115 protein-coding genes, 3 pseudogenes and 1 riboswitch are annotated in these 113,928 nt (G+C 48.1%); of the genes and pseudogenes, 57 read left to right on the top strand and 61 right to left on the bottom strand.

The genetic code is table 11. The features are described from left to right. Window positions 1-44 precede the first annotated feature (44 nt). Together C7B65_RS08870 and pgsA are read left to right on the top strand one after the other, a co-directional pair. Window positions 45-761 carry a sugar transferase gene (locus tag C7B65_RS08870; protein WP_223257342.1) on the top strand — a complete coding sequence of 239 codons (717 nt, stop codon included), beginning with the start codon at window positions 45-47 and terminating at the stop codon, window positions 759-761. Window positions 762-883: 122 nt separating this feature from the next. Beyond that, window positions 884-1,405, top strand: a complete 522-nt coding sequence (pgsA, locus tag C7B65_RS08865) for a CDP-diacylglycerol--glycerol-3-phosphate 3-phosphatidyltransferase (RefSeq protein ID WP_073070768.1) — start codon at window positions 884-886, stop codon at window positions 1,403-1,405. Here the strand turns inward: pgsA and C7B65_RS08860 are convergent. Beyond that, window positions 1,398-2,384: a ChaN family lipoprotein gene (locus C7B65_RS08860; protein ID WP_223257343.1), complete on the bottom strand. Its 987-nt coding sequence runs from the start codon at window positions 2,382-2,384 to the stop codon at window positions 1,398-1,400. The genes pgsA and C7B65_RS08860 overlap by 8 nt on opposite strands. An 83-nt stretch (window positions 2,385-2,467) precedes the next feature. On the opposite strand from C7B65_RS08860, the gene C7B65_RS08855 reads away from it, so the two are divergent. After that, complete coding sequence (locus C7B65_RS08855) at window positions 2,468-2,767, top strand: hypothetical protein (RefSeq protein ID WP_073070772.1); 300 nt, start codon at window positions 2,468-2,470, stop codon at window positions 2,765-2,767. Between the two features lie 177 nt (window positions 2,768-2,944). Here the strand turns inward: C7B65_RS08855 and C7B65_RS08850 are convergent, their stop codons facing one another. From C7B65_RS08850 to C7B65_RS08825, 6 genes are all read right to left on the bottom strand, one after another. Continuing rightward, the gene (locus C7B65_RS08850; protein ID WP_223257344.1) at window positions 2,945-3,580 is read right to left on the bottom strand and encodes an exopolysaccharide biosynthesis protein; all 636 of its coding nucleotides are present in this window, start codon (window positions 3,578-3,580) and stop codon (window positions 2,945-2,947) included. Between the two features lie 86 nt (window positions 3,581-3,666). Then, window positions 3,667-4,500 carry an ABC transporter ATP-binding protein gene (locus tag C7B65_RS08845; RefSeq protein ID WP_073070775.1) on the bottom strand — a complete coding sequence of 278 codons (834 nt, stop codon included), beginning with the start codon at window positions 4,498-4,500 and terminating at the stop codon, window positions 3,667-3,669. A gap of 21 nt (window positions 4,501-4,521) precedes the next feature. Next, window positions 4,522-5,922, bottom strand: a complete 1,401-nt coding sequence (locus C7B65_RS08840) for an ABC transporter substrate-binding protein (protein ID WP_073070776.1) — start codon at window positions 5,920-5,922, stop codon at window positions 4,522-4,524. Window positions 5,923-5,942: 20 nt separating this feature from the next. Beyond that, entirely contained in the window at window positions 5,943-6,791 is an 849-nt protein-coding gene (gene ntrB, locus C7B65_RS08835) for a nitrate ABC transporter permease (protein ID WP_073070778.1), read from the bottom strand. A gap of 73 nt (window positions 6,792-6,864) precedes the next feature. Then, a riboswitch (cyclic di-AMP (ydaO/yuaA leader) is annotated at window positions 6,865-7,040 on the bottom strand. 88 nt (window positions 7,041-7,128) lie between these two features. After that, window positions 7,129-7,692 carry a pyridoxamine 5'-phosphate oxidase family protein gene (locus C7B65_RS08830; RefSeq protein ID WP_073070780.1) on the bottom strand — a complete coding sequence of 188 codons (564 nt, stop codon included), beginning with the start codon at window positions 7,690-7,692 and terminating at the stop codon, window positions 7,129-7,131. Between the two features lie 84 nt (window positions 7,693-7,776). Beyond that, window positions 7,777-7,977, bottom strand: a complete 201-nt coding sequence (locus tag C7B65_RS08825) for a cation transporter (RefSeq protein ID WP_073070781.1) — start codon at window positions 7,975-7,977, stop codon at window positions 7,777-7,779. Between the two features lie 204 nt (window positions 7,978-8,181). Here C7B65_RS08825 and C7B65_RS27365 point away from each other — a divergent pair, with 204 nt between their 5' ends. Together C7B65_RS27365 and C7B65_RS08815 are read left to right on the top strand one after the other, a co-directional pair. After that, complete coding sequence (locus C7B65_RS27365; RefSeq protein ID WP_143162036.1) at window positions 8,182-9,258, top strand: FecR family protein; 1,077 nt, start codon at window positions 8,182-8,184, stop codon at window positions 9,256-9,258. A 45-nt stretch (window positions 9,259-9,303) separates the two neighbouring features. After that, window positions 9,304-10,260, top strand: a complete 957-nt coding sequence (locus C7B65_RS08815) for an outer membrane beta-barrel protein (RefSeq protein ID WP_143162037.1) — start codon at window positions 9,304-9,306, stop codon at window positions 10,258-10,260. A gap of 61 nt (window positions 10,261-10,321) precedes the next feature. Here C7B65_RS08815 and C7B65_RS08810 read toward each other — a convergent pair whose 3' ends face one another. Beyond that, the gene (locus C7B65_RS08810; RefSeq protein ID WP_073070785.1) at window positions 10,322-11,674 is read right to left on the bottom strand and encodes an NAD(P)/FAD-dependent oxidoreductase; all 1,353 of its coding nucleotides are present in this window, start codon (window positions 11,672-11,674) and stop codon (window positions 10,322-10,324) included. Window positions 11,675-12,060: 386 nt separating this feature from the next. Between C7B65_RS08810 and C7B65_RS08805 the strand changes: the two genes are divergently transcribed. The 3 genes from C7B65_RS08805 to C7B65_RS08795 all read left to right on the top strand — a co-directional run bounded on the left by C7B65_RS08805 (window position 12,061) and on the right by C7B65_RS08795 (window position 15,370). After that, the gene (locus C7B65_RS08805; RefSeq protein ID WP_073070786.1) at window positions 12,061-12,348 is read left to right on the top strand and encodes a YiaA/YiaB family inner membrane protein; all 288 of its coding nucleotides are present in this window, start codon (window positions 12,061-12,063) and stop codon (window positions 12,346-12,348) included. 130 nt (window positions 12,349-12,478) lie between these two features. Further along, window positions 12,479-14,752, top strand: a complete 2,274-nt coding sequence (locus C7B65_RS08800; protein ID WP_073070788.1) for a PBP1A family penicillin-binding protein — start codon at window positions 12,479-12,481, stop codon at window positions 14,750-14,752. Between the two features lie 261 nt (window positions 14,753-15,013). After that, a complete protein-coding gene (locus tag C7B65_RS08795; RefSeq protein WP_073070790.1) occupies window positions 15,014-15,370 on the top strand; it encodes a hypothetical protein in 357 nt (118 codons plus the stop codon). Between the two features lie 98 nt (window positions 15,371-15,468). Here C7B65_RS08795 and C7B65_RS08790 read toward each other — a convergent pair whose 3' ends face one another. After that, a complete protein-coding gene (locus tag C7B65_RS08790; protein ID WP_143162038.1) occupies window positions 15,469-15,939 on the bottom strand; it encodes a hypothetical protein in 471 nt (156 codons plus the stop codon). A 312-nt stretch (window positions 15,940-16,251) separates the two neighbouring features. Between C7B65_RS08790 and C7B65_RS08785 the strand changes: the two genes are divergently transcribed. Next, window positions 16,252-16,479 carry a hypothetical protein gene (locus C7B65_RS08785; RefSeq protein WP_219898448.1) on the top strand — a complete coding sequence of 76 codons (228 nt, stop codon included), beginning with the start codon at window positions 16,252-16,254 and terminating at the stop codon, window positions 16,477-16,479. Between the two features lie 45 nt (window positions 16,480-16,524). On the opposite strand, the gene C7B65_RS08780 is transcribed toward C7B65_RS08785, so the two are convergent. The 6 genes from C7B65_RS08780 to C7B65_RS08755 all read right to left on the bottom strand — a co-directional run bounded on the left by C7B65_RS08780 (window position 16,525) and on the right by C7B65_RS08755 (window position 28,433). Continuing rightward, on the bottom strand, window positions 16,525-18,003 hold the full coding sequence (locus tag C7B65_RS08780; protein ID WP_106253978.1) for an AAA-like domain-containing protein: 1,479 nt from the start codon (window positions 18,001-18,003) through the stop codon (window positions 16,525-16,527). A 143-nt stretch (window positions 18,004-18,146) separates the two neighbouring features. Then, window positions 18,147-19,391, bottom strand: coding sequence for a response regulator (locus C7B65_RS08775; RefSeq protein WP_073070795.1), 1,245 nt, complete (start codon window positions 19,389-19,391; stop codon window positions 18,147-18,149). 354 nt (window positions 19,392-19,745) lie between these two features. After that, window positions 19,746-22,865, bottom strand: coding sequence for a response regulator (locus C7B65_RS08770; RefSeq protein WP_073070797.1), 3,120 nt, complete (start codon window positions 22,863-22,865; stop codon window positions 19,746-19,748). Between the two features lie 351 nt (window positions 22,866-23,216). After that, window positions 23,217-25,154 carry a response regulator gene (locus tag C7B65_RS08765; protein ID WP_073070800.1) on the bottom strand — a complete coding sequence of 646 codons (1,938 nt, stop codon included), beginning with the start codon at window positions 25,152-25,154 and terminating at the stop codon, window positions 23,217-23,219. 36 nt (window positions 25,155-25,190) lie between these two features. After that, complete coding sequence (locus tag C7B65_RS08760) at window positions 25,191-25,580, bottom strand: response regulator (protein ID WP_073070802.1); 390 nt, start codon at window positions 25,578-25,580, stop codon at window positions 25,191-25,193. A 261-nt stretch (window positions 25,581-25,841) separates the two neighbouring features. After that, window positions 25,842-28,433 carry a HAMP domain-containing sensor histidine kinase gene (locus C7B65_RS08755; protein WP_181314371.1) on the bottom strand — a complete coding sequence of 864 codons (2,592 nt, stop codon included), beginning with the start codon at window positions 28,431-28,433 and terminating at the stop codon, window positions 25,842-25,844. Window positions 28,434-29,004: 571 nt separating this feature from the next. On the opposite strand from C7B65_RS08755, the gene C7B65_RS08750 reads away from it, so the two are divergent. Next, the gene (locus tag C7B65_RS08750) at window positions 29,005-29,706 is read left to right on the top strand and encodes a PTPA-CTERM sorting domain-containing protein (protein ID WP_073070806.1); all 702 of its coding nucleotides are present in this window, start codon (window positions 29,005-29,007) and stop codon (window positions 29,704-29,706) included. Between the two features lie 53 nt (window positions 29,707-29,759). Here C7B65_RS08750 and C7B65_RS08745 read toward each other — a convergent pair whose 3' ends face one another. The 4 genes from C7B65_RS08745 to C7B65_RS08730 form a co-directional block, all read right to left on the bottom strand. Further along, window positions 29,760-30,128: a DUF5615 family PIN-like protein gene (locus C7B65_RS08745; RefSeq protein WP_073070808.1), complete on the bottom strand. Its 369-nt coding sequence runs from the start codon at window positions 30,126-30,128 to the stop codon at window positions 29,760-29,762. Continuing rightward, entirely contained in the window at window positions 30,125-30,355 is a 231-nt protein-coding gene (locus tag C7B65_RS08740) for a DUF433 domain-containing protein (RefSeq protein WP_073070810.1), read from the bottom strand. Before C7B65_RS08740 ends, C7B65_RS08745 begins: the two co-directional genes overlap by 4 nt. Window positions 30,356-30,482: 127 nt before the next feature. Further along, window positions 30,483-30,695, bottom strand: coding sequence for a hypothetical protein (locus tag C7B65_RS08735; RefSeq protein ID WP_073070812.1), 213 nt, complete (start codon window positions 30,693-30,695; stop codon window positions 30,483-30,485). 21 nt (window positions 30,696-30,716) lie between these two features. Continuing rightward, entirely contained in the window at window positions 30,717-31,526 is an 810-nt protein-coding gene (locus C7B65_RS08730; RefSeq protein ID WP_073070814.1) for a pentapeptide repeat-containing protein, read from the bottom strand. Window positions 31,527-31,697: 171 nt separating this feature from the next. Between C7B65_RS08730 and C7B65_RS08725 the strand changes: the two genes are divergently transcribed. Then, window positions 31,698-32,585: a phosphodiester glycosidase family protein gene (locus C7B65_RS08725; protein ID WP_073070815.1), complete on the top strand. Its 888-nt coding sequence runs from the start codon at window positions 31,698-31,700 to the stop codon at window positions 32,583-32,585. A gap of 1 nt (window position 32,586) precedes the next feature. Here C7B65_RS08725 and C7B65_RS08720 read toward each other — a convergent pair whose 3' ends face one another. Then, window positions 32,587-33,861, bottom strand: coding sequence for an alpha/beta hydrolase (locus C7B65_RS08720; RefSeq protein ID WP_223257345.1), 1,275 nt, complete (start codon window positions 33,859-33,861; stop codon window positions 32,587-32,589). Window positions 33,862-34,082: 221 nt separating this feature from the next. Here C7B65_RS08720 and C7B65_RS08715 point away from each other — a divergent pair, with 221 nt between their 5' ends. Beyond that, the gene (locus C7B65_RS08715; RefSeq protein ID WP_073070817.1) at window positions 34,083-34,688 is read left to right on the top strand and encodes a peroxiredoxin; all 606 of its coding nucleotides are present in this window, start codon (window positions 34,083-34,085) and stop codon (window positions 34,686-34,688) included. A 73-nt stretch (window positions 34,689-34,761) separates the two neighbouring features. Further along, window positions 34,762-35,304 (top strand): peroxiredoxin family protein, encoded by a 543-nt coding sequence (locus tag C7B65_RS08710; protein WP_073070819.1) that lies wholly within the window; start codon window positions 34,762-34,764, stop codon window positions 35,302-35,304. 75 nt (window positions 35,305-35,379) lie between these two features. On the opposite strand, the gene C7B65_RS08705 is transcribed toward C7B65_RS08710, so the two are convergent. Further along, on the bottom strand, window positions 35,380-36,060 hold the full coding sequence (locus C7B65_RS08705; RefSeq protein WP_073070821.1) for an HAD family hydrolase: 681 nt from the start codon (window positions 36,058-36,060) through the stop codon (window positions 35,380-35,382). A 20-nt stretch (window positions 36,061-36,080) separates the two neighbouring features. On the opposite strand from C7B65_RS08705, the gene C7B65_RS08700 reads away from it, so the two are divergent. From C7B65_RS08700 to C7B65_RS08680, 6 genes are all read left to right on the top strand, one after another. Continuing rightward, complete coding sequence (locus tag C7B65_RS08700; RefSeq protein ID WP_073070822.1) at window positions 36,081-36,812, top strand: 2-phosphosulfolactate phosphatase; 732 nt, start codon at window positions 36,081-36,083, stop codon at window positions 36,810-36,812. A gap of 297 nt (window positions 36,813-37,109) precedes the next feature. Then, window positions 37,110-37,814 carry an esterase/lipase family protein gene (locus tag C7B65_RS08695; RefSeq protein WP_073070824.1) on the top strand — a complete coding sequence of 235 codons (705 nt, stop codon included), beginning with the start codon at window positions 37,110-37,112 and terminating at the stop codon, window positions 37,812-37,814. 276 nt (window positions 37,815-38,090) lie between these two features. Further along, on the top strand, window positions 38,091-38,300 hold the full coding sequence (locus C7B65_RS08690) for a hypothetical protein (protein WP_073070826.1): 210 nt from the start codon (window positions 38,091-38,093) through the stop codon (window positions 38,298-38,300). 8 nt (window positions 38,301-38,308) lie between these two features. Then, on the top strand, window positions 38,309-38,566 hold the full coding sequence (locus tag C7B65_RS29460; protein WP_073070827.1) for a hypothetical protein: 258 nt from the start codon (window positions 38,309-38,311) through the stop codon (window positions 38,564-38,566). Beyond that, a complete protein-coding gene (locus tag C7B65_RS08685; RefSeq protein WP_073070829.1) occupies window positions 38,567-39,370 on the top strand; it encodes a sensor histidine kinase in 804 nt (267 codons plus the stop codon). A gap of 172 nt (window positions 39,371-39,542) precedes the next feature. Then, complete coding sequence (locus C7B65_RS08680) at window positions 39,543-40,748, top strand: glutathione S-transferase family protein (protein WP_073070831.1); 1,206 nt, start codon at window positions 39,543-39,545, stop codon at window positions 40,746-40,748. A gap of 183 nt (window positions 40,749-40,931) precedes the next feature. On the opposite strand, the gene C7B65_RS08675 is transcribed toward C7B65_RS08680, so the two are convergent. After that, window positions 40,932-42,050, bottom strand: a complete 1,119-nt coding sequence (locus C7B65_RS08675; protein ID WP_073070832.1) for an ATP-binding response regulator — start codon at window positions 42,048-42,050, stop codon at window positions 40,932-40,934. 592 nt (window positions 42,051-42,642) lie between these two features. Between C7B65_RS08675 and C7B65_RS08670 the strand changes: the two genes are divergently transcribed. Both C7B65_RS08670 and C7B65_RS08665 read left to right on the top strand, forming a co-directional pair. Then, complete coding sequence (locus C7B65_RS08670; RefSeq protein WP_073070834.1) at window positions 42,643-45,882, top strand: hybrid sensor histidine kinase/response regulator; 3,240 nt, start codon at window positions 42,643-42,645, stop codon at window positions 45,880-45,882. A 196-nt stretch (window positions 45,883-46,078) separates the two neighbouring features. Continuing rightward, window positions 46,079-46,312: a Nif11-like leader peptide family natural product precursor gene (locus C7B65_RS08665; RefSeq protein WP_073070836.1), complete on the top strand. Its 234-nt coding sequence runs from the start codon at window positions 46,079-46,081 to the stop codon at window positions 46,310-46,312. 163 nt (window positions 46,313-46,475) lie between these two features. Here the strand turns inward: C7B65_RS08665 and C7B65_RS08660 are convergent, their stop codons facing one another. Continuing rightward, the gene (locus tag C7B65_RS08660) at window positions 46,476-47,303 is read right to left on the bottom strand and encodes an ABC transporter permease (protein ID WP_073070837.1); all 828 of its coding nucleotides are present in this window, start codon (window positions 47,301-47,303) and stop codon (window positions 46,476-46,478) included. Window positions 47,304-47,329: 26 nt separating this feature from the next. Further along, window positions 47,330-47,647 carry an ATP-binding cassette domain-containing protein gene (locus tag C7B65_RS08655; protein ID WP_083582839.1) on the bottom strand — a complete coding sequence of 106 codons (318 nt, stop codon included), beginning with the start codon at window positions 47,645-47,647 and terminating at the stop codon, window positions 47,330-47,332. A 406-nt stretch (window positions 47,648-48,053) separates the two neighbouring features. Here C7B65_RS08655 and C7B65_RS08650 point away from each other — a divergent pair, with 406 nt between their 5' ends. After that, window positions 48,054-48,911 carry a GntR family transcriptional regulator gene (locus C7B65_RS08650; protein ID WP_073070839.1) on the top strand — a complete coding sequence of 286 codons (858 nt, stop codon included), beginning with the start codon at window positions 48,054-48,056 and terminating at the stop codon, window positions 48,909-48,911. Between the two features lie 52 nt (window positions 48,912-48,963). On the opposite strand, the gene C7B65_RS27765 is transcribed toward C7B65_RS08650, so the two are convergent. Further along, window positions 48,964-49,101, bottom strand: coding sequence for a hypothetical protein (locus C7B65_RS27765; protein ID WP_181314370.1), 138 nt, complete (start codon window positions 49,099-49,101; stop codon window positions 48,964-48,966). A 112-nt stretch (window positions 49,102-49,213) separates the two neighbouring features. Between C7B65_RS27765 and C7B65_RS08645 the strand changes: the two genes are divergently transcribed. Next, entirely contained in the window at window positions 49,214-49,927 is a 714-nt protein-coding gene (locus C7B65_RS08645) for an aspartate/glutamate racemase family protein (protein ID WP_073070841.1), read from the top strand. Window positions 49,928-50,111: 184 nt separating this feature from the next. Here the strand turns inward: C7B65_RS08645 and C7B65_RS08640 are convergent, their stop codons facing one another. Beyond that, a complete protein-coding gene (locus tag C7B65_RS08640; RefSeq protein ID WP_073070843.1) occupies window positions 50,112-50,924 on the bottom strand; it encodes a sulfurtransferase in 813 nt (270 codons plus the stop codon). 42 nt (window positions 50,925-50,966) lie between these two features. On the opposite strand from C7B65_RS08640, the gene C7B65_RS08635 reads away from it, so the two are divergent. Beyond that, window positions 50,967-51,833, top strand: a complete 867-nt coding sequence (locus tag C7B65_RS08635; protein WP_073070845.1) for a tRNA (5-methylaminomethyl-2-thiouridine)(34)-methyltransferase MnmD — start codon at window positions 50,967-50,969, stop codon at window positions 51,831-51,833. Window positions 51,834-52,347: 514 nt separating this feature from the next. Here C7B65_RS08635 and C7B65_RS08630 read toward each other — a convergent pair. Next, on the bottom strand, window positions 52,348-53,034 hold the full coding sequence (locus C7B65_RS08630) for a peptidoglycan-binding domain-containing protein (protein ID WP_073070846.1): 687 nt from the start codon (window positions 53,032-53,034) through the stop codon (window positions 52,348-52,350). Window positions 53,035-53,301: 267 nt separating this feature from the next. On the opposite strand from C7B65_RS08630, the gene C7B65_RS08625 reads away from it, so the two are divergent. The 3 genes from C7B65_RS08625 to C7B65_RS08615 all read left to right on the top strand — a co-directional run bounded on the left by C7B65_RS08625 (window position 53,302) and on the right by C7B65_RS08615 (window position 57,854). After that, complete coding sequence (locus tag C7B65_RS08625; RefSeq protein ID WP_073070848.1) at window positions 53,302-54,189, top strand: ADP-ribosylglycohydrolase family protein; 888 nt, start codon at window positions 53,302-53,304, stop codon at window positions 54,187-54,189. Window positions 54,190-54,369: 180 nt separating this feature from the next. Next, window positions 54,370-56,829 carry an HD family phosphohydrolase gene (locus C7B65_RS08620; RefSeq protein WP_073070850.1) on the top strand — a complete coding sequence of 820 codons (2,460 nt, stop codon included), beginning with the start codon at window positions 54,370-54,372 and terminating at the stop codon, window positions 56,827-56,829. 143 nt (window positions 56,830-56,972) lie between these two features. Next, window positions 56,973-57,854, top strand: coding sequence for a glycosyltransferase family 2 protein (locus C7B65_RS08615; protein WP_181314369.1), 882 nt, complete (start codon window positions 56,973-56,975; stop codon window positions 57,852-57,854). Between the two features lie 225 nt (window positions 57,855-58,079). On the opposite strand, the gene C7B65_RS08610 is transcribed toward C7B65_RS08615, so the two are convergent. The 4 genes from C7B65_RS08610 to labA all read right to left on the bottom strand — a co-directional run bounded on the left by C7B65_RS08610 (window position 58,080) and on the right by labA (window position 62,083). Next, entirely contained in the window at window positions 58,080-58,910 is an 831-nt protein-coding gene (locus C7B65_RS08610; protein ID WP_073070853.1) for a carbohydrate ABC transporter permease, read from the bottom strand. A 15-nt stretch (window positions 58,911-58,925) separates the two neighbouring features. Further along, on the bottom strand, window positions 58,926-59,726 hold the full coding sequence (locus tag C7B65_RS08605; protein WP_073070855.1) for a class I SAM-dependent methyltransferase: 801 nt from the start codon (window positions 59,724-59,726) through the stop codon (window positions 58,926-58,928). Between the two features lie 73 nt (window positions 59,727-59,799). After that, complete coding sequence (locus C7B65_RS08600; protein WP_219898446.1) at window positions 59,800-61,416, bottom strand: 2-isopropylmalate synthase; 1,617 nt, start codon at window positions 61,414-61,416, stop codon at window positions 59,800-59,802. 148 nt (window positions 61,417-61,564) lie between these two features. Next, a complete protein-coding gene (gene labA, locus C7B65_RS08595; RefSeq protein WP_073070962.1) occupies window positions 61,565-62,083 on the bottom strand; it encodes a low amplitude/bright protein LabA in 519 nt (172 codons plus the stop codon). A gap of 537 nt (window positions 62,084-62,620) precedes the next feature. Between labA and C7B65_RS08590 the strand changes: the two genes are divergently transcribed. After that, window positions 62,621-64,954 (top strand): serine/threonine-protein kinase, encoded by a 2,334-nt coding sequence (locus C7B65_RS08590; RefSeq protein ID WP_073070857.1) that lies wholly within the window; start codon window positions 62,621-62,623, stop codon window positions 64,952-64,954. A 205-nt stretch (window positions 64,955-65,159) separates the two neighbouring features. Here C7B65_RS08590 and tftA read toward each other — a convergent pair whose 3' ends face one another. Beyond that, complete coding sequence (gene tftA / locus C7B65_RS08585) at window positions 65,160-66,584, bottom strand: hormogonium tapered terminus morphoprotein TftA (RefSeq protein ID WP_073070858.1); 1,425 nt, start codon at window positions 66,582-66,584, stop codon at window positions 65,160-65,162. Between the two features lie 253 nt (window positions 66,585-66,837). On the opposite strand from tftA, the gene dnaG reads away from it, so the two are divergent. Beyond that, complete coding sequence (gene dnaG / locus C7B65_RS08580; protein WP_073070860.1) at window positions 66,838-68,754, top strand: DNA primase; 1,917 nt, start codon at window positions 66,838-66,840, stop codon at window positions 68,752-68,754. Window positions 68,755-68,887: 133 nt separating this feature from the next. Here dnaG and bioF read toward each other — a convergent pair whose 3' ends face one another. Genes bioF through C7B65_RS08560 form a run of 4 tightly spaced genes read right to left on the bottom strand, consistent with a single transcriptional unit; the run spans window position 68,888 to window position 71,365 of the window. Further along, complete coding sequence (gene bioF, locus C7B65_RS08575; protein WP_073070862.1) at window positions 68,888-70,042, bottom strand: 8-amino-7-oxononanoate synthase; 1,155 nt, start codon at window positions 70,040-70,042, stop codon at window positions 68,888-68,890. After that, a complete protein-coding gene (locus tag C7B65_RS08570; RefSeq protein ID WP_073070864.1) occupies window positions 70,039-70,260 on the bottom strand; it encodes a hypothetical protein in 222 nt (73 codons plus the stop codon). The genes bioF and C7B65_RS08570 overlap by 4 nt, the downstream gene beginning before the upstream one ends. 56 nt (window positions 70,261-70,316) lie before the next feature. Beyond that, window positions 70,317-70,967, bottom strand: a complete 651-nt coding sequence (locus C7B65_RS08565) for a Uma2 family endonuclease (protein WP_073070866.1) — start codon at window positions 70,965-70,967, stop codon at window positions 70,317-70,319. Between the two features lie 32 nt (window positions 70,968-70,999). Then, window positions 71,000-71,365 carry a DUF1823 family protein gene (locus C7B65_RS08560; RefSeq protein WP_219898444.1) on the bottom strand — a complete coding sequence of 122 codons (366 nt, stop codon included), beginning with the start codon at window positions 71,363-71,365 and terminating at the stop codon, window positions 71,000-71,002. A gap of 47 nt (window positions 71,366-71,412) precedes the next feature. Here C7B65_RS08560 and C7B65_RS08555 point away from each other — a divergent pair, with 47 nt between their 5' ends. Continuing rightward, entirely contained in the window at window positions 71,413-71,700 is a 288-nt protein-coding gene (locus tag C7B65_RS08555) for a hypothetical protein (RefSeq protein ID WP_223257346.1), read from the top strand. Here C7B65_RS08555 and C7B65_RS08550 read toward each other — a convergent pair whose 3' ends face one another. Together C7B65_RS08550 and C7B65_RS08545 are read right to left on the bottom strand one after the other, a co-directional pair. Then, window positions 71,701-72,627, bottom strand: coding sequence for a hypothetical protein (locus C7B65_RS08550; RefSeq protein ID WP_073070869.1), 927 nt, complete (start codon window positions 72,625-72,627; stop codon window positions 71,701-71,703). A gap of 54 nt (window positions 72,628-72,681) precedes the next feature. Further along, a complete protein-coding gene (locus tag C7B65_RS08545; protein WP_073070871.1) occupies window positions 72,682-73,065 on the bottom strand; it encodes a hypothetical protein in 384 nt (127 codons plus the stop codon). Window positions 73,066-73,525: 460 nt separating this feature from the next. Between C7B65_RS08545 and C7B65_RS08540 the strand changes: the two are divergent. After that, window positions 73,526-73,637: pseudogene (locus tag C7B65_RS08540) on the top strand (transposase); the annotation flags it as partial. Between the two features lie 231 nt (window positions 73,638-73,868). After that, complete coding sequence (locus C7B65_RS08535) at window positions 73,869-74,711, top strand: alpha/beta fold hydrolase (protein WP_073070872.1); 843 nt, start codon at window positions 73,869-73,871, stop codon at window positions 74,709-74,711. 126 nt (window positions 74,712-74,837) lie between these two features. Here C7B65_RS08535 and C7B65_RS08530 read toward each other — a convergent pair whose 3' ends face one another. Beyond that, window positions 74,838-75,356, bottom strand: coding sequence for a hypothetical protein (locus C7B65_RS08530; protein WP_073070874.1), 519 nt, complete (start codon window positions 75,354-75,356; stop codon window positions 74,838-74,840). Window positions 75,357-75,637: 281 nt separating this feature from the next. On the opposite strand from C7B65_RS08530, the gene C7B65_RS08525 reads away from it, so the two are divergent. The 6 genes from C7B65_RS08525 to C7B65_RS08500 all read left to right on the top strand — a co-directional run bounded on the left by C7B65_RS08525 (window position 75,638) and on the right by C7B65_RS08500 (window position 80,968). Beyond that, the gene (locus C7B65_RS08525) at window positions 75,638-76,087 is read left to right on the top strand and encodes a hypothetical protein (protein ID WP_073070875.1); all 450 of its coding nucleotides are present in this window, start codon (window positions 75,638-75,640) and stop codon (window positions 76,085-76,087) included. A gap of 205 nt (window positions 76,088-76,292) precedes the next feature. Then, a complete protein-coding gene (locus C7B65_RS08520; RefSeq protein ID WP_073070877.1) occupies window positions 76,293-76,964 on the top strand; it encodes a glutathione S-transferase in 672 nt (223 codons plus the stop codon). A gap of 40 nt (window positions 76,965-77,004) precedes the next feature. After that, window positions 77,005-77,271, top strand: a complete 267-nt coding sequence (locus C7B65_RS08515) for a hypothetical protein (RefSeq protein ID WP_083582841.1) — start codon at window positions 77,005-77,007, stop codon at window positions 77,269-77,271. A gap of 55 nt (window positions 77,272-77,326) precedes the next feature. Continuing rightward, a complete protein-coding gene (locus C7B65_RS29565) occupies window positions 77,327-77,626 on the top strand; it encodes a type II toxin-antitoxin system HigB family toxin (RefSeq protein ID WP_073070879.1) in 300 nt (99 codons plus the stop codon). Next, window positions 77,610-78,008: a helix-turn-helix domain-containing protein gene (locus C7B65_RS08505; protein ID WP_073070881.1), complete on the top strand. Its 399-nt coding sequence runs from the start codon at window positions 77,610-77,612 to the stop codon at window positions 78,006-78,008. Before C7B65_RS29565 ends, C7B65_RS08505 begins: the two co-directional genes overlap by 17 nt. Before the next feature lie 143 nt (window positions 78,009-78,151). Further along, complete coding sequence (locus C7B65_RS08500; RefSeq protein ID WP_073070882.1) at window positions 78,152-80,968, top strand: CHAT domain-containing protein; 2,817 nt, start codon at window positions 78,152-78,154, stop codon at window positions 80,966-80,968. Window positions 80,969-81,177: 209 nt separating this feature from the next. Here the strand turns inward: C7B65_RS08500 and C7B65_RS08495 are convergent, their stop codons facing one another. Together C7B65_RS08495 and C7B65_RS08490 are read right to left on the bottom strand one after the other, a co-directional pair. Continuing rightward, window positions 81,178-82,047: a branched-chain amino acid ABC transporter permease gene (locus C7B65_RS08495; protein ID WP_073070884.1), complete on the bottom strand. Its 870-nt coding sequence runs from the start codon at window positions 82,045-82,047 to the stop codon at window positions 81,178-81,180. Window positions 82,048-82,177: 130 nt separating this feature from the next. After that, window positions 82,178-82,753 carry an Npun_F5749 family FMN-dependent PPOX-type flavoprotein gene (locus tag C7B65_RS08490; RefSeq protein ID WP_073070886.1) on the bottom strand — a complete coding sequence of 192 codons (576 nt, stop codon included), beginning with the start codon at window positions 82,751-82,753 and terminating at the stop codon, window positions 82,178-82,180. Between the two features lie 275 nt (window positions 82,754-83,028). Here C7B65_RS08490 and nrdJ point away from each other — a divergent pair, with 275 nt between their 5' ends. The 3 genes from nrdJ (at window position 83,029) to C7B65_RS08475 (ending at window position 88,948) form a co-directional block, all read left to right on the top strand. Then, entirely contained in the window at window positions 83,029-85,353 is a 2,325-nt protein-coding gene (gene nrdJ / locus C7B65_RS08485; protein WP_073070887.1) for a ribonucleoside-triphosphate reductase, adenosylcobalamin-dependent, read from the top strand. A gap of 271 nt (window positions 85,354-85,624) precedes the next feature. Continuing rightward, a complete protein-coding gene (locus C7B65_RS08480; RefSeq protein WP_073070889.1) occupies window positions 85,625-87,604 on the top strand; it encodes a DNA cytosine methyltransferase in 1,980 nt (659 codons plus the stop codon). 9 nt (window positions 87,605-87,613) lie between these two features. After that, the gene (locus C7B65_RS08475) at window positions 87,614-88,948 is read left to right on the top strand and encodes a hypothetical protein (RefSeq protein ID WP_073070890.1); all 1,335 of its coding nucleotides are present in this window, start codon (window positions 87,614-87,616) and stop codon (window positions 88,946-88,948) included. A gap of 176 nt (window positions 88,949-89,124) precedes the next feature. Here C7B65_RS08475 and rpsD read toward each other — a convergent pair whose 3' ends face one another. After that, a complete protein-coding gene (gene rpsD / locus C7B65_RS08470) occupies window positions 89,125-89,733 on the bottom strand; it encodes a 30S ribosomal protein S4 (protein WP_073070892.1) in 609 nt (202 codons plus the stop codon). A gap of 101 nt (window positions 89,734-89,834) precedes the next feature. Between rpsD and yidD the strand changes: the two genes are divergently transcribed. From yidD to C7B65_RS08445, 5 genes are all read left to right on the top strand, one after another. After that, complete coding sequence (gene yidD, locus C7B65_RS08465; protein WP_073070894.1) at window positions 89,835-90,059, top strand: membrane protein insertion efficiency factor YidD; 225 nt, start codon at window positions 89,835-89,837, stop codon at window positions 90,057-90,059. Between the two features lie 39 nt (window positions 90,060-90,098). Continuing rightward, window positions 90,099-90,965: an SH3 domain-containing protein gene (locus tag C7B65_RS08460; RefSeq protein ID WP_073070895.1), complete on the top strand. Its 867-nt coding sequence runs from the start codon at window positions 90,099-90,101 to the stop codon at window positions 90,963-90,965. Window positions 90,966-90,974: 9 nt separating this feature from the next. After that, window positions 90,975-91,661 (top strand): M15 family metallopeptidase, encoded by a 687-nt coding sequence (locus C7B65_RS08455; RefSeq protein ID WP_073070897.1) that lies wholly within the window; start codon window positions 90,975-90,977, stop codon window positions 91,659-91,661. 83 nt (window positions 91,662-91,744) lie between these two features. Next, window positions 91,745-92,122 (top strand): helix-turn-helix domain-containing protein, encoded by a 378-nt coding sequence (locus C7B65_RS08450; protein WP_073070899.1) that lies wholly within the window; start codon window positions 91,745-91,747, stop codon window positions 92,120-92,122. Window positions 92,123-92,399: 277 nt separating this feature from the next. After that, entirely contained in the window at window positions 92,400-93,227 is an 828-nt protein-coding gene (locus C7B65_RS08445; protein ID WP_073070901.1) for a hypothetical protein, read from the top strand. Window positions 93,228-93,435: 208 nt separating this feature from the next. On the opposite strand, the gene C7B65_RS08440 is transcribed toward C7B65_RS08445, so the two are convergent. From C7B65_RS08440 to C7B65_RS08400, 9 genes are all read right to left on the bottom strand, one after another. Then, a complete protein-coding gene (locus tag C7B65_RS08440) occupies window positions 93,436-94,011 on the bottom strand; it encodes a Uma2 family endonuclease (RefSeq protein WP_073070902.1) in 576 nt (191 codons plus the stop codon). A gap of 76 nt (window positions 94,012-94,087) precedes the next feature. Beyond that, complete coding sequence (locus C7B65_RS08435; RefSeq protein WP_073070904.1) at window positions 94,088-94,507, bottom strand: peptidylprolyl isomerase; 420 nt, start codon at window positions 94,505-94,507, stop codon at window positions 94,088-94,090. Window positions 94,508-94,562: 55 nt separating this feature from the next. Continuing rightward, the gene (locus tag C7B65_RS08430) at window positions 94,563-95,024 is read right to left on the bottom strand and encodes a TspO/MBR family protein (RefSeq protein WP_073070906.1); all 462 of its coding nucleotides are present in this window, start codon (window positions 95,022-95,024) and stop codon (window positions 94,563-94,565) included. Between the two features lie 135 nt (window positions 95,025-95,159). Next, window positions 95,160-96,419 carry a SufS family cysteine desulfurase gene (locus C7B65_RS08425; RefSeq protein WP_073070908.1) on the bottom strand — a complete coding sequence of 420 codons (1,260 nt, stop codon included), beginning with the start codon at window positions 96,417-96,419 and terminating at the stop codon, window positions 95,160-95,162. Window positions 96,420-96,443: 24 nt separating this feature from the next. Beyond that, window positions 96,444-97,787 carry a Fe-S cluster assembly protein SufD gene (gene sufD / locus C7B65_RS08420; RefSeq protein WP_073070909.1) on the bottom strand — a complete coding sequence of 448 codons (1,344 nt, stop codon included), beginning with the start codon at window positions 97,785-97,787 and terminating at the stop codon, window positions 96,444-96,446. Further along, window positions 97,784-98,572 carry a Fe-S cluster assembly ATPase SufC gene (gene sufC / locus C7B65_RS08415; protein WP_073070911.1) on the bottom strand — a complete coding sequence of 263 codons (789 nt, stop codon included), beginning with the start codon at window positions 98,570-98,572 and terminating at the stop codon, window positions 97,784-97,786. Before sufC ends, sufD begins: the two co-directional genes overlap by 4 nt. After that, window positions 98,573-99,205 carry a restriction endonuclease subunit R gene (locus tag C7B65_RS08410; protein ID WP_073070913.1) on the bottom strand — a complete coding sequence of 211 codons (633 nt, stop codon included), beginning with the start codon at window positions 99,203-99,205 and terminating at the stop codon, window positions 98,573-98,575. A 297-nt stretch (window positions 99,206-99,502) separates the two neighbouring features. Continuing rightward, window positions 99,503-100,939: a Fe-S cluster assembly protein SufB gene (gene sufB, locus C7B65_RS08405; protein ID WP_073070915.1), complete on the bottom strand. Its 1,437-nt coding sequence runs from the start codon at window positions 100,937-100,939 to the stop codon at window positions 99,503-99,505. A gap of 68 nt (window positions 100,940-101,007) precedes the next feature. Beyond that, window positions 101,008-101,370, bottom strand: a complete 363-nt coding sequence (locus tag C7B65_RS08400) for a ferredoxin thioredoxin reductase catalytic beta subunit (RefSeq protein ID WP_073070917.1) — start codon at window positions 101,368-101,370, stop codon at window positions 101,008-101,010. 138 nt (window positions 101,371-101,508) lie between these two features. On the opposite strand from C7B65_RS08400, the gene sufR reads away from it, so the two are divergent. The 6 genes from sufR to C7B65_RS08370 all read left to right on the top strand — a co-directional run bounded on the left by sufR (window position 101,509) and on the right by C7B65_RS08370 (window position 104,603). Continuing rightward, window positions 101,509-102,150 (top strand): iron-sulfur cluster biosynthesis transcriptional regulator SufR, encoded by a 642-nt coding sequence (sufR, locus tag C7B65_RS08395; RefSeq protein WP_073070919.1) that lies wholly within the window; start codon window positions 101,509-101,511, stop codon window positions 102,148-102,150. Between the two features lie 99 nt (window positions 102,151-102,249). Next, window positions 102,250-102,753: a DNA recombination-mediator protein A gene (locus C7B65_RS08390; RefSeq protein ID WP_073070920.1), complete on the top strand. Its 504-nt coding sequence runs from the start codon at window positions 102,250-102,252 to the stop codon at window positions 102,751-102,753. A gap of 10 nt (window positions 102,754-102,763) precedes the next feature. After that, window positions 102,764-103,195 (top strand): MAPEG family protein, encoded by a 432-nt coding sequence (locus C7B65_RS08385; RefSeq protein ID WP_073070922.1) that lies wholly within the window; start codon window positions 102,764-102,766, stop codon window positions 103,193-103,195. 30 nt (window positions 103,196-103,225) lie between these two features. After that, entirely contained in the window at window positions 103,226-103,717 is a 492-nt protein-coding gene (locus C7B65_RS08380; protein WP_073070924.1) for a YajQ family cyclic di-GMP-binding protein, read from the top strand. 135 nt (window positions 103,718-103,852) lie between these two features. After that, window positions 103,853-104,323 (top strand): tellurite resistance TerB family protein, encoded by a 471-nt coding sequence (locus C7B65_RS08375; RefSeq protein ID WP_073070925.1) that lies wholly within the window; start codon window positions 103,853-103,855, stop codon window positions 104,321-104,323. A gap of 115 nt (window positions 104,324-104,438) precedes the next feature. Then, window positions 104,439-104,603: a metallothionein gene (locus C7B65_RS08370; RefSeq protein ID WP_073070927.1), complete on the top strand. Its 165-nt coding sequence runs from the start codon at window positions 104,439-104,441 to the stop codon at window positions 104,601-104,603. Between the two features lie 405 nt (window positions 104,604-105,008). On the opposite strand, the gene C7B65_RS08360 is transcribed toward C7B65_RS08370, so the two are convergent. The 3 genes from C7B65_RS08360 to hemL form a co-directional block, all read right to left on the bottom strand. Beyond that, complete coding sequence (locus tag C7B65_RS08360; protein ID WP_073070929.1) at window positions 105,009-105,401, bottom strand: tetratricopeptide repeat protein; 393 nt, start codon at window positions 105,399-105,401, stop codon at window positions 105,009-105,011. Between the two features lie 139 nt (window positions 105,402-105,540). Then, window positions 105,541-105,669 (bottom strand): hypothetical protein, encoded by a 129-nt coding sequence (locus C7B65_RS29220; RefSeq protein WP_262983532.1) that lies wholly within the window; start codon window positions 105,667-105,669, stop codon window positions 105,541-105,543. 88 nt (window positions 105,670-105,757) lie between these two features. Next, window positions 105,758-107,077, bottom strand: a complete 1,320-nt coding sequence (hemL, locus tag C7B65_RS08355; RefSeq protein WP_244913185.1) for a glutamate-1-semialdehyde 2,1-aminomutase — start codon at window positions 107,075-107,077, stop codon at window positions 105,758-105,760. Between the two features lie 132 nt (window positions 107,078-107,209). On the opposite strand from hemL, the gene C7B65_RS08350 reads away from it, so the two are divergent. From C7B65_RS08350 to C7B65_RS08340, 3 genes are all read left to right on the top strand, one after another. Continuing rightward, window positions 107,210-107,431, top strand: a complete 222-nt coding sequence (locus C7B65_RS08350) for a ChaB family protein (RefSeq protein WP_073070931.1) — start codon at window positions 107,210-107,212, stop codon at window positions 107,429-107,431. Between the two features lie 287 nt (window positions 107,432-107,718). Beyond that, a complete protein-coding gene (gene hisIE / locus C7B65_RS08345; RefSeq protein ID WP_073070932.1) occupies window positions 107,719-108,366 on the top strand; it encodes a bifunctional phosphoribosyl-AMP cyclohydrolase/phosphoribosyl-ATP diphosphatase HisIE in 648 nt (215 codons plus the stop codon). Between the two features lie 15 nt (window positions 108,367-108,381). Further along, window positions 108,382-108,684, top strand: a complete 303-nt coding sequence (locus C7B65_RS08340; protein ID WP_083582843.1) for a hypothetical protein — start codon at window positions 108,382-108,384, stop codon at window positions 108,682-108,684. 152 nt (window positions 108,685-108,836) lie between these two features. Here C7B65_RS08340 and C7B65_RS27760 read toward each other — a convergent pair whose 3' ends face one another. The 7 genes and pseudogenes from C7B65_RS27760 to C7B65_RS29560 form a co-directional block, all read right to left on the bottom strand. Then, window positions 108,837-109,004 carry a hypothetical protein gene (locus tag C7B65_RS27760; RefSeq protein WP_181314368.1) on the bottom strand — a complete coding sequence of 56 codons (168 nt, stop codon included), beginning with the start codon at window positions 109,002-109,004 and terminating at the stop codon, window positions 108,837-108,839. Between the two features lie 39 nt (window positions 109,005-109,043). Further along, a complete protein-coding gene (locus C7B65_RS08335) occupies window positions 109,044-109,994 on the bottom strand; it encodes a tetratricopeptide repeat protein (RefSeq protein WP_073070936.1) in 951 nt (316 codons plus the stop codon). Between the two features lie 36 nt (window positions 109,995-110,030). Beyond that, window positions 110,031-110,246: a hypothetical protein gene (locus C7B65_RS08330; protein ID WP_073070938.1), complete on the bottom strand. Its 216-nt coding sequence runs from the start codon at window positions 110,244-110,246 to the stop codon at window positions 110,031-110,033. A 161-nt stretch (window positions 110,247-110,407) separates the two neighbouring features. Continuing rightward, complete coding sequence (locus tag C7B65_RS08325; RefSeq protein ID WP_073070940.1) at window positions 110,408-110,647, bottom strand: DUF433 domain-containing protein; 240 nt, start codon at window positions 110,645-110,647, stop codon at window positions 110,408-110,410. Window positions 110,648-110,907: 260 nt separating this feature from the next. Further along, window positions 110,908-112,236 carry a PAS domain-containing protein gene (locus C7B65_RS08320; RefSeq protein WP_073070942.1) on the bottom strand — a complete coding sequence of 443 codons (1,329 nt, stop codon included), beginning with the start codon at window positions 112,234-112,236 and terminating at the stop codon, window positions 110,908-110,910. 9 nt (window positions 112,237-112,245) lie between these two features. Then, window positions 112,246-112,611 carry a PAS domain-containing protein gene (locus C7B65_RS08315; protein WP_073070943.1) on the bottom strand — a complete coding sequence of 122 codons (366 nt, stop codon included), beginning with the start codon at window positions 112,609-112,611 and terminating at the stop codon, window positions 112,246-112,248. Continuing rightward, window positions 112,611-112,784 (bottom strand): annotated as a pseudogene (locus C7B65_RS29560) (IS5/IS1182 family transposase); the annotation flags it as partial. The pseudogene C7B65_RS29560 and the gene C7B65_RS08315, both read right to left, overlap by 1 nt. Window positions 112,785-113,009: 225 nt before the next feature. Between C7B65_RS29560 and C7B65_RS08310 the strand changes: the two are divergent. Together C7B65_RS08310 and C7B65_RS27355 are read left to right on the top strand one after the other, a co-directional pair. Beyond that, window positions 113,010-113,495 carry an anthrone oxygenase family protein gene (locus C7B65_RS08310; protein WP_073070945.1) on the top strand — a complete coding sequence of 162 codons (486 nt, stop codon included), beginning with the start codon at window positions 113,010-113,012 and terminating at the stop codon, window positions 113,493-113,495. Between the two features lie 222 nt (window positions 113,496-113,717). Next, window positions 113,718-113,882, top strand: a pseudogene (locus C7B65_RS27355) (helix-turn-helix domain-containing protein); the annotation flags it as partial. Window positions 113,883-113,928: the final 46 nt, after the last annotated feature.

Genomic DNA, 113,928 nt, shown 5'->3' with positions numbered 1-113,928 from the left:
ATTGGCAGTGAAGTCAACCTTGTAAAAATTGGCTGCTGCCCGTGATGATGTCTCCTGAAATTTCCTCTCCTTCCTACTCAATCTTGCTTGACTGCGCTCAAGAATCTGAGATTTCTGCGATCGAACTTGCGAGTCCCGTTGAATTGGAGGTTCTCCACTCTTCGGCACACAATAAGCTAAAACGACTAATTGATATTGTGGGTGCTGTAGTTGGCTTGGGCATCACTGCGATCGTGGCAGTTCCTTTAGCGATCGCCATTCAGCGTGATAATCCAGGCCCCGTTTTTTATAGCCAAACGCGCTGTGGTGTTAAAGGAAAGCCCTTCCGAATTTGGAAGTTTCGCTCAATGGTTGCCGACGCAGAACAGCGAAAGCACCTGGTCGAAAATCAGGCGAAAGGGCATATCTTTAAAAACGAAAACGATCCTCGAATCACTCGCGTCGGTGCATTTTTGCGTCGCACCAGTCTAGATGAGCTTCCTCAGTTTTGGAACGTGCTCAAAGGTGAGATGAGCTTAGTCGGAACCCGTCCTCCGACCCTAGATGAAGTCAAAAAATATCAGCCTCATCACTGGGTGCGTCTAAATGTGAAGCCAGGAATGACTGGAGAGTGGCAGGTCAATGGTCGCTCTAGCGTCATCGATTTTGAGGATGTCGTCAAACTAGATGTTGCTTATCAGCAGAAGTGGTCAATTGCCTACGACCTGAGATTGATTATTAGCACGATCGAGGTCGTGTTCAAGAAACGGGGTGCTTGCTAATCAAGCCTCACTTTATCGGGCAGCAGCTACCTAGTTAAATCTATTGTTGAAAAATAGGGATGATCCTTTTCGGATTGTCCCTATTTTCGTATGCTGAATGCGGATGCCGTTTGCTCAAGCCTATGAATTTGCCCACCTGGATCACAGTCTCCCGTCTATTGGGGGTGCCCTTTCTTTTATATGGATTGCAAGATCCCACTCCACAAACTCGCTGGATTATGGTGGGTGTCTTTTTAGTGGCATCAGGAACAGACTGGCTAGACGGATATCTAGCTCGAAGACTCAATCAGGTCACAGATTTGGGCAAGTTTCTAGATCCGCTAGTCGATAAGCTATTGGTTTTGGCTCCTCTCTTATCACTGATTGAGTTGGGACAGATTCCGGCTTGGGGAGTCTTTATGATTTTGGCGCGGGAGTTGACGATCGCGGGGTGGCGCGTTGATCCCAACCTACAAAAAGATGCGATTCAAGGGGCAAATTTTTGGGGCAAACTCAAAACCGTGAGTCAAATTGTGGCGATCGCGCTTTTAATCGCACCCCTCCCCAACTCATGGCAACTCTTCTGTCTGACTGCCTTCTGGGTCTCAGTTGCCCTAACCTGGATTTCGGGCGCAATTTATTTAGCCCCGAAGCGAACTAGTTAGAAAATTGAGCGTTCCAGAAATAATCGGCGATCGGTCGATCGGATTTGGCAGTCATCTCTTGAGGCGGATTGAGCAAAATTAGCGACTGTAAAAGCGCTCCTCGCTGGGTTCTTGGCATTCGCCGAGCCACTCGATTTGGAATTCCGTCACCATAGACGATGTGCCCTTGACCCGCCAACACTACAACATTAGTCGTTGGATTGGTGCGAAGAAATTGACTAACCCGATCTGCCATTGTTTCGTCCCAAAGAATCTGGGCTAAAAAGAAGCGATCGAACTGGCTGCTGTTGCCTTTGCCTTGATGAATTTCTTGATAAATCAGCCGCATTCTCTCTCGATAAGCGTCTGGCTCTGCCAGGATCTCAGACAATGGTGGAATAAATCTGCGATCTGCCAGAGTCAGGCTTTCTAAGCCACTCCGCGAAACTTTGCGGGTGATTTCGGTCGGTGTATTGAGGGCAATCACAGGGAGCCGATTCTTTTTAGCAAACCGCAAAATCGGAGCGTAATACTCCCACGGGAAGCCCCAGCGGGTTTCATATTCAGTCAGTTCTTTGAGTTGAGCTTCGGTGATCGTTCCAGCTAGATAGCGATCGAGCACCGACTGATAAGGGCGCTGAAACATCTCCATCGCGATCGCCAAATTGGGATTTAACCGATGAAGTGATTGAATAATTGCAAATTGAGCGCGATGGTCGTCAGCGCGATCGTGGGTTTCGCCCAAATAAACCACGTCTGCCATTGCTAGTTGCTGAAGCACATTTTGCGGGTCGTAGCTCTGTTTTTGAGGACTAGACACCGAAATTTTAGGCGGTGTGCCCAAAGCTGACTCAGGAGTTTGAGCAAACACAGGAAAGGCGCAGACCAAGATAGCACTTAGAGACCACACCCACACTCTGACGAAATAAAGCTTTGACATTTTGCGATCGGGATGCCTGTATAAATTATGGATGGTGATGGACTCCTCCTTCTGGCTCATCAACTTATCACTATTGAAGGAATCAGAGCACGGCTCGATCGACCTATCTTGAAGGTCATCAATAGAGCATTAAGGTAATCACCATGAGCCAAGAATCAAATCCTACCGCCGCGCAACCTGGCAAAGGTGCTGCCGGAGATCAGTGGGCAGTTCAGACCGCACAGCCGACTAATGTAAATCCTGCTGATGAGCGTATCCCATCTGGGGTAGATGTTGAACAAAACAAGCACCAATTGGAAGCGGCGGCTCAACAAGAAGAAGACACTGACTTAAAGACGACAGATGGATATGTGATCACTGAGTCGGGTCAGATCGATAACTTTGCAGTGGAACCCCCAATGTATTACGAGAAGGATGGACAGCGGGTCGAGATCAAAGAATAATCTAGGAGATCTCCAGAAGAGAAAATTTCTAAGGAATGCGGATTGAGTAAGGACTGGATTTACCCTCACCCCAACCCTCTCCCCAAGGATAGGGAGCAAGAGTCTAGAGGCTCCTGCTCTCCTTGAGAAGACGGGCTAGGCGAGGGCTTTGCCCCACTTCGTGAGGGTGGCAGACAGCTAAAACAAGGTTTCAAAAAGACCAGGAGCGTGCCAGAGAAGATAAGCGATCATGGCACAGACGATCGTAATCAGCAACGTCACCCCATACGCGATGCACATCAATAAGCCGTCTGACTCTAACATCGCAACGACTAATAACAAAATCCCGATGGTGGGGAATGGATTGGTAAACGGAATCGGCGCAATTAGCAAAATCGCTAACCACGTAATACACAACCCATTAAATTGCCAGATATAAGGGTTTGAAGCAACGCGAGTCAGACGCGGACGAGTGATTTTTTCAAGAATTTTAGTCACCCGTTTGACATTTTGCAACAGTTGTTTGGCAAACGCTTGAGGAAACTGAAATCGAGCCACTTTTTTAGGGAGCCACGGCGATCGCCGCCCTAATGCCATTTGCATTCCCAATAAAACGCAGCCTGCGCCAGGAATGCCCGTCAGTCCAGGTGGCACGGGAAACAAAAAAGGCAGCACCAGCAACCCAATCACCAAACTAAAGCCCCGTTCTGAAGTCTCTGACAAAATCGCACCCAGGGTCAACGGTTGCTCAGAGATGCGTTTTAGCAAAGATTCGATATCTTGGGAGAAGCGCAGGTGCATGATGGGGAAACCGGGATCAGGAGGAGTTAGCAACTATCGTAGCTTTTACGTTTGAGACCCTAGAAATTCTTCACCTTTCAGAGTCATTTTTCCGGCTTCCCCGAATCTTCGATCGCTGCTTAGTCTTCTCCACCAAAGTGAGCATCGAGAAAATTGAGCGCGTGATTTCGCAACTCATAATAGTCAGGAGACTGACGGAGTTGGGCCCGATCGCGCGGGTGTGGAAACGGCACGTCTAAGATTTCACCGATCGTGGCGGCGGGCCCGTTGGTCATTAAAACGATGCGATCGGACATATAGATTGCTTCGTCTACATCGTGAGTAATCATCATCACAGCTTGACGATGGCTCTCCCAAATCTCTAAAACTTGACGCTGAAGCTTGCCGCGAGTCAGAGCATCTAAGGCTCCAAAAGGTTCGTCCATCAGCAGCATTTTGGGGCGGATTGATAACGCACGAGCGATGCCGACGCGCTGTTTCATCCCGCCCGAAATTTCATCGGGATATTTGTCTGCGGCGGCGGTTAAATTCACCATTGCAATGTGTTCGTTGACGAGTTCTTTTTTCTCGACGGGCGAGAGATGGGTCAGCACTTCGTCTACGGCGAGTCGAATGTTTTGCCGCACCGTTAGCCAGGGCAGCAGCGAATATTGTTGAAACACCATCATCCGATCGCAGCCAGGTTTGCGAATTTCTTGGCCTTGTAGTCGGACAGAACCAGAGGTGGCTTTTTCTAACCCTGCCACAATTCTCAGCAAGGTAGACTTTCCGCAACCAGAGTGACCGATGACTGAGATATATTCAGTTTCGGCGATCGTTAAATCAATGCCTTTCAGCACCAGCGACTCTCGACCATTTTCAGCTTTAAACGATTTGTGCAGGTTCTCAACCTTCAGAAATTCAGACTGATTAAAGTGAGAATGTGACACGTTCATAGCGGTTGATTCAATCATGACAAAACTCCCAAACTAAGGTTAAGACAAATAGAATTGAGTGGGTCGATCGGCACGAATTTCAAAGCTGTTGAGATAGCCCACTGGATCGCTGGGATCAAATGCCTTTTTGTCGATAAACACGTCAGCAGGTTCGACTTTAAAATCGTCGGCAGGACAAGCGATGCCCAGATCTGCGGCAACGTCTCGGTAGAGGTCAGTTTTCCAGGCTTTTTGGGCAATCTCTTCGGCGTTTTTAGGAATCTCTTTAATCTGTCCCCAACGAGCCGCTTGCGTCATCAACCAAACGCTGTGAGATCGCCACATAAAGGTCGAATGAGCATTTGCCACTTCGGGAATATTGGGCGGAATGTCAAAAAATATCGTCGTGTCAGCCGCTTGTACTGTGCGATCTTTGCCGTCGAACCCGCCGTAATTGTAGTCACCGACGATCGCGGGTCGTGTCAGTTTGGGTTTGGCTCCGGTAAACGATCGGGTAGAAATAATCCGGGTGACTTCCTCACGGTTTTGCGGATCACTGCAATAGCGACAGGCTTCGATCATGGCTTTGAGCAGCGATCGATACGTTTTAGGATTCTGATCAATAAATGACTGCATCACGCCGAGGAGTCGATCGGGGTGCCCTGCCCAGATCTCTTTGCCCTGAGCAAAGGTGAACCCGACTCCTTCATTGCCTGTGATGGCTCGTGTGTTCCAGGGTTCAGCGACCATGTATGCCTGCATCGCCCCGATTCGCACGTTGACCAGCATCTGAGGCGGCGGAACGATAATCACCCGAAATTCTTTGAGCGGATCGACCCCCGTTGCCGCAACCAGATAGCGAACAAAATATTCGTAAATAGCAGAACTCAGCACCACTGCCCAGACTCGTTTTTCAGGCGGCAGATTGTCAAAATAGCGGCGAAAGTCTTGCCCAAACGCCGCTAAGTCACCGTTATATTCAAACCAGGGGCGCAGTCCAGCATCCCACATGGCTTTGTTCATGGTCATCGCGTTGCCGTGGCGGTGGATGGTCATCGCTGCACAAAGAGGCGCGTGACGTGCGCCTTCTGCCCCCATACGGGCGTTGGTAACGGCTCCTGAGACGACCGGGGAGGCATCTAATCGCCCAAAGATGATGCCGTCGCGAGAAGTTGCCCAGCTTGCCTCGCGGCTGAGGCTCACGGTTAGCCCATATTTACGAAAGAAGCCTTTTTCCCAAGCAACGGCAAACGGGGCACAGTCGTTGACGGGCACATAACCGATCGTCAGATTTGGCTTTTCTAAACTCTCTGGCTTGACAACCTGCGCGATCGCCATCGCTGATTCCGAGAGGTATTGAGGTGCTCGATTGGCATTAATTGCACAAGAGGAAAGCGCAAACCCTCCGGCACTTCCTCCCATTTGCTGGAGAAATTTTCGGCGCGTCCAGATATTTGTCATAGTGGTTGGGAGAATGATTGCTAGATTGATCGCCGTCTGCGAGTTACGATCGTTTCTAATTGCCCGATCGCAAAGTCTAAAAACAGTCCGGTTAACCCGATCACAAACACGGCTAAAAAGACAGAACTCAGATTTAAGCGGCTCCACTCATCCCAAACAAAAAAGCCGATACCCACGCCTCCGGTCAGCATTTCTACGGCAACGATCACAAGCCATGCAACGCCTAAACTAATTCGCAATCCGGTAAAAATATAGGGCAGACTCGCTGGGAGAATTATTTTGATCATCTGCCTCCAACGAGGCATTCCTAACATTTGCGACACTTCAAGATAATCTTTGGGAACACTGGAAACGCCTAACGCAGTATTAATAATGGTTGCCCAAAGTGACGTAATGAAGATCACAAAAATAGCAGAGGGATCAGCCAGATTAAAGATGGCCAGCGAAATTGGCAGCCACGCTAACGGTGATACGGGCTTAAAAATCTGAATCACTGGATTTAACGCCATCATCGCTTTTTTAGACATCCCAATTAAGAACCCGATCGGAATAGCAACCAGTGCGCCGAGTGAAAACCCAATTAATACGCGACGTAAACTTGCCAGCAGTAGCCAACCAATGCCTAAATCACCGGGGCCTCGACGATAAAACGGATGCAGAATGAAGTCTAAATTTGCGATCAACGCTTCGGGTGGGGTGGGCATCACGTCATGGTTAAAGCTTGCCACCACCCACCAGACTGCAATCACCCCTAAAAAGCCCAAAATCGGCAGGACAACAGCATCCCGTGAGATCACAGGACGCATCTTTTGCCAAGTCGTCTGACCTGCGATCGCCAAAATCGCAGCCAAGTTTAGCTGAAGAATCATATCAATGCCCCAAACAACTGAGTGAAACGGGAAGAGGCACTGATGAGTCTAAAGCACTAAAATGCTGACTCTTCAGCCCTCTCTCAATGCTGACGGAGTTAGCTGACGGGCGAGGGCTGAGAGATGCCCCTCTTCGGGTTGTTCAAATCGTTGAATTCACGAAGATAAGCCCCAATAATTTGGTTCCTCCGCTTCAGGAGTCTGAGTGGAGTTAACCACCCAAATTGCTGAATTAAGCTGACTTACTGATCTGACTTTTTACAAAATGTAGCACTGAATAAAGCGATCGACAATCTTTCTTCCGATCGAGCCGATTTCCGATCGCACTCACGCAATTTTATGGATGGTTAACCTCAGTTTCACTCAATAGATAAGTCGGCAATCCATCAATGCTGACTTGATTTTTTTCTTGCCAATATTGCTTGAGTCCGTCTTCACCTTTCTTTTCAGCCCAACGAATCATCGTTTCTCGTTCTCCTTGATACTCATAAAGTGGCACGCCATGACCGCAAGAAGTCTGTGCCGACTCAATCCTTAACTTGATGATTTGCCGTGCGCCTGGAGTCGGGAGAAACCAGCGATCGAGCCTTCCCCATTCAGCATCTCTCGGACGAATCACAGTGCCCTGCCCATAGAGACGCAAAATCAAAGGCTGTTGCGTGAAACTGCAAAACATGATCGTCATCCGGCCATTTTCGATCAGATGGGCGCTGGTTTCGTTGCCGCTTCCAGTTAGGTCGAGATAGGCGACGGTGTGAGAGTCGAGACAGCGAAAGGTATCGATGCCTTTAGGTGAAAGGTTTACACGCCCATGAATTGGAGCAGATGCTGTAAAAAACATCTGCTGTTCAGCGATAAATTTTTGAAGCGGTTCGGTGAGTTCGGTATAAAACTTTGCCACAGCTATGGAAAATGAGAGGGTAGATCGATCAGACAAGTGAGTGAAGTTAAAACATTTAATTTCGCTCACTTACCCAATCTACCTTCAACTCTCCGTTACTTGATGTCCTGTTGCCGTGATCAATTGCTTAAAGGTTTCTTCAGAGGCCTTTGCTTCGATCGTCACCGTTTTGTTAGCAACATCAATATCGACTTTGGCATCCGGTTCAGTCGTCAAAATAGTTTCTTTAATTTCTTTTGCAATAGCAGGATTATCAAGGGTTGGAATATGTAGTTTTAACGCCATTAGACTTACCGTAAATAATCTTCTATTGTGAGTCCTCTTGCTAAATTTGATGCCCCGTCTTGAGATAGATTTCCGATCGTAAACTTTTCCGGATGGGGAATTCATAGGGTTGTAGTAAGCAAATCATCAATATTTGATGAGAAACCGCATAAACAACCACACTGAAACCTACTTTAAAGACAGTGCAGTCAGGAGAGATTAATCATGAATATGAGGTCGCTCAGTCGTAGCGTAATCATGGGTAGCCTGTTAGGGGTTGTGTGGATGATGCCCGCCTCAGCCCAACAAGCCATGCTGACCCGTGGCGAAGTCTACAAGCTGATCAACAATGTGCAACTGCTGCTCAACAATCGATCGCCCCGTGCTGCGAGAGTTTCAGATGTGATGGTGCCGCAAGATGCGCTTCGCACGGCGAGTCGATCGAAAGCCGAATTGCTGTTTAACGAAGGCTCTCTGGCTCGAATCGGCTCAAACGCAGTTTTTCGCTTTATTCCAGGGCTGCGGGGCTTTCAGCTTAGAAATGGGACGGCGCTGATCATGAGTCCGCCGACGACGGCATCGACCCGCATCGAAACGCTAGAAGGTCAGGCAGTGGCTGAGATTCCGGCTAGCTCACCGCCAGGCTCGGCCGCCACAAATGTGTTAAGTCTGGCGATGGTCATTCAAGTCGATGGCGTGACGCAAAAAACGGACTTCTATAACCTCACCAGCACGCCGATCAAAATCTTGGACTCTAAAGGCAATTTTCTGTTTATCAACGGCGGACAAACCGTATCCGTTCTCAAAGGCACATTAGGAGAGGTCAAAACCTTTGACTTACGGACGTTTTATAAAACGAGTGGGTTAGCCTTGGGCTTAGGGCCAGGACAAGAACCGATCGTGCTCCAAGAAGCACCCCCTGTTCAGCAGACCTTAAAAGCCGTCAGAACAGCAACCCTGGCAACTCTAGATTTGCAAACCAAAGCGATCGAAGGACTCTGCACCCTCAATGCCAGAGGAGGGGATAGCACTCTAGCAACCAATTGCATTACCACCGATTCAGACGATCCGCTTCGAGGATATCTCGATCGTCGTGATGTGGTGACTCCGGTGCCCGATCGTCCCATTCCCACACCTCCCCCGCCAACGCCGCCGATCGTGCCGCCAACACCGCCGATTGTGACACCGCCACCTGTTCCGCAAACACCACCGATTGTGACAGTGCCGACAAATCCTAACACGCCACCTGCCAATAATAATCAACCGCCACCAGTCACAAATCAGCCGCCCGTAGTTCGCTAATTGGGATAACCATTCAACTTTATTTATCTACCCGGATGATTGATTATGCGTGTTTCCTCGATCGCTCTTTGTGTGTTCGCGATGTTTGGCAGTTGTGAGTTTTCCTCGATCGCTCAGGCTGCCCCAGATTTAATGGTGCCAACCCGTCCACTTCCAGCCAATCCAGATCCGTCAGCATTTCCATCAGACTTGACATCGCCTGAATCGGACATCAAACCACTTGACCCAGAAGACACCCAATCAGAAGTCGGTGAGATTCGGATTCTTGAGCGCCCGGCAGTGGCGGAGCGTCGTCAGCCTGATGTGCAGCTACTGTTGCGGTCTTCAGTGTTTTCTAGCTCTAACATTACATCCCTCAGCGCGTTTAGCCCCAGCGACACGGTGTTTATCAATAGCGGATTGCTGTTAGCTACCCCAAAACTGGGTGAAACGACTCGCCTGATTGCGTCTGCTGGTGGCGGCTTGGTACGGTTTGCCAATCAGGGCGACTCGAACTACAACCTGCTGAATTTTAATGTGGCAGTTCAGCAGCGAATCGCACCTGGAACTTATGGTCAACTGGGCTGGGTGCAAGAAAATCTCTATCGCGCAGACAGTGGCGATCGGCTCTTGCAAGACAATTCTGTCCAGTTTATTTTGGGTCGCCAAGATCAGCTTGGGCAACAGTTACGGCTCGATTCGTTTTATGAGTTGAGAGCTAGTTTTACCAACCCTGATGATCAAAATCGCGTCGCGAATACGTTGGGCGCTCGACTGCGATATGACATTACGCCCAAACTGCAAGGTGCATTAGACTATCGACTCACTTTTAAGAATTTTACTCAGGTCGATCGCGCTGACACCGAGCATCAGATCAGTGCGTTGGCAATCTACAACATTAACCCTGACGTGTTTGTTGCGGGTAACGTGTCTTATTTGTTTGGGCGGTCTTCGAGTGCGGCGATCGACCTTGACAATCTCTCGATCGGCATTAGTCTCGGCTGGAACGTGCCCCTATTTTGAACTGTTTTATTAGGTTAGGGCACAGCAAGCCATGCCCCTACGGGATTTCTATACCCGTGAACTAAACCTCGACGGGCATTTTCTCTTCAGTGGTGACTTGCATCTTCTCTTCGGGGGGCTGTCGTACCGCCTCTCGATGCGTGATCAATCGTGCGCCTCGGTGGCGAGTGAAATAATTCCACCCCCACTGAATCATCACGATCAGCTTGCTATCAAACTCGATCAAATAATAAATGTGAGCAACCACCCAGACAAACCAGGCGATGATTCCAGAAAAGCGGATGAACCCTAAATCCACAACTGCCGCATTTTGGCCAATCACCGCCAAACTGCCGACCTCAAAATAAGAAAAGGCGGGCAGAGTTTTGTCCTGAAAGCGTTTTTGAATCAGTTTGGCAACATATTCGCCCTGCTGCATCGCCACTGGCGCGACTCCGGGCAAAGGCTTATCACTTTGGTGAGCAAAATGCGCCAGGTCGCCAATCACAAAAATATTGGGATGGTTTGGCAGACTTAAATCAGGCTCGACGATCACACGCCCCGATCGATCGAGACTTGCCCCCGCCTTTTTTGCTAACACTTCGCCCATTGCTGAGGCTTTTACGCCAGCCGCCCAAAGAATCGTTTGAGAAGGAATTTGCTCGACTCCGCTTTCGCGCTCGATCGTCACAACCTGATCTGCAATATTAGTGACTTTGGTTTTGGTTTGAACGGTGACTCCGCGCGCAGTTAGCGTTTCTTCCGCTTTTGCCGACAGGTCAGGTGAATAGGGCGGCAAGATGCGATCGAGTCCTTCAAGCAGCAAGATCCGCGTTTCGGTGGTGTCGATGCTGCGAAAGTCTTCTTTTAATGTGTTGTATGCCAGTTCGGCGATCGCGCCAGCTAGCTCGACCCCGGTCGGGCCGCCACCTACCACTACAAACGTTAACCAGGCTTTACGTTTTTCAGGATCGGTTTCTTTTTCGGCGGCTTCAAACGCCATAAAGATGCGGCGACGCATTTCTAGGGCATCTTCAACGGTTTTTAGCCCTGGAGCGTGGTCTTTCCAGTGCTCGTTGCCGAAGTAGTGGTGGCTGACCCCGGTTGCCACAATTAGCGTGTCGTAGGGTAACTCTTGTTCGCGGAGTTTGACAATTTGCCGATCGGGATCGATATCTGCGACTTCCTCCATCAGCACACTGGTGTTTTTGCTGCGGCTGAGAATCGATCGCAACGGCGAAGAAATATCAGCCGGGGAGAGCGTTCCGGTCGCGACTTGATAGAGAAGCGGTTGAAACAGATGAAAATTGCGCTTGTCAATGAGCGTGACCTCGACAGGGGCGCGGCGCAAAGCTTTTGCAGTATACAATCCGCCAAATCCGCCGCCGATGACTACGACGCGATGCTGGGGTGGCTTTTCAGTTGTGGTGTCCATTGGTTATCTATGAGAGGAATGGAGTAATCGAGCAGAAGCCGAAACGAGTAGTTTGACAAAGCAGTCAACGGAAAGGCATTTCTGCTCACGAGTCAACTGTCGAGCAAGCGACGGACTTAACTTAATTTATCCCTACTAGTCTAATCAGCCTTTTCAGGGATCTGAGTAGCTTTCGTTACGGGGATCAAAGGATTTCTTTAAAAACAGCGATCGTCGAACTTAATCAATCATTTTTTGAGTTCATTTCTAATGATTACGGAGAAGGTGCCAGAGCGGGATAGTGTCCATTTTTAGCGCTTTCTACTGAGGAGTTTGATATTCTCCTAAGGAGATTCAAACGAATCTATTGTGGCTCAAAATCCTCACTCTTCTCCTGAAAGAAAGTCATGCAAAAATACGGTGTTAATCAAGACGCTCCTACCAATGCTTGGATCATTCAAGTTTGGGCTTCCTTTGTGCTTTCAATCTCAGCAATCTCCTTCGGAATTCTCAATCTTCCCGCAAACGGATGGGTTAAAGGTTACATGGGAATGGGCGTTTTGTTCTCAGTAGGTTCAACCTTTAGTTTGGCAAAAACAACCCGTGATGTTCATGAGTCAAAGCGCTTAATCTCTAGAGTCGATGAAGCCAAGCTCGAAAAAATGTTGACCGAACACGATCCCTTTAACAAATAATTTCAGGAATTAGGGGGCAGCGAGGTGAAGCAGCAAAGACATCTTCAGGACGATCGCGCTTGCTCCCAATCTTGAATAGAATGATGCTTGAGATTCTCTAATTTTTTTGCAACCTGTGCCGTCACCCCGCATGACCCAGCCGCCTCTTCCGCCCCGCAAACCGCAAACCCTCTTGGGTAACTTGACTCAAGCGGTGCAAACCCTCACCAAGATTAACTTCTCAAAGCTGCGGCTCAAGCCCAATGCCCAAGTGCCAGAGCTTTTGGTGCAAGAAGCAGATGCCCCCAAAGCAGACAAGTTTCCGCTGCTGGGCGATCGCTATCTGTTAGGGCGCAGTTCCAAATCGTGTGACATTGTGGTGCGAAACCCGGTGGTAAGTCAGGTGCATCTGTCACTGCATCGGCAGCGGCGGCACAAAATCGCAGGGCTATTAGGGCGGACTCGGTTTGAGCTACGAGACGAAAACTCGACCAACGGCGTTTATCGGGGCAAGCGCCGACTCAAGTCAACCATGCTCTATGACGGAGATGTTTTGTCGCTAGGGCCACCAGAGTTGGCGGCGGCAGTGCGGTTGCAGTATGTCGATCCGCGTCCCTGGTATGTGCAGGCGATTCGGAATGGTTTATTTGGGGTGAGTGGGGTGACGGCTCTAGTGGTGCTGGCGATCGGGTTTGAGTGGCAACGATTCAGCGTCTATCCGCTGCCAGTGTCGGTGCAGGGCCCGGTTGTGGTTTTTTCTAGAGAAGGGCAAACGCTTCGCACTCCACGCACCCAGACCCACGCCGAACTGTCTCAACTTGGAGAATTTTCGCCCTATTTGCCGAGAGCCGTCATCGCATCTGAAGACTCTCGCTATTATTGGCATCTGGGCGTAGACCCGATCGGCACGCTTCGCGCCTTGATCGCCAACATTCGGGGAGGCGAGATCCGCGAAGGAGGCAGCACCGTCACCCAGCAACTCGCTCGAAATCTGCTGAGTGAATATGTCGGTCGTCAAGATTCGGCGGGTCGCAAGATTCGAGAAGCGATCGTTGCTCTCAAACTTGAAACAGTCTACAGCAAAGAATTTTTGCTCCGAACTTATTTGAATCGGGTCTATCTGGGCAGCGGCATTTATGGCTTTGAAGACGCGGCACAGTTCTATTTTGGCAAATCAGCTAAACAATTGAGCCTCGCAGAATCGGCAACCTTAGTGGGAATTTTGCCCGCTCCTAACAGTTTTAATCCAGTGCGAAACTATAAAGCTGCGATCGAATATCGCGATCGCGTCATTAGCCGCATGGCAGAGCAAGGCGCGGTGTCTCAAGAAGATGCCCAACGCGCTCGGCGATCGCGGATCGAAATCAGTCCCAAAGCGCGGCAAGAATTGCAAAGCACGATCGCCCCTTATTACTACAGTCACGTTTTTAACGAGCTAGAAGATCTGCTGGGTAGCCAACTTGCTCAAGAAGGCAACTTCATTGTGCAAACGGGACTCGACACCCAGATGCAAACCAAAGCCGAAACCAGTCTGCGAAGCGCGATCGCCAACAATGGAGCCAGTGCCGGATATTCTCAGGGATCGCTGGTGACGATCGACGCAAAAACAGGCGAAGTTCGCGCAATGGTCGGTGGCTATGACTATCAAGAAAGCGAATTTAATCGCGTCACGCAGGCCCATCGCCAACCGGGTTCGACCTTCAAAGTCTTTGCCTACACGGCCGCGATCGCCCAAGGCATTTCACCCAGCACCGCCTTCTCTTGTTCGTCTCTAGACTGGAGTGGTCAATATTTTGAGGGCTGTCACAGTGGGGGCGGCAGTTTGGATATGTATACCGGAGTGGCACAATCAGAAAATGTGATTGCACTGAGAGTTGCTCAAGAAGTTGGCTTAGGTAAAGTCGTTGAAACTGCCAAAAAAATGGGTATCCAGTCAAAGCTAAACCCGGTGCCGGGGCTGGTACTCGGTCAAAGTGAAGTCACGCCTCTAGAAATGACGGGAGCCTTCGCGGTACTGGCAAATCGAGGCATTCGCACACGACCCCACACCATCAGCCGCATTTTAGACAGCAGCGATTGCCCTAATCGTAAAGACCTCAAAACCTGCCGGGTCATTTACGACTCTCAGCAAGATGGCGGCGCAAACGAAACCGTTCTTGAGCCAGCCGTCGCCGATACGATGACGACGCTTTTGCAAGGTGTCGTGCAAAGTGGCACCGGGAGAAGCGCGGCACTGGGGTTAGGAGAAGCCGGGAAAACAGGCACGACGAACGATAACGTTGATTTGTGGTTTATTGGCTATGTGCCGAGTCGATCGCTCGTCACGGGTGTTTGGCTTGGCAATGATAACAATACCCCCACGGGCGGCAACAGTGGGCAAGCCGCTCAACTTTGGGGCAGTTATATGAAACAAATTGTGCAGTAAATAGATCGCTATTCACTCGAAAAGGTGATGGCTTTAGCTGAAATCTTTCTGCTAAGAATGATTAGGTGAAGTTGTGATGACGAATTTGATTTACGCGGCAGATCTGCCGCGCAGCCATCAACGTGTAGGCAAGATGTGTTAATGGATACCCCTTTCAACCTCTATCCTGCTTGCGATGGATTGTGAAAAGTCTTTTCAGAATCTTTAATGGTGTACGAACACTCATCAAACAAACCATTGTTGCAAGATAGCTAGAAATCTATGAATTCTTGGGTGCAGCCATCAAATTTGACTCGATCGCAGCCAGAAACAGAGTGCATTTCCCATGCAGCCATCCCTCTGTTTAGAATGATCCCGCCTGAGCGAGTGGGCTTAAATGGAGAGTATGACCACAACGGATTAGCTAATCGGGTGATATTGACGTTTCGAGAGCAGTTTGAAGCGATCGAGATTGCTCAACTGAGCGTATTTCAACGAGGCAGAGTCATTATTTTGTTGGGTCAAATTTCTAACTGTCACCTGTTAACTCGTTTAGTCAGCGTTGCGTTAGCTGTTTATGGCGCATCAACTGTAGAAACCCACGGTTTGCTGATTGTGGACAAAATAAAAGTCAGCTAAGGATCGTGGGTTCGATAATGTCGTTGCTTGCAATGTTAATGGGCACTTTCGTGCCCTTTCGCGATCGTTCGATGTCGTCATTATTTTCGCAATGGGTATTAGCCTTGTTTTTCTGCCCGTAACACCCAATTAGAAGGCTGTTCTAGCTCTTCTTGCTTACCCTTAGTTAGTAGCCAGAGCGCCGTTCGAGTTCTAAGATGTCCGATCGCAATTCGCTCACCAGGTTGGATGCTGACCCCGTAGGCTGGCTGGTCGAGCATTTTGACCCCCCCGCAGTAGAGATTTGACTCGTCAACGCTGACTGCGAAAAAGTGATTTGCTTGATAGCCAGACGGTAAGACAAAGATGCCATAGACGTTATGACGACCTTCCCAGGGTTCGACGATGATTTTAGAGGCGTGAATTTTTTCAGTCGAATGATCAGTCGAATGATCAGACGAGGCGATCGCGCTTTCAGGACACCATGAAAGAGTGCTCGGCTTTTTTAAAAAGCGATCGCTGCGGGGCACCAGTAACGCGACTGTGATTAACGTGAGCGTCAGTGCAATAAGCCAAGTTCGTTTCATCATTGCTTCAAGAGAGGTTGATTGAAAGCTGAAAACCGATCAAGCGTGCTTTCGTGCTCGCTCTGTAAAACAGACATTTTGTAGTATTATATCGTACCCGTATTTAGAGAAACGATTGACCCGTTTGCTAGATGTGGCTTTTCTCATAACTTCAGCTTGTCCAACTGTCATTCCTTAAACGAGCCATCAGCTTCACATTCCTATTAAAAATGCGTCTTTTAGATTTGTTTTTTTCCGTTTAGCAGGAGTCGTCGCTTAACTTCAACAGTTCGGTATAACTATAAAAGAGCCTATCTTCAACGAGTTAATTGTCTGATGAACGTTAAATCTTTGCTGGCGATCGCGCTTCTCACGAGCGTTGGATTGGCAACCTCTGCGAACGCGAGTCCATCTCAAACGGCACCAGCTCAGCTCACGACTCGACAGATTTTAGAGGCCTGTGTGCAAAATCGTGCCGAGACGTTACCTAACCCTTTTAGCGATGTCCCTGCAAATCATTGGGCATTTAAAGCGGTGTTGACGATGCACTATTGCGGCGCTTAGCGACTCCTCCTCGCCTGATTGAGCAACTCGTCAACCAGCAGCCCACTAGCGTTGCACCCCTACCCAGGTCAAAACCCCTAGAGCAAAGCTGAACAAAGCCCACAGCAGCCGTTGTCTCTTTACCTGATTGAGGTCTTTGCTCAGCGTGTCTATCTGTTGCTGCAAACGGGCTTCAGTCAGTCGGGCATGCTCGGCGGCTGTGGTTTGCTGTGCCTCTCGACGATCGAGTTCTTGGCTGGCATTGAGAAACTGACCATCTGCCTCGCTGAGACGCTTGTCCTGCGACCACACCAGGACGTCATGTAACGCTCGACCTCGCAACAGCCAAGACTGATCTTGAGCATTAGAGGCAACCCAGGCATCGAGAGCCTGTGAGTAGGGGCGAAGATGGCTCAATTGTTTTTCGACCCAAAACTGATCAAACACAGCAGCATAAATCGGATTTTTTACCTGCAATGACCCTTGCGATCGATCTACTAATCCTGATAGCAGTAACTCAATTTCTTCTGAGGTGCCGTTAGTGCAGGAGGGTTGAAGTTCAGCACTGCTGCCTTGCCGAGAATCTTGCAAAATCTTTTGATAGAGTCCTAAAAGGCGACCTGCTTGAGGCTGTTGCAAGAGTCGATCGCGGATGGTTCTCAAATGTTCTGGATTGTCTTGGGCCTCCCAATCTTCAATGATTTGCGATCGCACCAGTTGCTCAACCCAAAATGCTTCGGTGCCCGACGGCAGCGTGAGGGTTCCTTTCACGGTTGACTGGCTAGATTGCACCACGCACTGACAGATTTTTTGCGTTAGAAACGGTTGTCCGCCTGTCCAGGTCAAAATCGCCCGTAGCACCGCCGTAGGGTTGTTCACCTTTCCCATTAAGCCTTCTGACAACGGAGAAACCTCGTAGTCTTGAAAGCCCTGAAGCTCGATCGCTTGCCCAATATTAAACGGAGTGCGGCTGCGATCGCGAATCAGATCAGCCGGGGTGGCAACGCCAAAAACTGCCCAATTTAACCGACAGTAAGCAGCATTTTCGGCCCGACGATCGTGGCAATAGCGAATCAGCGCAAAGAAATCATCCACGGCAAACGGAAGATTGAGTACGCAGTCAATTTCGTCGATGAAGATGACGATCGGACTCTCGATTTGAGCCAACATTACCGTTTCTAAAAATTCTCCCAGACGTGCGGTGAGCGACAGATGCGAGTAGCTGCGCCACCAAGTTCCCACCTCAATATCGAGCCGAAAACTGCTTGCTAAGGATGCCGTCAATGAGGCATACCATTGTTCTGGGGTGGCTTGCTGGGTGCCAATTAAGGTCATATCGACCACCCCACACTGCACCCCAGAGGCTTTGAGGCGATGCATTGTTCTCACGCGCAGACTCGACTTGCCCATCTGTCGAGAATTAAACACATAGCAGAGCTGCCCCGACTTTAGCGCCGTGTAGAGATCTAGGTCAGCTTGCCTGATCACATAACTGGGGGCATCGTTTTTGAGGCTCCCACCCACTTGATATTCGTAATTAAACATCGAACTTTGGTTGATTGCAGGGGGCGGATGTGCCGATCGCTTCACCTTCCTATAGCAATCTTAAGTGAATTGTGGGATGGGCACCTTGCCCGTACACGCTGGAAGCCTGTCCCACGTTGACAATTGAAATAGGATGGCTATATCTACATATTTTCGCCTGAAAGGATGTGGAATAAAAGCTGAATTAAAAAGCCCTCAGTCTTTGTCTGCTGCTGACAGGCAAGACTTTCAGCGTGTTTACGATCGCTCACGTTTTTGAGGGTGCCTTCATAGAGCAAAGGGTTGCCTTGACCATCTTTCACCACTCGAATGTCTTCGCAAACCCAAATCGTTGTGCCATCTTTGCGATAAATCTGAGATTCAAAATCGTTAACTACCCCGAACTGTTGAAGATAGGTGATCAACTGCGATCGCCGTTTTGGGTTGACATAGAGTTGCTCAGAGATTTGGTTAATTTCTTGCAGCACGGCTTGAGGAGAATCATAGCCAAGGAGTTGCGCCAGCGCGTGGTTGACCCGCACAAATCGTCCGCTCGGAGTCGATTGAAACAGGGCGATCGAGGCGTTTTCAAAAATGCTGCGATAGCTTTCTTCAACAGTTTGTTGCGTCTGAAGCTCTTGCTGGAGACGAATATTTTGTTCTTCTAATCGCTTTTGCAAGCTTCGCAGGTTGAGTTGGTGTTCAATTCGGGCTAGCACTTCTTCAGTTTGAAAGGGCTTGGTGACATAATCAACGCCGCCGAGATCAAAGCCTTTCACCTTGTCGAGACTGTCTGCGATCGCGCTAATAAAAATAACCGGAATTCCTTTAGTCAATGGGTTTGCTTTGAGTCGTTCACAAACCTCATAGCCGTCTACTCCAGGCATCATCACGTCGAGCAAAATCAGGTCAGGCGCGATCACATGAATTTGATTGAGCGCCAAGCCACCGTCAAGCGCGCTACAGACTTCATAGCCTTGCTGAGTTAGCGCCTCAGAGAGAAACCGCAGCACGTCTGGCGTGTCATCGATAATCAAAATGGTGGCGTGTGGGTCTGATTGAGCGAGATTGAACCCTAACAGGCGAAAGATTTCTTGCTCGGCATCTCGCAGATCTGGCAGGTGTTTAGCGCCTTGACTGCTGAGGGCTTGATGCTGCATGACTCGTCGCTCTAGCTGCAAAACCGCAGAACTGGTTGCCTGATCGACAGAATCTAAGTGAACAATGCCTAGACTCAAATCGCTCAAAAGACTGGCATCAATGTCTGCTTGACCCGACGTGATCGGAGTTAGACGATCGAAGTTGTGCGCCAGCAATTTGTGAACATAGTAAGCTGTGATCGGTGAAAGCGAGACGCTGTTTTCTCGCTGAGGGTGGGACACTTGTAAATTTGAGTCGTCAGCAATCATTCTGAACACTGCCTTTTGTAAAAAAAGTTTTAATTTGTGGAAAGAGTCTTAAATGGATTGGCAGAGCACTAACGATGAGACTGCGATCGATATACAGGAGCTAATTACTCGTATTTGCAGCTAAGTCTTAGATAGTTTATCAGGAACTCCCTTAATTCGTGAATCTGGTCACTAGTTTTAGTAGCGTCAATTTTATCAATATGAAACACTAGTTAAGCTTCCCCAAGAGCGCGGTTGAGCTAAATCAACGTGAATTCGATGAAGCTTTTCGCTATGGTTGTAAATCCGGGCTGAAGTGCTGAAGAACGAAGCGAACTGACATTAAATCAAAATTTTCTCAAGCCGATCGTCTCACTAGCGAGACTTGACATCGAGATTTTGCAAGGGCTGCGTGAGGTTAATCACCACATCAAATCGAAAATTATTGATTGCATCACATAGCGCCTGTGAAAGATCAAGGTAATCATCTGGGAGTTGCTGAATTAGCTTGAGACAGCGATCGACGCTAAGGCGAGAAGCTGCCCCATAAAGATCAGCAACCCATTCACTTGGCATCACCGTTAGCAGCGTGTCAAACGCGGTTTCAAGATTTTGAGCTGATGCGTAAGCCGTCTTTGATCGGTGGGATCGATCGTCTGTTTGGTCAGTGCAATCGTCATAAAGATAGCGAACTTTGAGGTGACGCTCGATCGCGCTAAACAGTTGGTCTTCTCGAAACGGCTTATATAAAACGTCATCGCATCCGGTTGCCAAAATTGTGTCGTGATCTTCATCAATGGCACTGGCAGTCAGGGCAATAATTTTAGTGATAGGTGAATGAGTTGAAGATCTGCGTCGTCTCTTAGAAATTTTTTGCTGTTGTTCTAAATGTCGAATCTGCTGAGTTGCTTGACAGCCATCAATTCCTGGCATTCGCAGATCCATCAAAATTAGATGCGGGTGCCATTGTTGCCAGCAATCGATCGCGCGTTGACCATCTTCGGCGGCTTGCACCTCAAATCCTCGATCGCCGAGTAACTGCACCAACAGCGATCGCGCGTCTTTAGTATCTTCAACCACGAGAATTCGATAAGTTTCTTGATTGGGCTGCAACCCGATCACTTGCTGAGGCTGAGGCACCAAGGTCGGAACCGCGATCGCAGTCACAGGTAGGTCAACCGTGAATCGAGTGCCCCGCTCGATCGTGCTGCTGACGCTAATTTTGCCGCCCATTAGTTCGACGAATTGACGGCTGATCGCTAACCCTAACCCGGTGCCTTTGTTCGACTTTCGCCCCGTCTCGGTTTGCACAAACGCATCAAAAACGCTATTGAGTTCTTGAGGGGCAATGCCTAGCCCGGTGTCTTCGACTTCAAAATGGAGCGTGATTTGCTCTGAGTCGGTTGTTTGAGAGAATGCCCGCAAAGTAATATTGCCGCGATCGGTAAACTTGATCGCATTGCCCAATAGATTCATTAACACTTGGCGAAGTTTATTTTCGTCAGCTTCGATCACGCTAGGGAGATTAGGGGGACGATCGTAAACAAATCGCAGCCCTTTTGAGGCAGCCGGGAGACGAAACATCTCGACCACGTTTTCGAGTAAGCTCGGCAGATTGACCTCAACCAGATTGAGAATAGCTGCCCCTGCTTCGATTTTTGAGAGTTCTAAAACATTGTTGATCAAGTTTAAAAGATGTTGCACACTGCGATCGATTGTTGATAAGTGCGATCGTTGTTTGTGGATTAGCGTTTTGTCAGAATTTAGCAATTCACTACAGCCGAGAATGATTGCCAGAGGCGTTCGCAATTCGTGATTCATGTTGGCTAAAAACGCACTTTTGGCAAGACTCGCGGCTTCTGCGGCTTCTTTGGCTTGCTGAAGTTCGACGGCGCGCTGCTTTCGCTCAGTGACATCTCGCATTGAGCCAATCATCCGCATAGGCTGGCCCTGCTCATCCCAAAGGGCAGTGCCGCGTGACTCACACCATTTATAGGTGCCATCATTGCAGAGAATCCGATATTCGGTCACATAGTGGGGCACTTCTTGCGCTAAATAAGCCTGGTTTGCTGCCGTAAAGCTATCCAGATCATCTGGGTGAACGAGCGTAAAAACGTCGTAGTTGTCTGTGCCAATTTCAGCTTCTGCATAACCGAGAATGTCATACCAACGTTGAGAACAAAAGAGTTGGTTGGTGATCAGATTCACATCCCAAATGCCATCGTTGTTGGCGTTGAGAACGAGTTGCAAGCGTTCTTCACTGGCTTGGAGGGCCGCTTCTGTTTGCTTGCGTTGAGTAATGTCAACCGCAGTACCGATGATGCGATAAATGCGCGATCGCTGATCTCGGATCGGGGTCAGCGTGGTCAGCCCCCACTTCCATTGTCCTTCAAACGGCAAGCACTCTTCATAGGTGAAGCTGGTTCCTAACTCTATGCAGGTGCGATAGTTTTCTCGAACTGTGGCGGCAACCTCTGGCGGAAAGATTTGTTCGACTGTTTTGCCCTGGACATAGCTCGATGAGAAGCCCGTGAGCCTCTCGCATACAGGATTTGCACCCACCAAAACAAAGTCACCGTTTGCTTGAATGTTGACAACCCAAATTGACTGTTCAACTCCTTCATAGATGCCGCGCAAAAACTGTTCCTTTTCTAAAAGAGACGTAGTTGATCGCTTCGTCTCGGTGATGTCTTGGGTCATTGCCAACAGACATTGATTGCCCTCTAGCTCAATGATTTCTGCGGAGATCAAAACAAATTTGATGGCTCCAGCTTTGTCCTGAACCTGAAATTCTTGCTGCTTGAGAATGCCCGATGATTGGCGGAGCTGATCATGAAAGCGATCGCGCTCTGCTGCGCTTTTCCAAAGGTTAAGATCGGCGGCTGTTTTGCCCAACACTTCTTCAGGGAGATAGCCCGTGAGTTGGCAAAAGCTTTGATTAATTTCTAGAAAGCGGCAGTCTTCTAGCGTGGTGATCATCATCGCTCCAGGGCTGGAGCGAAACGCTTTAGAGAATTTTGTCTCTGAGATCCGCAGCGCTGACTGCACCAGTTCGCGCGATCGGATCTCGTCTTGCAGCAAATGATTTTGTTCTTCGAGTTGTTTGCTTAAGTGACTTAGCCGCAAGTGTACGTTAATGCGAGCCAGCACTTCTTCATGCTGAATCGGTTTGGTAATGTAATCAACGGCTCCGATCGTCAGACCTTTAATTTTGTCGATCGGATCGGTTAAAGCCGTCATAAAAATAATCGGAATATCTCGCGTGACTTCTGACGCTTTGAGTTGCTGACAGGTTTCAAACCCGTCAAGCCCTGGCATCAGCACATCGAGCAAAATCAGATCAGGAACCACTCGTTGAAGTTTTTGCAGCGCGTTGTTGCCATCTTTAGCAATCAGCACTTCAAACCCATAATTAATTAAGAGATCGGATAAAACTTTAAGATTGGTTGGCTGGTCGTCAACAATCAGAATCCGAGCTTTTTTAGAGGTTGTCATAGAAGTTTTGGCGGTGCTGAATCGACGTATGAATCTGTCTGTCAAAGCTGTAAATTCTCTCGCCCCTAAATCCCCCATTTTGGGCGACTTTGATTTTCTGACTCCCCAGAATTGCTCCCCCAGAATTGCTACGGTGTACACACAAGTCCTCTGACTTGTCATCGCCGCGACGTTTGCCCCCTAAATCCCCCATCTTGGGGGACTTTGAGCCAAGGATCCAGTTTCAAAGTCCCCCAGAATGGGGGATTTAGGGGGCTGAAGCCGACTGAAACGCAGCGACAAAGACTTGTGTTACACCGTAGCCCAGAATTAGGGGGCGAATTCCGATTCATCTGCATAAGTCTTAATCTCTTAAGCTTTTCTAACATATGGCTCAACGAATTTTGTGATTCCCACATCATCAAACTGCTCTGCCAGCGTTAGCAATTTGACTGCAAACCCATGATAGGTGGGTGATAGAGCTTTTAGACGAAGAACTTCTTGAGTAATCTGTTCGATGTGACCAATCTGAGCGGCTTGATAAAGCAAAACCAACTCTTCAGACGGTGGAACCACGATCGAGTCGGTTAAGCTTTCGGCGATCGGGGCGGCTTGCTCAATCCAAATCAAATTGAGATGGCGCTGCAATATCGCTAACAACTCGTCTAACTGAATCGGTTTTGCGAGAAAGTCTTGATAGCCTGCGGTTTGGCATCGCAGCCGATCGTCTTGTGACACACTAGCAGTCGAGGCCACGATCGGAATGGGGCGCGATCGCGGATCATTTTGAAGCTGGCGAATCAACTCAAAGCCGCCCATCTTGGGCATCGTAAGGTCAGAAATAATCAGATCGGGAGACTGAGCCAGGGCAATTTCTAGCCCAGTTTGCCCGTCGCTGGCTTCGAGCAGGTTAAACCCGATCGGGGTGAGCATACCAACCACCACAGCCCGATTATCGGACAGGTCGTCAATCACCAAAATGGTTTTGGGAGTGCCCTGATAGCCTGTGATAATTTGACTGGGCAGAGCATAGGAGGGCGCGATCGCGTCACTCATTCCGGGCAGGGTGAGGGTGAACCAAAATCGGCTCCCCTGGTTAAGGCTCTCGACTTGCAGTGTGCCGCCCATGAGTGAAACGAGTTTTTGAGTGATCGAGAGTCCTAGCCCGGTGCCTTCTTGCTGAGAGTGATCACCCACTTGCTCAAAGGGCAAAAAGATGCGATCGAGCGCTTCACTAGCGATGCCGATGCCCGTGTCTTTGATCTCAAAGGTGAGTGTGTAGGGGGTCAGGCGTTGATCGAATTGAACGCTACCGATCACAGTCAGGGTCACACAACCCTGATCAGTAAACTTAATGGCATTGCCCAACAGGTTAAACAAGATTTGCCGCAGCCGCTTTTGATCGGCCTGAACGATTTGAGGAATCTGCCCCTCAGTGACTAAGTGAAAGACAATTTCTTTTTGGTCGGCTTTGGGTTGAAAGAGATTCACCATATCGGTCAGAAAAGCATCAAAAGCAAACTCTTGGGGCATCAATTCCAGCTTTTGAGCTTCGATTTTAGAGAGGTCTAAAATATCGTTAATTAAAGTCAGCAAATGGGTGCCGCTTTGGTGAATGACTCGAATGCCATCTTTGGGCTTGGGCGCGATAGCCTCGTCTCGCATCAAAATTTGACTATAGCCAAGAATGCCATTCAGAGGCGTTCTCAACTCGTGACTCATATTGGCCAGAAACGCACTTTTTGCCCGGTTAGCGACTTCGGCGATTTCTTTGGCGTGATGAAGCTGTTGATTGACGGCAACGAGTTGGGCGGTGCGATCGCTGACCTTCTGTTCTAATGAAGCGTTGAGCTGTGCGAGTTCTTGATTAACACGCTGAAGCTGCTGATTTTGTTGAGCAAGCTGCTGATCTTGTTGATATCGCCGCAGGGCTTCGGTGACGGTCAAACTCAGATCGGTCTGATCCCACGGTTTGGCGATATAGCGATAGAGACGAGCGTGATTGACCGCATTGCCGACGGCTTCGGCGCTGGCTTGCCCAGTCAGCAGAATCTTGAGGGTTTTAGGAAAGCGATCGTGCACTTTAATCAAGAATTCATCGCCCTTCATCCCCGGCATAATCTGATCAGAAATGACCAATGCCACCTCGATTTGATCGGCCTGTAGCTCTTGAATGATGGCTAATGCGTCTTCACTGCTCTCGGCGATTTCGATATAAAAATCTTTCCCGAAGGGACGTTTGAGTTGCTCTTTAAGGCTCTCTAAAACGACTGCTTCGTCATCCACACAGAGGATTGCTAGCTTGGTCATGAGTGAGGGGTCAAATGTGGGAATGAGACCATTTTCTCACGCCAGACCTGAAAGGATCGTGTTAGCTAACTCTTCTTCACTCCAGGGTTTATAAAGGCATCGATATAAATTGGCAGACTCTTGGGCACGGGCGATCGCCGCTTGGTCGGCTTGCCCAGTCAACATGACGGTGACGATTTTGGGATATTTTTGATGGACTTGTGTTAGAAATTCATCGCCTTTCATCCCTGGCATCAGCCAATCTGAGACGATAATCAACACCTCGACGTTTTCTGCTACGAGATCTTCTAAGACTTCCCACGCTTCACTGGCATCGCTGGCTCCCTCATAGAGATAATCTTGACCCAGGCGGCGTTTTAACTGCTCTTTGAGGGTTTCTAGAATCACATCTTCGTCGTCAACACAGAGAATCGCTTTGTTAGGCATAGCCGATCGGCAATGGGTACAAAACCTAGCATACAGAATGAACGAGGCGTTGCAGAATTAAGGGGTGAGTACGCCCCCTGACTCCCAATTCTGGGGAACTAGATCTGCTGAGATCTTTCACCTGTGGCATCTAGACGATGAGAACCTGTCGTTCAGGGCGGGTGAGCGGACAGACTGAGAATGCTGCAAGATCTCAGTGTTCAAAATCCCCCAAAATTGGGGGATTTAGGGGGCTGCCAGGATGTGCAATGACTCAAGATTCTAGCGTTCGATCGGCAACATGATTCGGAATACGGTGCGTCCTGGCTGGCTTTCAACCGCGATCGTGCCTGCGTGTTTTTCAATAATTTTGTGGCTGATGTCTAACCCCAAACCACTGCCTTCCCCGGCGGCTTTGGTGGTGAAAAATGGCTCAAAAATGCGCGGCAAAATCTCAGCCGGAATGCCGCAACCACTGTCGATAATGCTGACGACGATTTGATTGTGTGTGCGATCGTGTTCGATGCCAATTTCTAACTGACCTTTGTGATTCATCGCTTGAATCGCATTGTGAATAAAATTTGTCCAGACCTGATTTAGCTCATCGGGATAGCCCAAAATCGGCGGCACTGTCTCATAGTGACGAATCACCTCAACGCCCTGTTTGAGCTGATTTTGATAGAGCGTCAGTACCGTTTCTAGACCGTCACTGATCTGGGCAAGACTTTTTTCTCCTCTGTAGTCTTGATGGGTATAACTTTTGAGCGCAAACACTACTTTTGCAGCCCGATCGACGGCTAACAAAATGTTCTCACTGTTGCCTTTAAGCCGGACTAGATTGTAAGCGAGTTGCAATGTCCAATCGGCATGGCGATCGTTAAGCAGAGGCAAAAACGAATCGATTTGTTCATAGATTCCCATGTCTATTAGCGTGTCAGCGACGCTGCGGGCCTGATCGATATGGTGGTTTTCTAAGTAATCGGTGAGCGATCGCTTCCACTGTCTTTTTTCACGAGCGGTACTGGTACTGTGCGTTTGCGCTTTCAATCCGCGTTCTAAAAGGGCAAAAAACTTGATTTGCTGCTCGTCTGAGAGAAGTTGAAACAGTTTGGGAAGTTCTTGGAGCGATTCTTCTAAGGCTTTTGCGGTGTTGCCACTAGCCGCTCTAATTGCCCCTAAAGGCGTATTAATCTCGTGGGCGACTCCAGCAATTAATTGCCCCAATGCCGCCATTTTTTCAGACTGAATTAGCTCTTGCTGAGTCGCTTGCAGTTGTTGCAGAGCATTGGCTAATTCATGGTTACTTTGGTGGAGGGCTAACTCAGCTTGCTTACGATCGCTAACATCGCGAATCATAAACAGCACTTCAGCGTCACCACTTCTCACTACTCGCACTTCTTCATATTGCACTCGATCATCAAACGTCAGCGTTTGTTCATACATCTGCGTTCTGCCCGTGGTTAAGGCTTGGTGAAGATGATAGAGGTGTCGCTGGGCAACTTCTGCGGGCAGATAGGATGAAAGATGTTCACCGACAGCGTTATAGCCTTCGGGCAACAAATCTGTAAACTCGTTGGCTCTGACATAGCCAAGATAAATGCCGTCTGCGTTGACGCGATACATCAAGTCAGGAATAGCAGTGACTACGGCGCGAGTCTGAGCTTCATTGTCACGTAAGGCATCCTCGGTGCGCTGATGTTCGCTGATTTCTTGTTGAAGTTCGGTGGTGCGATCGCTGACCTGTTGTTCTAAGGTTTGATTGGCAGTTTCGAGCTGCGATCGTGAGGTTTGTAGTTGAGCCGCCATATCGTTAAATGATGTGGCTAACTCGCCCAACTCATCAGAGCGCTTGATCTCAACAGTCTGCGCCAACTGCCCCTGTGAAAACCGTTTAGCGGCAGCATTGAGACGCAAAATCGCATCAGTAATTGACCTCGCCATAAAAATGCCGATCGCGGTCGCCAGGGTCAAAGCAGCCAGACAAACTAAAATTGCGGTTTGAATATTAGCGTTTGCTTGCCCAGTAAAGTCTGACTCAGGAACGACCACCACGATCAGCCAGTCCAGCCCTTGTCGATCGCTAAAGGGAGTCACCTGCACCCGTTGAGTCACTTGATTAAAGTCAAAACTAAGCTGATAGCTGCTGTAAATATTGTTAAAGTTGTCAAACCGTTGGTGTAAGTATTGAGCAGTTGCTTGCATTAAGGGCGATCGGCTCAACGCTGCATCCAAGCGTTGAGGGTTGCCATTGTTGCGGAGAAAGGGCTGTTCTGCCATCGAAGAGGCAACCAGTTGCCCCGATCGTTCCATGATAAAGGCTTGACCCGATCGACCAATTTTGAGACCTTTTAAGAGTTGGCTGATGGGCAAAAGCTCAAAATCAACTGAGAGTACACCTGCTGGCTTTCCTGACGTGTCATAGACAGGCTCAACAGTGGCAAAGCTGAGAGTGGGGGGATCGGCTGAGATTTGCAGCGGAGTCCAGGTAGGCTGTCTAGTTTGCAGAGCGATTTGATACCAGCTTGAGGGTTTAGCAATGGGGGTCGAGGTACTGAGACGACGGTTAACGCTCAACAATTGCCCTTCCTTGGCAAACGTAATTTGTTTCACCGTCTGAAACTGCTGAAGCTGCTGCTTAAATGATTGTTCTAACTCTGAGAGGTTTTGAGAATTGGTCTTTAATCGAATCGCGTCTGAATTAATTTGCTGAACTAGTAGGGGAGTCATTAGATAAGTGTCAATGCCGCCTCGAATCTGGGCGGTGACTGCTTCTCTCAGAGTGGCAGAGTCATTGTCAATGGTGTTTTGATTATTTTTGACCGTGAGATAGCCAGTTACCCCTAGAGCTACGGCAATTTGTAGTAAAAAGGGCACTATCAGCATCCATCTTAGGGAGGTTTTTTGAGACGAATCAGCAAGCTTATGTTTCAAGGGACACATCGCCAAAATCTTGTTTGAGTTTTACACATCCAGCACTCTGGCACAACTCTAGCGATCGTTCCATAAATTATTTGCATTGCTGAATAGAGGAATGACTGGGTGAGGGCGCTATCCCTACGGTCGTTCATTCCAGCATTCTGCAACACCGATTTTATATCCATTTCAAAAACGATCGCGACGGCTGGAACGATCGCGAGAGGGTATAGAATGCCACGCCCCTACGACACCCCGCGCCTTTTTGTACGGGCATGGCACTGCCGTGCCCTCATGCAGATCTGCCCCATTCACAAATCAAATGGGTGTGACAATGGCAAGATCTGACTTTTTACTGACTTTTTGCCGACCTTTTACCAGAGTGATATTAGCTACGCAGTGTTAATCTGTAAGCGTCGATGGTAAATAAGTTGTCAGCCCAATCTAAGTATTGTCTGAGTTACCTTTACTGTTTACTTCCAAACAGGGGTCTCTACCATTCATCGCTACCCTATTTGGAGTTCTTCAGTTCATGTTTAGCCTCAAACAGTTTTCGCTTTCTGTTTCAACGATCGCCGCGACTGTCACCATCAGCGCAGTTTTCTCAACCGCAGCCCAAGCCGCCATTGTGGGTGGGCAAGTCACTGGAACCTGGCAGTATGACTATGACGGGGCAGGCGGTCTCAGTGTCGGAGATGCCTTCACTGCTGACTATACCTACGACAGCGATAGCGTCACAACCACTGATTATTCTAACAGTTACGACTATACTCGCTATCTAGTTGATTCAGTTCCTTTGCTCAGTCTGGTGCTAAACTCTGGCACAGTTAGTCATGCGTTTGATCTCAGCAATCCTTCCAGTTTCAGCAATCTTCAGCGGTATGACGTTCAGTATAACCCTGATTACTACAGTCAGTATAGTTACACGCAGGATAACATCCAGGCTTACGACTCCTCGGCACTGAGTCAGAACTCCTTCTATGCCTACAACTATTTAGGTCAGGATTATTCTGGCAATCCCTTTTCTGCCTCCTTTGCTCAGTTTTACTCGTACGATAATTCCGCTGGCACCTATCCTGCTTACGCTTATACCTACGGGGATGTCGCTTTTTCCGGTTCATCTCCTGCAACCCCTGTGCCAACCCCTGCCTTGTTGCCTGGTTTGGTCAGTTTGGGTCTAGGAGTCTTGCGGAAGCGCAAAGCTCAAGCAGTTTTAGAGGCGCAGAAAGCGTAGAACAACCTTGCGATCGCCCCTCCCATTTTTCCCAAACAGGGGCGATCGCAAAGTCAATTTCGCATCCGAATTCGATTCACTTCGACGATGAACAGCTTGCCTTGATAATGTCCGACATCGCCATAGTTTGACAAATAATCCACTAACCTTTGCATCAGCAGAGGAATAATTTCAGGGTGATTCCGAAGTTGAACTGAAATAATCCCACGATAATTTGCAGGAGGATAGGCAACAATGTCAGCAAAATCTCCATTTAGTGAAACCAAAATCGCACCCAACTCCTGTGCTTTGGCAATCACAATCTGATCAGGAGCTTCAATCGGAATATAGTCTTTTAAGATCAACACCTCATGACCGCTGTCCTGCAAAAACTTCCCGATCGAAGCTGGAACACATTGATCGATGAAAAATTTCAGACTCACGATGCGACCGTCTCAAAATCTGCGAGATCACGCGCATAATCGAGACAAGCCGCAATCTGCTCTTTTTGTAAATCTGGAAACTCTTGCAGGATCTGGTCATGGGTATTGCCAGCAGCCAAATAGCCTAAAATCAAACTCACTGGAATTCTGGTTCCCTTAATTCTCGGCTTACCTCGAAGCACATCTAAACTGCTTACGATGTATTCACGCCAGTTAATCGGCTTCATGGTTCAACCTCTTGCTCAAATTCAGTATTAGATCTTCAACACTATCAACGATTTGCGAGTCAGTCATGGTATGAGGTTTCATGTGCTGACTGCCATAAGCGCCAATGGTTTTTGAAGCGATCGCAGGCTATCTTTTGGTCACCAGTTGCCACAAATATTGCCCAAACTCCCAGACTTGTTGAAGAAGTTTATCGGCTCCGATGCCAAAGACAAATTGCATTATCAGCACGATCGCCGCAATCACCAGGGCAGTGCTAACTGTTGCCTTCACGACTTTGATCAGCCAGGTGAAAACCAGAACGGAAATTACGATCGCTGCCCCAACCAGAATCAAGTTCATAAGTCAAAGTCCGTCTCGTCTCTAACAGTATCCTATTGATTGGGAAAAATCGGTATGATTCAGCGCGGCTTGATCAAACCGAGCATTGGTTAGATTTGCGCCTTTAAAGGACGTTGTAGAGGCGAGGTTGAGCGATCGTATAATCGATTTGAGCGAACTTAGAGTCAGCCAAACATAGACGAAAGTTGCGATCGCGTAAGCAAATCCGATGCTATGCTGGGCACTGAGACTAACGCTAGCCGTCGCACCCAGTAGAAAAGCGGCTCCGTAGGTAGTGACTGTCGGAATGGTCGCGATCGCGATTTTAATCCACGACTGGTGAAGAAAGACACTAGCCACCCCCATTACCAAACCTGCGGACATGGCTCCCGCGATCGCAATACTCGGATTGTTCCCCGACGCACTTCCAGCATAAAAAAATCCGAGCCATGCACCCGACAAAACCGCCGAGAAAACGCCTGCAAGTCGGCTAGTTTTTAGAGAAATGCTCTTTAACGAACTGATCCCAGCACTCGCGCCCGCTAGACCCAAAACTCCATATAAGACCAACACAAACAACCAGGCAGAACTATTGGGTATCTGCCCTAAAGCGCCGAAAATCAAACGAGACAATGCATCTCCGACTAAAAGCGCGATCGCGATCATTATGCCACTCAAACGCATGAGTTTTTGGGGCGAAAGTCCGGCTTTGACTCGCTCAAAATTTGCGCCTACTAGTTGAGCCTGGTTAAAGTTACAGCCTCGAATATCAGCCCCGCTAAAGTCAGTCCCATTGAGAATTTGTTGTCGAAACGATCGCGCCTGAAGATGTTGATTTTTGAAGGAAATCATAGAAGGGTTAAAGTGGTTTTTGGTTGCTCAAAGAACGGGCGTTGCAAAATGAGGGGATGAAATGGCTGTAGGGGTAGCGCCCCCGTGCCTACCCCTGACGGAGGGCAACCACGGGGGGATTGCCCCTACAATCATCCCGCTATTCAGCAATGCCAAAGAACGTTTAAGAAGATGAATCAGAATCGTCAATCGCTTAAGCATCGATTATGGAATGGATTGGGAATGGGATTACTCCTAATACCCATTGTTGCTTATGGGATTCCGCATTTTTTGCGTCCCGATCGCATTGCTGAGACTCGATCGCTGTTTCAAGGCATCGACTATCGGCGAGAGGTGCGATCTCTGCCCCGTCCGATCGTGATTCACATTGTCAAGATTGATTTGACTGCACCCAACGTTCGCGCCTTTGCGACTCCCGGAGCGGCAACCTTCGACAAAACCGAAGTCAACGCTCACACAACGTCTCAGTTTCTCAACGAATTTAGTCTAAAGCTGGCGATTAATGCAAACTTTTTCTACCGCTTTCGTGAAGAAACCCCGTGGGATTATTTTCCGCACGCTGGCGATCGAGTGAACAATGTTGGACAAGTCACTTCTGACGGGCAGACCTATTCTGCCGCAGAATCTGAGTATCCGGCGATTTGTTTTTCATCCCAACGTGCAAAGATTGTAGAAGGCACCTGTCCGGTAGAGACAAGGCAAGCAGTGTCAGGAAACGAGGTGCTGATTAAGGCAGGCAAACCCCTTGCTCAAATGACAAAATCAGATAAGCCTTATCCGCGATCGGTGGTTGCGATTGACGCAACGGGTCAAAAATTATGGCTAATTTTAGTAGACGGCAAACAGCGTCTCTATAGCGAAGGCATGACGATCGCAGAACTCACTGATTTTGTCCGACAGTTGGGCGTTGATTCGGCCCTCAATTTAGATGGAGGCGGATCGGTGACGTTGGCAGTTTCCACACCATCAGGCACAAAAATTCTCAATTCCCCCATTCAGAACAAGATTCCGATGAATGAGCGCCCGATCGCGAGTCATTTAGGGTTTTACGCCGAGTAATTCATCTCAACACCCATCCCAAAAATTGTTCTGTGTAATAGAGCGCTAACTGATTACTCACGCCATTAAACACCGCATCAAATGCATGATCTGCCCAGGGAATTTCTAGAAAAATGGCACGACTGCCGACAGACTGTAGACGATCGAATAAGCTTTTACCAAATTTTGCTTGCACAATGTGATCACGACCGCCATAAATCAGCAGAGTAGGGGGAAGCGGGCGAGTCACCCACTGGTAGGGAGACGCTCGTCGATATAAATCTGGCAACTCGTCAGGAGTGCCACCCAGAAAAGCTTTGAGAGTCGCACGAGAATTGATCGGGTCAGGGTTAGGCGGTTCTCGGTAGCCGATCGTCAACTCAACGGGGCCATAATAGTCAACGACCGCTTTAATGGGAGGTGCATCTGATTGAAACGCCGACAGCAATGCTAAATGAGCACCTGCCGATCGTCCCATTACAGCAATTCGATCACGATCGATATCATAATCATCAACATGATTCAAAATGTGGGTAAATGCAGTGTTGATATCATCCAACTGGGCAGGAAATTTGTATTGAGGCGCATGACGATAATCAATCGCGACCACTACATAGCCTCGCGCTGCCATATAGCGACTAAAGGCTGCATTGCTATCAGGAGTGCCATATTGCCATGCGCCACCATAGATCATGACGATCGTCGGATATTTCCCTTTCTGCAACGGTTGATAGAGATTAAGCGTTAGTGGAACATTATCAGGAGCCGCAAACTGAATCTTTGACGTATAGCGAATATCGCTGTCAGGAATTCCACGAAACAGATCAAACAATAGAGGATCAGGACGCATCATTGCTCGTTTAGTTTGCGGAATCTGATTTATGTAATCTGCACCTAACGTTGACTGCATCGCTATACTAAATCGCTGATTTGTAGACGGAAATTGCAGTAAAGGCAATAGGCTTAATATCAACGCCACAACACTGCCAACGAGCAATAGACGAGAAAGCCAACCCTTGCGGAGAAATCTTAAAAGCAGGAGAATCGCGATCGCATTCACGCCAACTAACCAGGGACTGATCTCTGGCGCACCCACTCCTAGCGGCAACAAAAATAGTGTTGGTGCTGGGATCACAATCCATAGTGAGAGAAACAACCCGATCAGACTCAGTGCCGAAGGAATAAAACTAGCCAGAAGAAAGGCAAAGATCGATGCCAACGATCGAGTTTTTCGGAAGCGTGGCTGATTTTCCTGCGACATTTGCCCCCTATCGATTCGAGTCAGTTTGCGAGTCATAACGACTGCTGTAATGTTATCAGCGTTGCCTGCGATCAGGATGAACTTCTACCGTATTTTCTATCGCTGAAGCCTATTTTTTCGGCTCCTTCGTCGCTTTTTTACCCCTGCTGGGGCCTTTAGTCAAAATCGTTATGACTATGATATAGTTGTTACAGTTCGTATTGAATCTGTAGTCTCACTTTGAGACAGTAGACCTACTGCTAAGGAGAATTTTTCCCATGACCCATGCCAACGAAGGATGTCTACGGGTCGGTCAACCCGCTCCCGAATTTACAGCAACGGCTGTCGTCGATCAAGAATTCAAGGACATCAAGCTGTCTGACTATCGCGGCAAATATGTGGTTTTGTTCTTTTACCCTTTAGACTTTACCTTCGTTTGCCCGACTGAGATCACGGCATTTAGCGATCGCCATCAAGACTTTAGCGCCATCGGCACCGAGATTTTAGGGGTGTCTGTCGATAGTGCATTTTCGCACCTAGCTTGGATTCAGAGCGATCGTAAATCGGGCGGTGTTGGCGACCTCAACTATCCTCTCGTGTCTGACATCAAGAAAGAAATCAGCCTTGCTTATAACGTGCTCGACTCAAATGAGGGCGTTGCATTGCGCGGTCTGTTTATCATCGATAAAGACGGCGTTATTCAACACTCAACGGTTAACAATTTGTCGTTTGGGCGCAGCGTTGATGAAACCCTCCGCACTTTGCAAGCAATTCAATATGTGCAGTCTCACCCCGATGAAGTCTGCCCCGTAGGTTGGCAACCTGGTGACAAGACGATGAACCCTGACCCTGTGAAGTCAAAAGAATTTTTCGCAGCCGTGTAGTCGATCGTTAATATAAGTAAGTGGATGGTAGTCAATGGCTACTGTCCACTATTTTTTGAGAAAAAGGTGTTATATGTTGACTTTCACTGACTTTAGCGGTTTATTTAATCGGCGTTTTTTGAATAATCTCTTTCCGATTCCGGCAACCAATCGGTTAGCGTTGGGTTTAGTGACTCCTGGGTTTGAGTTATCTGACATCACCCACGATCGTCAAATTAAACTGTCTGATTATAAAAACGATCGTCCTGTGATTCTTGCCTTTACTCGCATCTTTACTGAAAAGCAATATTGCCCGTTTTGCTTTCCTCACATTAAAGCCCTCAACGAACAGTATCAGCAGTTTGTCGATCGTGGGGCAGACGTGTTGATGATCACAAGCACTGACCCCCAGCAAAGCAAAAAAGTTGTTCAAGATTTGGGGCTAAAAATGCCTTTGTTGAGCGATTCTAGCTGTCGCGTGTTTCGCGATTATCAGACGGGTCAAGCGCTGGGCGCACCGTTACCTGCTCAGTTTTTGCTCGATCGTCAAGGCATTCTCCGCTATAAGCATTTGTTTTCGTTTCTTAATCACAATGCTAGTGTAGACACATTGCTATCTGCGTTAGATCGGGTGTGAATTAAATAAGATATAAATCTTGTGGAGTAGGCATCTTGCCTACACAGAGACAGTGGGACGGCTATCCCACTTTGCTTAATCCAGAATCCCAAGGATCGTCTCAATTAACGCTGGAAGATGATGCGGAGAATTAACAATGAAGTCAGCCCCGTGAATGGTTAACTCTGACGCTGTTCCATAGCCGTAAGTAACTCCGATCGCGCAAACACTATTCTGTTTTGCGCCAATCATGTCATGTTTACGGTCGCCAATCATTACCGCATCAGTTGATACGATTTGTTCTGTTTGTAAAACATAATGAATCAAATCGCCTTTGTTACTGTGAGTTCCATCTAATTCACTGCCGTAAACACGATCGAACCATGACGACAATGCGAAATGATCAATAATGCGGGTCGCGTAAATGTGTGGTTTTGAAGTTACAACAAACGCCCGAAAACCATCAACACGAAACGATTGTAGAATCTCTGGAATCTGAGGATAGAGCGTGTTTTCAAACAGTCCGATCGTAGAGAAGCGATCGCGGTAGAAAGACAACGCACGATCGACGATCGCCCGATCTGAAGTCTGCAATAGCTCTGCAAAACTCTGCTGGAGCGGAGGGCCGATACACCAACACAAATCTTCAGCATGAGGTGGAGTGTAACCGAGTTTAGACAACGCATATTGAATGCAGCGAGTGATTCCAGGCTTAGGATCAGTCAGTGTTCCGTCTAAATCGAATAGAACCGCGCGAGAAAGTGTTTTGCTAGGCATTAAATTGACAGGAGTACTCTATGATTTTCGACCAATCTGAGTTTGAAATCCGGTGCGAATGGGGAGAACAAGGCGTTGCACAATTAGCGCCGATTAGTGATGTTGTGATTATCATAGACGTTCTCTCGTTCTCAACCTGTGTTGAAATCGCCAATAGCCGAGGCGCAATCGTCTTTCCCTATCTATGGAAAGATCATTCTGCTCAAGATTTTGCCACCTCAATAAATGCAGAACTCGCAGATAGACGCAACAGTGGTAGTCGTTATGAACTTTCCCCGGCATCCCTGGCTCAGGTTGCAAACAACACTCGATTGGTGCTGCCCTCGCCCAACGGTTCCACGCTCAGCTTAAAAACGGGCAAGACTCCAACTCTAGCTGGCTGCTTGAGAAATAGTCGAGCGATCGCGGCGACTGCCACAACTTATGGCAAGCGTATCTCTGTGATCCCGGCTGGAGAGAAATGGCAGGATGGCAGCCTTCGCCCTTCTTTTGAGGACTGGGTTGGGGCAGGGGCAATTCTCAGTCATCTCAAAGGAAATTTGTCTCCAGAGGCACAGGCTGCAATTGCAGCTTATCAAACTGCTCAATCAAACTTGAAATCACTTCTCAAACGCTGTAGTTCTGGCAAAGAATTAATCGAGAAGAGATTTGAGCAAGATGTTGATCTGGCAACCGAATTAGAGGTAAGTGATTGTGTTCCCACGTTGGTGAATAGCGCTTATGTCGATCGAGCAGCACAACAAACTCCATAACTGAACCGAGATGACAAGATGACGCTTTATGACACGATCGGCAAACACTACCTTCCAGATCACTTGAACATATATTAAGAAATTATTAAATCTGACATCAAAATATATCTTAGATTACCTGCTTTTCAAAAATCGTTATGATACCTTGATCTTAGTATACTACACAAAATCGATAGACTTACTGTAGTTTCATTGAATACGTTATGCTGCGACAGGTTCTCAAAGTCTAGTTGCTACTGTCGCTATTAAACCACCTTGATTAATCCTTTCAATTCATTGACTCAGCGACTGTTTAATATGTCAACTTGCACTCGTCAGTTCGATCGCCGCAATCCCATACTCCTCATTCACGGACTTGATGGCAGCAGATGCGCTTTTCGGAGAATGTTACCCGATCTAATGGAGTCAGGCTGGAAGGTTTACAGCTTAGACCTTGTTCCTAATGATGGTGGAGCGAAGCTAGAGTATTTAGCAGAGCAGGTTGCTGACTATATTGCTCAGACATTTGCGCCGAGGCAAGCGATCGATATTGTTGGCTATAGCATGGGCGGAATTGTGGGTCAGTATTACATTCAGAATCTCGGTGGAATCGATCGAGTCCAAAGATTGATTACGCTTTCAACGCCTCATGCAGGTTCCTGGTGCGCTTATCTTCGCAACAATGCAGGCTGCCAGCAACTTCGTCCAAATAGCGCTTTCTTGAAGCAATTAAACCAGCGATCTGAAATGCTGAAACACCTTAACTTCACTGCAATTTGGTCGCCCTTTGACGTGTTGACAATGCCGATCAGTCGATCGCAGTGGGTGGTCGATCGCAGTGTTCAAATTAACGTTTTACGACACAAGCGAATTCCCAGCGATTCTAGAATATTCCAAGCAGTGATGGATGCACTTCTAGAACCACATCAAGATAAATCTCAAGCGTTGACTCGCTCAACTTCGGCAGTGTTCTCGACACAAGAGCAAACATCATCAGAAGTATTAGCTGGAGCCATATCATAATCACATTTTATAAACAGAAGTGATGCAAATGTACACCAACGATCAAGCCTAGCAGAGTCACTAGCGAACTATTCCCTGACCCCATGCTTAATAGGGTGGTTTCATACAACAGAGGAAAAACATAGAAGCCTGATTGCTTGATTTTGGGGCTAGGGGGCAAAACTATTCTGCTTCTCACGACTGGTTCGGGATTGGTATACATGAGAAAACTGTTTACTTACAACGCATAAAGGGAATCTTGAGCTTACAGAACATTCTAAAAGCCGGGAAAAATGTATGCCCAAGATCACCGCTCTTCGATGGTTATCTCGTTTGAAAGTCGGGCAGAAGATCAGTTTAGGATATGCACTTGCGCTGGGTATCGCAGTCTCAGGCACGATCGTGGGCTTTGGTATTGGCAATCAATATCGCCAACAGGCCTCGCAGAGACAAAAGCACACGCGTAACGAAGTGGAAATACTTCCAAAGAGTCAAACTTTGACCTAAAAGCTGCTGTGGAGAGCGACGACGAAGTTGGAGTTCTTGCCCAGTCTTTTAATCACCTAATTCATTCCGTTAAACAGCTATTAACGCAACAACAGATTGCCAATGATCAGCTCGCTGCTTATAACCAAACCTTAGAACAAAAAGTTGAGGAAAGAACCCAAGAACTTAGTGGTAAAAACAGCCAGTTGCGAGAGCTTCTAGAAAAACTGCGTCAATCTCAAGTTCAAATTGTGCAAAGCGAAAAAATGTCGAGCTTAGGGCAATGAGTGGCAGGCGTTGCCCATGAGATCAACAATCCGGTCAACTTCATTCACGGTAACTTGACTCATGTACAGGACTATGCGGACAACCTACTAAATTTTGTGCAACTGTACCAAAAGCATTATCCTAATCCGATCTCTGAAATCACCACAGAAGCCGAAGAGATTGACCTGAAGTTTTTGCAGGACGATTTGCCCAAACTCCTCAGTTCGATGAAAATCGGCACCGATCGCATCCGTCAAATTGTCTTGTCGCTCCGCAACTTTTCGCGGATGGATGAAGCCGAATTCAAAGCGACAGATATCCATGAAGGCATTGACAGCACGCTACTGATTTTGCAACACCGCTTAAAAGCTAGACCAGAACGCCCAGAGATCGCAGTCATTCGAGATTATGGCAATCTGCCCTTAATCGAATGCTACCCCGGACAACTCAACCAAGTATTCATGAATATTTTGGCGAATGCGATCGACGCCCTCGAAGAACTCAATTCAAAAAAACCGTATCAAGAGATTCAGAGTAGCCCCACTCGCATTACGATTCGTACCTCTGCGGTGAATTCACACTGGACACAAATTGCGATCGCCGACAGTGGAACCGGGATTCCCGAATCGATTCAACACCAGATCTTCAATCCATTTTTCACCACAAAACCTGTTGGTAAAGGAACGGGAATGGGAATGGCGATCAGCTATCAAATCGTCACAGAAAAACATGGTGGCAAGCTTACTTGCTCTTCAAGACTGGGAGAGGGAGCAGAGTTTGTGATTCAAATTCCTATGCGACAGCAAGCCTTCAAAGCAGTTTAACAAGATGACTTGTAATCTTTTGCAGGAAATTTTATCTGAAAGTAGAGCAGCCGGGTATTGATCTGCATAGATTTCTAAATGCGTTGATCGTTGGGCTTCAACCTCGAAAAACCTGCCGACAAAATCCGTCACAATGAGGGATGAGCCACTAACGCTGAGATCATAGAGACCCATGACGATCGCCCCCCTAAGTTGGACAGAACTCGCAGCCCTCACAGACTTTCAAATCGATCCCGTCAACGGTGCCACCAACGCCCAAGCCCACTTACGCTTATTTGGTCAAACTGAAGCCGCTGTGCGGGTGACACTCTACCGCGATAACCACGCCTGGTGCCCCTATTGCCAGAAAATTTGGCTGTGGCTAGAGGAGAAACAAATCCCCTACCGCATCGAAAAAGTCACCATGTTCTGCTACGGGGAAAAAGAAAGCTGGTACAGGCGCAAAGTGCCATCAGGGATGCTGCCCGCGATCGCGCTAGACGATCGCATCATCACCGAAAGCGATGACATTTTGATTGCCTTAGAACAAGTCTTTGGTGCTTTAGGTGCGGGCATGGAAGATCCCGCTGTCCTTCCCTTGCGACGGCTAGAGCGACTGCTCTTTAGAGCCTGGTGTGCCTGGCTTTGTCGGCGGGCAGGTTCGTCGCGAGAAGAGCAGCGTCACCGCGATCAGTTCATTAGCGTGGTCGCGAAGGTCGAGGAAGCGCTCGATCGCACTCCAAGTCCTTACTTCCTCGATGAGTTTGGCACTGCCGATGTGATCTTCACGCCCTATGTTGAACGCATGAATGCTAGTTTGTTCTACTACAAGGGCTACTCTCTGCGAGAAGACAATCCTGGCTTGGCTGCCTGGTTTGCGGCGATGGAAAGCCGCCCCACCTATCGGGGCACTCAGAGCGACTTTCATACCCATGTGCATGATTTGCCGCCGCAAATGGGAGGCTGCTGGGAGAACAGTGAGCCGCAAACGCAACTCAACCAAGACCGCGTAGATCACGGCCCCTGGGATGGGCTACCCGATGTCACGTATCCAGAACCAGAAACCTCTCGTGCTGAAGCACTACACCGCGTGATCAAGCACCGAGCCAATATTGTTCGAGTCAACCCTGCTGATGACCCTTTAATAGACGAAGCTCTGCGGTGTGCCCTCACTCAAATGATGACGGGTGAAGCCTGTATGCCACCGTCAGGGTCTGATCTTGCCCTGCGATATTTGCGCGATCGCATCAATGTGCCCCGCGATATGTCCATCTATGCCGCCAAGCGACTGCGGGAATCTCTAGAGAAAACCGCTGCTCTGGTGGGCGATCGTCAGAGTCCGCTGTTACCGACTCAACATCGGCGAGACCAAGACCCGGCTGATTTTGCTAGGAGTTAACGTCAGTTCGACAGAAGTGGGTTGCTCCGGTTGTGAATTCGGAAGAGCTACCTAAATCCTCCAAAATTTGGGGACTTAGAGCCAAGACTTCCGGTTCAAAGTCCCCCAGAATGGGGGATTTAGGGGGCAGAAGCCGCTGACAAGGCAGCGAAAAAACTCGTCGTTCTGCAACGCCCCAAAGATTTAATCATTCACAGCCCGATCGCCCCTTAAAAAGTAAGCGGTGATCTGACAACCTGCGCCTAGTTCGCTGACAATTTCTAGCTGTCCGCCCATTGCTGCCGATCGTTCTTGCATTCCTTGAAGTCCATATCCCGATCGCAGTTGATTGGTCTGAAAGCCTTTGCCGTTGTCTTGAAGCGTCAGCGATAATCCTTCAGCCGTGGTTTGAATCTGGATCTGAACGATCGTCGCTTCGGCGTGTTTGCAGATATTGGTCAGTCCCTCTTGAATGATGCGATAAACGACCTGATTGACCGCGCTCGAAAGGGGATGTGACAAATCAATTTGGCACTCTGGCAATACATCAGTCAGGTGATAAAACTCTTCAGCTAGGTTGACGATCGCCGCTTCGAGCAATTGTCCTTGAAGGGGATCGGCCCGAATGGCGGAAACCGATTCACGCACGGCTTGCAGGGCTTCAGAACCCAGTTGTTTCGCTTCGGCTAATAGCGATCGTGCCCGATTGTGGTCTACATCCCAGAGAGCTAAAGCCGTCTCCATTTGCACATTCAGCGCAACGAGAGAATGCCCCAGCGAGTCGTGAATGTCACGGGCGATGCGATTGCGTTCCTCGATTGCCGCCATTTCCTCAATGCGTTGATTGAGCGATCGTTCTTGGTCGAGCGATCGTCGGAGTTCGGCTTCTGTGTGCTGCAATCGCCGATTTTGATCTTGCAGTTGCAGTTGTAGGCGGCAAAGCTTGAGTTGATGCTCGATCCGCACCAAAACCTCCTCAATCTGAAAGGGTTTGGTAATAAAGTCAACGCCTCCAACCGAGAAGGCATGCACCTTATCAAGGGCCTCATTCAACGCACTGATAAAAATAACCGGAATTTCCTGCATTTGGGAATCGGACTTGAGGTGCTGACACACTTCGTATCCAGTCATTCCAGGCATATTGATGTCGAGCAGAACCAGATCGGGCGGTTGAGCTTGCATTCCAATCAGCGCGATCGCACCGTTGGTAACACTCCGAACTTCGTATCCCTGATCAGCAAGCATGGCTGACAGTAGCCGAAGATTGTCTAAAGTGTCGTCTACGATTAGGATGTCTCCCTTGACTGATGGGATGCACTGCATAATGTCTGGCAGAATTAGGCGAAGTATTAATTATCACACGACTGCTAACAGAGGCTACAACAAGCGGTGTTAACTGTGATAGATATGAAATTAAGACCACACGATAGATACGACGATCGATCTATAGAACGTGCTTGGATTGATCTTAAGAGCAGCGATCGAGAATGAGTTGATATCGTAAAGAAACATTACTTTTAGACGACCAAAATAATTCTTATCGCACTTCAAAAAATAAGCAATAAGTCATACACAGAGAGTTTCCTAGCCTTTGTTTCACTCAAACAGGTGATTTTGTTTGCGATCGTTCATCTCTTAGATTGGGTCAGGACAATTTATTGAATTTGAGAGATGTTTAAGCTAGGTTGTTTTAACAGTCCTTAGCTTCGTTGCTGACCCACCCAGAAATCAATTTCTGGGCTAATAGCAAAAGTCCGATGAATCGGACTGAGAGACTGTTCAACCCATTTCAATGGGTTTTAGCTATGAGCCTGGAAATTGATTTCCGGGCGAGATGAAACCGTAGCGAGAAGGTGTTAGAACACGCCCTAATATTCGCACCACACAACACCCGTTTAATTTGAGGAGTTTGGGTATGCGTCCTCTCACCCATCGGCTTTCAAAGCTTGCTAAAAGTGTGCCACTACGCCGCGTTCTGGTGGTGCCGTTTGTCCTGCAAATTTCGTTAGCGGTTGGGCTGATCGGGTGGCTATCGATTCGCAATGGGCAACAGGCAGTCAATGAGGTCGCCGTACAACTGCGGAGCGAAATCACGGCTCGAATTCAACAATATTTGCAAACCTATGTTGAGACTCCTCACAAAATTAATCAACTCAATGCCGATGCGATTCGACTGGGTGAAGTCAACCCTCAAGATTTTGCAGCGTTAGAAGAACACCTTTGGTATCAACTTGAAACTTTTGACACCGTGACCGCCGTTTACGTTGCGTCAGAATATCGAGAACACGTTGCGGTAGAAAGAGCAGAAGATGGTCGCTTTCAAGTCAAAGTATCAGGTGATTCTACAGGACACGCAGTTAAGATCTATGCCGCCGATCGCCCAGGACATCGCACCAAACTCTTAAGATCTAAGTCTAACTATGATCCTCGGACTCGCCCCTGGTATCAATCTGCGGTCAAGTCGGGAACCGCAAACTGGGGCGGAATCTATAAACTGTTTGCCACACCTCAATATGTGTTGAATGCCAGCTTGCCGATCTATGACGATCGTCGCAAGCTGTTAGGCGTGGCTGCCGTAGATTTCTCACTGACGGGAATCAGTCAATTTCTCCGCAGTCTCAAAATTGGACGATCGGGCGAAACATTTATCCTCGAACGTCGCACCGGGTTACTCGTCGGCAGCTCTGCGACTCAACAACCCTTTGTGATTCAAAACCCGACTGCGCCGATCAATCAGCAGACTCCGATTCGGGTCAAAGCCACCGAAAGCAGCGATAGCTTGACGCGACGCACTGCCAAATATTTACAACAACGCTTTGGAGACTTGCCGCAAATTGATCAGACTCAACAACTAGATTTTGATCTCGACGGTGATCGGCAATTTTTACAAGTTGTGCCGCTTAAAACAGTTCAGGGGTTAGATTGGCTGATCGTCGTGGTGGTTCCAGAACGGGATTTCATGGATCAGATCAATGCCAACACTCGCACCACGATCGTGCTGTGTCTGATCGCGTTTGCCCTAGCAACTGCTCTGGGCATTTTGACCGCTCGCTTGATTTCCCAACCCATTCTGCGGTTAGGAAGCGCAGCTAAAGCGATCGCCGCCGGAGATTTAGACCAAACCGTCTCGGTCACTAGCACCACTGAGTTAAATGGGTTGGCTCAGTCCTTTAACCAAATGGCGCAGCAATTGCGCGAGTCTTTCTCAGCCCTGGCGCGAACCAATGAGGAATTAGAAGACCGGGTTGAGCAGCGAACCACTGAATTGGGCGAAAAAAATTCGCTGCTTCAGCAAGAAATCAGCGATCGCCAAAAAGCAGAGGCGGCGTTGAAAATGTCTGAAGCAGAACTCCGGCTGATGTTTGCAGCGATGACCGATATCGTAGTGGTTTTCGATGCAAAGGGGCGTTATCTGAAGTATATGCAAACGCAATCCTTCACTTATACGTCTGATGTCGATCTAATTGGTAAAACTGTTCATGAAGTTTTATCTGAATCGGTTGCAAACACAATCACAGATGCAATTCAGCAAGCGTTACATCTCCGAAAGCAGCCTAATGCTTCTGATAGCACTCGCAAAAATATTTTTGTTGAATATCATCTCTCGATCGGTCATCAAGAAACCTGGTTTCTAGCCAGCGTCGCGCCGTTGTCAGACGATGCAGTGCTGTGGGTCGCTCGTGATATTAGCAAGCTCAAAAAAACCGAGGCGGCACTCAAACAAGCCAAAGAATCTGCCGATGCTGCCAACCTTGCTAAAAGCCAGTTTCTCTCAAACATGAGCCACGAACTTCGCACGCCGCTGAACATTATTCTCGGCTTTACTCAATTGCTGTTGCGGCATCGATCGCTCAACCCTCAACAGCAAGATTATCTAGACACAATTAATCGCAGTGGCGAAGACCTGCTGACTTTAATTAATGACGTGTTGGAAATGTCTAAAATTGAAGCGGGTCGCGTGACTCTGAATGAAACAAACTTTGACTTTTACGAACTCCTCGATCGGCTGCGTCAAATGTTTGATCTCAAAGCTCGATCGCGAGGGTTAGAACTCGTTCTAGATCGCTCCGACGAGGTTCCTCAATATATCTGCATGGATGAGAGCAAGTTACGCCAGATTTTAGTCAATCTGTTAGGTAACGCCATTAAATTTACGCAGATTGGAAGCGTAACGCTGCGAGTCACCACCGACCAAACTGCGCCCGATCGCTCCATCATCCTGCGCTTTAGCGTTGAAGACACCGGGTGTGGCATCGCTGAAGCTGACCTTTCACCCCAAAATGGCTCTGACACAGCCCCCTTATTTGAGCCGTTTGTGCAGACAGACGCGGGTCAAAAAGCTCAAGAAGGCACAGGCTTGGGGTTGCCGATCAGTCAGCGATTTGTGCGGCTGATGGGCGGAGATTTAACGGTGAAGAGCACGTTAGGAGAAGGTTCGATCTTTACGTTTGCGATTCCAACTCACCCTGCAATTCTAGAGGTCTTGCCCACCTTTACTCCCAGTCGGCAAGTCGTCAGCCTAGCAGCAGGACAGCCTCACTATCGCATTCTAATTGTTGAAGATAAATTAGAAAATCGACGGCTGTTAGTCGAGTTATTGGCTCCGATCGGGTTTGAGTTACAAGAAGCGGTAAACGGACAAGCGGCGATCGAACTTTGGCAAAGCTGGGCACCTGACTTGATTTGGATGGATCTCAGAATGCCCGTCATGAATGGATTTGAGGCAACCCAGCACATCAAAGCCGCCAATAATTCCGCCCCAGTGATCATCGCGCTGACCGGAAGCGCCTTTGAGGAAGATCGCTTAACCGCTCTGTCTGTCGGCTTTGATGATTTTGTGCGTAAGCCCTTTCGGACGAGTGTGATCTTTGAGAAGATGGCTGAACACTTGGGCGTTCGCTATGTTTATGCCGACGAGTCAGACGATCGTCAAAATGCGTTATCCCCGGATCCTTCTCTTACGCCTTCAGACTTGAGTGAGATGCCGATCGAATGGATCGACCAACTGCATCAGGCAGCACTCCGCATTAATGCAAAGCAGATTTTGCTGCTGATTGAGCAAATTCCTGAACCCTATGATCATCTCGTTAAAGCGCTGACCGATCTCGTCGATCGCTTCTGTTTTGAAGAAATCATCGCGTTAACCCAACGGTAGGGACACGGCATGCCATACCCCTACGTAAACTTTGCTGTCGAATCTCTCACAATTGGGGAAATTACTTCTAACCTTAGAGATTAAGGAGTCTAAAAAGCTTTTTGCACAAAGTTGGTTGTTTCAACTTTATCGATGCATCTGCAAAAATCTTGTTTAGGTTCGGCTCCGACTGTCATCGCAAACAAGGGATGAAACCATGTCTCAACATCATGCCGCAGAATTTTTTAAAGCGGTTAAAAAAGACCAGGCTCTGCAATCAAGATTGAAAGCAACCAGCGACCCGATCGCGTTCGTTCAGATTGCCGCCGATCAAGGCTATCACTTCTCAGAAGACGAGTTAGAAAGCGCTCTCGATCAGCTTTCTGAGGCTGAACTTGCAGCTTTATTTAACCCTGGTGTAGGAAGTCGCGAACGAATAGTTCCCCGATAGCTGGGTGGAATTGAATAGAAGACCCTCATCCCCAACCCTTCTCCCCAAGGAGAGGGGAGCCAGAATTCAAAGTCCCTCTCCTTGGGGAGAGGGATTTAGGGTGAGGGTAGCTGTGTTAACAACAATTGCCCAGTTAATAGGTGAAAATTATCGGATGGAATATCTATCCGCGCTTTGGCTTGCGCTGATGATTTGACAGATAAGTAATCACTAATAGAGCAAGCCCAATCAGTGCAAACGAGAAAATCGTGGTCAGAGTACCCAAGGCATATAGGGCAGGAGACGTGACATTGGTAGTCATGCCAAAAATTTCGAGGGGAAGCGTATTGGTGTCACCCGATGCCAGAGATGTGCGCGTAAACTCGTCGTAGGACAATGTAAAACTGAGGAACGCCACACCCACCACACTAGAGACAATCAGTGGAAACACAATTTGCCAGAATGTAGTAACATCATTGGCACCCAGGTCACGAGAGGCTTCTTCGTAAGCTGGATTAAACCGCCCAAAAATTCCTAACATAATTAAGAACGCAAACGGGATAGTCCAGGTGAGATGCGCTCCCAACGCTGAGGTATACCAGGCGCTTTCTAAACCTACTAAGTTAAACACCACCGCAATCCCTAATGAAATCAAAATGCTGGGAACAATCAGGCTGGAAATGGTGAGGTAAAAAATCCAATTCGATCCTTTGAATCGGCTGCGAAACGCCATTCCCGACATAACGCTGAAGATGACGGTCAACACCATGACAATCAATCCTAAACAGAGCGATCGCCAGAAAGCATCAGTAAAGTTTCCGACCCGTTGTTCTTCAAACACAGACTGCATCCACATGAAGCTAAACCCTTTCATAGGAAAGGTTAAGTTGCCTTCAGGGCCTTGCAATGACAGGATGAAAACGGCAGACATCGGGCCGTAAAGGAACAGAACAAACAGTCCAAAGAAACCTGCCAGCAAGTAATAGGAGAGTGGGCGTTTTTTCTTTTCCATAATTCCTTTACAGTTCTTTGCGAATATCAACAACACGCAAAATAGCAGATACCAAAATTAGCGTAATCATTAGCAAAATCACAGCATTCGCGGCAATCCTCGTGTCCAGCAATCATTCTCAGAACAGTCGTTTTACCGCAACCACTTGGGCCTAAAAGACAACAATATTTGCCAGCCGGAATGTCGAGCGTCACGTTTTCAACGGCTATTACAGAACCGTATTTTTTGGTGACCGATCGTAGAGATACCCCAGCGGCGGCTTGCGCCAAAGCTTGCTGAATATCAGTCGCAGATGAGGCAGTTCTGTTTACTCCAACCGTTTTTCTTCCAGCATCAATGGTCATAGTTGCTCCTGAACAAAAAGAATGGATGTCATGAAACCTGATGAACTCAGTAAAGGTCTCTAAATGAATGCTCTAAACTAGTTGGAAGACTGCCTGACGAGGATTTACTTAAAAGCCTCTGCGGTGTCAACATGCTCCTGGGTGATGTCTACTTAAACTGACTAGTAAACTATTAGATCCAAAGAGGTTCTAAAACTGACATCTCCGATACAATCTCTGTTAACTAAGTTGTGAACAGTAATTGTATACAACTTTTGTACACGGCTTCTAATATCAGAAAAGTGTTTCTGGATACAATTCAACAATTTTGATCAAGAATGTGAGGACAATCAGGACGATCGCACTTAGCTCAAAGGTCTGCGTAAAAGCTTTTCAGACGATTATCAGTTCATCAGAAACAGGAACTATGAAGCGGGCTAATCAAGAACGGGATGATCACAATTTGTCAAATTTGGCGGCTAACATAGCTATGGGAGGCAAAGATGGATCATCGTCTCTCAATTCGTCCCGCGATCGTACAAACTCTCCGCTAAACACTCATTCATCTATGACCGCTGCACAGTCGCCGACTCAACCCAACCCAAAACCGACCGAAGATGTTATCTACGCAGAGCTTTATAATTCCATTCTGGAGCGCAGATTGCCGCCGGAAACAAAGCTGGGCGAAAATCTTCTGGCTGAACATTATGGCGTGAGCCGCACTATCATCCGACAGGTGTTGCAACGGTTGGCGCACGATCGCCTAGTCAAGTTAGAACCCAACCGAGGCGCATTTGTCTCCAGCCTTTCGCTCGAAGAATCAAAGCAAATTTACGAGGCGTGGCGGTTAACCGAAGCGGCGATCGTCCGAGATGTTACCAAGACCATCACCCGCAAACAGATCACAGCGCTGAAAAAACTGGTCACAGAAGAGCGGCAAGCTTGCGAAGCCCAAGACATTCATCGGTTAACGCGATTATCGGCTCAGTTTCACATGCAGCTTGCTGATTTATGTCAGAATAAATTTCTTGGCAGGTTTCTAAAAGAGTTAGTGCCCCAAACTTCATTAGCATTCTTTTATGAAGTTAAAAGTATGCCTGTTTGCACCAAAGATGAACACAGCGAAATTTTAGACTACATCGCTTCTGGCAATGAGGAAGCTGCTGTCGCCGCCGCAATGCGCCACTTAGATGGCATTGAAAAAGCTCTGAATGCCCGTGCTTCACTGAAAAAACCAACTAGTTTGATCGATCTGCTAAATGCCAGAATTCCATCAATTTCTTAATGCAACACCACAGCTAGTTCAGCAGAACAGGTGTTGTGCATTACAGTTTGAGTCATGGTTCGATCGCTTCTCGGATTGTATACAAAGGTTGCATCCATAAGCGGGTATTAAAAATCAAGTCTTCTATGCTGTTGTTACCCGTGTTGACATCGCATCTTGCCCAAACAACGATCGCATTATGAGATGCCATTAGTCATACCGATTTCGGAAGCAATTGCGACTGATCGTTCAATCCGACGGGGCACGGCCGTGCCATGCCCTCATGCGGATTTGTCGCATTCACAAATTAAATTGGTATCACTATGAAAATTAAAGTCATTAACCCAAACACAACTACCAGTATGACTGAGAAGATCGGTGCTGTCGCAAGATCGGTTGCCAGCTCTGAAACTCAGATCATTGTTTGTAACCCAGAGTTTGGGCCTGCCGCGATCGAAGGACATTACGACGAGGCTTTGAGTGTAGTTGGAGTGCTGGATGAAATTCGCAGAGGCGAAGCAGAGGGCATGGATGGATACGTAATTGCTTGCTTTGGCGATCCGGGTCTGTTAGCAGCGCGGGAGTTAGCAAAGGGCCCCGTGTTAGGAATTGCTGAAGCCGCTATGCACGCTGCCAGTTTCGTCTCTACCGGGTTTTCTATTGTTACAACTTTGGGACGGACACGGGTGATCGCTCAACATCTAGTCGATAACTATGGGATGACGAAGTTTTGTCACAAGGTTCGGGCGATCGACCTGCCCGTATTGAATTTAGAAACCACCGATGCGAGAACTGCAATTTTACAAGAGTGTCGTTTGGCGCTAGAAGAAGACTGTTGTGGCGCGATCGTGCTGGGCTGTGGCGGCATGGCTGATTTACCGACACAACTAAGTCAAGAATTAGGGATTCCTGTCATTGATGGGGTCAGTGCGGCAGTCAAATTCGTGGAAGCTTTAGTGGGTTTAGGGTTGGGAACCAGCAAGGTGGGCGACTTGGCATATCCAACATCCAAATCTTATTTAGGTATGTTTCGTTAATTTAAGGTCAGTTCGACGAGTTTTTTCACTTTGTTGTCAGCAACTTCTGCTCCCTAAATCCCCCAATTCTGAGGGACTTTGAACTCCAGTTCCCCAGAATTGGAGGTTAGGGTGCGAGTTCTAAGGGTGGTTTACGTCGGGAATTTTATTCATGCAGGAGGTCTATTCAGAATGCCCGCACTAGTTATGAATAAGAACACCAATCACTCCAGCTACCTGCATAGAGCTTTCCGGTGTCGATGCCTGCGATCGCCAAAGATAACAAATTCACACAAGCTGTCACCCCTGACCCACAATAGACCAAAATCTCATCCGCCGATTGCAGTGTTGACCAGCGATCGCGTTGTTCTTTTGCAGACCGCACAAAACCATTTGCGTCAGTCACGTCTTGCCAGGGATAATTAGCGGCTCCGGGAATGTGCCCCGCGATCGGATCGATCGGTTCTTTTTCACCTCGATAGCGCTCTCCTTCACGAGAGTCAACTAATGCAACATTGGGTAAATCTTTTCGGGCTTTCACCGCGTCGATGTCCACAATCCACTGCGATCGAGGCTGCGGAATAAAGTGTCCTGATTTGCGATCGGGCTGCACCTGTGAGATCGGATATCCAACTGCTCGCCATTTTTGAAAACCACCGTCTAAAACCGCGACGCGATCGTGTCCTAAATAGCGCAACAGCCACCACAAACGAGCCGCAAATGCCAAGCGAGAATCATCATAAACAATTACTTGCGTAGAGTTTGTAATGCCCATGTCTGAAAGTTTTGCCGCCAAGTCTTCGAGATCGGGGAGCGGGTGCCGTCCTCCATGTCGCGCCACTGGGCTGGATAAATCCCGATTCAAGTCTAAATAATATGCCCCCGGAATGTGCCCGGTCTCATACTGCTGCCGTCCTAATTCTGGCTCTGTGAGCGAAAACCGACAATCGACGATCGTCACCTGCAAATCGTCTAAATGGTGCTGCAACCAATCTGCTGAAACGATCGTGTCAAACATTGATCTACACTCGCAATAACGCTACTCGGTCATTTTAAAGCGATGTCGTTTACGCCAGAGTTAACTGCCGATGGTTCTTTTACTTTTTTCTCAACTGATTATCGAGAAACCTTTCACAGTCGTTATGGTGCTCGTCAAGAAGCGATCTGCAAGTTTGTTGAACCGACGCAGTTAATCGAAAAAGCAACTCGCCCTCAGCTTAGACTGCTCGACATTTGTTATGGACTGGGCTACAACACGGCGGCTGCACTAGAGGCAATTTGGCGCGTTAACCCAGACTGTCGAGTCGAAGTGATTGGGTTAGAGATCGATGGGACGGTGCCGCAAGCCGCGATCGCTCACCAACTTTTTAGCAGTTGGCACCCCAAAGTTCGGCAAGCTCTCGCAGCATTAGCGCTAAATTTCGAGGTTCAAAGTTCGCATTTCAGCGCTCAACTCTGGTTAGGAGATGCCCGTCAAACTCTACAGCAGATCGCCCAACCCTTTGATGCGGTGTTTCTCGACCCATTTTCTCCGCCTCATTGTCCCCAGTTGTGGACGGTGGAATTTCTGACGATCGTAGCTCGTTGCTTAAAATCTGATGGCAAGTTAGCGACTTATTCATGTGCTGCCGCAGTTCGCGCTACTTTAATCGCTGCCGAGTTTAAGATTGGCTCGACTTACCCAGTGGGGCGGCGATCGCCCGGAACAGTTGCCTGCAAAAGCGCTGCTGAGTCGATGGTTCTTCCGGCTCTCTCGCTGCAAGAACAGGAGCATTTACACACTCGTGCGGCGATTCCTTATCGCGATCGATCGTTGCGTGATTCAGCGGCAACTATTCTCCAGCGTCGCGAAGTGGAGCAAAAAACTTCTTCTTTAGAGCCGACCTCTCACTGGAAAAAACGTTGGTTATATAGCAATCCTAAATGAATTGTGGGATGGGCATCGTGCCCGTATAGACTGGAAGCCTGTCCCACTCTTATGACTGAAATAGAATTGCTATATAATTCACCTATTTAAACGTTAAAGGATCTAGCGGAAAATGGCTAGATCCTTATAAGAGCAGTAGGTTAATCGATCGTAGCGGGTGTTCAATCAACAAAAGATAAAGTAGGGTTGACTTCGCAATAACACCGCTTATTGATCAGTTTCTCAGCCAATTCAGGCTGCACTTTTAGTTAGGTTTTTGAGTCTCAAATAATTAAATCTGAAGTGAAGTGAGACCACCTAAAGCTAATCTTTGAAATCGTGACCAATAGAATCAGGCTCTGCGATTTGATTAAAGCAGGAGACACAAGCCTTAATCGAAAGTTTTTATTTAGAGAAGCGCTTTGCTTCCTTTGTGTCTACATTTAAGTTAGCACCAAATCAGAACTGAAGCGCGATTGTTTTATAAAGTTTATATCAGTTAATCAGACGAAATAATCAACGACAAAACCTCGTTTTAGCGCAAAATTGCACTCCAGGTTCCGGGCCCGACCACTCCATCGGCATCAAGCTGATATTTGCGTTGAGCTGCCTTAACTGCGGCTTCGGTTGCTTCACCAAACGCGCCGTCTATTGCGCTCTCAAATAAGCCCAGCGATCGCAGTCGCTCCTGCAATCCTCTGACTGCTTCGCCGCTCATGCCTTTTCTGAGAATGGGAAAGGTGGCAGAAGTGGGAGCCGTTTCGCTCGATCGAGGCAAAGGGGCGCGAGGCGTAACGCTCGGAGTCGGCGCGATCGGATCAGGGGGAAACAAGCGCTCCCAGGTGGCAGGGCCAACAACGCCATCTTTGCCCAACCCGGCAGCTTCTTGAAATCGCCCAACCGCCGCAACGGTAGTGTCTCCAAAAAAGCCGTCTACTGCGCCATCGTAGAATCCTAGCAGTCTCAGGGTAGCTTGAAGCTCGTTCACATCAGCGCCACGACTGCCCGATCGCAGAGTCGATCGACCCGTTCCCTCACTCGCAGCAACAGAATTAGGACGCTCTAGGGTGGGGGCTTGCGATAGAGTTAAAGCGCGGCTCTCAGCACTGGCAACGCTTTGAGCGTTCAAACTACCCAAGCACACTAAACCGAATGCGCCACAAAATATCCACCAGCGTGAAATAGTGCTGGCTTTCGGGGCATTGATCGGGCATCGATCCATGAGACTTGACCCTCAGCAGAATTGTAGACGTGATTCTAAACAAAATTATTTTAAGCGATAAACTAACTAAATGTAGGGGAGAAATCGAAACACTTGGCATCAACAGTGCTATATATGACGATTGGAGCGTTTAGTCCACTACTGAAATTGTGAAAGAACCCATCACTTTGTGTTGTCTAATCCTGGTTTTAAAAACAATTGCGATCGAACGATCGATTGCGAGAGGGTACGGCATGCCATGCCCCTACACGTTCACAAATCAACCTCATGCAATACGCGCTTCTGCATCGATTTCAAGCAACCCTGTTAGGGGCAGTTTTAGGAGAAACCATCGGGCTTCATCCTCTTCAACATCCTAATAGAAAGGCTCAGCCCAAACTTCGATGGGCGACCCTGACTCAGTTCTATACTCAGCAGTTTCTTCAGCACAACCGATTCGACGCGCTTGAATTTTGTGAGGAACCGATGCCAAAAACGGCGGGAGAAACTATTATTGCGCTCTTGCCCGTCGCATTGTTTTTTCACGAAGACCGCTTGAAATTGGGGCAAACGCTAAACCAGGTGGCGTGGCAGCGATCGCCGATCGCCCAGCAAGAAAGCTTTGCGGTGGGATGCGCGATCGCCGAGGCTCTGCAAGAAAAGCTCGATCCCCTGACTCTGATTCTCACAATTATTACCTATCTCAAATCTCAAAGCCGAGCCGAGACTGCTAGCATTGATCAGCTTGAGCAAGTTCAGAGACTGCTCGATGAGCAAGCAGGGCTAGAAACCGCCCTCAATCGGCTGACCACAAATTCAGACAATGACGAAACGATCGGGCTGGCGTTTTACTGTTTTCTCAGCACTCCTCATGATCTGCGACTAGCCTTATTGAGAGCCGCGCAGACGGGCACTCGATCGCCGATTGTGGGTGCGCTGACGGGCGCATTGTCTGGCGCATTTAACAGCATGAGTGGCATTCCGATCGAGTGGCAGTTAGCGCTTGACTCTTGGAAAACCCCTTCTGAGCAAATTGTCACCCAGCCCGACCTTTTAGAGCTGGCAAATTGCTTACTTGCAAGCTGGTCTGGTGTTTATAATCCTCTAACCTCCTCAAAAGAATTTAGGCAAATTGCGGCGATCGCGGCTCCGCAAGTGATCAGAAAAGCCATGTAGCTGCCAGTCATACTAAATATTTCTTGAGTGAATTTTTATAGTTGAATTATGCAGATAAAATGTGAAGTCTAGAGGAGAGAAGCTATTCCATAAGACACTTACATTACAGTCGATTCAATCAACGCTTCGTCTCAACTCTGTCGATTTGGCTGTTCCGCATCACCCCACCCGTCAGCATCTATGCGATCTTTTCAGTCTTTGACCCGACGAATTCAACAGATATGCATCAGTTCTGGCAAATCTTTGCAGCAGAAGGCGTTAAATTCGGGGTTGCCGCGCTTGATCCTGTCTTCGATTCCAGCCTCGGCAAATCTGTCTCAGGGCAGCAAACGTCTGCGAAAACGACTCAGCTTTCGAGAAGGGGTGCATCCGACGATCGTCATTGCAATCACGGTCATTTCGATCACGAGCGCCTTTGGGCAACGGTTTTATAATCAACCGCAGTTAAGCGTCGGCAAAGTTTCGTCTCAGACCATTCACGCGCCTGCCGATGCAAACGTCATCGACACTAAAGCGACCGAAGAAAAACGCAAAGCGGCCCGCACGATCGCCGTCACCGTTTTGATGGCAGATTCACGAATTAACGATCAAATTCATCAAGATCTACAAGCTGCCTTTGGGCGGGGCAACACCTTTCGGCAATTGGCGGGGGCATATCCATTTGTGGATAGCAAAACACTTTCAGCACAAACCCAACGCTATCTGCGAAAGGTCGAAGAAGGCGAATGGCGAGGAGTCTTAGCCGCTTTGCAAGAAAAAGCTCCGATTAAACAAGTTCCTGGCAAACCTGCCGTTCCAAACTTCCCCAAAACGCCGATCGCTAATCCCGCTCAAGGTCAAGCAATCGCAGAGTTACAAAACTATCGTCGATCGGGCACGCCTCAAAATCTTGCCGCGTTGCTCGATAAAGTGACTGAAGCTCGCCGACTTTATGCTGCCGCGATCGCGACCCTCAAAGAGCCGACGACGGCTCAATTTGGCGATCTTTATGACGCTGCTTTTTTAGACTTGTCTGATTTTGACTGGGAGCAGTTGCAGCTTCAAATCACTCAAGTGAACGATCGCATTCTTGCCCAGGGCATCTCGCCGGGATTGCCCCAAAGTCTGCTAGAAAACGCCGTCAATCTGCAAACTCAGGTCGGCATTGCGCCAGAGTTGAGGGCGATCGCTGCCAGACTGCTGCTGACGACGCTGCAACCCAACCTCATCAAAGATGAAGAGCAAAGCAAGCTTAAAGCAGAGCAAGCCGCTCAAGAGGTGCAGCCAGAGGTGATCTCAGTCCGGCAGGGCGAAGTGATTGTCGGTGCGGGGCAGACTATCACTCAACGAGAATTTGTGCTACTCGACTCGTTTAATCTCAGTCTCAGAGGCACTAATTGGCTCGGTTTCATCACGTTTGGGGTGGTGGTGAGTGGGGCAGTGGTGTTGTTTTGGTTTGTCGATCAGCGATTTCACGTCAAGGGCTTGCGAAATCGAGATTATGTTCTCGTATGGCTGCTGACGCTGACTACGCCGCTGCTCGTGACGCTGGGCGTTCCGTCTACCAACTTGCCTGCGATCGGGCTGCTGATGGGCACTTTCTATGGGTCTACGATGGCGTTAACCCTGACTGGGCTTTTGAGCGGGCTGTTGCCGATGGGCATGACGATCGGAGTCAGTCATTGGTTGCCCAGTGTTGCAGGTGGTTTGCTGGCTGCCTTTTTTGGCGGCAGGCTGCGATCGCGCGAAGAACTTGCCCTATTAGGCGTTGCGGTTGGGTTGACTCAAGGTGTCCTGTTTCTGATTCTCAGCGTGGCATCGGGGATGGTTTGGTATGGGCTTTTAGGAGCGACAGCAATCTATGCGCTGTTGGGTTTGGCATGGAGTATAGTCGCGATCGGGCTAAGTCCCTATCTCGAAAATCTGTTTGATTTAGTTACTACCATTCGCTTAGTCGAACTGGCAAATCCTAACCGTCCTTTACTCAAACGACTAGCAGCAGAAACACCCGGAACCTTCCAGCACACGCTATTTGTTGCCACACTCGCCGAAGCCGCCGCAAGAGAATTAGGCTGCAACGTAGAACTCGTGAGAACGGGAACGCTCTACCACGACATCGGCAAGATGCACGACCCGCAAGGCTTTATCGAAAACCAGATGGGCGGGCCCAACAAACACGATCTGATTAACGACCCCTGGAAGAGTGCGGCGATTATTAGAAAGCACGTCACTGAGGGCATTGTGATGGCGCGTAAAGCCCGATTGCCGAAAGTCGTTCAGGCTTTTATTCCAGAGCATCAGGGTTCGATGCTGATCAGTTACTTTCATCATCAGGCGCAGCAGATCTTACAGCAAGACCCAACTAAATCGGTCAACGATGACGATTTTCGCTATGCGGGGCCGGCTCCTCAGTCACGCGAAACGGGGATCGTGATGGTTGCAGATTCTTGTGAGGCGGCGCTGCGATCGCTCAAAGATGCCACGCCTGAAGATGCGCTGAATATGATTAACAAAATTTTGCGCGCCCGATGGCAAGACGGGCAACTCGCCGAGACGGGTTTGACGCGAGAAGAGATGGACACGATCGCTCAAATCTTTGTCCAAGTTTGGCAACAATCAAACCACCAACGCATTGCCTACCCAAAGCTGACTGCAAAATAGCGATTTCTTATCAAAAAAATATTGAAACTGCACCCTGAATTCACTCAAATCATTAGGAGGTGAGTAGATAATTAATTAGATTAAGCCCTTCTGCCAGTCATACAACCTATATGCAAGGCAATCTACCTCTTGTGTCGATCGGAATGCCTGTTTTTAACGGCGAAGATTTTTTAGAAGCTGCTTTAGAGTCGCTTTTGGCTCAAACATTTACTGATTTTGAGATCATTCTGGCGGATAACGCCTCTAGCGATCGCACCCCTGAAATTTGCCAAGCCTACGCTGCCAAAGATGTCCGAATTTGCTACTATCGCAACGCTCACAACATGGGTGCAGCCGCAAATTTCAATGCTGTATTTCAGATGTCGCGAGGCAACTATTTTAAGTGGGCAGCCCACGATGACCTCTGTGCGCCAATGTTTCTAGAACGGTGTGTGGAAGTTTTAGATAATAATCCGTCTGTGGTTTTGTGTTCGTCTGATGTAGGACGCATCGATTGGGCAGGAAACGAACAACCTCCCAAGCGTGACTGTCCTCGTCATCTAGATGCTTGGAGTGCGTCGGAGCGCTTTGCTGCGATCGTGCTGCAAACATTTTGGTGCTACGAGATTTTTGGATTGATTCGCTCAGAAAATCTTCGCCGTGTTCAGCCTCAAGGGAGTCACTATGGCAGCGATCGCGTGATGCTAGCCGAGCTAAGTTTACAGGGACGCTTTATGCAAATTCCTGAGCCGTTATTCTTTCGACGATTTCACCTCAAGCAATCAACCTGTCTTCCCTCGGCAAAAGCTCGTCAATTGTGGCAGAGCGGTGATCGTAAACGAAATATGTTTTGGGAACGTGGCTCGGTCAGCTTTGTGAGAGCTTTGCTCAAAGCACCCATTACTCCCCTTGAGCGACTTCAGTGTTTTGGCACTGTGCTGCGCTATTTAACCAAGTTAAAAAATTGGCTCTATTTCTTGCCAAAACAGCCTCGCCCCAGAAAACCGGAGCAGCGTAAACCAGAACAACCTTCCAATCTGGGGTAATCATAACCCTGCAAAACTGGCTGAAATTGTATCTCTGCATAGAATCGTGAAGTAAGACTGAATAGACCTCCTGCATGAATAAAATTCTCGATATAAACTGCGATCGGATCTCGCTCTGTTTGGGTCGGCTTGTGCCCCCTAAATTCCCCAAAATGGGGAATTTAGGGGGCGTTCCCGGATTCATGCAGGAGGTCTAATCTACTCATGCCGCGAGATGATTTTTCCCTATCCTTTCACGCCGCTTCCGGTTTCAGAAGGCACGATGTAGTGCTGCATCGCCACGAAGAACAGGAGAATGGGCACGATCGAGATCACCGATCCCGCCGCAATCAATCGCCAATCTAGCGTAAAGGTTCCGGCTAAGTTGGCGACTCCTAACGGCAGTGTGTATAGCTCTGGGCGATCCAACACAATCAAGGGCCAAAGGAAATCACTCCAAGAACCGATAAACACAAAAATCGATAACGTCACCAACGCTGGACGGATGGACGGCAACATGATGTGCCACCATACGCCTAGATCCGAGCAGCCATCCATGCGTGAGGCTTCTTCTAACTCTTTAGGAACTCCTTGAAATGCCTGTCGTAATAGAAAGATGCCAAACGCAGACGCGATCGCTGGAAAGATCACTCCCAAATAACTATTTCGCAATCCCAACTGCACCGCTAGAACATACAAGGGAATCATCACAATCTGAAATGGAATGAGAATCGTGGCTACGATCGCGCTAAAGATAACTTCTCGCCCTTTAAAAGACAATCTTGCTAACGGATAGGCAGCTAGTGAACAAAATAATAGATTCAATGCGACTGTTAACACGGACACGATCGTGCTGTTGAATAAATAACGCCCAAACGGATTACTTTGCCAAACGGTGACAAAATTCTCAAAAGTGGGCTGGCTCGGCAACAACTGCGGCGGAAACTGAAAAATGTCTTCAGACGGAGATTTAAACGACGTGCTGACGAGCCAAACCAGCGGAATGAGCATGAAAAAAGCGATCGTGCTCAACAAACCATAGTTGAGCAGCGATTTCCAAATCTGACGTTGTTTCATCCGTTGCAATGTGATCTATTTGGTGGCGACGACGGCTAGATTCCAGGCTAACCGCTTCATCAATGGCAGTTTTTTCAGCCCTTTATCCAGCTTCTCTAAGCGCAGATAGGTTTTTTCGAGCCGCGCCTGTTCAAGAATAATCTTCTTCCAATAGCGCTCTTGGTTTGGGTTGACTTTCTCGATTAGGTAGAACTGTAGAAAGATCCACAGCGTCGCAATCCAAAAAGTGTCGTAGTTGGTTTTAGAGTAGAGCGATCGGATGTAGTTCACCAGATTAATATCGAGCGGGGCTTCATCTTCGGTTCTGACTTCGGTTGCCATGCGACGATAGACATTAATCACCGGATTGTGCTTAAGCGGGTCCCAAAAACAGGCCTTTCCTCCCGGCTTTAGCACTCGGTGCATTTCTTTAAGCGTCATTTCAGGATTAGGAATGTGATGTAGCAGATTAGAGGCATAGACAATATCAAATGTGTCATCAGGGAAATCAATTGCCATTGCGTTAATCGTTCGCCCTTCGATCTGCACGCCATTCATTTCTGCTAATTTTAGCGCTACCTCAACCATTCCAGGCGAATAGTCAGTTGCCACACAGCGCGCACCGAGCAGGGCAAAATAAACGCTGTTTTCTCCAGCCCCACAGCCGAGATCGAGCAAATATTTACCATTCACATCGCCCAACTGCCGGAGAATAAATCGATTTTCAGGGGCAGTGCAGGCTTCAAAATAGTCAGCAACTCGAATGCCATCGACATCGATCGTGCTGGCCCAACGATCGTGAAAGTCTTGCTCTTTACGTAACACGTCTTCTTGCATAGCGCCTCACAAAAATAAGGGGTGGACAAGATGTCACCCCATAAAGTAGCACTAATTCTAAATCGATGCCGCTTTATCGAGTCTCAACGATTTCCTCAGCCATCTGCTCACTAGAAGCTGACTGCAACGCTGCATAGAGACGATTTAGCGCATTTACGTAAGCTTGAGCCGATGCCACAATGATATCGGTGTTGCCTGCGTGACCTGAAAAAATACGATCGCCATACTTTAATCGAATCGTCACTTCTCCGATCGCATCAATCCCCGCAGTGACCGATTGCACCGAGAACTCGATCAACTGGTTGGGCACATTCACAACGCGGTTGATCGCTTTATAAACTGCATCGACTGGGCCGGTTCCGGTCGCGGCATCGGTGAGTTCTTCGCCTTGCGGATTTCTCAGCCTGATCGTTGCGGTTGGATAAGCGCGATCGCCGCAAGACACCTGCACCATTTCTAACCGAAACAATTCGGGAACTTGCTGAACTTCGTCATTGGCGATCGATTCCAGATCCCAATCGGTGACTTCTTTTTTCTTGTCGGCTAAATCTTTAAAGCGAATAAACGCCTTATTTAGCTCGTTGTCACCTAACTCAAAGCCCAATTCTTTCAATCGAGTGCGAAAGGCGTTGCGCCCTGAATGCTTGCCGAGAATAATCTGATTGCTGGTCAGCCCGATCGACTGAGCATCCATAATCTCGTAGGTGTGCTTGTTTTTCAGCATTCCGTCTTGGTGAATGCCCGACTCGTGAGCAAACGCATTGGCACCGACGATCGCTTTATTGGGCTGCACCAACATTCCAGTCAAGTTGGACACCAAGCGAGACGTTTTATAAATTTCCTGAGTATTGATGCGAGTTAGCGGCGTGTCTGACTCAACAGGGCGACCCAAAAATGGGTTGAAATATTGCCGTCTGACGTGCAGCGCCATCACCAACTCTTCGAGGGCAGCATTTCCGGCTCGTTCGCCAATGCCGTTGATCGTGCATTCTAGCTGTCGTGCGCCATTCTTCACCGCTTCGAGGAAACAGGCAACCGCTAACCCCAAATCGTTGTGACCGTGGACAGAAATGATTGCCTGATCGACATTGGGCACGTTTTCTTTAATGCCGCGAATCATGTCGCCAAACTCGCTCGGGGTCAGATAGCCCACCGTATCGGGAATGTTGATCGTCGTTGCGCCAACTGCGATCGCGCGTTCTAACACCTGATATAAAAACCCTGGATCAGACCGCGCCGCATCCATCGGTGAAAATTCGACATCGGTCACAAACGATTTTGCATAAGCGACCATTTCTTCGGCGATCGCTAACACTTCCGATCGGGTCTTCTTTAACTGATATTCGAGGTGAATATCCGAGGTTGAGATAAAGGTGTGAATTCGGGCATGGGCGGCAGGTTTTAGGGCTTCAGCCGCCGCTTTGATGTCAGCCGAAATTGCCCGCGCCAAACTGCAAATAATCGGGCCGTCTTCGGTGCCAACGGCTTTGGCAATGCGCTGAACTGCCTCAAAATCGCCAGGGCTGGCATAGGCAAAACCCGCCTCAATCACATCTACGCCAAGTCGCGCCAGTTGCCGAGCGATCGCCAGCTTCTCATCGACGTTGAGGGTGGCTCCGGGGCACTGTTCCCCATCGCGCAAAGTCGTATCAAAAATGATGATCTGGTCGGGTTGAGATGGCACGTTCATGGCTCAAATAGTTGAGTAGTGGATAATGGATTGAAACCTCAGAGATGCAAAAAATAGCGATCGCATCGGGTCGCAATCTTAAAATCTATTCTAGTATGCGAATCTACTTTAAGACTGTCGATGGATGACGAACTGGGGAAGGTTGCTTTCAGTAATCGGCTTTTTCAATCTGAGGGCGAATGTCGTTGAGGTCGATGTAGCGATCGGTAACATTTCGCAATTCTCTCGCGATCATTCCTTCGGTTGACACTACGGTGATATGAGTGCTTTTAGAGCGCAGCAGTTCGATCGCTCGTTCAAAATCGCCGTCACCGCTAAACAGAATCACCCGATCGTACTGCTCAACGGTGTTAAACATATCCACCACAATTTCAATATCGAGATTGGCCTTTTGTGAATAGCGACCCGAAGTGTCGTCGTAATATTCTTTAAGAATTTTAGTTCTAACCGTGTAACCGAGGCTAATCAACGCATCTCGAAAGCCTCTTTGATCTTGAGGATCTTTCAGCCCGGTGTACCAGAAGGCATTGACTAACTCGATCTCTCGTTCACTAACGAAGTATTCCAGCACTCGTTTAGGGTCAAAAAACCACCCATTCTTTTGTTGAGCATAGAACATATTGTTTCCGTCTACAAAAATAGAGAGACGGTTCATGGAGTAATGCATAGATAATTTAAGACCTATAAATTGTAGAATCAAAATTGGAATAATTAATTCTAGCAACGCAAAACCAGTCGGTTGCTGAGAATAACGCTTCAAGTATTAATCCTCTCGGCAGTTTGAACGGCTCTGTAGTTAAACCTTGACCCAGAGTTCTCCCCTAATCAGACTCGATCGCACAACTGATCCCCGATTGAATAACTCGACCCGTCTAAGACTGTCTAAAGGTAGACGTTTTTAGAAATGAAAAGCTTTAGCGCCGCAGATAGATGACTGAGCTAATTTGGTTTTTCTTAAACTCTCCTGTTATTTAAAGTCACGATTCATAGCAACTCTTAATGATGATCTTTATAAAGTGAACTCTGAGTCATAAATGGGATTCCTCACCTATAAGACAGATTTAGGTTCATTTAATTATCACAAATATTTCAAAAACCGTGAAGGTAAAGAGTGAGTACTATTATCGTAGGGATGGAGATGGCAATTCTCCATAGCAGGTGCAGTTAAGCCGCGCGATGAGTAGTTCCTATTGCTAGACAAGACATGCCCGAAAAGCCGTCAAAGCCTCTCACAGAACCCCTAACCCAGGGTCAACCCACGCTTGTAAACGACACCACCCGACCCGAACACTACAGCCCCAGGTTTAGATTTGATCGCTTAGGACACATTTTGATGGTGGCGTGGGCGATCGCAGCGGCAGCGCTGACGGCTTCAAACCCGGCATCGGTGCAAGTGTTGGAGCGACAGGCACAGAGCCTACTGTTCAAAGTGCGAGGTACGGTTCCGCCACCGAGCCAGATTGTGATCTTAGCGATCGACGAAGAATCGATCGCGCAACTCTCAAGCCTGCCACTGCGACGCGCCATCTATGCAGAAGCGATCGATAAGCTGATGCAAGCCGGGGCAAAGGCGGTCGTTGCCGATGTCTTGTGGGATCTGCCCAGCAGCTACGGCTACAGTAACTATGATGCAGGAATTGTCTCATACGACGATCGACAGCTACAAACTGTTCTGCAACGCTATGAAGGGCAAATCGCTCTATCGGCAAAGTTTGTGCAAGGCGACAGCCGTCAGGGAGAGCAGTCTAACCTCAGCTTGCCTTATACGCCGTTTCAAAGCGAACTGAATCCGATCGGGTTTACCAACTTCTTGTCAGAACCCAACGATCGCATCCATCTTTTGGGAAGTCGATTTCTAGAAAAGCTGCCTGCCCAAGAAGCGGAAATTATTAAATCTGCTAAAGTGCCATCGTTAGCTGAAGCTGCCTTACAAGCGACGAAGCTCAAATATTCACAGCCCCAAGGAGACAATATTTTCTTTTATGGCGGCGCTAACACCTTTAAGCCCGTCTCGTTTTGGAACGTGATCTCGCCTGAGAATTGGAACAGCGAGTATCTCCAAAAGGGAAAGTATTTCAAAGACAAAATTGTGCTGATTGGCGTGATCACAAAATCGAATCCAGATTTTCACCTCACGCCTATGGGTGAAATGTCAGGAGTCGAAATTCACGCCAACGCGATCGCCACCCTGCTGCAAGATCGATCCATCCGCGAAGCGTTTGCCGACCCGGCGATGGCAGGCGGGCTAGTGCTGCTGGTGATCTTTGTGGCTGGGCTATTGCTAAGTCGAGCCAGACGACCCCTGTTTCGGTTGTTTTGGGCAGGGGTGATGGGGCTAGGCTGGGGTAGCGCTTGCTATGTGGCCTTTGGCAGTGGGTTGGTGATTTTGCCAATGGCGGTGCCGATCGGCGCGATCGGGCTAGTCGGCGTGTCTTATTGGCTGACTGGCTCTGCATCGGGGCATCTGATCAACCAACGCAACAAGCGGATCAGCCAAGAAGTCAAGCGCTCGGCGAGAACCATCGAAATGATGAGTCAGCGCAGCGATCGCGAAGACCTGCTGCGAGAACGAGAACTCGAACTCGCCAACAAAACCCTGGGTGGGCGCTATAAAATCACTCAAATTTTGGGTCACGGTGGCTTTGGTGAAACCTATATTGCCCAAGATATTAAACGTCCCCAGAGTCCGCAGTGCGTCGTCAAACAACTCAGCCCTGCCACCAGCAATCCTCATCATTTGAAATTGGCGAGACGATTGTTCGATCGCGAGGCAGAAGCCCTAGAGCGGTTGGGCAGACATGAACAAATTCCTCGTTTGCTGGCTTATTTCGAGGAGGATGGAGAATTTTATCTAGTGCAAGAATATATTCCTGGGCACTCGTTGAGCGAAGAACTTTCGCTGGGGAGACAGCTTCCTGAAGCCAGAGTTGTCGATATCTTGAAAGAATTGCTGGAGATTCTCAGCTTTGTTCACGGTGAAAAGGTGATTCACCGTGATATTAAGCCTAGCAACATTATTCGTCGTCAAGCAGATAGCCAACTCGTTTTGATTGATTTTGGAGCCGTTAAAGATCAGTACAGCAAACTAGCAGCCGAAGACACTAGCAACAATTTGACGATCGGCATTGGCACTCAGGGCTATATGGCTCCTGAGCAAGCGGCGGGCAAACCTCAGCACAACAGTGATATCTATGCGGTGGGCATGATGGGTATTCAGGCTTTGACCGGGTTGCCCCCCAGCCAGCTAAAGCCCGATTCTCAAACGGGAGAAATTCGGTGGGAGGATAAAGCCCTGGTCAGTCGAGGGCTGGCAAACGTGTTGTCTAAAATGGTGCGCTACGATTCGACCAAGCGCTATCAATCGGCGATCGAAACCCTGCAAGCGTTGAAAAAGCTCTCTAATTTCACGACCTTGCAGCTCAACCAGGAGCTTTTTATTGTGCCTGAGATTGCAGAAGACATCACGATCGAAACGCGAGCCTGGCCTGAAACATTTGGCTCAGGAGAGGTGCCGCCCACCGAGCCACCTGCTAAGTAGCGTTCGGGCTTGATCCGAAATCAGATCAGTTCTTTCGCTTCGTTCTTCAGCACTTCAGCCCCCTAAATCCCCTATTCTGGGTGACTTTGAGCCGGAAATTGTGGCTTGAAGTCTCCCAATTTTGGGGGATTTAGAGGACAGCCTGGATTTGCAACCGCAGCGAAAAGCTTCATCGAATTCACGTTGATCTGAACCCGAAACCTGCTCATAAGATTTGTGCCGACTCGTAAAGTCGTCTTAAAATCGCTGTGATTTTCGCTCCATATTGCAAGTCGGCTGCCCAGCGTCCACTTAGCTGATCGACGAGCGGTGCAACCCCACGCGTCACAAAGTTAAATCGAGGATTCACGATCTCTTTAACGATCGGGGCAGTGCTGGCATAGGCTTTGAGAAGCTGAATGTGCGCTCTGACCCCGATACGAGCACTGGGGAAGGAGGCCCCGGCGGGAGTGCCTGCCACATCGCCTAGCCCTGCAAAATTGTTTTGACTGGGCTTGATTATCCCCCCAAAGCGCAAAAAGTCCGTTTCTAAACACATTTGAGAAAAGGCGATATCGTGATTTACGCCTTCACCAATGCCATTTACGCCTTCACCAATGCATTCTTCTCGATAAAGCTTGGCAATGTCTGGAAACTGAGTCAGAGCCGCCGCATTGTTGTTTTTAAGAAATAAGCTGAGATTCGCTTCGGTTGTGGCACCTGGACTCATAATTCGATCGATAGAACCCGCACAAATTCTGAGAATCGATCGCAGCATCACCGTTCGCGATGGAATATCCCAGCCGACGACGACGTTGTAGGTTCGCAGGTCAACGGCTCTAACAAACACTACGCCTCGATAGTTGATGCGACGCGTGTTTGGGTCGGTTGATAAGTCAATCCCTAACTTATCAGACAGATCGATCGGGATAAAAGCACTGCCACTGACGAGAATCCCCTTTTCGCCGTAGATTTGACCATTTAAGTTGATGGCGATCTCTTCATAAATTGCAGTCGAGGCTAGAGTTGACGTTGGAGTCGGCGTTGAAGTCAGCGTTGAAGTCAGGGTCGGTGTTGGAACAAGCCCTGAGACGGTTCGACTCCAGGTGATCAGACCGTCTGCGATGCCCGCAGCGAGGTCACGGCGTTGATTTTGCAAGATCAGGCGATCGTCAGAGTTGGTGAGAAACCCCACTTCCATCAGCAGCGCTGGCGGCACAAGTTGACGACAAAACCCCAGACTGCCCAACGGAGTCGCGGTGTCGGGTTGAATGCCTCGACTCGGCAGTTGGGGAACGCGGCGCACCAGCGATCGCAGCACCAAATCAGCGTGACTTTTGCGCTCGTTATTGTTGGCAATATAGTAAACCGTTGCCCCCCGAACTGAGGGATCTGAATACGCGTTGGCCCTAATTTCTAGCGCCACATCAGTGCGGCTACCTCGTGAATTAATCCATTCATAAGTGGCGCGAGGGCTGAGTTCGTCGGGCACTGACAAGACTTCTGCCCCGCGCGATCGCAACTCTGCCACCACGAGATCGCGAGTCATGATCATTTCTCTGGCTTCGGTGGTTCCGGCAATAATGGCTCCCGGCTCACTTACGCCATTGATGCGATCGCCGTGCCCGGCTGAAAGAAAGATTCGTCCCATCGGATATCTGTGATAGTGGTTGTGAAACGTCGCTTAAAACTTGTAACTCAAAATCCGTCGCTTAAAACTTATATCTTATAAAGTGATTCCTCCAAAGTCGTAGTGGTTGATTTTTCTAATTCTTGTTAAAAATAGAGTACTTGAGTACTACAAGATTGAGCGTTGCTTTGCGAATCGATCGCAAAATACCTGTTAAACTTCATGCACCAAGAACCAGGGTAGCCGATTTTCTCTGAGCCGGATCTCTATCACTATGAACGTCCCTCGTCTCCACCCAGACACGATCGAACAAGTCAAACAGAGACTCGATATCGTTGATATTGTTTCTGAGCATGTCGTGCTTAAAAAACAGGGCAAAGACTTCGTGGGGTTGTGCCCTTTTCATGACGACAAATCGCCTAGCTTTAGCGTCAGCCCTAGCAAGCAGTTTTATTATTGCTTTAGCTGTGGGGCAGGCGGCAACGCGATTAAGTTTTTGATGGAGTTGGGTAAGCGATCGTTTAGTGAAGTCGTGCTTGATTTAGCAAAGCGCTATCAGGTCGCAGTTCAAACTTTAGAACCCGAACAACGGCAAGAGTTACAGCGTCAACTCTCGGTGAGAGAACAGCTTTATGAGATTTTGGCATTAACGGCACGATTTTATGAACACGCGCTCAATCAGAGCCAGGGAAAAGCCGCACTGGAGTATTTGCAGAACGATCGTCATCTCAACCAAGCCACGATCCAGCAGTTTCAACTCGGCTATGCTCCGGGCGGCTGGGAAACGCTCTACGGTTATTTGGTTGAACAAAAGCACTATCCCGTTGCGCTGGTTGAACAAGCCGGATTAATCGTGCCGCGCAAGACCGGAGACGGTTATTACGATCGCTTCCGCGATCGTTTGATGATTCCCATTCTCGATTTGCAGGGGCGGGTCATCGCCTTTGGCGGTCGGACTTTGAGTGACGAACAGCCCAAATATCTCAACTCACCCGAAACAGAGTTATTTGACAAAGGCAACACACTTTATGGTTTAGATAAAGCGCGGGCCACGATCGCTAAACAAGATCAAGCCGTCGTGGTGGAGGGCTATTTTGATGTGATTGCCCTACACGCGGGCAAAATCACCAATGCGGTTGCCTCGTTAGGCACTGCCTTGAGCATTGGTCAAGCTAAACAACTGTTTAAATACACCGACTCTAATCGAGTTATCTTTAACTTGGATGCTGATCGTGCGGGTGTGCAAGCCGTTGAACAAGCGGTTGGAAAAGTGGTGTCGCTGGCCTATCAAGGCGAAATGCAACTGCGGGTTTTGAGTATTCCTGATGGTAAAGATCCCGATGATTTTCTCAAAGCTCACTCGGCTGCAAGCTATCAAGATCTCTTAGATGACGCGCCCCTATTGGTTGACTGGCAAATTCAGCAAGCGCTGGTCGGCAAAGATTTAAAGCAGTCAGACCAGTTTCAGCTAGTGGTAGTCGAAATGGTGACGCTGTTAGGCAATCTGCCCAATCCCACCATTCGCACTCACTATATTCATCGTTGCGCCGAGCTTTTGAGCCAGGGCAACAGTCGGATGCTGCAACAAATCGAAGAAGATTTGCGGCTTCAGGTGCGGGGTCAACGCTGGCACGGACGATCTCAGAAATGGCAAACGCCTGGAGAACGCACCCTTCTCGAAGAATCAGAGGCGCTGCTGCTCAGACTTTATCTCCATTCCCCCTCACATCGAGGCGTGATCGTCGAGGCGTTAGAGGCTCAAGACTTAGAGTTTAGCCTGTCTCATCACCGATTTTTGTGGCGGCAAATTTTGGATGTCGAACGATCTGATCAAGGTCAACAGTCCCTTGATTTGCTGTCGCTGTTACGCGATCGCTGCACTGACTTTCCGAGAGAGATGACGCAAGTCTATGCGCTGTTTGAACTCAATGAGAAAACCGAACGCGACATTCTCCGCGCTGAATTAGGCATTCGGTCTGCCGCCGCTGCGATTGAAGAAGTCATGTGCGAAAAGCGCCGCCGCCATTTCTTAGATTTGTGGAAAACGACTGATCTCGTCATCAATGCAGAACTGGGTCACCATTATCAACAAAAATGGCAATCGGAAGTGAAACGCATTCAAGAACTCAGACACCAACGTGAGGTGAATTTTTTAGATCTGGTGAATGTTCCGATCGTAGGCGAATCCTAGTTTTATCCACCTCTAAATTTTCCGTTGATGCATAGAGATTGGGTGTAGGGGCAATCCCCCCGTGGTTGCCCAGAATCTAGGGTAGGCACGGGGGCGCTACCCCTACGAGGTGGTTGAACATCGTGTAATCGGATCAAACAACGCAACTTAATGAGGTTGCTAATTGTTCAATATGTTCACGATCGTGGGTTGCCATGATCGTCACGCGAATGCGGCTAGTTGGCACCGTTGGCGGACGAATCGCAGGCGCAAAAATGCCAGCATCTTTGAGGGTTTGCCCGACTCGTAAAGCGGTTTCTATGTCTGGTAATTGCAAACATACGATCGGAGACTCTGACGGCAGAAGTTCTAAAGAGTGCTGTTCGATTAACTGTTTGAATAATGCAACGTTTTGCCAGAGTTTCTCTCGACGTTGTGGCTCGTGTTGCACAATCGCGATCGCGGCAATTGCGGCTGCTGTGTCTGCGGGTGATAGCCCTGTTGTATAAATCCAGCTAGCGGCACGATTGCGAAGAAAATCAATTAGTGTTGTAGAGCCTGCCACATAACCGCCCAAGCTGCCTAATGATTTACTCAGCGTTCCCATTTGAATGAGCGATCGTCCTGTGCATCCAAAGTGTTCTAAGCAGCCTGCGCCCGTTTTGCCCATGACTCCCGTTGCGTGTGCTTCATCGACTAACACCATGCAGCTAAATTCGTCTGCTAAATCGAGCAGTTGTGGCAATGGGCAAAGATCACCCTCCATGCTAAAAACAGTGTCAGTGAGAATCAGGCAGCGTTGAAAGTGAGAACGCTGTTGCGTGAGTTTAGTTCGCAAATCTTGCAGGTCACAGTGAGCATAGTTTAGAGTAGTTGCACCACTGACGATCGCGCCAGTTCTCAAACTGGAATGGTTGTATTGATCGGAGAGAATCAAGTCGCGTTTGCCCACGATCGCAGCGATCGTTCCCAAGTTTGCCAAGTAACCAGAACTAAAGACGATGGCATCTTCAGTTTGTTTGAGACGTGCGATCGCACATTCCAATTCCCGATGTAGTTTGCGATGTCCAGTAATTAGCCGAGATCCAGTGCTTCCCGTTCCATAAGTTTGCGTTGCAGCAATCGCCGCTTGAATTAATCGATCGTCTCCTGCCAATCCCAAATAATCATTACTAGCAAAGTTGAGAAATGATCTTCCCTCGATTTGCACGATCGCGCCAGGGCGATCGATCGTCGTCATAGAGCGATGCCAGCCAGCCTTGTGGATCGTTGCGAGAGATTGATCAATCCAGGCGTAGGCATTCGTCATGATTCCTGCGGTGGCTCATCGGGTCGTATTTCGGCGTTTTTGCCGCGCACGGGTGGCAGTCGATCGACTAAGCCCATGTCAAACGCCACATCCGGTAAATCTCCAGTGATGTATTTTCCGGGCTGAAACACTCTTCCCGGCGTAAAACACACCTGACGAAGCACCACTTCCTCACTGGGCAAAAACATACTGCGAGACATTCTGCGTTCGATCGCCATTGCTCATTCTCCCTAATTTAGTGAATTTATAAATCAGCCGGATCGATTCCTAGCTCTTAGAGTTTTCTCAAAAAGACGGCTGCTTGCGCTTCAGCCTGATCGGCGCGTTGCCGCTCTTGAATTTCAGCTTCTTCAGGAGTCAGAACTAACGCTCCCTCTGGCGTAAAAAACCGTAGCTGCTCATTCAAGATCCCTAAAAATAGTTGCAATTCATCACTCCAAAGCCAGCCTCGATCGTTTGGCTCGATCGCTTCATAGTGACGATAGTTAAGTTTAAAGCCCTTAAACTCAAACGTGTAGGGATGAAACCAGAAATAGTCAGGAGTCCGAAACACATCTTGATATAACTGTTTTTTTAAGCCGCGATCGACTTGAGCCGTGCTGTCGGAGAGAACTTCAAGAATAAAGTTAGGATATTTACCATCTTCAGCCCAAACGACCCAGCTTTTACGATCGCGCCGCTCAGTGTCTAAGACAACAAAGAAATCGGGCCCTCTCACGTCTTCAGATTTGCGTTGACGAATGCTGTAATAAATGCTCAGATTGCCGCCTGCAAAGAAGTTGGTGCGATCGTTCCACAGCCGTTCTAAACAGGTCAATAACAAAATTAGCTGTTTAAGGTGTCGAGTCGTTTCCAAAGGTGGCTCGTCGCTCAATAACTCGTCAGGCGGAAAGATAGGAGTGTCAGGTTGACTGCTGAGAACCATTTTGCTCACCCATGATCAAGCTTGCCTCTAGTTTAATCGTCAATGTCGTTGAGTTGCAGATAGCTCAATAACCAGTTAGCGATCGTGGCTCTTCGCGTTTTGCGCGGCACGAGTTCACCGACTTTATAGCCTGCAAATCCCAACTTTTCTTTGAGGAGTTGTTTATTTTCAGCCGGAATCGATCGCGTCAATTTCACCACTGCTGGGCGACTCGCAATAAAATCGGGCGGCTGAGGATAAGCAGATCTCCAGTCTGGATCAACGTCTTCATTAATCCACATCGCACCGTCATAGCGATAGCCTAAGCAATCCCAAACCAAACGATTTACGATGTCATCGTCCAGCGTATCGTTGAGAATTGCCCAAATCGTATCGATCGTTAAGGATGGAACAGACATAATCAGACATAAGTTAGGTGCAAATCAAGCTGTGATCAGCATACAACTTGTCTCCGATCGCTGTCACAATAAACGATGGCATTCACAATACTCACGCGATGCGATTTACAATTTCGAGCGGGTCTGGGCAAACGTTAGCGATCGGGCAACTCTTCATTCAAACCAGCGAAACGGGAGGACAGAAACTTTGTTTTCGGAGCGATCACGGCACGCTCATTGAGGGAGGCGCGATCGCTCCCGATGGCGATCTCACCGACGCAGGTCAAGAGTTATATCGGCAGTTTTTTGTCGCCTGGGGCGTGATGGGCATTACGATGTCCTCTCAATCTCGTTAATTATCTCAACTGCGCGATCGTAGACGGCGGCATCGTATCTGACGTTGCAACTTGAGACTGCTGCCGATAGTGATTTTCTAGCGCACGCGCGATCGCGCCTCTTCGTCGCTCTTGATCATAAGCAATGCTGTCATAGCGATTGCCCAATCCTGGAGCGTCCCACGTTTGAGTTCTAGGGTTGAGAAACGAATACGTCCGCGCCCACAAAACGGCACTTGATCCGGTCAATCCTTTTTGGTGAGCGACTCTTAGCCAATCGATATAACCCCCTTGATCTAACGCGGCTAAAGGAGCCTGATTTGCCAAGTCGATGCCGTTGAGTCTTTCTTCTAGCGTCATCCGAACGCCGTTGCGATCGGCTCTTTGTTTGAGAACCTGACTCTGACTGCGAAGGCGACGGAGTTGACGATCGTCGGCTTCTTCGGGGGTGCAGCTTGCGTCACAGTGCTGATAAGAAAAACTGCCCAAATTCCAGACCCCATTGCCGGGGTCAACGTGCCCATAATAAGCACGAGTTTTGCTGCCATTGAGCGATCGCGTGCCTTCAGCGTGTCCGACGGTTTTTGCGACGATCGAGTTACTGCCGCCTTCAAAAATCGCCTCGGTGTTATCAGCTAAGAAAGAAGAAACATCAGCCTGTCGAGATAGAGTGCGTTTCGCCACAGGTTTCTTTTCTGTCTTCTCTTTTTTAATCTCTCTCTCTTGTTTAGGAGGACTAAAGCTCAGTTCAGGGGTTTTTAGCTGAGCAGTGAGGGAATCTTGAGGATAATTTACTTGACGGCTAGTTGCGGCGGTTTCTACAGAATTGGGCTTTGCGCTAACCGTGCTGTCAAAATCCAGTGTTCCGCTCTGAGAAGCGTGGGCGACTTTAGCAAAGCCAAAAAACATGGTCATCAAACTAACGGCAACAAACAGAAATTTTTTCATAATTAGCAGGTGAAAGAACGATCGACACGTAGGGACATGGCATGCCGTGTCCTCCTATTTGCGAAAACTAAACGCATAGCCCCGATATTCGTTGCCTTCGTAGAGAACGATCAGCCAGGTTTGCGGGTCAAACGCGAGGGGATAAACCTCTCGATCGGACTTCACCCCACTCCGCACCTCTATGGCTAAGGTGCAGTAAGGCTCTTTGAGGATCGATCGCACTTTATCTTTGCGATCGCCTTCTGCAACGGTGAGCAATTGAGTCAACCGCTCTCTAGAGAGATTCACTCCTGGCTTTACAGCGTTTTGACAGAGGTCTTGGGGCGCTTTGGCTCCTAACAGATCGCGAGGATTGATTAACATTCCTGCCAGTGCAACGAAGGTGCCTGCTGCTAGCAAATACTTCACAGACTGTCTTCGAGAGCGTCGATATCTCATAGTCTTTCTCCTGTGGGGCTAGAGGGCGAGAAGATAACAGGACAAAGGATCATGAAAGGGCAACTGAGTCTTGTGTTTCAAGTCGTTAATGGTTTTAATAATACGTTTGTTCTATATTAACAGTACAGACGTACTAAAAAGCAAGTCGTTTTCTAAAAAAGACCTCCTGCGTGAGTTCGGACAGCCCTCCTCACGAAGTGGGGCGAACCCCTCGCCAACCCTTCTCCCCAAGGAAAAGAGAGCCAGAATCTTATTCCCTCTCCTTATAGAGAGGGTTAGGGTGAGGGCGGTTCGGATGCCAGATCATTGGTTGCCAAGCTAATAACAAACCAAGAAGAATGGCAAGATTCATTGTGCCAGCACGCTAGTTGAAACTACCCCCTTTAGTGGGAGACTTTAGTTGCTACACACCTCCCAATGGCTAGGATAGGGCTGCATAGTAGGTTTGAGAAAAACGACCATGAACGACCAACGCGCCCGGCAGCAAGACCGTGAACCGATCGACCGTGCATCTTGTCTGGGTGACGAAATATCGATATCCCGTGCTGAAAGGAGAGATCCAAAAGCGGTGTTGTGTGGAGACTAGATAATTCCTCAAATTTAGGGCTTTATCCAGTTTCTTGTCGCACAATGCCTAAATATCAGCAGTTATCCTGATTGGGGTTCAGGCTCAGTGTTCTTAGAGGGTAACAAATTGATCAAGTATCGGCTTCAACTTCAAAAACTGGCGGATTTAAGTCGTAAATTGGAATTTCATTTTTATGCAACTCCCTAAACTCAAACACGATCGCAAAGGCTAAGATATGGCAACCACTGAAAACTGGGTAGAGGTAGGCTCGCTGGGTTGGTTCTACCGAGAGGCTGACCCGATCGGGCGCACCGATCGCTCACCCGTTTTGCTCCTGCACGGGTTAATCTCTCAAAGCTATAGCTGGCGAGACGTGATGCCAGCCTTAGCAGAACAAGGATTTCGCACGATCGCCCCCGATTGGATTGGCTGCGGCTTTTCAGACAAACCCGATCGCCGGGACTTCGCCTACACTCCAGAAGTCTTGCTTAACGCTCTAGAAGCCTTTATCAACACAGTAGAACTCAAAAAGTTTTCTCTCGTCGCTCAAGGTTTTTTGGGTTCAGTCGGCATTCAATACGCATTGCGGCATCCTCAACAGGTTGAGCGGCTTGCCATTCTCAATGCGCCGATTAGTCAAACCGTCAAACTTCCCTGGAAGCTCAAGCAAATGAGCATTCCATTAGTGGGCGACATGCTGACCCAAAACCCTCTGCTCGTCGATCGCATTCTTGAAGGCGCGGGCGGCTATCGCATCACCGATCGCGATATGGATGTTTATCGCCGCCCTTGGATTAAGAGTTCTGATGCGGGGCGGGCGTTAATGGCGACACTACAAAACTTGCAGCTTCCGCAAGTCACCGCAGAAATTGAGACGGGTTTAACTCAGTGGAATCAGCCACTTCTGTTGGCTTGGGGAGTGCGTGACCCCTGGTTGCCGATGGCGATCGCGCAAACGATCTCTCAATTTCACAAAACCGCCGAGTTTGTCGCCCTCGAAGAAGTCGGACATTACCCTCAAGAAGATTGGCATGAAAAAGTCAGCGATTCGCTAGTAACATTTCTGAGAAGACGCTAATCGACCCTTAGAGTCCGCATTTTGACCAAAACCTCGGAGGTTTAAGCCATTCTGTCGGTCACATGCTTGATGCTTGGTTAAACCTCCGAGGTTTGCGTAAGTCCTAAGAATTTGTTGTCCCTACAATCAATCTAGCTTTGACCGAGTAGCAGAGCGTTCTTCATGGAGCTTTCGATAGGCATCTTGAGCGGCAGGCTTGACTTTATCCCAAGCAAGCCCAGTCTTGCCATGGGTTTTCACATATTCGCTTTGCAACTCAGGTTCGATCTCGTCAAAGGTTTTCCCAGTGTTGCCATGACGAGAGAAAGCGTCGTAGCCAGCTTTATAAGCAGGTGCGTAATCTTCATAGGTGCGACCTGGCTCAACATAAGGGCGAGAAGTGTGATGGACGCGCCAGTGTTCATGTTCGACGCTGGCATCAATGACCTCAGCCGTTTCCTTGCCTAATAGCCCGCCAGTGACCGACCCAATCGCGGCACCTACAACCGCCCCAACTGGGCCACCCACAACACCCCCGACGATCGTGCCGATCGTGCCTGCGCTGGCTGCGCCGATTCCAGTTTCTACAGGGTGGGCACCAGGTTCACCCGTAAGTGGGTCAGGATGTGAATTAGGTTCGCTAAGAGGTTTTGAATGATCGCTCATGATCGAGTCTCGCTTTTTAGTAAGTAGTAGCAACAAGTTAGCTTCGCTGCACTGCTATTAGCCCCTTTTTAAGCAGAACATTCATCTGCATTTAGGTGAGTCTGTGGTTTGTCTAAAGAAGTAGAAAACAGGTAGATCGCATAACGTTGATTCTGACAACCTATCAAAGGGTGAAGCCGTTGGATAATCTATGGCAAGAGAACTTCTGTCTAAGGAGCGGTTTGAACAATGAGCTAGATCAAGTAGAACTAGAATGTTAAATCTAATGGAGATTGTATTCTATGAAACTGAATTATTTTATGAAACAACTTTCAACGATCGGACGTTGGTTAACGACGACTCTATTTTGTTTATCAGCGATCGCGTTCATCTGGCAAGGAGCATTTTTCTCAGGTTCTTCAGCTATTGCAGCTCCGACTGCAACCTTGATCGCCTCATCTGATGCAGGTGATCAAGTCAAAGGGAAAACTCGTGAAGATGCTGGACGAGCTAAGAACTTCATCCGCGATACAGCAGATAAAGTCGAGCAGACCGCAAACAAAAATGCCGATCGCGTCGAGAATGCCGCAGACGGAAAGGGCAGTTTTGTTGAGCGCAAAGCCAAGAAAGACCGGGATCGGATTGAGAAAAGAGCAGAGGAAGATGCGGCTCGGACTGAGAAAGCCGTAGACAACACAAAGAACGCCATTGAAAGCACCGTTGACAAAATTAAGGGTGCTTTTAGTAACTAAACAATAAACACTAGTTTGAATGATTAATGTACATTGCTCTATCACTGGATTTAATTAAGGCGAATTTGATTAAATCTCGTGAAGCAATGTACATTAGCAAGCTGGTTGAGTTTTACTTGAATGAAAATTGTTAGATCGGTTTAAAGTGTAGCGATCGATAATTTGCTAGATCTTAAACGGTCACACTTATGCGAGAACGATTCGGATGATTATTGTCCATCATTTAAACAACTCTCGCTCTCAGCGCATACTCTGGCTGTTAGAAGAACTCAACTTAGAGTATGAAGTCAAGCGTTATGAACGCGACCTAAAGACAATGCTGGCACCCGCAGCGCTGCGTCAAGTGCATCCACTCGGCAAATCGCCAGTGATTACAGACGACGGGCTAACCTTGGCTGAATCTGGCGCGATCGTCGAGTATTTAGTCGATCGCTACGGCAATGGGCGGCTTGCTCCTCCACTTGGCACCCCAGAACGCCTGCGCTACACATACTGGTTGCATTACGCAGAAGGATCTGCTATGCCGCCCCTGTTGTTGAATCTTGTTTTTAACCAGGTTGAGAAGGCACCCATGCCTTTCTTTGCAAAACCGATCGCGCGATCGATTGTGAGTCGCGTCAAGCATTCTTTTATCGGACCTCAAATTGCCCAACATTTAGATTATCTGGAGGCAGAGATCAGCAAAAGCTCATGGTTTGTGGGCAACGAGTTTACTGCGGCTGATATCCAAATGAGCTTTCCATTGGAGGCAGCAGCGATGCGGGCAGGACTGGATGCGAGCCGACCCAATCTCATGAGCTTTCTCGATCGCATTCATGCACGCCCGGCTTATCAGCGTGCGTTGCAGCGCGGCGGCACCTACGAGCTTCTCAGTTAGAAGTTAAAATACTGAGTGATTGAGTCGGATTGGTGACGCTATGCAAATTCAAATTTCAGTCGAAGGTGAGGGCGCGATCGCAGCCACGACCGACCTATTCTCGATGCCTGACATCAACGGCACCTGGAAACCTGTAGACGAAACAGAGCGAGAAGCGGTGCTGGCAACAGTGGGCACGATCGTAGGAGTTGTCGGCGGCAGTCTGGCGATCGCAGAGCAACTTCGCAAATGGTATAAGGAACATCACGCTGGGAAGAACGGCAAAACGATCGAGAAGGTATTGCTAGTAGGACAAAATGGGCAGTGAATCTTGTTGCAGAATGCGAGTCTGGAGCAGATTAAGCAAATCTTAGACTCGTGACATGCACGTAATCAGCCGGAGAAAGTTGCGAGATTTCTGCGAAAACCATGCCGATGCTTGTGAAGCTCTAGATGACTGGTTCAAAACGACAAATCAGGCTGAGTGGAAAAAGCTTGTAGAGGTACAATGTGTTTATCCTCAAGCGGAAGCAGTCGGCAACCTTACGGTTTTCAATATTAGGGGGAATCGGTATCGACTGATTGCTAGCATCAATTACGAACGCCAGATTGTTTACGTTAAGTATGTTCTAACTCATGCTGAATACGACAAGGATACCTGGAAAAATGACCTCTACTATTAGTGCTGAATGTTATGGTAATTTGCTGTTGAAATATCAGCCTAGAGTCATTAAAACTGAGGCTGAAAATGAGGCATTTCTGGCTGTTGTGGAAGAGTTGATGGCGCGATCGCAATTAATGCCAGAGGAAGAAGTTTTGCTGGAGTTGTTGGTGAAGTTGGTTGAGGATTTTGAGGCGCAGCACTATGCACTAAACCTATCAACACCGCGATCAAGGTTGTTGCATCTGATAGAACAGCGGGGTCTTAAAGTAGGCGATTTAGATGAGGTTCTAGGCAATCAGGGGACGGCGATCGCGGCAGGAAAAGACGAGATTGGGTTAGAACAAGCGATCTCGCTGGGGCAGTTTTTTCAGGTAAAGCCTGAGTTGTTTTTGGTGAAGTAGTGCAGACGCTAAACGAGTCTGGAGCAGATTAAGCAAATCTTAGAATCGTGACAGTTGCAAGGATCTTACGGAATATTGCTCAATTGAAGTGTAAAACAGTTTAGATAGGGAAGTTTCTACTTAGCCCCCGATCGAGCTTTTCCATGAGCATTTTCCATCTTGACCTCAGACTCGTTACGGATAGTGCTGCCGAACTGCGATATTTCTTCGACAATCCGAATGATTATGAGCGGCGAGAACTGTTGATATCGGACATCGCAGAGTTAATTGATATTGCTGAAACGGATTATTATGTGCGGTTGCCAAAACCTGCGAGAGAGATTGGGCAAGCGTTGTATCGCTGGTTGGATCGCGATCGCATTCTCACGCAACGTCTAAGCGAGCGACCGTCGGCAGTGGCGATTGCAACCGATCAGCGATTTGCTCATTTGCCTTGGGAAGTATTGCACGATGGGCAAAGTTTTTTGGTGCAGCGTGGGGTGATGCCGATCCGGTGGACGGGGAAGAAGCCGATCGTAGCAAGCAGCGCACCGCAAAATCGGGAGATGAATCTGCTGTTTATGGCGACTTCTCCAGAGAATGTGTCGCCGATCCTGGATTATGAATCGGAAGAAGCGAGGATTTTGCAGACGGCGAAGCATCAGCCGTTGAGTTTGGTGGTCGAAGAAAGCGGATGTTTGGATGAATTGCGGCAACTCGTCGCCGATCGCGCTGACTCGTTTGATGTGTTTCACTTAACGGGACACGCTACTGTGCAAGACGGACAGCCGCGATTTGTGACCGAGACGCAAATCGGAGAGGCGCATTATGCGAGTGCGACTGAGATTGCACGATCGCTCGCCAACCGAGTGCCGCCGATGGTGTTTTTGTCGGGCTGTCACACGGGGCAGGCGGGCAAGGCGGGGGAAGTGAAATCGATGGCAGAGTCGCTGCTCGAATCGGGAGCTTTGGCGGTGTTGGGCTGGGGAAATTCGGTGCGAGACACTGAGGCAGCGGCGGCGGCAGAAGTGCTGTATAAAACGCTGGCAGAGGGTGGCACGGTGCTGCAAGCGATGGGGTTGACTTATCAAAAATTGTTGGAGACAGGGGCGCGGGATTGGCACTTGCTGCGGCTCTACGTGGCGGACAGATTGCCAGAATCGCTGGTGACGCGACGCAATACGCCGGGACGCAAACGATCGACGATCGCACCCGTTCAACCGCAGTTTCTCAACCCGGATGAGACTGATCCGAAAAAACGGATCAAAGTGCCGACGCGAGAAGAGTTTGTCGGGCGGCGACGACAGATTCAGCGCTGTCTGCGATCGCTCTCAACGACTCAGACAGATTATCTGGGCGTGTTGATTCACGGCATGGGCGGGCTGGGTAAGAGCAGCATCGCGTCGCGGTTGTGCGATCGCCTGTCGGAGCGAGTGCCGATCGTTTGGGTGGGTCACATTGATCAAGGGTCGCTGTGTCATCGGCTCAAAGACAAGCTCTCGTCGGAGTTGCGCCAGGTGGTGATCAATCCGCGTGATGAGTTGCGCTATCGGTTGCGCGATGTGTTTGAGGCGTGGAGCGGCAAGCCGTTTGTGTTTGTGCTGGATGATTTTGAACATAATCTGGATGCAACGGCGATGGGCTATGAGTTGTCGGCAACAGTGGCGGCAGTGTTGAAGGCTTTGACTTGGGCGATCGTAGAAACAAATGCACCCCATCGGATCATCATCACCTGTCGCTATGATGTCGAGTCGGCGTGGATTGAGTCGTTTTATCGGCAGCCGATGGAGGCGATGCACGGGGCAGATTTAGAGAAGAAGTGCGATCGCTTAAAGCTAACCAGCCTGGGAACGGCTGACTTGCAACAAGAAGCGAAGCAGCGATCGGGCGGCAACCCCTTATTATTGGAGGGGTTGAGTAAGCGATTGACGGAACCAGAGCCAAAGCTAGAGGCGACGTTAGAAGACTTGAAGCCGCGTGTGTTGGCGCAGAGTTTGGCGACACAGCTAGAGGAAAATCGATCGCTGCGAGAGATGTTGTCGTGGGGCGCGGTGTTTGAGATTCCGGTGCCGCGAGTGGCGATGAAGATTGTCTGTGGGGCTGAGTTTGAGCGATCGCTAGAGCAGTCGATCTCGCTGGGGTTGATGGAGGTCAGCCCCAATGATGAGGTGCGAGTGCCGCGAATTCTGTCGCTGATGGTTCCGGCAATCGATGAAGCGGTGTATGCAGAGCTTGCAAAGTGTCTCTATCAGCAGTGGTGGGAAGAAGCGGACACTTCAACGGAGGAACAGCAGATCGAGATTCATCGGTTTGCGCTGTTGGGGAAAGTAGAAGCGATCGCGGCGAAGATTGCAAGTGTATTAGCGAATCGTTGGAATAACAGCGCTCGTTATCGAGAAGCAGAAGCGATAAGTCAAGCAACGCTAAACATCACGGACAGTTATTTAATTTGGCATGAGCTTGCTCGTTCCAAACACTACACTGACGTATCTCAAGCAATTCTTTGCTATGAACAAGCTTCAAAGAAAAGTCCAACAGGAGAACTAGATAAGACTGACCAACGAGAAAAAGCAGCGATTAATCACAACTTAGCAATTCTCAAAGCGGATCAGGGCTATACAGCAGAGGCGATCGTGCTGTATGACCAGTTAATCGTGCTGTGGGAGCAAATTGGGGATATGCAAAGCAAAGCAGCGACCTTGCACCAAAAGGGCATTCTCAAAGCGAACCAGGGCCATACAGCAGAGGCGTTCGCGCTGTATATTCAATCATTGCTTTTGGATAAGCAAATCGGGAATATACGAGGCAGAGCAGCAACCTTGCCAATGGTGGCGCAATTGCTGGCAGAAGAAGGAAGGTTTGAACCCGCTATCAAATATTTGCAAGAATCGATCGCCATCCTGAAACGCATCAGTTCTCCTGATGCTCAAACGGTTGAAAGAATTTTGGCTCATGTCGTGCAGATGCAGAATCAAGCCTAGCGATTAGCATCTGAGAACCAAAGCGTAGTCAAAACAATAGCGCGATCCCTAATGGAATTACCCGATCGCTTTGCCAACCGTTAGCGCGATCACCAAGGAAACCTCAATGGAACCGTCAACGCTAGAAGGCACTTGGAAAAAAATTCTTCAACACCCCGCTAAACTAGCAGGGCAGCGAATTAAATGTCCCGTCTCTATCAGCATTCTGTTCACATCGTTCCTTTAAATAATCCTTGCGGGCGCACTAACAAAACTGACACCATAATCAAGAGGGCAACCGCCAGCTTATATTCCGATCGTAGCCAGTAGGTGCTGAGTTCTTGAGCCACGCCAATCACCAGCGCCCCAGCGATCGCCCCATAAGGGTTGCCAATTCCGCCCAAAATCACCGAGGCAAACAGCGGCAAAATCAAAAACCAGCCCATGTTAGGTCTGACGGCTTCGACCAACCCCAACATGCTGCCGCCGAGCGCGGTCAAGCTTCCGGCAATCACCCAAGTCCAGATCACGACGCGATCGACATTAATGCCCGTAACTCGCGCTAAATCAATATCATCTGCCACCGCTCGCATGGCTTTACCCACTTTGGTATATTGCAGCAGATAATGCAGCGCCGCGATCGCAACAATCGCTAGCCCAATCACGACAAGATTATAAAGTGGAACTCTGATGCCCGCAAATGATAACGCTTCGGCAACTGGTAATTCATAGCGCTGATTACTGCCGCCCCAAAATAAAATAATGCCATTGCGAATGAATAGAGCCAGCCCGATCGACATAATGATCAGCGTGGTTGAGGTGGCGCGTTGAACCCGCATCGGTGCCCATAACAGCTTTTCAATCAGCAAGGCGACTCCGACCGTGATTGCAGATGAGAGGACGATCGACACCCAAATCGGCAGATTGCTCACCGTGTTAAAAAATAGCGTTACATAAGCGCCCAGGGTCATGAAGTCTCCGTGGGCAAAATTAGACAGCCGCAAAATGCCATAAGTCAGACTCAACCCCACGGCTGACAGTGCGATAATGCTACCGAGTGAGATGCCATTCACAATCAACTGCGCGATTTGGGTATCCATTGCTGAAAACATTTACAATCTATCGCTTGATTGTCTATGAATCAGGCAAGTTTGAAAAGTTTAAAGCAAACCTCGGAGGTTTTGGTCAAAATGCGTAAGTCCTGCAACACTGACTGTTGCCGTTTCTCTTTTAGGGATTTACTTCCTGGCTACTCCAGCTTCGATCGTCTGCCCGGTGATAGAGATAACGATTTTGCGGATCGCCTCTCAGTTCTAGATGGTCAACCTGATTGGGGTCTAACAACAGCAAACAAAAGTGCGGCAGCGGTTCAGTCAGGCTAGGCGGCGGCGGTGAAGAAACCTCGATTTTCGGTTTGCCGGGATGCGCCCAATCAAACTGAACCCGCGCACTGTCAGAAAGGTTTTGCCACATCGATCGCCGAGCCTCTTGCAGCTCATCGTTAGGATGGTCACGTTTCACGATCGTCAACGTCCCCAATAAGCGAAATTGCTCACGGGTGTTGGGGAAGTACCAACAGACTTCTGCCCAGGCGGACTGCTCGATCTGCTCAATTTTCTCGCTGCGGTCGTCGGCAATAAACTTCAATTGATCGGTGTCGTCTCGAAACCCCCGAAACACGACGGTGCGGTTTGCGGGTCTGCCGTCAGGACGCACCGTTGCCAGTTGGAGATAACGGGCATAGGCGAGAGAACGATTGCGCTGAAGGGCACGAGCGATCGACGATCGCCAAGGAGCAAGAACCATTAAAACCAAATAATAGAGAACAAAAGTGGCTCACGAAAAAGTGCTTACAGTAGCGTAATTTATAGAAGTCTTTAAATGATTTTATTTGTCTCGATCGAAGTCGGAAATTGCGTCTATACTCGATCGGCCTATTTATAGTTCGCTTGAACTAGGAAGAGTACTGATTGTCAAAATTCAATCCTAGATGTAGAGTGTATGAACTTATTTTTATCATAATCACGCAGCATATAGCGTTAATTCATCTCAGCGATCACCCCTGACACACGGAGTCACTCATGGTTCGAGACATTATCAAACCCAAAGATATTTCTGACTCAAGCGGTCAGGCTATCAACCAGTTTAGCGGGCAGTTTCCCGTTTCTGCCCCGGCTGCAAATCCAGTTTTTTATCGCACTTATAGCCGCAAGCTGAGTGACGATCGCCGCGAATCATGGCAACAAGTCAGCCAGCGCACCATTCAAGGCATGACCGATTTGGGGCATTTTACCCCCGAAGAGCGGGCACTCGTCGAAAAAATGCAGCAAACTATGCGCTGTCTGCCGTCGGGTCGCTGGCTGTGGGTCGGCGGCACGGGCTGGATCGAGAAGCCTGAAAACTTCTCTGGTGCCTATAACTGCACCAGCACCAACGTCATTGACTGGAAAGCCTTTGGGCTGATGATGGATCTGGCAATGATGGGCTGTGGCACCGGAGCCGTTTTAGAATCTAAATACACTAACCAGCTTCCTATTATCCGCAATCGCTTAATCGTGAAGCACGTTAGCGAAATTGGCACCGCTTCGGTTGAGCAGCGCCAAGAGAAAACGCAGATTACGGCTGAAGGAAATCAAGTCACAATCCGCGTGGGTGACAGTCGTCAGGGTTGGGTTGCTTCTTATCAAGGCTTGCTAGAACTCTGCACCGACGATCGCTTCACGGGTGATGTAGAAGTTACGATCAACCTCAGCCATGTCCGCCCTGCCGGAGAGCGCCTCAAAGGATTTGGCGGCATGGCAAACCCCGTACGACTACCGGGATTGTACGAACGCTGCGCTAAGATTCTTGACCGAGCGATCGGGCGACAGCTCACTTCGATCGAGGGTTGCTTACTGATTGATGAAGCCGCTGCCTGCGTGGTTGCCGGAAACATCAGAAGATCGGCAGGGATGCGTCAAGGCGGCAGCGAAGACACCGACTTTGCCGGAGCAAAAGAAAATCTCTGGCAGCAAGACGCTGAGGGCAACTGGCGAATTGATCCCGATCGCGACGCTTTGAGAATGGCAAATCACACCCGTGTCTATCACCATCAGCCCACCGCCCAAGAATGTATTGATGCGGTTCGTAAGCAGTTTTACTCTGGTGAAGGTGCCATTCAATATGCACCGGAGGCGATCGCGCGATCGAATGCAGACATTCTCACTACATCTGAACTAAAGACCGAATTTTTACGAGCTTACGACGCGGGTCAAGGGCAACAATGGATACAAGCAAGACATCCAGAAATGCCGCTTCAAGAGTTGGAGCATCGTCTAGGACGCTACGGGCTAAATCCTTGTGGTGAAATTTTAGGCGAGGACTTCCACTGTAATTTATCTGAAGTTCACCTTAATCAGCTTGACCCGTTCGATTATCAAGAACAAGAAGGGGCATTTACAGCCGGGGCGCTGTCAGTAGCGGCGTTGCTGAACCACACATTTCAGGAGCCGCGCTATCAATATTCTCGTGAGCTAGACCCGATCGTCGGAGTCTCCTTCACAGGCTTATTCGACTTTTTTGTGAATGCGTTTGGCGTAGAGTGGCTGCGCTGGTGGGAAGCGGGCAGACCTGATACGGTCAACGGCTTGGAGTTTAAGCAAAAAGAGCAAGATTATCTGACTCGCTGGCGCAATATTGTGCATCAAGTGGTTTGGGATTATTGCGATCGTCACGATATCAAGCGTCCAAATCGCTGCACGACCGTTCAGCCTGCTGGCACAAAGTCGCTGCTGACGGGTGCGAGTCCGGGGTGGCATCCGCCCAAAGCACAGCGCTTTATTCGTCGGATTACGTTCCGCAAAAACGATCCGGTGGCGTTGGCTTGTTTAGATTATGGTTACAGCATTGTGCCTTCGCAGTCAGACAAAGACGAAACAGGGAATTTGCTCAATGATCCCTTTGACATTCGCTGCACTGAGTGGCTGGTAGAAATTCCGGTTGAGGTGCCTTGGGCAGTGTTGCCAGGAGCCGATCGAGTGGAAATTGAGAAATTCTCTGCGGTGGCTCAGATGGATTTTTATATGCAGGTGCAGCGCTTTTACACGACGCATAACACGAGTGCAACGATCGAGCTTCGTGAAGACGAGATCGATGCACTAGCGGCGAAGATCTATCACGCGATCGAGCACCACGAGGGCTATATCAGTGCAGCACTGTTGGCACGATTTGATGCGCCATTTCCCCGGTTGCCGTTTGAGAAGATCGATCAGGAAACTTATGAGCGACTGCAACGGGAGGTGAGCGATCGTCAGAAGACTTCAGATTTTTATGCGGCGCTGACTCGATATGATTCGGGTGAGGTGGCGGCTGAAGGCCCGGCGGGTTGCGATAGCGATAAGTGCATGATGCCTGAGAAGAAAGGCTAACCCCAACCTCGGCTATTTTTTGGAGATTCTCTGTTCAGCGAATACCAATTTTTCATATGAAAAATTGGTATTCGCCGAATAATGCACTTGAGCGGCTTGACTTTGCAATCACCAAGATTTTTGGACAGTCTGCGCCAAGCGAATTATTAGATGCCCTTTAGCCTACGGCACAAATTAGTCTTTATGTACTATTTAAGCTCAAAGTGGTAGGCTTTATATCTCTCTACATCTGAGAGTAACTTGTGTTCCCGATCCCAGGGCGAATAAAGTAATGCAGCAATTGTCTCTTTCTCTGGAACTGCTCAACTCCGAGGCAGCTAATACAAATTGGTTTCAAGATATCTTAGCTACTCTTAAGGTGAGACAAGAGACGGCATGGGCTGACAATTTTGGCAAATTTCTTCATAGATGGCTACGGCAACAAGGCATTGCTCCAGTTAGGACACTTAGCTTGTTTTCTGGCGGTGGTGGGCTAGATATTGCATTTCACGATGCTGGATTTGAAATAGTCCAGATGGTTGAACTAGAAGCTAAATATATTCAGACACTACAAAAAAATTCTCAACCAGGAAAATGGTTAGAAGGTTCTAAACCGGTTTGTATCGATATCAGAGACTATTCGCCCGATTCTGATCTTAAAGTGGATTTCATCATTGGAGGTCCACCGTGTCAAACTTTCTCTGCGGCTGGACGTAGAGCGGCTGGAGTATCTGGAACAACAGACGCTAGAGGAACACTATTTCAAGAATATGTTCGCATTTTAAAACTGCTTCAACCTAAAGGATTTTTATTTGAGAACGTATATGGAATTACTGGGGCAAATGGAGGAGGGGCATGGCAAGAAATTCAAGAAGCTTTTCAAGAAGCTGGATATAATATTTACTTCCGCATTCTTGATACTGCTGACTACGGTGTCCCTCAGCATCGCGAGCGTTTGTTTATTGTTGGTTTGAAGCAAGGAAAATACTTATTTCCATATCCTACTCACGGTTTTGACTCACTCGATCGACAGCCATATTACTCAGCCGCAAATGCTGTAGAAGATGCTGATATTTCAGACATAGAAACAGGTTTAGGGGGGCGATTTGGTCATCTGCTTGAAGATATTCCGCCTGGGCTTAACTACAGCTTTTATACAAAGGAAATGGGTTATCCCAACCCAATTTTCAGTTGGAGATCTAAATTCTCTGATTTTTTGTACAAAGCAGATCCAGATACTCCAGTACGGACAATAAAAGCTCAGGGTGGGCAATACACTGGTCCTTTTAGTTGGGAAAACCGTAAATTTTCCATCTCTGAGTTAAAGCGTTTGCAAACTATTCCTGATGACTATGAGATGATAGGTAATCGACAAATTGTTATTGAGCAAATTGGAAATTCGGTTCCTCCTCAGTTAGGTAGAATTCTCGCTCTTAGCATCTTAGATCAGGTGATAAATGTTGAACTACCTTTTAATCTAGCTTATTTGCCTCAGAGCAAGAAATTAGGCTTTAGGCAGCGTAAAAGAGGGTTGACAAAAATTTATCTTCAAAAAGCTCAAACAGCAATTACTGAACTGTCTAGGAAAGGGAAATTTACAGATTTAGCTGATTCTATTTATGAGAATAAAGGAGAGTCTGTCAGATTCTTATCTGTAGAAACTTTTTCATGGACAAAAGAACTAGCTCCAGATTGTGTAAAAATCTACTTGAATTATGAATTAAGCGATTCTTCTTGGACAATTACAGCGAGTACCAGTGGCAATTGGGAGGAACCGGATCAATTTATCATTGATGTATATCCCTCATGTGGTCACGATGAGTGGGTTCTTGGTGCGAACTCGGTTAAGCTATGTGCCAAAAAACTAAATGCACAAGTTTTTACATCTCTTTGGAAAGCCTTTGAAGAAAAGTTGAGTGAAGCTACAGGTAAAGCAGATTTAGTGCAGTTATCTGGATATTATCAGTACAATGCTCGCATCAGTGGAGTCATGAACTTCTGTGAAAAGTCGAAAGTTAGTTCATTTTGGCGCGTGGTGCAGTGCGTAACAAGGTGTATCGGTACTTCTGCTCAACTTAAAGCAATAGAATTTGCAGAACAGTGGGGTGTTGAAGAGAAAGATATATTCTTCTACCTTCAGTCTTTAAGGGCTATGGGCTATGAAGTTAGAAGTAACAATACAAATCCGCAGATTCTCGCGGGTGAATATCTAATTCCTTATGCCTTTCCTACACTCAATCCAAAGAGTGTTCAACTCCGTAAACACTTGTAACAATGAACAATGAATGAGCAGCATTTAAGAGTTTACAGCAATAGAAGTGAGTTGATTTTACCTGATGGAACGATTCAACTCTTTCCAGAAGGAGTCATGAATCAAGCTGCAAAAGATCGGCATAGAAAGATTATTTTAGAACTATCAGAAGGTTATCTGGAAACTCAAATTCTATTGTGCAGAAATCAGTCATCAATGCTGAATTTTTCAGAACTACCTCATTTACAAAGAGAACTTTTAGACAAACTAGTTCAATCAGTAACGAGTGAGGTTGGTAGAGCAGTGGTTGGTCTATCAATTCTACAATTATGTCTTAAGGCGATCGAGCCAGAGCAAAATATTAGATTGCATAAAGGTGGAAAAAGTATTAAAAAAGACTTCTCCTGGTGTGACGGTATATCCATGCGTAGTCTTGATAAGAACTACATCACGCCAGTTCTACGAAAGTATGACTTGCTAAAGTTAAACGCTGATGGCTTCATGATGACTCGCACTTTAGCAGAGAATTATCCATATTCATCTATGTACAAAGCCTATATAAGAGGTGCCCGTATTGAATGGATGCAAATTGTTGAAGCGATTGAGAACAGAGAAGTAGTCCCTATCCTTGCGTTACAGTATTTACTTTCACAATTGATTAACCAAGCGGATAACTTTGGAAGACTAGCTCTACAGGTAATCGAAAAGCTTAATCTATTTTTTGAAGCGACGATCGTCGATCGAGAAATTTCATTAGGCTTCATTCTGCGTCACATTAATCGATCTGATTATGCTGCTCGATTAATGGAAATTGCTATGCACAGTTTGATGCAAGCTATGCAAGATTACCAAGTCTTTCCAGACAGTCTCTTGAAACCTCTTTCACAAATGCGTTCAGCCAACAAGAAGCATGGGAATGTTGGTGATATTGAGCTTTTAGAAGATAGACGAATTGTGGAAGCCTGGGATGCCAAATATGGCAAATCATATTTACGAGATGAGATTGAGGAATTATCAGAAAAACTGGAGGTGCATTCTGCTATTAGGCTGGCTGGGTTTGTTACAAGTCTTGAGCCTGAGCGGCTTGATGAGTTGAAACCCAGATGCGAGGCGATTGAGGAGATTTACGGAATATCTTTAGAAATTCTGACTTTCGGAGAGTGGGTTGAAGAACAGTTTGAACGTGCGTTGATAGAGGAAACCGTTTCGGAGCAGGAACTTGCTGCGGCTTGGCTCATAGCGTACGCTGAATCTTTGGCACAGCGACGTAGAGAAATTGCGCCAATTGACGAACCTTGCTACCAATGGTTGTCAACAATGAACGATATCCTGATCGAAGAACTACTGGATACCCCAAACTCCTAAATGCTTTAGTTCGCCAAGGCATCCAACTAACTTCTGAGCAAGCATTAAATAGTATGGAGAGTTCGGACCAGCAAAACTATAAATTCACAAATCAAAAGCCTTTTGACTGACGGGATCAAAAGGCTTTGCAAAATATTTCGAGTGCCGCGTAAATCTCGATCGTAGCTTTAGCGAGATTAAGCCTGACGGGAGTAGTACTCAACCACCAGCAGTTCATTGATTTGAATCGCGATCCATTCGCGCTCAATCACACTATTCACTTTGCCTGTGAGCTTGTTTTTATCAAACTCCAAGTGATTCGGTAGGTTTGCCAAACCCGGATACTGTAAGTTTTGCTCAACTAACTTGCGAGAAGCCTCTTTGTCTTTGACTGCGATCACATCTCCAGCACGACACTGGTAGCTGGCAATATCGACGACGCGACCGTTAACGGTGATGTGCCCATGATTGACCACCTGACGCGCACCCGGAATGGTCGGAGCCATGCCCATGCGAAACACCGTGTTATCTAGACGCATTTCGAGCAGTTGCAGCAATACCTGTCCGGTAGAGCCAGATGCCCGACGAGCCTTTCTAACATAGCGAAGCAGTTGCCGCTCGTTAACGCCGTAGTTAAAGCGGAGTTTTTGTTTTTCTTCTAGACGAACTGCATATTCAGAGCGCTTTTTGCGTTCTTGCCCGTGTTGGCCAGGGGGATAGGCTCGTCTTGGTGATTTGCGGGTTAGACCGGGTAGGTCTCCCAAACGCCGCACAATTCTTAAGCGCGGACCTCGATATCGCGACATTCTGACTTCCTCGTCTCGAAAATTTATACAGCTTATCTAGTATAGAGGGTGAAGCTGTTAACTTCAAATAAGAAGATGATTTTTTTGAGTGCGATCGCCCCATGAAACTGCTGCTCATCGGACTCGTTCGCGGCTATCGAGTCTTTATTTCGCCGTTATTCTTGCCGTCGTGTCGGTTTCAGCCCACTTGCTCACAATATGCGATCGAAGCCCTCGATCGTCACGGAGTCTTAAAAGGCAGTTGGCTGGCAACTCGTCGCATCTGTCGCTGTCACCCTTTCAGTTCGGGCGGTTATGATCCGGTGCCTGATAAGGAAATCGAGTGATTGACCCTGTAGTGATTAGCATCGTCACATTTTCTGGTCATGAAGAGAGCACCCTGGATTATTGCGATCGCGGTTTCTTGTGCGGCGGTGGTGGGGGCAGGAATTGCGGCAACGATGCGCTTCAATTCCCCAAATCAACCGCCTGCTCCGTCAATTGCCGCTTCACCTGAAGTTTTATCGCCTTCCCCGTCACCGAGCGAATCTGCCTCCCCAGCGCCAACCCCCTCACCTCAGTCAAAGCTGGATGACTTTCCGCATCAGCGCATTGTGTTAAAAGATCAAACCACTCCTGAGTTTGCGAAGTTTCGTCAACAGTTGCAGCAGGCAATTCAAAAGCGAGATGCAGGATTCGTATCAGCGTTGATTCCGCAAAAGGGACTCGCGTTAGGGTTTGGCAGAGCCAACACTGCTAAAGAACTGAAGCTAGAAGATCCCAAAGCATCGTTTTGGAGCATTTTAGAAAAGGCAATGGGATCAACCTGTGGATTTGCTGACCCGAATGCGACAACGGCTGCCAAGGGTTGGATTTGTCCTACCGTGTCGCGCGATTTTTATCAGCAATATCCTCCTAAACCTGATACACCTCCCGGTTTAGAGTATGAATTGTCTAATGTGATTGTGGTCGGCGATCGAGTCAACGTCCGTGCCCTTCCCAATCTCAACAGCGAAGTCGTGGGCATCTTATCTAATGAAGTGGTGAAGTTTGATCAGAGGCGATTTGAGAATAGTCAAGAAGAGCAGATTAAGGCATTCGATCCGATTAGCGATTGGACTCCGGTTATTTTGCCCAACCGCAAGCAAGGCTATGTTTATAACCGCTATGCTTATCGATCGCTAGAGAACCGAGCCATTTTTAAGAAAATCAATGGCAAATGGCAAATCACAGAAATGCCAGGAGGCGATTAGTCAGAAAGCATGAAGCCCTATCAACAAGTCCCGATTCTTGAATGTGGCGAAGCGATCGTTGCGATTCCGGCTGAGTTCTCACGGGTGTCACCTCATCCCTACGAGAAATTGGGTGCGCCTTATGGAGACCGATCGCCGTTTTATTTGCGGCAGGGAGTTGTCGATCGTCTCCTGATCGCCCAGCAAACCTTACAAAAAAATCATCCAAACTGGCGAATTCAGATTTTTGATGCGTATCGCCCTGTAGCTGTGCAGCAATTCATGGTCGATTACACTTTTTTAGAAGTGGCACAGACCCAAAATTTAACGCCAAAAAATCTGACTGACGAACAGCGTCAAGATCTTTTGCAACAGGTTTACCAGTTTTGGGCGATTCCCAATCTTGATCCTGCAATGCCGCCACCTCACAGCACCGGAGCCGCGATCGATGTCACGTTAATAAATGAATTGGGTGATGAGATCGACATGGGTTCTCCCATTGATGAGATTTCTGAGCGATCGTTTCCCAACCACTTTGCTGAAGGTTCTGATTTTGATCAACGTCGCCAGATTCTAAACCAGGTGATGACTACAGCCGGGTTCAAACGCCACTGGAATGAGTGGTGGCATTTTTCCTATGGCGATCAGATTTGGGTGTGGCTGATGAGACAAGAAAACTTAGACCAACCCTTTGTCGCGAAATATGGGCGCGTTTGAGAGAAGTCCGATCGCTGGAGTTAGAAGTCTCGATCGCAGGTTAGTATCTCTTCAGGTGTCCCTCGCTAAACAGAGGTTTATGTATGGAAGTGCAGCTAATTAGAACTGAAGCAAATTATCAAGAAGCCCTTCGAGAAATCGAATTACTGTTTAATGCAGCCCCAAACACCCCTGACTATGACCGACTAGATGTGCTTACTACCTTGGTGGAAGCCTACGAGAAAACACATTTTCCGATCGAACTGCCTGATCCGATCAAGGCGATCCAATACTATATGGATACCCGTGAATGGTCGCGTCGTGATTTGGAACCCTGTCTTGGAAGTCGGGCTAGGGTCTCTGAGATATTATCCCGTAAGCGTTCTTTGACTCTGGAGATGATTCGGAGGCTAAATCAAGAGTTGGGGATCCCGGCTGAGATTCTCATCCAGCCTTATGAATCTGCACAAACCTCCGCATAACAAAAGTATATCGATCGGATTTTTGTGCGACTGATGCGACAAGAAAACCTAGACCAACTTTCTATCCTGAGATGGGCAAGTTTGAGAGCAGTTTTGATGAGAGTTCGATGGATTTTAGAATAATAAGCAGAAACGTTATGCCAGTGCTGAACTGTTAGTCTTTAGCAACGTTAATGCATCAAGATTATCGCTTGAGAGCAAAAAATATAAAAACGTACCGGATGTACTTTCAATACCTTGAAATAATTATCTAGCTAGTTCTCTAGAGGATGTATAAATGAAATTACGGTGGCTAACTTTCTTTCTGCTCTTTAGTGGACTTGGCGTAATCCTGATATATGTCACATCGTTGAAATATGATCACCCCCTCAAATCCGAACCCAGCGAAGTAGTAGTAAGCGCACGACTGCCCAAGCCATTATCTAGTTCGTCACCACAGACACGACCGCCGATTGAAGGTGGAGGTGCAGCACCTGGTGGAGTGACACAACCGCCTAAGCCATCTCAACAGGAAGTAATCTTTGCCGAGGATGCCATTGATAAAGCATTAACACGGCTTCGTAAAGGGCAAGTATATCACAATGTACCTAAAGAGATGAAGGTTGGAGTTTCAGAAACGATTGAAGCTGGAATTGCTCCAGAGGTTACAGAAAAGATAAGAAAAGAATTGCAGGGTAGGGGAGATATCAAAATTAAATCAGGAGTTCGATTTGATCCCAAAAGCACGGAGATGAAATTAATTGTGCAGCCTGATGAGTTTAAGGTCTTTGAAGTGGAAGGTGGCGAGCAGTTTGTTACTGCAAGCACTCCTGGAAAATGGCTTTGGCGAGTCACACCACTCAAGTCTGGAGATAATCTAATTCGCGTGAAAGCTATCGTCAAGCTCAATGTGCCTAAACTTAATATTACACGCTCAGTTGAGGTTGAAGTATTTAGTGAAACAAGGGATGTAAAGGTAAACTTGGGTTATTCTGTCAACCAATTCACATCTAGTAACTGGAAAGAGATTCTTAGCTTAGTGATTGGATCTGGCTCACTAGCTAGTCTTGTCACTTGGTTGATTGGTAGAAAAGATAAAAGGGAGCCTGAAGAGTCTAAGGGTTGATCCCACGACTCATTCAATTGTTTGATCCTCATTAAAAGCGAACCAAGCAATCACAATAGCGCAGTCTAACAATTCTGACTCACTGGACTGACCTAAACCACCGATGTGAATGCCGAGGTTGTTTGCAGTCACCGACTTAAGCCGTTAGCTCGTTAGCCCCGATCGCCAAAGTTAAGTTTCGGATGCGTTATTCTACGAAGCGATCACATCACCAAATACCCAACATCTGTAGTGTGAAACCGGGCAAAACATCCTCGCCAGACAAGCTTTCAGGATTTTCTAACACCTCCACCAACCGATCGGGGCGATAGATTTCAACTTGGCGAGTTTGGCGATTAATTAACCAGCCTAACCGTGCGCCGTTGTCGAGATATTCCTGCATTTTGGCTTGTAGTATGGTCAGGTTATCGCTGGGTGACAGCAGTTCGACGACAAAATCGGGACAGATGGGCGCAAATCGCTGCTGTTGTTCTTGATTGAGCGCGTTCCAACGATCGAGCTTCACCCAAGCAGCATCAGGAGAACGATCGGCACCATTGGGCAGTTTAAATCCGGTTGAAGAATCGAAAGCGATTCCAGATTCATCTTGATCTGACCAGTTAAAAAGTCGTTGGTTAAATCTGCCGTTGCGGTTGCCTGTTTCGCTGCCAGTCGGGGACATGATGACGAGTTCTCCGGTGGCGGTGCGTTCAAATCTTACATCTCGGTTGGCTTGACAGAGGTTATAGAACTGCTGGTCAGTCAAGTCAATAATGGAATTGAGTTGAATGGTGAGTGCTGTCATGGTGGTTGGGGTATGAACTTTAGGTTTTGAATGATGAGTTCTGACGTTCGACTCATCATTCAAAATCCAAAATCGTTTACTCTTCGACCTTCACCGAGATAATTTTGTCACCCTGACGAATGGCGTTTACAACATCCATATCTTGGGTTTGTCCAAAGGTAGTATGCTGCCCGTCGAGGTGAGGTTGAGGAGAATGACAGATGAAGAACTGACTTCCGCCCGTGTTGCGACCTGCATGAGCCATTGACAGAGTTCCTGCCAAATGCTTATTTTTGTTAATCTCGCAGTTGATTTTGTAACCAGGCCCACCTGTTCCAGTCCCTAGCGGACAGCCGCCCTGAACCATAAAGTTGGGAATGACCCGATGAAACTTTAGACCATCGTAAAATCCTTTGTTTGCTAGTTCTACGAAGTTCTCGATCGTTTTAGGCGCGTCTTGATCAAACATATCAAGATGAATCGTGCCCTTATCGGTTTCCATGATGATGCGAGTCATAGAGTTGCTCCTTATTTTCACCCTTAAGATCCTACAACTCTATGGAGTGATGAGGTTATGCAGATTCAGGATTAAGTTTGCTCATTTCCCAGGTGGTGTAGGTGCCGATCGGACTCCACAGCAAGTAAGGGACTAACAAGAGCGCCGCAGTGCCAGAGACTTGCATCACAAAAAATGTCAGAATCAAGCCTAAGATGAACCCCACCCCGCCGATGATGGTGCCATAGTTGAGCCGTCGCGTCCACAGCATCACCGGGGAATAGAGCACGATTACCACTTCTACCAGCAGATAAAACGCCATTAACGCCCAACTTTGGGTAAGCTCCCACACGATGTAGGCTGACCACGCGCCGCAGATAAAGACGATCGTCCAGATCACCGGAATTAAAGCTTCAAACGTCAGCCAATTGGGACGACGCAATCGTGCAAACCACTTTACGTCTTTGGGTCTGAGCAGTCCACTCCCAAAGGCAACGAGAAACGTGACGGCTCCGATTATCATCCACGACTTGATCATGTCTCTAACCTTTAATAACTTTAAATAAAAAAGCGCTTGAAGACTTAGCGTGTCATCAAGCGTTTATTGTGTCAGAGATTTCCTTAAGCAACCATCAATCTTTAGATGCGATCGCCCCCATCCAAAAGAGCGAACTTAGGCAAAAACTTCACCAAAAAATTCAACCGCTTCTTTCAGTGAGGCAATAAAGACATCAATCTCTTCACGAGTGTTGTAGAAATATAAGCTGGCTCGTGCAGTCGATTGCGCTTTGAGATGGCGGTGAAGCGGCTGGGTGCAGTGATGCCCTGCCCGGATTGCGATTCCTGCCTGATCTAAAATTGTAGACAAATCGTGAGGATGCACTTCGCCTGCCGTAAATGCCGCTAATGCCGCTCGTCCGCTTCCATCTGCGTTTGGTTGAGGCCCATAAATCCGAAGCTCAGGGATTTCTTTCAGTTTGTGAAAAAGATATGCGGTGAGTTCTTCTTCGTAGGCGTGAATCTTGTCCATGCCGATGTTGGTCAAATAATCGACGGCTGCGCCTAGCCCGATCGCTTCTGCGATCGCGGGAGTCCCCGCTTCAAATTTGTGAGGCAAATCGGCATAAGTGGCGTGATCTAAAAAGACATCGGCAATCATCTCGCCACCGCCGAGAAAGGGAGGCATCGATCGCAGCAGATCCAATTTGCCGTAGAGAAAGCCAATCCCAGTCGGGGCACACATTTTGTGACCCGAACCGACCAACCAATCGCAATCGATATCTTGCACGTTGATCGTCATGTGAGGCAAACTCTGACAGGCATCAATCAACACTTTTACGCCGTAGCGATGCGCCTCTGCACAAATCTCTTTAACAGGATTAATGCAGCCCAGCGTATTCGAGACGTGGACAACAGAAACAATCTTCGTTCTATCTGACAACAACGACTTGAATTGCTCGAAATCAAATTCTTCTGTATCAGTCAGCCCGACAAACTTCAGCACTGCTCCCGTTCTCTGAGCCAACATCTGCCACGGAATCAGATTGCTATGATGCTCCATCACCGACAAAATAATCTCGTCCCCAGACTTTAAGGTGCTTCCCCACGAATAGGCGACGAGGTTAATCGCTTCGCTGGCGTTGCGCGTGTAGACAATCTCTTGCCGAGATGCCGCATTCACAAAGGCAGCTACTTTATCGCGTGCGCCTTCGTAGCCATCCGTCGCTCGTGAACTGAGTGTGTGAACGCCGCGATGCACGTTGGCGTTATCGTGTTCGTAATAGTGACGCAACGCATCGAGAACGGCGATCGGCTTCTGCGAGGTCGCCGCATTATCGAGATAAACCAAAGGCTTGCCGTGAATTTGCTGGTGCAGAATCGGGAAGTCAGATCGCACTTTGGCGGCAATGGTCTTTTCTTGAATAATAGTCATCTTAGAGGAAGGGTGATGAGGGATTTAGAGTTGTTGAGTTCGGATGGTAGTGGTGAGATTGGCTTTGAGAGACGCGACTGGGATGTGATTGATGATCTCGATCGCAAACGCATACGTCAACAATTTACGGGCTTCTTCTTGGTTTAAGCCTCGACTTTGCAGATAAAACACTTCGTCATCTTCGAGTTGGCTGACTGTTGCGCCGTGGGCACATTTGACGTTATCGGCAGTGATTTCTAGCTGAGGTTTAGTGTCAACTCTGGCTCTCGGAGAGAGGAGCAGATTTCGGCTGAGTTGAGCGGCGTTCGTCAGTTGTGCAGCTTGCGGGACAGAGACTTTGCCGTTGAAAATGGCATGAGCACGATCGCCGACAATACATTTCTGCACCTGATCGCTCGTTCCATAAGGTTTAGTAAAGGCAATCTTGCTGTGAGTGTCGCCGACTTGCTCACCGTTGATCATCGTCAGCCCGTTGAGCGTAGTTTGCGTCTGCTCACCCGTCTGATAAACCTCTAAATTGTGGCGAGAAATCTTAGCACCTAAGCTAATCGCATTGCAGGTATAGCGAGAATCACGAGCTTGAGACACAACAGTTTTGCCAATGTGAAACGCTGTCTCACCTTCTCTCTGAACTCTAGTGTGACTTACCTGGGCGTTCTCGGCGATCGCGATCTCCGTCACGGCGTTGGTGAAATATCCGCCGTCTGCGATCGTCACATACTCTTCAATCAGCGTCAGGCTACTGCCCGATTCTGCAATCACGAGACAGCGAGGATGGGAAATCGTAGCGGTGTCGCCAGAAGTGGATACAAAAAGTAGTTGAATCGGCGTTTCGACTTCTTGATTTTTAGGGACGTGTACGATCGCAGCATCGATCAAGCTTGCCGTATTCAGAACTGTAAAAACTTCCTCTGAACCCTGCTGTTTTGCCAAATAATTCTGCAAAGACGGGATCAATTGAATGCCAGCACTCAAATTGCCAACGAGAACGCCTTCGGGCAAATCGTCTACAGCCGATAGATCGGGCGCGTAAATCCCATTCACAAACACGAGGCGACTGTTCACCGCTTCGGGCAAAATGAACGATTCGATTTGAGCAAAGCTAATTGTCGGCTGATCGTGAATCGGTTGAAAATTGATTTGCACCAGCGATGACAGATCGGTGAATCGCCATTCTTCATCGCGTGTGGTGGGAATCGCTAACTCTTGAGCGATCGCCAGTGCCCGATCGCGCACTCCCTGCAATTCAGCCAGTTCTGCTGACAATTCAGGACGTGACTTTAGCAATCCCGCCAGATAGGCGGCGCGATCGACTCTCGCTTTTAGAGTCGGCTCGATCGCATGGGCAGGAGCGGATTCAATACTCATCGCGCTACCTCCGCCGCTTCTTCTTCGCGCACCCATTCATAACCACGAGCTTCTAGCTCAAAAGCCAGTTCTTTGCCGCCTGTGGTGAGAATGCGTCCACCTTCCATAACGTGAACAAAATCGGGGACGATGTAATCCAGCAAACGCTGATAGTGAGTAATCATCAGAATCGCGTTGTCAAACTTTCTAAGTTGATTGACTCCGTTGGCGACGATTTTCAACGCGTCGATATCTAAACCAGAATCGATTTCGTCGAGAATGCCAAGCTTGGGTTCTAAAAGTGCCATTTGCAGAATTTCGTTGCGCTTTTTCTCACCGCCAGAAAAGCCTTCATTCACACTGCGGCTGAGGAAAGCAGCATCCATTTTCAGCAGATCTAACTTGGTGCGAACTAACTCATCAAAGTCAAACGAATCTAATTCTTCTAAACCTTCTTGTTTTCGCTTGGCGTTATAGGAGACGCGCAAAAAGTCTAAGTTGCTGACACCCGGAATTTCTAACGGATATTGGAAGGCGAGAAACACACCGGATTTTGCCCGATCGTCCGGCTCCATTTCCAACAAATTCTGTCCCCGAAAAGTGACCTCGCCAGCAGTCACTTTGTAAGCGGGATGCCCTGCCAAAATCTTAGAAAAAGTACTTTTTCCTGATCCATTTGGCCCCATAATCGCGTGAATTTCACCCGCCTTAATTTCCAGATTCAAACCTTTGAGAATCTGAGTATCACCTACATCTGCGGTCAGATCTTTAACCGATAAAATAACTTCGCTGTTTTCGTTAATCACTCAATAGACCTCTTTCACTACGCTAATCTGTTTCAGAATTCTGAACACTTCATACAGCTCATTTCCAGGGTTACGGATCGCAAACTCCCTAGAAACGGCATACTGCGAAACTGTGTCTTTAATCAATTTAATGAACACAAAAGTTCCACCCGTCACAATCAAACCAAAACCGGGCTGATTAGGATGTGGATTTGCCAGCATATATGCTAGAAGTTGCGCTAGTCCAGCTTCCATGGAGAAAGAGAATCTTTTAGACTCGATCACTGCAACCCAAAATTGCTCTCTCATCAGCAAAATGTCAATCTGTCCTCGAACGATTGTGCCTTCATCTTCAGCAGTTATCTCGATCGACTGTTCAGTCTTAATTTGAAAGGGAGGCAGAAAGAAGTCTGCCAGAAATAGGAATGGCCCTAAAATCGTAATTTGAATGGTTTTCTCTAGCAGGGGCGGATCACGTACCAAGTTCAGGTATCCCGCCCTTACTTTGTCGAGAAATTGCTTCTGATCATCAGTGACTTCTGGTAGGTCGTCTTGCCATTCACGAAAAAACTGCCCGTCCTCAGTAAGTTGAAGTCCAAACTGAAGCGTTAAGTCTCTCAGGGTTACGTTTTTGGCTTGAATGGTTTGAGTCATTATTTCACCCCTCCCCTTTCAGCAATTCTGTCGTTGTTGCTGGGTTTCTCCGTGTTTCGATCCAATAGGAAAATGATGCTTGAACCACTCCATTTGGAACTGGAACTGAATCTGCTTTTCCAGACTTGATTGATTCTTGATTTTAAAGAACGGGAGACTTGGCTCTCCATTTAGAATTTGCAGAATTCGCTATAGCCAGGGAGAAAGAGATTCGTTCAAACACTGCAAGAATGCTTGCCGTAACTCGATTTTCTCCCTGGCTATAGCGTGAGAAGAGTGGGCTAGGCATCTCAGAATCTACCCTACAGAACCTTCAAGCTTGAGGCTGAGGAGCCGATCGGCTTCAACCGCAAACTCCATCGGCAACTGGTTAAACACATCCTTACAAAAGCCACTAATCATCATCGAGATCGCGTCTTCTGGTGAAATACCACGCTGGCTGAAGTAGAACAACTGGTCTTCCCCAATCTTGGAGGTAGACGCTTCGTGTTCGACTTTGCTCTGGTTGTTTTGCACCTGAATGTAAGGGAACGTGTTTGCTTGGGCACGATCGCCGATCAGCATCGAGTCACACTGCGAATAGTTGCGCGCACCTGTGGCTTTGGGCCCGATCTTCACCAAACCGCGATAGCTGTTGTGCGACTGACCCGCCGAAATCCCTTTTGAGATGATCGTGCTGCGGGTGTTTTTGCCGATGTGGAACATTTTGGTTCCGGTGTCGGCTTGCTGGTGGTGATTGGTCAACGCCACGGAGTAAAACTCACCGACGGAGTTATCGCCGACTAGCACACAGCTTGGATATTTCCAGGTGATCGCAGAACCCGTCTCGACTTGTGTCCAGGAGATTTTGGAGTTCACACCCTGACACAACCCGCGTTTGGTGACGAAATTGTAGATGCCGCCTTTGCCATTCGCGTCACCTGCATACCAGTTCTGCACCGTGGAATATTTGATGTCAGCGTTATCAAGAGCAACTAGCTCAACCACCGCCGCATGAAGCTGATTGGTGTCAAACATCGGAGCCGTGCAGCCTTCGAGATAGCTGACCTGACTGCCTTCTTCAGCAATAATCAGCGTTCGTTCAAACTGACCCGAATCGCCATTATTGATGCGGAAGTAAGTAGACAATTCCATTGGGCACTTCACGCCTTTGGGGATGTAGACGAAAGAGCCATCACTAAACACAGCAGAGTTAAGCGCTGCAAAGTAATTGTCGCCAACGGGCACCACGCTTCCCAGATATTTCTTGACTAATTCAGGATATTCCCGCACGGCTTCAGAGATCGAGCAGAAGATCACGCCGTCTTTAGCAAGCTTTTCTTTAAAGGTGGTGGCGACTGAAACGCTATCAAAAATCGCATCGACTGCCACATTGCTCAAGCGCTTTTGCTCAGACAGAGAAATGCCTAACTTTTCAAAGGCTTCCAGCATCTCTGGATCAACTTCATCCAGGCTCTTTTTCTTCTCTTTGAGCTTGGGCGCAGAGTAGTAAATAATGTCTTGATAATCGATCGCCGGATATCCCACATGGGCCCAATCTGGTTCGGTCATTTTCAGCCATTGCCGATATGCTTTGAGTCGAAACTCCAGCATAAATTCCGGCTCTTCTTTCTTGGTCGAAATCAGCCGCACCATCTCTTCGCTCAACCCACGAGGAATAGTGTCGGATTCGATATCAGTGACGAACCCGTATTTGTAAGGCTGGTTTACCAGATTTTGAACAGTTGAAGTCATCGATCGTGTTCTCTTTTCTCAAGGGCGAGGAAGGGCTTAAGGATCAGGAATCTGATCCTCAATCCTGATTAGGCATGGTTGGTCGTGGCACGAATTTCGTCAAAGGTGATGGCTTGCATCTCACCTGCAAAATCGTTATCTGGGGTCAGAAATAGCAAACAGTGGCACTCTTTGCGCTCACGCATGGGGACACAGGGGCAGTTCCAATAAGCGGCTGAGACTTCGGCTTCTTTGTCTTCATAGTGGCGACAGGGGCAAAGGGGAGCGCCCAAGTCATCTTTATGCTTGGCAAGCCCTTCGATCACCACTGCCGTCACGCCGGGATCGACGCAAAAATAAGTGCCTGTGCGCTTGGCGTAGGTTTCTGAAAAGTGCCTCATCGCTTCGAGGCTTTTATCTGATGCTTGGGTGTTTGGGGTTTCTGTATTCATAACCAGAACGACACTACATCCAATAGATCTTATAATTAAAACAACATCTTTGTTGCTCAACTTCCATTCTAAGGTACTTTAGCAACAATAACGTTGTTTAAGTCAAGTTTTTTGTCTTAGATTTCTGTGAGCTTTAGGATGACCACGACTCAACAGCCCTCTACCAAACAAGACATCTTGCATCAACTTTTGAAGCAGGGTCAATCAACCGCTCAAGAATTGGCGGAACAGTTGCAGGTGAGTCCGCAGGCAATTCGTCGCCATCTCAAAGATTTGGAAACAGAAGGGCTAATCTTGCACCAGGCGATGCAGACGGGGATGGGTCGTCCCAATCATGTCTACACCTTGAGTCGAGAGGGTCGATCGCAGTTTCCCGATCGCTACAATGATTTTGCGGTGTCTCTCCTCGATACGTTGGCAGAAACGGTCGGGCGCGATCAAGTGAGTTCGATTCTCCGTAGACAATGGGAGCGCAAGGGCATCGAATATCGGGAGAATTTGGGAGAGAGTGACTTGTCCGATCGCGTCAACAAACTCGTTGAACTACGGCGACTAGAGGGCTATATGGCAGAATGTCACGAGATTGACCCCGATACGACTCCCAAATTTGTGTTGACCGAATATAATTGTGCAATTTCTCAAATTGCGGAGTCATTTCCCAGCGTTTGCGGTCACGAGTTAGAAATGTTTGAGTTAGCCTTGCCGGATTGTCGGGTCGATCGCACTCACTGGCTCGTCAAAGGTGAACATCGCTGTGGATATCTAATTCAGCCCAAATAATCGTGATTTACGGCTTTTGGATCGATCGGCGCGTAGGCAAAACGTTCGGATGACGAGCCTGTCTGATAAAATAGCGGCGTTGTTACCCTAAATACATCTTTGAGCCAGTCGATCGATCTACCCAAAGTCGATGATTTTTTGCAAGAGCTAGCCACCATTCAGCAAACGGGTTCTAAGCGAATCGCCTTGCTGGGTTCTCGTCATGTGCCCATCACTCACCAAAATTTGATTGAGATGATGAGCTATGCCCTGGTTTTAGAAGGAAATCGTCTGATTACATCCGGCTCTACCGGAACCAACTTTGCAGCCATTCGGGGTGCGCTGCGTGCCGATCCCAGTCTGCTGACGGTGATCTTGCCCCAAACAATGGATCGCCAACCTCGCGAATCTCGCGAACAGCTCGAAAACGTTATGAATTTGGTCGAAAACCCTGAGAACAATAGTCTTTCTCTAGCTGAAGCCAGCGCTTTGTGTAACCGGGAAATTATTTCTCGGTGTCAGCAGTTGATCAGTTTTGCGTTTCACGACAGCCGAACGCTGCTGCAAACCTGCCAAGATGCAGAAGATCAGCGCAAGATCGTAACCTTATTTTATTTCGATTAGGAAATTAGTCATGAGCGTGTTTGGACTGTCTACCTCGACGATCTTGCTGAGTGCGATCGCGGCTGCTGCCGTTTTGGTCTATCTGCCCTTTCTCGTGGTGGGATATGCCCGCGTCACGGCTGGCTATGACAAAGAAATGAGGGCGGCTCCCCGCGCTGCGTTTGACAAACTTCCTGCCTTTGGTCAACGGGCAACGTGGGCACATCAAAACTCGTGGGAGTCGTTTATGTTGTTTAGCGTCGCAGCGCTAATGGCATACGTGACGGGTCAAACCTCTGAATCTGTCACTTGGGCAGCCATTGCTTATCTCCCCATCCGCTTGATCTACTCAGCCGCCTACATCTTCAACGTGCCCATACTCCGTTCTTTAATGTTTGCCCTTGGCTCAACGTGCATTTTTACCTTGATTGCCGCGAGCATTACTAGCACCATTAAAGGATAGTTGCCCTGTCCCCTGTCCCTCTATTTTCCTATGGCTTCTACTTTTTCTTTTGATGTGGTCAGTGACTTCGATCGCCAAGAACTCGTCAACGCGGTTGATCAAACCAATCGCGAGATCATTGCTCGTTATGATCTCAAAGACACCAAAACGACTTTAGAACTGGGTGAAGACGCGATCGTCATCAGCACCGACAGCGAATTTACCCTAGATGCAATTCAGACCATTCTGCAAATCAAGTCTGCCAAGCGCAATCTATCGCTCAAGATTTTTGACTATGGCAAAGTAGAATCTGCCAGTGGCAATCGAGTGCGGCAAGAGATCAAGCTTAAAAAAGGACTCACGCCAGAAGTCGCTAAACAGATCACCAAGCTGATTCGAGACGAGTTTAAGAAGGTGCAAGGCTCGATTCAAGGCGATGCGGTGCGCGTTTCTGCTAAAGCGAAAGATGATCTGCAAGGCGTGATGCAGCGATTAAAGCAGGAAGATTATCCGATGGCGTTGCAGTTTAACAACTATCGGTAATCAGACTTTTTGGGAGTCGATCGCTCAAAAATAATTTTCGAGTGAGTTCTGCGATCGTAGATTGGGCACAATAGGCGCGGTCTGATGATTCTCAAACATCGCTAGACCACGAAAATACTTACCCAAGAGAAAATTATGCCTAAGCGTCGGTTGCCAACCAAAGGGACTCAAAGTCAAGTTGCGCTCGAACCAGAAGTCGCGATCGCCGCGATCGCCATCTTTGCTGCCTATGCAGACGAAGAGGTTAACGAAGACGAAGGCTATGCCCTCGATGAAATGCTTTCTGGTCTTGGTATTGGCTTGTACGAAGATTTTTCAGACGAAGACCTGCACGAATTGGGTGCCAAAGTCAGTGCGCTCGTGCAAGAAGAAGGCGCAGACGCAGTGTTTGCCCAAGCGATCGAGTCTTTGTCCGATCGTGACCTCAAAGAAGTTGCCTTCATCGTGACAATGGCAGTTCTTGCGGTAGATGGTGAAGTGCCTGAAGCTGAAGAAGAATACTTAGAAGATTTGCGTCAGGCGCTCAAAATCTCTGACGATCGCGCTCAAGAACTGATGGCTGAAATGTTTTCTGACGAAGAAGAGGAAGAGGAAGAGGAAGAATAAAGTGTAGTGAGCGATCGTAGGGAGTTTTCCAATCTGCTCCCTACTTTTTATTGAATTTAATATATGAATGTCTGTTCACATGTTATGGTGAAGACACAAACCAAAGGAGACTATCATGACGGCTGTTACCCAAATGAAATGTGCTTGTGAGCCTTGCCTGTGTATTGTTACTACAGAAGGCGCAGTTCAAAAAGATGGCAAACTCTATTGCAGCGAAGTCTGCGCCGATGGTCATCCCAACGGGCACGGCGACTGCGGACACAAAGGCTGCACCTGTTAGATCAAAATAAAGGGCAAAAAGAAAATTTGTAGGTTTCCTCTTGCCCTTTCCCAATTTTTCTTGATTCAATTTATTCTAGATTGTGGCTAAATTGTAAGCGATCGCTCCTCATTTGATCTGATTACAATGTGTACAAAAGCCTCCTTGAATAAGAGATAGGGTTATGAAAAAATCAATGGATGGTTTGATAGAGCAACTCAATCTAAAACTGCTTCAGTAGCAGCCAGAAATTGCTCAACAGGTGAGGCAATCTGTGGCAGAAATTATTGAATTAGCAGACTAAGGTGCGCTAGATATTTTGCGTTCTCGATCGGTTGAACAAGAAGTTTTGGATCTGCTTGACGAAACCGAAACCTGGTGATTTGGAATCGCGATCGCGCCTTATCTCTCTAGTTTGATCTCGGTTCACGGTGATATTTTTCGAGTTCTGGGATGCCTTGTAGGGGGTTGCGGGCTTGATGATCTTTGGTAATATTTAATCGCTTCTGGAAAATTCTCCTGCTTTTGATAGGACTGTCCTATTGTCCACAATGCTGCAAATTCTCCAGTAGGATCTTTGATCATTTGATATATGTTTAGCGCCTGTTGAAGTAACTGACGCGCACTATCAAATTGTCTAGCCTCAATTTGCTGCTGCCCTTGTTCAAATAGTTCATGTGCCTTTGCTTTGCGGGGATCTTGAGCTTGGTCAGAGGTTTGCTGGGCAGACAGCGGCAAGGAAAAAAACAGGGATGGAGAAGTGGAAACAGTAGTCAGAAATGTAACCAGAGCAAGGATGCAGGTTTTCTGAGAGCGCATTGCGATTTAGAACTTAGATGACCAAGCTAAACTATCATGTACATGAGGAAAAACCTTCTGTTTCAATATTCGCAACATAGTTTGTGTATTTGTTAGCACTTCGCCACCTGCATACAGTTCGATTTCATCCTTAGTGGATTTAGGAATCAGCGATCGTCGCATCTCGACTTGAAGGGGTTTGAGAATGCGTTGCCGTAACTGATCCGAACGCAACCAAAAACGTTAGGGCAAAAACAAAGATCCACTGACGCTGAAAAAGTTTAGACACGAGCAATCTCGGTAAACGAAAAAGGGCAACCCCAGAAAGATTGCCCCAACGTCAACTATTTCTCAGAATTGCGAAGTCCTAAAACTCTCTACAAGTTTTTCATCACTGATTGTGCGGCTGCGATCGTGCGATCGATATCCTCATCTGTATGGGCAAGTGAAGTAAACCCGGCTTCAAATTGAGAAGGTGCCAGATAAACCCCTTGCTCTAACATGGCGCGATGGAAACGCCCAAACTTAGCCAAGTCGCATTTCTTAGCGTCTTCGTAGTTGTGAACTGGGCCTTCAGTGAAGAAGAAGCCAAACATGCCGCTAATCGAGCCACCGCAAGCTGCATGACCTGTTTCTTTGGCAACGGAGAGCAGTCCTTGTGTGAGTCGGGTGGTGATGCGATCGAGCAACTCATAAGTCCCTGGTTGGCGCAACAGTTCCAAGGTTTTGATCCCCGCAGCCATCGCGAGAGGGTTTCCTGATAGCGTTCCCGCCTGATACATCGGGCCTGCGGGGGCAACCATTGCCATAATGTCTTTGCGTCCGCCATAAGCACCGACAGGCAACCCGCCACCAATCACCTTGCCCAGCGTTGTCAAATCGGGCGTGATCCCAAACTTCTCTTGTGCGCCACCGTAGGCAATTCGGAAGCCTGTCATCACTTCATCAAAGATCAGTAGCGCATCGTTTTCACGGGTCAGTTCTCGCAGACCCGCCAGAAAGCCAGCATCAGGCGGAATAAACCCAGCATTGCCAACCACGGGTTCTAAAATCACGCCAGCAATCTCACCGGGATTGGCTGCAAACAAAGCTTTGACGGCTTCCAAATTATTGAAAGGCGCAGTCAGCGTGCTGTTGGTCGTCGATTTAGGAACGCCCGGAGAGTCGGGTAATCCTAAAGTCGCCACACCCGAACCTGCCTTCACCAAAAACATATCGGCATGACCGTGATAGCAGCCCTCAAATTTGATGATTTTTTCGCGCCCGGTAAACGCCCGCATCAAGCGCAGCACAGACATACATGCCTCAGTGCCAGAATTGACAAATCGCACCATCTCCACACTAGGAACGGCATCGATCACCCTTTCAGCCAAGACATTTTCTAGCACATTGGGAGCGCCGAAGCTGGTGCCCTTTTCTAACGTTTCGTGAAGTGCCTTCAAGACTTCGGGGTGAGCGTGACCGCAAATTGCGGGGCCCCAAGAGCCGATGTAGTCGATATATTGGTTGCCATCGACATCCCAAGCGTATGCGCCTTTGACATGATCGAACACGATCGGCTGTCCGCCCACCGACTTAAACGCTCTTACTGGGGAACTCACCCCACCCGGCATGAGTTTCTGAGCGGCGGCAAAGATTTCTTCTGATTTTGTGGTTCTCAAAGTGCCTGTGATCAAAGTTTTCTCCTTAAAATCCATTACGGTTGCTTTGCAATAGCGATAGGCAGCGCTACCTGAGTCTGATCATCGAAGATCTTCCTCAAGGTAGGCAGATTTCTAGTTACAGCAAGCCATACTAATCAATTATCTCACTTACCGGAGGCGGCTAGGATGTCGTACCAAAACAATCAGGAGTTACCTGCGAGTATTCGCACTCAGCTTTCTGAAACAGCTCAACACTTCTACAGGGTAGCGTTTAACTCTGCTCTTCAGTGGTATGGCGAAGAGTCAAAAGCGCATCAAATTGCGTGGAGTGCAGTCAGAAATCAAGCGGTCAGCTTGAATAGCGGAATCTCTCAAGAAGCCTGTCTTGAAGTGGTCAAAGTTGCCTGATTTTTTGATTTTTTGATTTCGGCCTTTAAATTGTAAATTTTTGAGGCAGGTTGCCTTACCCTTCGTTGAGGAGACCTTTCAAATTAGATAACTAGAAAATTTGGGAGTGCGATTTTGTTAAAGAGCAGTTGCTTTGCGGTTGCGCTTTGCACTAATCGTGTTCCCATTTTGCATTTGAGTTAATAACGGATAAGTTTCGTTAGTGAAACAATTCACAAGACCTATACCAACGCCATTAACCGATCGCACAAGTGATATCGTGAACAGGTGACTTATCCACCCGTGCCATGTCAGCTTCTAAATCTCCGTTTGTGCAGTCCATTCCCGTTGAGAAAATCCAGTATGACGATCGGGGGTTAGTTCCGGCGATCGTACAAGATTATCTCGATGGCACTGTCTTGATGATGGCGTGGATGAATCAAGAATCGCTGCAAAAAACTTTAGAGACAGGCGAAACCTGGTTTTGGAGTCGATCGCGTCAAGCATTCTGGAATAAAGGCGCAACGTCAGGACACATTCAGAAGGTAAAAGCGATTCGATATGACTGTGATAGCGATGCGCTACTCGTCACCGTTGAGCAAATTGGGGATGTCGCTTGTCACACTGGTGAACGCAGTTGTTTCCATCAAGTCAAGGGTGAGGTGACTGCTCCACCTGCTGATACGCTGTCGCAAGTGTTTGGGGTGATTTGCGATCGCCGCGATAACCCCAGCGAAGGGTCTTACACCCGCAAACTCCTAGATGGCGGCGACAACAAGATTCTCAAAAAAATTGGCGAAGAAGCGGCTGAAGTCGTGATGGCTTGTAAAGATGATGATGCAGATGCGATCGCAGGCGAAGCTGCCGACTTGCTCTATCACACGCTAGTCGCTCTGGCTTATCACAAAGTAGACATCAAAGCCGTCTACCGCAAATTGCAAGAACGAAGACGGTAAGACTCGATTTCAACCATGTTAGAAACCATCATCACATCTGTTGCAACCGCTGTCATTACAGGAGTTGTCACCTTTGCTGCTCAAGAAAGAAGACTCAAATCAGAACTGAGAGCAGAATTTATGGCTGAACAGGTTGCCAAATCTCTTTTGGAAGATGAACGCTGGAAGAAGCGAACCTTCAAGGTGATTAAAAAGAGATTGGGCGGCTTTGAGGATGAAGAACTGAGACGAATTTTAGTTCGAGCCGGGGCAGTTCGCTTTGAAGATGAAGGCGAAGAATTTTGGGGTTTGTTATCTAGAAACCGAAAAGATTTGTAGAAACTTTAAGTTTTCTGCCGTTAGCTTGTGGTTAAAACTTGTTCGGCGATTACTTTACAGTTGCGCTTAAACTAGCTCTAGTGGACACAGCTATCATTGAGTTTAGAGAATCTGATTATCCGCATGAGTATCAATGACAAAAATTTCCACGACTAAATCTGTTCCTTATCCCTAAAATCTTTGGAAATTAGCGATCGCTTGGCTTCTTCTAGAAGTTGATCTGAGATTTCAACTCCTTTCCAAATTCCTCTAAGTTGAGTTTTGGGACAATTCTTTGCAACTTCGCTTTGCTCATGAGTCAGCACTTTTTGTTTCAGCATTTCTAGTTCTTGCTGAATAGCTTCGATACGAGTCCACTTCTAGCATGAATGGAACGATCGCGGCTCATTTCGTTGATCGCTTATTTCCGCAGCCATGCGATGAGAAGGACGATCGCTAATCCAACGCAGAACCAGAGAACCCAGTTGATTTGGCGTTGTGAGGTGGAGTGAGGTTGTGATTTGGTAGGTGGGCTGCGATCCGTACCAGTCGTCTTGGGGGGGAGCGTTGTCGATCGTGGGAGTAGGAGGGAGAATAGGCACTGATTGACGTTGTTCGGTGGCAATGATTCGGTTGAAGGCGTAAATTTCTTCGTCACATTTCTCGACCCTGTGATCGAGTTGCAACTCCGCATAAATTTCACGAGCTTGCTGAAGTGTGACGAGTGCCTGAAAGCAGCGAGGTTCATATCTAGCGAGTGCTAATGATTTGTTGAATAGGGAAGCAGCTTCGCCCCAGCGATCGCCAATTTCCCGTGTAATCTCCAAGGACTGTTGATGAAAGTTGATCGCCTGTTCATACTGTCCTAACAATTGATAGACATTACCCAGATTACCGAGGGAAGCTGCTTTCCCTTTAGAAAAATCAATTTGGTTAAATTTTGCTTGGGCTTCTTTGTGGCTGGAAATCGCAGCCCGATACTTTCCTACAGATCGATACAGGTTTCCCAACCTCGCCCATGCCCAGCCTAAATTGTGTTGCTCCTTTGGATTCTGAGGATACCATTCTGCTGTCAGTCGCTCGTGAATCCTGATTAAATCTCCGTAGTAGCCTTGTCGCTTCAAGAAGTCTACGCAAATATCTATCACCTCTTGTGCAAGTGCATATTGTCCTAACTCACAACGATGGTGAAAGATTTCTAGTTCTTCGGCACAGTCCGTGATCGTTTCCTTTGACGGCTTAATCTTTTCAATGAAATACGCGATCGCTCTCATATGCTCAACTTGCGTCTGATCCTCTTGTTGTGCCCGTTGCGCCAGATACCGTTTCACCAACGGTAAGAAGAACTCAAACCGCCATTCTTCTCCTCATCGCTGTTCTTGCACAAACGACGATCGTGCCAACTTTCGCAAATGCTCTAGTTTTAATGGTTCATCAATCAAAGCTTCAGCGATCGCTAATCCAAAACTCCCGCGCAACACATTCAGCCGCAGCAGCAACACTTGCAGCACAGGTTCAAGATAGCTAAACTTAGATCTTTCACCTCTGTCAACAACCGCCCAAAACTTTAGTTCCTGGCTCATCGCTTAAACCCATTGAAACGGGTTGAAACTTTGGCTCAGTCCTCTTCAGAGGACTTTTGCGATTAGCCCGAATTTTAATTCAGGGCGGGTGATCGGGCAATCATTGAGACGGGTGCAAGATCTGAGCTAATCTCTAGGTTTTGACGTGCTGTGATATCGTGCTAGATCTCTGAGTTTTCAGCGGTGATTGCCGCGTCGATTTCTTCTGGATGTTGAGCGTAGTAGGTACGAGCGGCTTTGAGATCATCTCTAGTCAACTGCGGGTAGTCGCTGAGCAAGTTGACATCTGAGCAGCCCTGCGACTGCAAAGCTATCACTTCCCAAACGGGAATCTGCGTCCGCCCGATACAAGCGGCTCCATTGCAAATTCCCGGAGTCTTTCTGATTTTTGTCGTTGCCATCACTCAATTTAATAATCTAGTAAGGTTTGTCAATTTTTGGGTTGGAGCTTAAGTCATGCGATCGAGGCTTTATATAGGCACAGGTTAAGTAGTTTGTAGGTTCAAGCAGCATCTCGTACCATTTGCCGTTGATCGGAGCAGAGGGCATCCGTTATCTTCAATCAGAGCAGGTTTGTCTTCGATCGTGCCACAGAAGCTCAGGGAACGGCGAGTGATCTTTACGGCTTTTAAGATATTCCAATAGCTCATACAGAGGATCGTCAGGGAACAGGATCAAAGTATTTAAACTCACGGTCAAAGAATAGTGTGACGACCGTTGGCGCTCCCATTGCCAGATTTAGGTTGTGGGATGGTCGAGCTTGTCTCGGCGCGTTGACTGGCGATCGCTTACGTTCGCTAATATCAGTCAGAACAAAATCAGTGCAGGTTGCTTCAACGTTGACCTTGAGTGAAATCAGCGCCCACACGATTAAGCCATCAATACGGCGCAGCTTAACTTCAAAATCTGGGACTTCGCCCTGCTGCTCTAGTTCGTTAATCAGGTGCTGGCGATCGTCGGGATTGACATAGTATTTCAGGGCAAATCGCTTGTCAATTAATTCTGTTGCCGATCGATGTCCTAGAATTTCAGCACAACGCTGATTAGCACCGAGAAATAGCCCGTTTTGTTTGAAGCACGATCGACCAATACCGACCTGCGAATTTTGAAAAATACTGCGATATCTTAGTTTGCTGTTGCATAGAGCGGTTTCGGCACAGACGCGATCGCTAATGTCAGTTGAAATGCTGCAAGTGGCGTAAGTGTTGCCCTCTAAATCAAATAATGGAAACTTGACGGTGACAAAGGTTGAATCTCCATCCCTGTGAGGGGTCGTTTCGTTTATTTTGATAGCAGTCCCGGCATCCAGGGCTTTACGATCGTTGGCGCTATAAATTTCAGCCAGATCGAAGGGCAGAAACTCATAGTCCGTTTTGCCAATTATCTCTTCGGGCTGAACGTTAAATTCTTCGGCTAGCGCTCGATTTGCAAAGGTATAGCAACCCTCTAGATCTTTAACGAAGATAGAAGCATTCGCGTTGTTGAGAATTGCCTGTAGCTGCGCTTCACTCTTTTGTAAAGCCAACTGTGCTTGTTTGCGTTCCGTTGCGTCGGTTCCGAATGAAAGAATTTCAATCAAATTGCCATCTGAATCGAAAATGGGTTTGTTTGTCCAAGACATCCAGACGCGATCGCCATTCTTGCAAACGTTTTCATTTTCATAGAGTGAATATTGCTCTGGTTGTTGAGCATAATCTGCCATTAGCTGTCGCAGATCGCGTCCAGTGGTTTCTATTTGAGGAACGATCGTTTCAGTAATGCTGCGCCCAATTAATTCATCGGCGCTGAATCCGAAAAATCGCTGACCGTAGTCATTGATGAATCGCGCCTTGCCGTCAGGATCGCACCGGAGAATGACGCTATTAGAAGTTTCGACTAAATCGCGATATTGCGATTCTCTCGCCTGCAAAGCTTGCTCAGTCTGCTTACGATCGGTGATATCTCGGTAGTACCAAATTCTACCCAGATCGCTGCCATCGGGTAGGCGCACCGGAGCCGACTAGCGATCGAGCGATCGCCCATCTTGTAAGACAATTTCATCTCGACTGGTCAAATCTGGATACTGATATATAAATTCAACTCGCGCCCAAAATTCTTCGGTCTGTGGCATTCGATCGCGGACGAGTTGCAGCAGTTGTTGTAACTCGCTTGCTTGAACCGTTGCTTCTGGAATGCGCCAGATCTTGCAAAACTGCTGGTTGTAAGACACGATGCGACGATCTTGATCAACGATTGCAATGCCGTCGATCGCCGTTGCTTGAACGGCTTCTAACAAAGCATTGCTGCGGTGCAAATCGGCTTGCAGTTGATGGACTTGCTCAATTATCGAACGCAGCAGTTTGCCCCCATCTGCATCACCCAACACCCAAACACCTGCTCGACTTTGACGCGCGTTGTGGGCTTGGTTCGATTGGACTGCTTCTGTTCTTCAGTTAACGGGCGGTTGCGATACCCCCGCTCATGAAGCTGACTGTCGAACTGCATCAACTCCAACGTTTCCTCAATCGCCTCAGCCCGATAAGCACTGTCTGCCCAAATCTTGTCGCCCTGATTGTCGTCCTCTTACTGCCCTATAACTATGATCTCACACTTGTCTCACGTTAAGACTCCTCTGAATAGATTTTTCGAGGTGCCCTATAGCAATCCTACTTCAGTTGTGAGAGTAGTACAGGCTGGAAGCCTGTACGGACAAGATGCCCAATCCCACCATTCGTTTAGGATTGCTATAGTCCGCTAAACTGACATTAATCCGCAGGAGGCTTTATGGCAACAGTTCATAACTTGCGTTTCCCCTTAATGCTTTTCGCGGCGATCGGCTGCGGGCTAATCGCCGGAGTCTTCTTTGCCTTCTCGACTTTTGTGATGCCTGCACTCGCCCGACTTCAGCCACCTCAAGGCATTGCCGCGATGCAGTCGATCAACATTACGGCGATTAATCCGTTGTTCATGATCGCTTTATTTGGAACGGCTTTAGCTTGTCTCTTTCTAGCGGTCTCCGTCCTGTTCAAATGGCAGCAATCGGCGGCTGTCTACCTGCTGGTGGCGAGCCTGCTCTATCTTGTTGGTACGATCGGAGTGACGATCGCCTGCAATGTACCACTAAATGATGCGTTGGCGATCGTCAAGCCAGAGAGTCCTGAAGGCGCAAACTTATGGGCAAGATACCTGACCGACTGGACATTCTGGAACCATGTTCGGACACTCGTCGCACTTGTAGCAGCCGTATTGTTTGCGATCGCACTTCACTAATCCAACATTTCCTTAAGTTGTTCGTGCAACTGTTTTACGAAATCCACTGCATTTTGTAACTATACTCTGTAGGGGCACAGACTTCGTTTTTTTGGGTATCCTTGATGAGAAACACCGTAAAAGAATAGGGGAGGTTCCCTTGATTGAGATCTCATTCAGCGAAGTCGAGATTGCAGCCCTGCACTATGAACGGTTCCATCACCCCATCCGCGAGTCCAGGGCAAAATGGAAGCGTTGGATTTGAAGAGTCAAGGCTTACCCCACTGGGAAATGGCTCAACTGGTACAGGTGAGTCAGAACACCCTACGAAGCTACCTCAAAGACTACCAAGCCGGGGGCATTGCCGGACTGAAAGGATTGACTCACATCTTGCAGCAGTCTCAATAAGGCAAGAATGGTAAGGGCTTGACGATGATTTCAAACCCTAGCTCAT

The organism is Phormidesmis priestleyi ULC007 (assembly GCF_003003695.1).
GTDB lineage: Bacteria > Cyanobacteriota > Cyanobacteriia > Leptolyngbyales > Leptolyngbyaceae > Phormidesmis_A > Phormidesmis_A priestleyi_A.
The sequence above is the reverse complement of the archived record's forward strand: the minus strand, read 5'-3'. Positions and strand labels throughout refer to the sequence as shown.

Coding starts and splice junctions, on each gene's coding strand:
- C7B65_RS08360 (WP_073070929.1), bottom strand. CDS start 105,401: ATGCGCTCTCAGAAAACCTGCATCCTTGCTCTGGTTACATTTCTGACT.
- C7B65_RS08730 (WP_073070814.1), bottom strand. CDS start 31,526: ATGATTTCCTTCAAAAATCAACATCTTCAGGCGCGATCGTTTCGACAA.
- C7B65_RS08520 (WP_073070877.1), top strand. CDS start 76,293: ATGATTATTGTCCATCATTTAAACAACTCTCGCTCTCAGCGCATACTC.
- C7B65_RS08535 (WP_073070872.1), top strand. CDS start 73,869: ATGGCAACCACTGAAAACTGGGTAGAGGTAGGCTCGCTGGGTTGGTTC.
- C7B65_RS08615 (WP_181314369.1), top strand. CDS start 56,973: ATGCCTGTTTTTAACGGCGAAGATTTTTTAGAAGCTGCTTTAGAGTCG.
- C7B65_RS08565 (WP_073070866.1), bottom strand. CDS start 70,967: ATGGTTCTCAGCAGTCAACCTGACACTCCTATCTTTCCGCCTGACGAG.
- C7B65_RS08690 (WP_073070826.1), top strand. CDS start 38,091: ATGCCCAAGATCACCGCTCTTCGATGGTTATCTCGTTTGAAAGTCGGG.
- C7B65_RS08705 (WP_073070821.1), bottom strand. CDS start 36,060: ATGCCTAGCAAAACACTTTCTCGCGCGGTTCTATTCGATTTAGACGGA.
- sufD (WP_073070909.1), bottom strand. CDS start 97,787: ATGAGTATTGAATCCGCTCCTGCCCATGCGATCGAGCCGACTCTAAAA.
- C7B65_RS08860 (WP_223257343.1), bottom strand. CDS start 2,384: ATGAGCCAGAAGGAGGAGTCCATCACCATCCATAATTTATACAGGCAT.
- C7B65_RS08560 (WP_219898444.1), bottom strand. CDS start 71,365: ATGTCTGTTCCATCCTTAACGATCGATACGATTTGGGCAATTCTCAAC.
- C7B65_RS08425 (WP_073070908.1), bottom strand. CDS start 96,419: ATGACTATTATTCAAGAAAAGACCATTGCCGCCAAAGTGCGATCTGAC.
- C7B65_RS08625 (WP_073070848.1), top strand. CDS start 53,302: ATGCAATACGCGCTTCTGCATCGATTTCAAGCAACCCTGTTAGGGGCA.
- C7B65_RS08475 (WP_073070890.1), top strand. CDS start 87,614: ATGAATGAGCAGCATTTAAGAGTTTACAGCAATAGAAGTGAGTTGATT.
- C7B65_RS08380 (WP_073070924.1), top strand. CDS start 103,226: ATGGCTTCTACTTTTTCTTTTGATGTGGTCAGTGACTTCGATCGCCAA.
- C7B65_RS08350 (WP_073070931.1), top strand. CDS start 107,210: ATGTCGTACCAAAACAATCAGGAGTTACCTGCGAGTATTCGCACTCAG.
- C7B65_RS08800 (WP_073070788.1), top strand. CDS start 12,479: ATGACCCAGCCGCCTCTTCCGCCCCGCAAACCGCAAACCCTCTTGGGT.
- C7B65_RS08435 (WP_073070904.1), bottom strand. CDS start 94,507: ATGACTCGCATCATCATGGAAACCGATAAGGGCACGATTCATCTTGAT.
- C7B65_RS08430 (WP_073070906.1), bottom strand. CDS start 95,024: ATGATCAAGTCGTGGATGATAATCGGAGCCGTCACGTTTCTCGTTGCC.
- C7B65_RS08310 (WP_073070945.1), top strand. CDS start 113,010: ATGGCAACAGTTCATAACTTGCGTTTCCCCTTAATGCTTTTCGCGGCG.
- labA (WP_073070962.1), bottom strand. CDS start 62,083: ATGCATTACTCCATGAACCGTCTCTCTATTTTTGTAGACGGAAACAAT.
- nrdJ (WP_073070887.1), top strand. CDS start 83,029: ATGGTTCGAGACATTATCAAACCCAAAGATATTTCTGACTCAAGCGGT.
- C7B65_RS08710 (WP_073070819.1), top strand. CDS start 34,762: ATGTTGACTTTCACTGACTTTAGCGGTTTATTTAATCGGCGTTTTTTG.
- C7B65_RS08785 (WP_219898448.1), top strand. CDS start 16,252: ATGAACGTTAAATCTTTGCTGGCGATCGCGCTTCTCACGAGCGTTGGA.
- C7B65_RS08455 (WP_073070897.1), top strand. CDS start 90,975: ATGAAGCCCTATCAACAAGTCCCGATTCTTGAATGTGGCGAAGCGATC.
- C7B65_RS08675 (WP_073070832.1), bottom strand. CDS start 42,050: ATGCAGTGCATCCCATCAGTCAAGGGAGACATCCTAATCGTAGACGAC.
- C7B65_RS08340 (WP_083582843.1), top strand. CDS start 108,382: ATGTTAGAAACCATCATCACATCTGTTGCAACCGCTGTCATTACAGGA.
- C7B65_RS08650 (WP_073070839.1), top strand. CDS start 48,054: ATGAAGCGGGCTAATCAAGAACGGGATGATCACAATTTGTCAAATTTG.
- C7B65_RS08440 (WP_073070902.1), bottom strand. CDS start 94,011: ATGACAGCACTCACCATTCAACTCAATTCCATTATTGACTTGACTGAC.
- hemL (WP_244913185.1), bottom strand. CDS start 107,077: ATGGATTTTAAGGAGAAAACTTTGATCACAGGCACTTTGAGAACCACA.
- bioF (WP_073070862.1), bottom strand. CDS start 70,042: ATGACGAATGCCTACGCCTGGATTGATCAATCTCTCGCAACGATCCAC.
- C7B65_RS08600 (WP_219898446.1), bottom strand. CDS start 61,416: ATGAACGTGCCATCTCAACCCGACCAGATCATCATTTTTGATACGACT.
- C7B65_RS08480 (WP_073070889.1), top strand. CDS start 85,625: ATGCAGCAATTGTCTCTTTCTCTGGAACTGCTCAACTCCGAGGCAGCT.
- C7B65_RS08775 (WP_073070795.1), bottom strand. CDS start 19,391: ATGATTGCTGACGACTCAAATTTACAAGTGTCCCACCCTCAGCGAGAA.
- C7B65_RS08765 (WP_073070800.1), bottom strand. CDS start 25,154: ATGACCAAGCTAGCAATCCTCTGTGTGGATGACGAAGCAGTCGTTTTA.
- C7B65_RS08655 (WP_083582839.1), bottom strand. CDS start 47,647: ATGACCATTGATGCTGGAAGAAAAACGGTTGGAGTAAACAGAACTGCC.
- C7B65_RS08760 (WP_073070802.1), bottom strand. CDS start 25,580: ATGCCTAACAAAGCGATTCTCTGTGTTGACGACGAAGATGTGATTCTA.
- C7B65_RS08370 (WP_073070927.1), top strand. CDS start 104,439: ATGACGGCTGTTACCCAAATGAAATGTGCTTGTGAGCCTTGCCTGTGT.
- C7B65_RS08660 (WP_073070837.1), bottom strand. CDS start 47,303: ATGGAAAAGAAAAAACGCCCACTCTCCTATTACTTGCTGGCAGGTTTC.
- C7B65_RS08845 (WP_073070775.1), bottom strand. CDS start 4,500: ATGATTGAATCAACCGCTATGAACGTGTCACATTCTCACTTTAATCAG.
- C7B65_RS27365 (WP_143162036.1), top strand. CDS start 8,182: ATGAATATGAGGTCGCTCAGTCGTAGCGTAATCATGGGTAGCCTGTTA.
- C7B65_RS08640 (WP_073070843.1), bottom strand. CDS start 50,924: ATGTTTGACACGATCGTTTCAGCAGATTGGTTGCAGCACCATTTAGAC.
- C7B65_RS08445 (WP_073070901.1), top strand. CDS start 92,400: ATGAAATTACGGTGGCTAACTTTCTTTCTGCTCTTTAGTGGACTTGGC.
- C7B65_RS08700 (WP_073070822.1), top strand. CDS start 36,081: ATGATTTTCGACCAATCTGAGTTTGAAATCCGGTGCGAATGGGGAGAA.
- C7B65_RS08450 (WP_073070899.1), top strand. CDS start 91,745: ATGGAAGTGCAGCTAATTAGAACTGAAGCAAATTATCAAGAAGCCCTT.
- C7B65_RS08645 (WP_073070841.1), top strand. CDS start 49,214: ATGAAAATTAAAGTCATTAACCCAAACACAACTACCAGTATGACTGAG.
- C7B65_RS08770 (WP_073070797.1), bottom strand. CDS start 22,865: ATGACAACCTCTAAAAAAGCTCGGATTCTGATTGTTGACGACCAGCCA.
- C7B65_RS08810 (WP_073070785.1), bottom strand. CDS start 11,674: ATGGACACCACAACTGAAAAGCCACCCCAGCATCGCGTCGTAGTCATC.
- C7B65_RS08400 (WP_073070917.1), bottom strand. CDS start 101,370: ATGAATACAGAAACCCCAAACACCCAAGCATCAGATAAAAGCCTCGAA.
- C7B65_RS08870 (WP_223257342.1), top strand. CDS start 45: ATGATGTCTCCTGAAATTTCCTCTCCTTCCTACTCAATCTTGCTTGAC.
- C7B65_RS08855 (WP_073070772.1), top strand. CDS start 2,468: ATGAGCCAAGAATCAAATCCTACCGCCGCGCAACCTGGCAAAGGTGCT.
- C7B65_RS08460 (WP_073070895.1), top strand. CDS start 90,099: ATGAAGAGAGCACCCTGGATTATTGCGATCGCGGTTTCTTGTGCGGCG.
- C7B65_RS08505 (WP_073070881.1), top strand. CDS start 77,610: ATGACCTCTACTATTAGTGCTGAATGTTATGGTAATTTGCTGTTGAAA.
- C7B65_RS08515 (WP_083582841.1), top strand. CDS start 77,005: ATGCAAATTCAAATTTCAGTCGAAGGTGAGGGCGCGATCGCAGCCACG.
- pgsA (WP_073070768.1), top strand. CDS start 884: ATGAATTTGCCCACCTGGATCACAGTCTCCCGTCTATTGGGGGTGCCC.
- C7B65_RS08570 (WP_073070864.1), bottom strand. CDS start 70,260: ATGGCGATCGAACGCAGAATGTCTCGCAGTATGTTTTTGCCCAGTGAG.
- C7B65_RS08720 (WP_223257345.1), bottom strand. CDS start 33,861: ATGACTCGCAAACTGACTCGAATCGATAGGGGGCAAATGTCGCAGGAA.
- yidD (WP_073070894.1), top strand. CDS start 89,835: ATGAAACTGCTGCTCATCGGACTCGTTCGCGGCTATCGAGTCTTTATT.
- C7B65_RS08750 (WP_073070806.1), top strand. CDS start 29,005: ATGTTTAGCCTCAAACAGTTTTCGCTTTCTGTTTCAACGATCGCCGCG.
- C7B65_RS08725 (WP_073070815.1), top strand. CDS start 31,698: ATGAATCAGAATCGTCAATCGCTTAAGCATCGATTATGGAATGGATTG.
- C7B65_RS08665 (WP_073070836.1), top strand. CDS start 46,079: ATGTCTCAACATCATGCCGCAGAATTTTTTAAAGCGGTTAAAAAAGAC.
- tftA (WP_073070858.1), bottom strand. CDS start 66,584: ATGGGACGAATCTTTCTTTCAGCCGGGCACGGCGATCGCATCAATGGC.
- C7B65_RS08545 (WP_073070871.1), bottom strand. CDS start 73,065: ATGAGATATCGACGCTCTCGAAGACAGTCTGTGAAGTATTTGCTAGCA.
- hisIE (WP_073070932.1), top strand. CDS start 107,719: ATGTCAGCTTCTAAATCTCCGTTTGTGCAGTCCATTCCCGTTGAGAAA.
- C7B65_RS08375 (WP_073070925.1), top strand. CDS start 103,853: ATGCCTAAGCGTCGGTTGCCAACCAAAGGGACTCAAAGTCAAGTTGCG.
- C7B65_RS08780 (WP_106253978.1), bottom strand. CDS start 18,003: ATGTTTAATTACGAATATCAAGTGGGTGGGAGCCTCAAAAACGATGCC.
- C7B65_RS08805 (WP_073070786.1), top strand. CDS start 12,061: ATGCAAAAATACGGTGTTAATCAAGACGCTCCTACCAATGCTTGGATC.
- sufR (WP_073070919.1), top strand. CDS start 101,509: ATGACCACGACTCAACAGCCCTCTACCAAACAAGACATCTTGCATCAA.
- C7B65_RS08715 (WP_073070817.1), top strand. CDS start 34,083: ATGACCCATGCCAACGAAGGATGTCTACGGGTCGGTCAACCCGCTCCC.
- C7B65_RS29565 (WP_073070879.1), top strand. CDS start 77,327: ATGCACGTAATCAGCCGGAGAAAGTTGCGAGATTTCTGCGAAAACCAT.
- ntrB (WP_073070778.1), bottom strand. CDS start 6,791: ATGATTCTTCAGCTAAACTTGGCTGCGATTTTGGCGATCGCAGGTCAG.
- C7B65_RS08410 (WP_073070913.1), bottom strand. CDS start 99,205: ATGACTCAAACCATTCAAGCCAAAAACGTAACCCTGAGAGACTTAACG.
- C7B65_RS08680 (WP_073070831.1), top strand. CDS start 39,543: ATGACGATCGCCCCCCTAAGTTGGACAGAACTCGCAGCCCTCACAGAC.
- rpsD (WP_073070892.1), bottom strand. CDS start 89,733: ATGTCGCGATATCGAGGTCCGCGCTTAAGAATTGTGCGGCGTTTGGGA.
- C7B65_RS08635 (WP_073070845.1), top strand. CDS start 50,967: ATGTCGTTTACGCCAGAGTTAACTGCCGATGGTTCTTTTACTTTTTTC.
- C7B65_RS08815 (WP_143162037.1), top strand. CDS start 9,304: ATGCGTGTTTCCTCGATCGCTCTTTGTGTGTTCGCGATGTTTGGCAGT.
- dnaG (WP_073070860.1), top strand. CDS start 66,838: ATGAACGTCCCTCGTCTCCACCCAGACACGATCGAACAAGTCAAACAG.
- C7B65_RS08550 (WP_073070869.1), bottom strand. CDS start 72,627: ATGAAAAAATTTCTGTTTGTTGCCGTTAGTTTGATGACCATGTTTTTT.
- C7B65_RS08695 (WP_073070824.1), top strand. CDS start 37,110: ATGTCAACTTGCACTCGTCAGTTCGATCGCCGCAATCCCATACTCCTC.
- C7B65_RS08620 (WP_073070850.1), top strand. CDS start 54,370: ATGCGATCTTTTCAGTCTTTGACCCGACGAATTCAACAGATATGCATC.
- C7B65_RS08490 (WP_073070886.1), bottom strand. CDS start 82,753: ATGGTTCTTGCTCCTTGGCGATCGTCGATCGCTCGTGCCCTTCAGCGC.
- C7B65_RS08840 (WP_073070776.1), bottom strand. CDS start 5,922: ATGACAAATATCTGGACGCGCCGAAAATTTCTCCAGCAAATGGGAGGA.
- C7B65_RS08500 (WP_073070882.1), top strand. CDS start 78,152: ATGAGCATTTTCCATCTTGACCTCAGACTCGTTACGGATAGTGCTGCC.
- C7B65_RS08795 (WP_073070790.1), top strand. CDS start 15,014: ATGAATTCTTGGGTGCAGCCATCAAATTTGACTCGATCGCAGCCAGAA.
- C7B65_RS27765 (WP_181314370.1), bottom strand. CDS start 49,101: ATGGCATCTCATAATGCGATCGTTGTTTGGGCAAGATGCGATGTCAAC.
- C7B65_RS08385 (WP_073070922.1), top strand. CDS start 102,764: ATGAGCGTGTTTGGACTGTCTACCTCGACGATCTTGCTGAGTGCGATC.
- C7B65_RS27760 (WP_181314368.1), bottom strand. CDS start 109,004: ATGCTGAAACAAAAAGTGCTGACTCATGAGCAAAGCGAAGTTGCAAAG.
- C7B65_RS08495 (WP_073070884.1), bottom strand. CDS start 82,047: ATGGATACCCAAATCGCGCAGTTGATTGTGAATGGCATCTCACTCGGT.
- C7B65_RS08605 (WP_073070855.1), bottom strand. CDS start 59,726: ATGCAAGAAGACGTGTTACGTAAAGAGCAAGACTTTCACGATCGTTGG.
- C7B65_RS08670 (WP_073070834.1), top strand. CDS start 42,643: ATGCGTCCTCTCACCCATCGGCTTTCAAAGCTTGCTAAAAGTGTGCCA.
- C7B65_RS08330 (WP_073070938.1), bottom strand. CDS start 110,246: ATGAGCCAGGAACTAAAGTTTTGGGCGGTTGTTGACAGAGGTGAAAGA.
- C7B65_RS08530 (WP_073070874.1), bottom strand. CDS start 75,356: ATGAGCGATCATTCAAAACCTCTTAGCGAACCTAATTCACATCCTGAC.
- C7B65_RS08740 (WP_073070810.1), bottom strand. CDS start 30,355: ATGAAGCCGATTAACTGGCGTGAATACATCGTAAGCAGTTTAGATGTG.
- C7B65_RS08735 (WP_073070812.1), bottom strand. CDS start 30,695: ATGAACTTGATTCTGGTTGGGGCAGCGATCGTAATTTCCGTTCTGGTT.
- C7B65_RS08630 (WP_073070846.1), bottom strand. CDS start 53,034: ATGGATCGATGCCCGATCAATGCCCCGAAAGCCAGCACTATTTCACGC.
- C7B65_RS08825 (WP_073070781.1), bottom strand. CDS start 7,977: ATGGCGTTAAAACTACATATTCCAACCCTTGATAATCCTGCTATTGCA.
- C7B65_RS08610 (WP_073070853.1), bottom strand. CDS start 58,910: ATGAAACAACGTCAGATTTGGAAATCGCTGCTCAACTATGGTTTGTTG.
- sufB (WP_073070915.1), bottom strand. CDS start 100,939: ATGACTTCAACTGTTCAAAATCTGGTAAACCAGCCTTACAAATACGGG.
- C7B65_RS08590 (WP_073070857.1), top strand. CDS start 62,621: ATGCCCGAAAAGCCGTCAAAGCCTCTCACAGAACCCCTAACCCAGGGT.
- C7B65_RS08790 (WP_143162038.1), bottom strand. CDS start 15,939: ATGATGAAACGAACTTGGCTTATTGCACTGACGCTCACGTTAATCACA.
- C7B65_RS08325 (WP_073070940.1), bottom strand. CDS start 110,647: ATGGCAACGACAAAAATCAGAAAGACTCCGGGAATTTGCAATGGAGCC.
- C7B65_RS08525 (WP_073070875.1), top strand. CDS start 75,638: ATGAAACTGAATTATTTTATGAAACAACTTTCAACGATCGGACGTTGG.